The 115,343-nt window shown below is 56.1% G+C and carries 109 protein-coding genes and 7 tRNA genes (2 of these 116 cut by a window edge); 71 read left to right on the top strand and 45 right to left on the bottom strand.

The window, feature by feature from the left end:
- From odhB to sdhC, 6 genes are all read right to left on the bottom strand, one after another.
- On the bottom strand, nt 1-335 hold the start of the coding sequence (gene odhB / locus LRM19_RS02255) for a 2-oxoglutarate dehydrogenase complex dihydrolipoyllysine-residue succinyltransferase (protein WP_008501093.1). The gene continues 886 nt to the left of window position 1, outside the view; 335 of the gene's 1,221 nt are visible here — the first part of the coding sequence; its start codon is at nt 333-335; the stop codon falls past the left edge of the window.
- Between the two features lie 14 nt (nt 336-349).
- Nucleotides 350-3,157, bottom strand: coding sequence for a 2-oxoglutarate dehydrogenase E1 component (gene sucA / locus LRM19_RS02250; RefSeq protein ID WP_133294003.1), 2,808 nt, complete (start codon nt 3,155-3,157; stop codon nt 350-352).
- Between the two features lie 219 nt (nt 3,158-3,376).
- Entirely contained in the window at nt 3,377-4,093 is a 717-nt protein-coding gene (sdhB, locus tag LRM19_RS02245) for a succinate dehydrogenase iron-sulfur subunit SdhB (protein ID WP_008501090.1), read from the bottom strand.
- Nucleotides 4,094-4,108: 15 nt separating this feature from the next.
- Nucleotides 4,109-5,875, bottom strand: a complete 1,767-nt coding sequence (gene sdhA, locus LRM19_RS02240) for a succinate dehydrogenase flavoprotein subunit (RefSeq protein ID WP_024908800.1) — start codon at nt 5,873-5,875, stop codon at nt 4,109-4,111.
- Nucleotides 5,875-6,222 carry a succinate dehydrogenase membrane anchor subunit gene (gene sdhD / locus LRM19_RS02235; protein ID WP_008501088.1) on the bottom strand — a complete coding sequence of 116 codons (348 nt, stop codon included), beginning with the start codon at nt 6,220-6,222 and terminating at the stop codon, nt 5,875-5,877. Before sdhD ends, sdhA begins: the two co-directional genes overlap by 1 nt.
- The gene (gene sdhC / locus LRM19_RS02230) at nt 6,216-6,620 is read right to left on the bottom strand and encodes a succinate dehydrogenase cytochrome b556 subunit (protein ID WP_020684965.1); all 405 of its coding nucleotides are present in this window, start codon (nt 6,618-6,620) and stop codon (nt 6,216-6,218) included. Before sdhC ends, sdhD begins: the two co-directional genes overlap by 7 nt.
- Before the next feature lie 639 nt (nt 6,621-7,259).
- Here sdhC and LRM19_RS02225 point away from each other — a divergent pair.
- Nucleotides 7,260-8,543 (top strand): citrate synthase, encoded by a 1,284-nt coding sequence (locus LRM19_RS02225; RefSeq protein ID WP_045909567.1) that lies wholly within the window; start codon nt 7,260-7,262, stop codon nt 8,541-8,543.
- Between the two features lie 99 nt (nt 8,544-8,642).
- Here LRM19_RS02225 and nei read toward each other — a convergent pair whose 3' ends face one another.
- From nei to LRM19_RS02190, 7 genes are all read right to left on the bottom strand, one after another.
- Nucleotides 8,643-9,434: an endonuclease VIII gene (gene nei / locus LRM19_RS02220; protein ID WP_127730069.1), complete on the bottom strand. Its 792-nt coding sequence runs from the start codon at nt 9,432-9,434 to the stop codon at nt 8,643-8,645.
- A gap of 18 nt (nt 9,435-9,452) precedes the next feature.
- Complete coding sequence (gene pxpA, locus LRM19_RS02215) at nt 9,453-10,193, bottom strand: 5-oxoprolinase subunit PxpA (RefSeq protein ID WP_271367165.1); 741 nt, start codon at nt 10,191-10,193, stop codon at nt 9,453-9,455.
- A complete protein-coding gene (pxpC, locus tag LRM19_RS02210) occupies nt 10,180-11,112 on the bottom strand; it encodes a 5-oxoprolinase subunit PxpC (protein WP_127730065.1) in 933 nt (310 codons plus the stop codon). Before pxpC ends, pxpA begins: the two co-directional genes overlap by 14 nt.
- Nucleotides 11,106-11,762, bottom strand: a complete 657-nt coding sequence (gene pxpB / locus LRM19_RS02205) for a 5-oxoprolinase subunit PxpB (protein WP_271367163.1) — start codon at nt 11,760-11,762, stop codon at nt 11,106-11,108. Before pxpB ends, pxpC begins: the two co-directional genes overlap by 7 nt.
- A gap of 14 nt (nt 11,763-11,776) precedes the next feature.
- Nucleotides 11,777-12,520 (bottom strand): type 2 GTP cyclohydrolase I, encoded by a 744-nt coding sequence (locus LRM19_RS02200; protein ID WP_045909572.1) that lies wholly within the window; start codon nt 12,518-12,520, stop codon nt 11,777-11,779.
- Nucleotides 12,521-12,530: 10 nt separating this feature from the next.
- Nucleotides 12,531-13,943, bottom strand: coding sequence for a deoxyribodipyrimidine photo-lyase (gene phrB / locus LRM19_RS02195; RefSeq protein ID WP_271367161.1), 1,413 nt, complete (start codon nt 13,941-13,943; stop codon nt 12,531-12,533).
- Between the two features lie 596 nt (nt 13,944-14,539).
- Nucleotides 14,540-14,746, bottom strand: coding sequence for a YbfA family protein (locus tag LRM19_RS02190; RefSeq protein ID WP_008501079.1), 207 nt, complete (start codon nt 14,744-14,746; stop codon nt 14,540-14,542).
- Nucleotides 14,747-15,055: 309 nt separating this feature from the next.
- On the opposite strand from LRM19_RS02190, the gene kdpF reads away from it, so the two are divergent.
- The 9 genes from kdpF to potE all read left to right on the top strand — a co-directional run bounded on the left by kdpF (nt 15,056) and on the right by potE (nt 26,988).
- The gene (gene kdpF, locus LRM19_RS02185; protein WP_014069365.1) at nt 15,056-15,145 is read left to right on the top strand and encodes a K(+)-transporting ATPase subunit F; all 90 of its coding nucleotides are present in this window, start codon (nt 15,056-15,058) and stop codon (nt 15,143-15,145) included.
- Nucleotides 15,145-16,824, top strand: a complete 1,680-nt coding sequence (kdpA, locus tag LRM19_RS02180; RefSeq protein WP_271367160.1) for a potassium-transporting ATPase subunit KdpA — start codon at nt 15,145-15,147, stop codon at nt 16,822-16,824. Before kdpF ends, kdpA begins: the two co-directional genes overlap by 1 nt.
- Before the next feature lie 18 nt (nt 16,825-16,842).
- On the top strand, nt 16,843-18,891 hold the full coding sequence (kdpB, locus tag LRM19_RS02175) for a potassium-transporting ATPase subunit KdpB (RefSeq protein WP_136195356.1): 2,049 nt from the start codon (nt 16,843-16,845) through the stop codon (nt 18,889-18,891).
- Between the two features lie 12 nt (nt 18,892-18,903).
- Complete coding sequence (gene kdpC, locus LRM19_RS02170) at nt 18,904-19,479, top strand: potassium-transporting ATPase subunit KdpC (protein ID WP_271367158.1); 576 nt, start codon at nt 18,904-18,906, stop codon at nt 19,477-19,479.
- Nucleotides 19,480-22,167 (top strand): two-component system sensor histidine kinase KdpD, encoded by a 2,688-nt coding sequence (kdpD, locus tag LRM19_RS02165; protein ID WP_136195354.1) that lies wholly within the window; start codon nt 19,480-19,482, stop codon nt 22,165-22,167. It begins immediately after the preceding gene.
- Entirely contained in the window at nt 22,164-22,841 is a 678-nt protein-coding gene (kdpE, locus tag LRM19_RS02160) for a two-component system response regulator KdpE (protein WP_047073924.1), read from the top strand. Before kdpD ends, kdpE begins: the two co-directional genes overlap by 4 nt.
- A 279-nt stretch (nt 22,842-23,120) precedes the next feature.
- Nucleotides 23,121-23,225: a leader peptide SpeFL gene (gene speFL / locus LRM19_RS02155; protein ID WP_003858645.1), complete on the top strand. Its 105-nt coding sequence runs from the start codon at nt 23,121-23,123 to the stop codon at nt 23,223-23,225.
- A 254-nt stretch (nt 23,226-23,479) separates the two neighbouring features.
- Nucleotides 23,480-25,678 (top strand): ornithine decarboxylase SpeF, encoded by a 2,199-nt coding sequence (gene speF, locus LRM19_RS02150; protein WP_271367156.1) that lies wholly within the window; start codon nt 23,480-23,482, stop codon nt 25,676-25,678.
- Nucleotides 25,675-26,988, top strand: a complete 1,314-nt coding sequence (gene potE / locus LRM19_RS02145; RefSeq protein ID WP_271367155.1) for a putrescine-ornithine antiporter — start codon at nt 25,675-25,677, stop codon at nt 26,986-26,988. The genes speF and potE overlap by 4 nt, the downstream gene beginning before the upstream one ends.
- A gap of 103 nt (nt 26,989-27,091) precedes the next feature.
- On the opposite strand, the gene pgm is transcribed toward potE, so the two are convergent.
- Nucleotides 27,092-28,732: a phosphoglucomutase (alpha-D-glucose-1,6-bisphosphate-dependent) gene (gene pgm, locus LRM19_RS02140; RefSeq protein ID WP_115874503.1), complete on the bottom strand. Its 1,641-nt coding sequence runs from the start codon at nt 28,730-28,732 to the stop codon at nt 27,092-27,094.
- 24 nt (nt 28,733-28,756) lie between these two features.
- Entirely contained in the window at nt 28,757-29,305 is a 549-nt protein-coding gene (seqA, locus tag LRM19_RS02135; RefSeq protein WP_008501070.1) for a replication initiation negative regulator SeqA, read from the bottom strand.
- Nucleotides 29,306-29,488: 183 nt separating this feature from the next.
- On the opposite strand from seqA, the gene ybfF reads away from it, so the two are divergent.
- The 4 genes from ybfF to fur all read left to right on the top strand — a co-directional run bounded on the left by ybfF (nt 29,489) and on the right by fur (nt 32,102).
- Complete coding sequence (gene ybfF / locus LRM19_RS02130) at nt 29,489-30,262, top strand: esterase (RefSeq protein WP_271367154.1); 774 nt, start codon at nt 29,489-29,491, stop codon at nt 30,260-30,262.
- Nucleotides 30,263-30,390: 128 nt separating this feature from the next.
- Complete coding sequence (ybfE, locus tag LRM19_RS02125) at nt 30,391-30,678, top strand: LexA regulated protein (protein ID WP_023334913.1); 288 nt, start codon at nt 30,391-30,393, stop codon at nt 30,676-30,678.
- A 155-nt stretch (nt 30,679-30,833) separates the two neighbouring features.
- Nucleotides 30,834-31,364 carry a flavodoxin FldA gene (gene fldA / locus LRM19_RS02120; RefSeq protein WP_008501067.1) on the top strand — a complete coding sequence of 177 codons (531 nt, stop codon included), beginning with the start codon at nt 30,834-30,836 and terminating at the stop codon, nt 31,362-31,364.
- 291 nt (nt 31,365-31,655) lie between these two features.
- Entirely contained in the window at nt 31,656-32,102 is a 447-nt protein-coding gene (fur, locus tag LRM19_RS02115; RefSeq protein ID WP_014169146.1) for a ferric iron uptake transcriptional regulator, read from the top strand.
- Between the two features lie 93 nt (nt 32,103-32,195).
- Here the strand turns inward: fur and chiQ are convergent, their stop codons facing one another.
- The 4 genes from chiQ to nagE all read right to left on the bottom strand — a co-directional run bounded on the left by chiQ (nt 32,196) and on the right by nagE (nt 38,274).
- The gene (gene chiQ / locus LRM19_RS02110; protein ID WP_111964473.1) at nt 32,196-32,522 is read right to left on the bottom strand and encodes a ChiQ/YbfN family lipoprotein; all 327 of its coding nucleotides are present in this window, start codon (nt 32,520-32,522) and stop codon (nt 32,196-32,198) included.
- A gap of 47 nt (nt 32,523-32,569) precedes the next feature.
- Nucleotides 32,570-33,967, bottom strand: a complete 1,398-nt coding sequence (chiP, locus tag LRM19_RS02105) for a chitoporin ChiP (protein WP_032661118.1) — start codon at nt 33,965-33,967, stop codon at nt 32,570-32,572.
- 448 nt (nt 33,968-34,415) lie between these two features.
- On the bottom strand, nt 34,416-36,083 hold the full coding sequence (gene glnS / locus LRM19_RS02100) for a glutamine--tRNA ligase (RefSeq protein ID WP_271367149.1): 1,668 nt from the start codon (nt 36,081-36,083) through the stop codon (nt 34,416-34,418).
- A 169-nt stretch (nt 36,084-36,252) separates the two neighbouring features.
- Nucleotides 36,253-38,274: an N-acetylglucosamine-specific PTS transporter subunit IIBC gene (nagE, locus tag LRM19_RS02095; RefSeq protein WP_115874499.1), complete on the bottom strand. Its 2,022-nt coding sequence runs from the start codon at nt 38,272-38,274 to the stop codon at nt 36,253-36,255.
- Nucleotides 38,275-38,602: 328 nt separating this feature from the next.
- Between nagE and nagB the strand changes: the two genes are divergently transcribed.
- From nagB to LRM19_RS02035, 12 genes are all read left to right on the top strand, one after another.
- Nucleotides 38,603-39,403, top strand: coding sequence for a glucosamine-6-phosphate deaminase (gene nagB, locus LRM19_RS02090; RefSeq protein WP_013097568.1), 801 nt, complete (start codon nt 38,603-38,605; stop codon nt 39,401-39,403).
- A 55-nt stretch (nt 39,404-39,458) separates the two neighbouring features.
- Nucleotides 39,459-40,607 (top strand): N-acetylglucosamine-6-phosphate deacetylase, encoded by a 1,149-nt coding sequence (gene nagA, locus LRM19_RS02085; protein WP_271367146.1) that lies wholly within the window; start codon nt 39,459-39,461, stop codon nt 40,605-40,607.
- An 8-nt stretch (nt 40,608-40,615) separates the two neighbouring features.
- A complete protein-coding gene (nagC, locus tag LRM19_RS02080) occupies nt 40,616-41,836 on the top strand; it encodes a DNA-binding transcriptional regulator NagC (protein ID WP_021242995.1) in 1,221 nt (406 codons plus the stop codon).
- Nucleotides 41,837-41,881: 45 nt separating this feature from the next.
- The gene (gene nagD / locus LRM19_RS02075) at nt 41,882-42,634 is read left to right on the top strand and encodes a ribonucleotide monophosphatase NagD (protein ID WP_023310763.1); all 753 of its coding nucleotides are present in this window, start codon (nt 41,882-41,884) and stop codon (nt 42,632-42,634) included.
- Nucleotides 42,635-42,883: 249 nt separating this feature from the next.
- Nucleotides 42,884-44,548, top strand: a complete 1,665-nt coding sequence (asnB, locus tag LRM19_RS02070; protein ID WP_010428626.1) for an asparagine synthase B — start codon at nt 42,884-42,886, stop codon at nt 44,546-44,548.
- A 226-nt stretch (nt 44,549-44,774) separates the two neighbouring features.
- Nucleotides 44,775-44,851, top strand: a tRNA-Met gene (locus tag LRM19_RS02065).
- A gap of 8 nt (nt 44,852-44,859) precedes the next feature.
- A tRNA-Leu gene (locus LRM19_RS02060) sits at nt 44,860-44,944 on the top strand.
- 23 nt (nt 44,945-44,967) lie between these two features.
- Nucleotides 44,968-45,042: transfer RNA gene (locus tag LRM19_RS02055), tRNA-Gln, on the top strand.
- 32 nt (nt 45,043-45,074) lie between these two features.
- A tRNA-Gln gene (locus tag LRM19_RS02050) sits at nt 45,075-45,149 on the top strand.
- Nucleotides 45,150-45,166: 17 nt separating this feature from the next.
- Nucleotides 45,167-45,243: transfer RNA gene (locus LRM19_RS02045), tRNA-Met, on the top strand.
- A gap of 40 nt (nt 45,244-45,283) precedes the next feature.
- A tRNA-Gln gene (locus LRM19_RS02040) sits at nt 45,284-45,358 on the top strand.
- 36 nt (nt 45,359-45,394) lie between these two features.
- Nucleotides 45,395-45,469 (top strand) — tRNA-Gln (locus LRM19_RS02035).
- A 97-nt stretch (nt 45,470-45,566) separates the two neighbouring features.
- On the opposite strand, the gene ubiF is transcribed toward LRM19_RS02035, so the two are convergent.
- Nucleotides 45,567-46,742: a 3-demethoxyubiquinol 3-hydroxylase gene (ubiF, locus tag LRM19_RS02030; RefSeq protein ID WP_127730045.1), complete on the bottom strand. Its 1,176-nt coding sequence runs from the start codon at nt 46,740-46,742 to the stop codon at nt 45,567-45,569.
- Between the two features lie 135 nt (nt 46,743-46,877).
- Between ubiF and miaB the strand changes: the two genes are divergently transcribed.
- From miaB to rihA, 10 genes are all read left to right on the top strand, one after another.
- The gene (gene miaB, locus LRM19_RS02025; RefSeq protein WP_111964387.1) at nt 46,878-48,302 is read left to right on the top strand and encodes a tRNA (N6-isopentenyl adenosine(37)-C2)-methylthiotransferase MiaB; all 1,425 of its coding nucleotides are present in this window, start codon (nt 46,878-46,880) and stop codon (nt 48,300-48,302) included.
- Nucleotides 48,303-48,465: 163 nt separating this feature from the next.
- Nucleotides 48,466-49,512 (top strand): PhoH family protein, encoded by a 1,047-nt coding sequence (locus tag LRM19_RS02020; protein WP_008501053.1) that lies wholly within the window; start codon nt 48,466-48,468, stop codon nt 49,510-49,512.
- Complete coding sequence (gene ybeY / locus LRM19_RS02015) at nt 49,509-49,976, top strand: rRNA maturation RNase YbeY (protein WP_008501052.1); 468 nt, start codon at nt 49,509-49,511, stop codon at nt 49,974-49,976. Before LRM19_RS02020 ends, ybeY begins: the two co-directional genes overlap by 4 nt.
- Before the next feature lie 89 nt (nt 49,977-50,065).
- Nucleotides 50,066-50,944 (top strand): CNNM family magnesium/cobalt transport protein CorC, encoded by an 879-nt coding sequence (gene corC, locus LRM19_RS02010; protein ID WP_021242574.1) that lies wholly within the window; start codon nt 50,066-50,068, stop codon nt 50,942-50,944.
- A 5-nt stretch (nt 50,945-50,949) separates the two neighbouring features.
- Nucleotides 50,950-52,488 (top strand): apolipoprotein N-acyltransferase, encoded by a 1,539-nt coding sequence (lnt, locus tag LRM19_RS02005; RefSeq protein WP_271367141.1) that lies wholly within the window; start codon nt 50,950-50,952, stop codon nt 52,486-52,488.
- Between the two features lie 354 nt (nt 52,489-52,842).
- Entirely contained in the window at nt 52,843-53,748 is a 906-nt protein-coding gene (locus LRM19_RS02000) for an amino acid ABC transporter substrate-binding protein (protein WP_023334902.1), read from the top strand.
- 155 nt (nt 53,749-53,903) lie between these two features.
- Complete coding sequence (locus LRM19_RS01995) at nt 53,904-54,644, top strand: amino acid ABC transporter permease (protein ID WP_271367140.1); 741 nt, start codon at nt 53,904-53,906, stop codon at nt 54,642-54,644.
- The gene (gene gltK, locus LRM19_RS01990) at nt 54,644-55,318 is read left to right on the top strand and encodes a glutamate/aspartate ABC transporter permease GltK (RefSeq protein ID WP_111964391.1); all 675 of its coding nucleotides are present in this window, start codon (nt 54,644-54,646) and stop codon (nt 55,316-55,318) included. The genes LRM19_RS01995 and gltK overlap by 1 nt, the downstream gene beginning before the upstream one ends.
- Entirely contained in the window at nt 55,318-56,043 is a 726-nt protein-coding gene (locus tag LRM19_RS01985) for an amino acid ABC transporter ATP-binding protein (protein WP_014883001.1), read from the top strand. Before gltK ends, LRM19_RS01985 begins: the two co-directional genes overlap by 1 nt.
- Before the next feature lie 120 nt (nt 56,044-56,163).
- Nucleotides 56,164-57,102, top strand: coding sequence for a pyrimidine-specific ribonucleoside hydrolase RihA (rihA, locus tag LRM19_RS01980; protein WP_127730037.1), 939 nt, complete (start codon nt 56,164-56,166; stop codon nt 57,100-57,102).
- Nucleotides 57,103-57,165: 63 nt separating this feature from the next.
- Here rihA and LRM19_RS01975 read toward each other — a convergent pair whose 3' ends face one another.
- Entirely contained in the window at nt 57,166-57,648 is a 483-nt protein-coding gene (locus LRM19_RS01975) for a zinc ribbon-containing protein (RefSeq protein WP_115876039.1), read from the bottom strand.
- A gap of 214 nt (nt 57,649-57,862) precedes the next feature.
- Between LRM19_RS01975 and leuS the strand changes: the two genes are divergently transcribed.
- The 14 genes from leuS to lipA all read left to right on the top strand — a co-directional run bounded on the left by leuS (nt 57,863) and on the right by lipA (nt 72,824).
- On the top strand, nt 57,863-60,445 hold the full coding sequence (leuS, locus tag LRM19_RS01970; protein WP_146749031.1) for a leucine--tRNA ligase: 2,583 nt from the start codon (nt 57,863-57,865) through the stop codon (nt 60,443-60,445).
- Between the two features lie 14 nt (nt 60,446-60,459).
- A complete protein-coding gene (gene lptE / locus LRM19_RS01965) occupies nt 60,460-61,029 on the top strand; it encodes an LPS assembly lipoprotein LptE (RefSeq protein ID WP_271367136.1) in 570 nt (189 codons plus the stop codon).
- Complete coding sequence (gene holA, locus LRM19_RS01960; RefSeq protein ID WP_271367680.1) at nt 61,029-62,060, top strand: DNA polymerase III subunit delta; 1,032 nt, start codon at nt 61,029-61,031, stop codon at nt 62,058-62,060. Before lptE ends, holA begins: the two co-directional genes overlap by 1 nt.
- A complete protein-coding gene (gene nadD, locus LRM19_RS01955) occupies nt 62,053-62,718 on the top strand; it encodes a nicotinate-nucleotide adenylyltransferase (protein ID WP_271367134.1) in 666 nt (221 codons plus the stop codon). The genes holA and nadD overlap by 8 nt, the downstream gene beginning before the upstream one ends.
- Nucleotides 62,719-62,986: 268 nt before the next feature.
- The gene (rsfS, locus tag LRM19_RS01950) at nt 62,987-63,304 is read left to right on the top strand and encodes a ribosome silencing factor (RefSeq protein WP_115874490.1); all 318 of its coding nucleotides are present in this window, start codon (nt 62,987-62,989) and stop codon (nt 63,302-63,304) included.
- 3 nt (nt 63,305-63,307) lie between these two features.
- The gene (rlmH, locus tag LRM19_RS01945; protein ID WP_023310748.1) at nt 63,308-63,775 is read left to right on the top strand and encodes a 23S rRNA (pseudouridine(1915)-N(3))-methyltransferase RlmH; all 468 of its coding nucleotides are present in this window, start codon (nt 63,308-63,310) and stop codon (nt 63,773-63,775) included.
- Between the two features lie 28 nt (nt 63,776-63,803).
- Entirely contained in the window at nt 63,804-65,705 is a 1,902-nt protein-coding gene (gene mrdA, locus LRM19_RS01940; protein ID WP_008501038.1) for a peptidoglycan DD-transpeptidase MrdA, read from the top strand.
- 2 nt (nt 65,706-65,707) lie between these two features.
- Nucleotides 65,708-66,820, top strand: coding sequence for a peptidoglycan glycosyltransferase MrdB (mrdB, locus tag LRM19_RS01935; RefSeq protein WP_023310746.1), 1,113 nt, complete (start codon nt 65,708-65,710; stop codon nt 66,818-66,820).
- A 16-nt stretch (nt 66,821-66,836) separates the two neighbouring features.
- The gene (gene rlpA / locus LRM19_RS01930; protein WP_127730034.1) at nt 66,837-67,949 is read left to right on the top strand and encodes an endolytic peptidoglycan transglycosylase RlpA; all 1,113 of its coding nucleotides are present in this window, start codon (nt 66,837-66,839) and stop codon (nt 67,947-67,949) included.
- Nucleotides 67,950-68,088: 139 nt separating this feature from the next.
- Nucleotides 68,089-69,300, top strand: a complete 1,212-nt coding sequence (dacA, locus tag LRM19_RS01925) for a D-alanyl-D-alanine carboxypeptidase DacA (protein WP_136195346.1) — start codon at nt 68,089-68,091, stop codon at nt 69,298-69,300.
- Between the two features lie 106 nt (nt 69,301-69,406).
- On the top strand, nt 69,407-69,670 hold the full coding sequence (gene ybeD / locus LRM19_RS01920) for a DUF493 family protein YbeD (protein WP_006177135.1): 264 nt from the start codon (nt 69,407-69,409) through the stop codon (nt 69,668-69,670).
- 94 nt (nt 69,671-69,764) lie between these two features.
- Nucleotides 69,765-70,406, top strand: a complete 642-nt coding sequence (gene lipB / locus LRM19_RS01915) for a lipoyl(octanoyl) transferase LipB (RefSeq protein WP_111964398.1) — start codon at nt 69,765-69,767, stop codon at nt 70,404-70,406.
- Between the two features lie 291 nt (nt 70,407-70,697).
- Nucleotides 70,698-71,651 carry a YbeF family transcriptional regulator gene (locus LRM19_RS01910; RefSeq protein ID WP_115874489.1) on the top strand — a complete coding sequence of 318 codons (954 nt, stop codon included), beginning with the start codon at nt 70,698-70,700 and terminating at the stop codon, nt 71,649-71,651.
- 207 nt (nt 71,652-71,858) lie between these two features.
- Nucleotides 71,859-72,824 carry a lipoyl synthase gene (lipA, locus tag LRM19_RS01905; RefSeq protein WP_028019480.1) on the top strand — a complete coding sequence of 322 codons (966 nt, stop codon included), beginning with the start codon at nt 71,859-71,861 and terminating at the stop codon, nt 72,822-72,824.
- Between the two features lie 81 nt (nt 72,825-72,905).
- Here the strand turns inward: lipA and tatE are convergent, their stop codons facing one another.
- Both tatE and LRM19_RS01895 read right to left on the bottom strand, forming a co-directional pair.
- On the bottom strand, nt 72,906-73,109 hold the full coding sequence (gene tatE, locus LRM19_RS01900; RefSeq protein WP_023310742.1) for a twin-arginine translocase subunit TatE: 204 nt from the start codon (nt 73,107-73,109) through the stop codon (nt 72,906-72,908).
- Between the two features lie 125 nt (nt 73,110-73,234).
- Complete coding sequence (locus LRM19_RS01895) at nt 73,235-74,023, bottom strand: deaminated glutathione amidase (RefSeq protein WP_271367131.1); 789 nt, start codon at nt 74,021-74,023, stop codon at nt 73,235-73,237.
- 67 nt (nt 74,024-74,090) lie between these two features.
- Here LRM19_RS01895 and crcB point away from each other — a divergent pair, with 67 nt between their 5' ends.
- Nucleotides 74,091-74,474: a fluoride efflux transporter CrcB gene (crcB, locus tag LRM19_RS01890; RefSeq protein WP_008501029.1), complete on the top strand. Its 384-nt coding sequence runs from the start codon at nt 74,091-74,093 to the stop codon at nt 74,472-74,474.
- A 219-nt stretch (nt 74,475-74,693) separates the two neighbouring features.
- Here the strand turns inward: crcB and cspE are convergent, their stop codons facing one another.
- Together cspE and pagP are read right to left on the bottom strand one after the other, a co-directional pair.
- Complete coding sequence (gene cspE / locus LRM19_RS01885; RefSeq protein ID WP_002439184.1) at nt 74,694-74,903, bottom strand: transcription antiterminator/RNA stability regulator CspE; 210 nt, start codon at nt 74,901-74,903, stop codon at nt 74,694-74,696.
- A 191-nt stretch (nt 74,904-75,094) separates the two neighbouring features.
- A complete protein-coding gene (gene pagP / locus LRM19_RS01880) occupies nt 75,095-75,712 on the bottom strand; it encodes a lipid IV(A) palmitoyltransferase PagP (protein WP_442876239.1) in 618 nt (205 codons plus the stop codon).
- 392 nt (nt 75,713-76,104) lie between these two features.
- Between pagP and dcuC the strand changes: the two genes are divergently transcribed.
- Nucleotides 76,105-77,472, top strand: a complete 1,368-nt coding sequence (dcuC, locus tag LRM19_RS01875) for an anaerobic C4-dicarboxylate transporter DcuC (protein WP_111964403.1) — start codon at nt 76,105-76,107, stop codon at nt 77,470-77,472.
- 130 nt (nt 77,473-77,602) lie between these two features.
- The gene (gene rna / locus LRM19_RS01870) at nt 77,603-78,376 is read left to right on the top strand and encodes a ribonuclease I (RefSeq protein ID WP_411800868.1); all 774 of its coding nucleotides are present in this window, start codon (nt 77,603-77,605) and stop codon (nt 78,374-78,376) included.
- On the opposite strand, the gene LRM19_RS01865 is transcribed toward rna, so the two are convergent.
- Nucleotides 78,370-78,987, bottom strand: a complete 618-nt coding sequence (locus LRM19_RS01865; protein WP_252092642.1) for a flavin reductase family protein — start codon at nt 78,985-78,987, stop codon at nt 78,370-78,372. The genes rna and LRM19_RS01865 overlap by 7 nt on opposite strands.
- 246 nt (nt 78,988-79,233) lie before the next feature.
- Here LRM19_RS01865 and rnk point away from each other — a divergent pair, with 246 nt between their 5' ends.
- Complete coding sequence (gene rnk, locus LRM19_RS01860; protein ID WP_033144918.1) at nt 79,234-79,644, top strand: nucleoside diphosphate kinase regulator; 411 nt, start codon at nt 79,234-79,236, stop codon at nt 79,642-79,644.
- A 139-nt stretch (nt 79,645-79,783) separates the two neighbouring features.
- Entirely contained in the window at nt 79,784-79,873 is a 90-nt protein-coding gene (yldA, locus tag LRM19_RS01855; protein ID WP_271367125.1) for a small membrane protein YldA, read from the top strand.
- An 8-nt stretch (nt 79,874-79,881) separates the two neighbouring features.
- Here yldA and LRM19_RS01850 read toward each other — a convergent pair whose 3' ends face one another.
- A complete protein-coding gene (locus tag LRM19_RS01850) occupies nt 79,882-81,120 on the bottom strand; it encodes a zinc-dependent alcohol dehydrogenase (RefSeq protein ID WP_115874484.1) in 1,239 nt (412 codons plus the stop codon).
- A gap of 180 nt (nt 81,121-81,300) precedes the next feature.
- On the opposite strand from LRM19_RS01850, the gene uspG reads away from it, so the two are divergent.
- Nucleotides 81,301-81,729, top strand: a complete 429-nt coding sequence (gene uspG, locus LRM19_RS01845) for a universal stress protein UspG (protein ID WP_023310731.1) — start codon at nt 81,301-81,303, stop codon at nt 81,727-81,729.
- A gap of 60 nt (nt 81,730-81,789) precedes the next feature.
- Here uspG and ahpF read toward each other — a convergent pair whose 3' ends face one another.
- Both ahpF and ahpC read right to left on the bottom strand, forming a co-directional pair.
- The gene (ahpF, locus tag LRM19_RS01840) at nt 81,790-83,355 is read right to left on the bottom strand and encodes an alkyl hydroperoxide reductase subunit F (RefSeq protein WP_047648423.1); all 1,566 of its coding nucleotides are present in this window, start codon (nt 83,353-83,355) and stop codon (nt 81,790-81,792) included.
- Nucleotides 83,356-83,481: 126 nt separating this feature from the next.
- Nucleotides 83,482-84,045 (bottom strand): alkyl hydroperoxide reductase subunit C, encoded by a 564-nt coding sequence (gene ahpC / locus LRM19_RS01835; RefSeq protein ID WP_014882974.1) that lies wholly within the window; start codon nt 84,043-84,045, stop codon nt 83,482-83,484.
- A 622-nt stretch (nt 84,046-84,667) separates the two neighbouring features.
- Here ahpC and citR point away from each other — a divergent pair.
- The 3 genes from citR to LRM19_RS01820 all read left to right on the top strand — a co-directional run bounded on the left by citR (nt 84,668) and on the right by LRM19_RS01820 (nt 87,574).
- Nucleotides 84,668-85,567 carry a DNA-binding transcriptional repressor CitR gene (citR, locus tag LRM19_RS01830; RefSeq protein ID WP_271367113.1) on the top strand — a complete coding sequence of 300 codons (900 nt, stop codon included), beginning with the start codon at nt 84,668-84,670 and terminating at the stop codon, nt 85,565-85,567.
- A 172-nt stretch (nt 85,568-85,739) separates the two neighbouring features.
- Nucleotides 85,740-86,963, top strand: a complete 1,224-nt coding sequence (locus LRM19_RS01825) for a phosphoadenosine phosphosulfate reductase (protein ID WP_127730013.1) — start codon at nt 85,740-85,742, stop codon at nt 86,961-86,963.
- The gene (locus LRM19_RS01820; RefSeq protein ID WP_271367111.1) at nt 86,948-87,574 is read left to right on the top strand and encodes an IbrB-like domain-containing protein; all 627 of its coding nucleotides are present in this window, start codon (nt 86,948-86,950) and stop codon (nt 87,572-87,574) included. The genes LRM19_RS01825 and LRM19_RS01820 overlap by 16 nt, the downstream gene beginning before the upstream one ends.
- Here LRM19_RS01820 and LRM19_RS01815 read toward each other — a convergent pair whose 3' ends face one another.
- A complete protein-coding gene (locus LRM19_RS01815; protein ID WP_115874479.1) occupies nt 87,575-88,735 on the bottom strand; it encodes a pyridoxal phosphate-dependent aminotransferase in 1,161 nt (386 codons plus the stop codon).
- A 122-nt stretch (nt 88,736-88,857) separates the two neighbouring features.
- Here LRM19_RS01815 and LRM19_RS01810 point away from each other — a divergent pair, with 122 nt between their 5' ends.
- The 3 genes from LRM19_RS01810 to LRM19_RS01800 are packed head-to-tail and all read left to right on the top strand — an operon-like array spanning nt 88,858 to nt 90,697.
- Nucleotides 88,858-89,472: a methylthioribulose 1-phosphate dehydratase gene (locus LRM19_RS01810; protein WP_271367109.1), complete on the top strand. Its 615-nt coding sequence runs from the start codon at nt 88,858-88,860 to the stop codon at nt 89,470-89,472.
- A complete protein-coding gene (gene mtnC / locus LRM19_RS01805) occupies nt 89,469-90,158 on the top strand; it encodes an acireductone synthase (RefSeq protein ID WP_271367108.1) in 690 nt (229 codons plus the stop codon). The genes LRM19_RS01810 and mtnC overlap by 4 nt, the downstream gene beginning before the upstream one ends.
- Nucleotides 90,155-90,697, top strand: a complete 543-nt coding sequence (locus LRM19_RS01800) for a 1,2-dihydroxy-3-keto-5-methylthiopentene dioxygenase (RefSeq protein ID WP_023293046.1) — start codon at nt 90,155-90,157, stop codon at nt 90,695-90,697. The genes mtnC and LRM19_RS01800 overlap by 4 nt, the downstream gene beginning before the upstream one ends.
- A 53-nt stretch (nt 90,698-90,750) precedes the next feature.
- Here LRM19_RS01800 and LRM19_RS01795 read toward each other — a convergent pair whose 3' ends face one another.
- Nucleotides 90,751-91,221 (bottom strand): SRPBCC family protein, encoded by a 471-nt coding sequence (locus tag LRM19_RS01795; RefSeq protein WP_143344822.1) that lies wholly within the window; start codon nt 91,219-91,221, stop codon nt 90,751-90,753.
- 42 nt (nt 91,222-91,263) lie between these two features.
- Entirely contained in the window at nt 91,264-92,280 is a 1,017-nt protein-coding gene (gene mtnA, locus LRM19_RS01790) for an S-methyl-5-thioribose-1-phosphate isomerase (protein ID WP_271367105.1), read from the bottom strand.
- A gap of 104 nt (nt 92,281-92,384) precedes the next feature.
- Between mtnA and mtnK the strand changes: the two genes are divergently transcribed.
- Nucleotides 92,385-93,584: an S-methyl-5-thioribose kinase gene (gene mtnK, locus LRM19_RS01785; RefSeq protein ID WP_271367104.1), complete on the top strand. Its 1,200-nt coding sequence runs from the start codon at nt 92,385-92,387 to the stop codon at nt 93,582-93,584.
- Nucleotides 93,585-93,636: 52 nt separating this feature from the next.
- Here mtnK and LRM19_RS01780 read toward each other — a convergent pair whose 3' ends face one another.
- The 4 genes from LRM19_RS01780 to LRM19_RS01765 are packed head-to-tail and all read right to left on the bottom strand — an operon-like array spanning nt 93,637 to nt 98,453.
- Complete coding sequence (locus tag LRM19_RS01780; protein ID WP_271367102.1) at nt 93,637-94,878, bottom strand: LVIVD repeat-containing protein; 1,242 nt, start codon at nt 94,876-94,878, stop codon at nt 93,637-93,639.
- Nucleotides 94,875-95,939: a sugar ABC transporter substrate-binding protein gene (locus tag LRM19_RS01775; RefSeq protein WP_048026943.1), complete on the bottom strand. Its 1,065-nt coding sequence runs from the start codon at nt 95,937-95,939 to the stop codon at nt 94,875-94,877. Before LRM19_RS01775 ends, LRM19_RS01780 begins: the two co-directional genes overlap by 4 nt.
- A 19-nt stretch (nt 95,940-95,958) precedes the next feature.
- Nucleotides 95,959-96,954, bottom strand: coding sequence for an ABC transporter permease (locus LRM19_RS01770; protein WP_136195336.1), 996 nt, complete (start codon nt 96,952-96,954; stop codon nt 95,959-95,961).
- Nucleotides 96,951-98,453, bottom strand: coding sequence for a sugar ABC transporter ATP-binding protein (locus LRM19_RS01765; protein WP_271367100.1), 1,503 nt, complete (start codon nt 98,451-98,453; stop codon nt 96,951-96,953). Before LRM19_RS01765 ends, LRM19_RS01770 begins: the two co-directional genes overlap by 4 nt.
- Before the next feature lie 158 nt (nt 98,454-98,611).
- Here LRM19_RS01765 and LRM19_RS01760 point away from each other — a divergent pair, with 158 nt between their 5' ends.
- The 4 genes from LRM19_RS01760 to LRM19_RS01745 all read left to right on the top strand — a co-directional run bounded on the left by LRM19_RS01760 (nt 98,612) and on the right by LRM19_RS01745 (nt 101,366).
- Nucleotides 98,612-99,700, top strand: coding sequence for an oxidoreductase (locus LRM19_RS01760; RefSeq protein ID WP_271367098.1), 1,089 nt, complete (start codon nt 98,612-98,614; stop codon nt 99,698-99,700).
- Between the two features lie 57 nt (nt 99,701-99,757).
- Nucleotides 99,758-100,501, top strand: a complete 744-nt coding sequence (locus LRM19_RS01755; RefSeq protein WP_024906989.1) for an SDR family NAD(P)-dependent oxidoreductase — start codon at nt 99,758-99,760, stop codon at nt 100,499-100,501.
- 183 nt (nt 100,502-100,684) lie between these two features.
- Nucleotides 100,685-100,981 carry a type II toxin-antitoxin system RelE family toxin gene (locus tag LRM19_RS01750; protein ID WP_271367096.1) on the top strand — a complete coding sequence of 99 codons (297 nt, stop codon included), beginning with the start codon at nt 100,685-100,687 and terminating at the stop codon, nt 100,979-100,981.
- Nucleotides 100,962-101,366, top strand: coding sequence for a helix-turn-helix domain-containing protein (locus LRM19_RS01745; protein ID WP_127729982.1), 405 nt, complete (start codon nt 100,962-100,964; stop codon nt 101,364-101,366). Before LRM19_RS01750 ends, LRM19_RS01745 begins: the two co-directional genes overlap by 20 nt.
- On the opposite strand, the gene LRM19_RS01740 is transcribed toward LRM19_RS01745, so the two are convergent.
- The 7 genes from LRM19_RS01740 to entC all read right to left on the bottom strand — a co-directional run bounded on the left by LRM19_RS01740 (nt 101,363) and on the right by entC (nt 108,705).
- Nucleotides 101,363-101,560 carry a YbdD/YjiX family protein gene (locus LRM19_RS01740; protein WP_006809671.1) on the bottom strand — a complete coding sequence of 66 codons (198 nt, stop codon included), beginning with the start codon at nt 101,558-101,560 and terminating at the stop codon, nt 101,363-101,365. The genes LRM19_RS01745 and LRM19_RS01740 overlap by 4 nt on opposite strands.
- A 60-nt stretch (nt 101,561-101,620) precedes the next feature.
- Nucleotides 101,621-103,726 carry a pyruvate/proton symporter CstA gene (gene cstA, locus LRM19_RS01735; RefSeq protein ID WP_271367076.1) on the bottom strand — a complete coding sequence of 702 codons (2,106 nt, stop codon included), beginning with the start codon at nt 103,724-103,726 and terminating at the stop codon, nt 101,621-101,623.
- A gap of 149 nt (nt 103,727-103,875) precedes the next feature.
- A complete protein-coding gene (gene entH / locus LRM19_RS01730; RefSeq protein ID WP_136195332.1) occupies nt 103,876-104,289 on the bottom strand; it encodes a proofreading thioesterase EntH in 414 nt (137 codons plus the stop codon).
- Nucleotides 104,290-105,045: a 2,3-dihydro-2,3-dihydroxybenzoate dehydrogenase EntA gene (gene entA, locus LRM19_RS01725; protein WP_127729975.1), complete on the bottom strand. Its 756-nt coding sequence runs from the start codon at nt 105,043-105,045 to the stop codon at nt 104,290-104,292. It lies immediately after the preceding gene.
- Nucleotides 105,045-105,899, bottom strand: coding sequence for an isochorismatase (locus tag LRM19_RS01720; protein ID WP_271367075.1), 855 nt, complete (start codon nt 105,897-105,899; stop codon nt 105,045-105,047). The genes entA and LRM19_RS01720 overlap by 1 nt, the downstream gene beginning before the upstream one ends.
- A gap of 10 nt (nt 105,900-105,909) precedes the next feature.
- A complete protein-coding gene (gene entE, locus LRM19_RS01715; RefSeq protein ID WP_271367074.1) occupies nt 105,910-107,520 on the bottom strand; it encodes a (2,3-dihydroxybenzoyl)adenylate synthase EntE in 1,611 nt (536 codons plus the stop codon).
- Nucleotides 107,521-107,529: 9 nt separating this feature from the next.
- Complete coding sequence (gene entC / locus LRM19_RS01710) at nt 107,530-108,705, bottom strand: isochorismate synthase EntC (RefSeq protein ID WP_271367073.1); 1,176 nt, start codon at nt 108,703-108,705, stop codon at nt 107,530-107,532.
- A 188-nt stretch (nt 108,706-108,893) separates the two neighbouring features.
- On the opposite strand from entC, the gene fepB reads away from it, so the two are divergent.
- The gene (fepB, locus tag LRM19_RS01705) at nt 108,894-109,853 is read left to right on the top strand and encodes a Fe2+-enterobactin ABC transporter substrate-binding protein (RefSeq protein ID WP_271367072.1); all 960 of its coding nucleotides are present in this window, start codon (nt 108,894-108,896) and stop codon (nt 109,851-109,853) included.
- A gap of 46 nt (nt 109,854-109,899) precedes the next feature.
- Here fepB and entS read toward each other — a convergent pair whose 3' ends face one another.
- Nucleotides 109,900-111,147 carry an enterobactin transporter EntS gene (entS, locus tag LRM19_RS01700; RefSeq protein ID WP_133293969.1) on the bottom strand — a complete coding sequence of 416 codons (1,248 nt, stop codon included), beginning with the start codon at nt 111,145-111,147 and terminating at the stop codon, nt 109,900-109,902.
- 108 nt (nt 111,148-111,255) lie between these two features.
- Between entS and fepD the strand changes: the two genes are divergently transcribed.
- The 3 genes from fepD to fepC are packed head-to-tail and all read left to right on the top strand — an operon-like array spanning nt 111,256 to nt 114,040.
- Entirely contained in the window at nt 111,256-112,260 is a 1,005-nt protein-coding gene (gene fepD, locus LRM19_RS01695) for a Fe(3+)-siderophore ABC transporter permease (protein ID WP_271367070.1), read from the top strand.
- The gene (fepG, locus tag LRM19_RS01690; protein ID WP_271367678.1) at nt 112,260-113,249 is read left to right on the top strand and encodes an iron-enterobactin ABC transporter permease; all 990 of its coding nucleotides are present in this window, start codon (nt 112,260-112,262) and stop codon (nt 113,247-113,249) included. Before fepD ends, fepG begins: the two co-directional genes overlap by 1 nt.
- Complete coding sequence (gene fepC / locus LRM19_RS01685; RefSeq protein ID WP_136195328.1) at nt 113,246-114,040, top strand: iron-enterobactin ABC transporter ATP-binding protein; 795 nt, start codon at nt 113,246-113,248, stop codon at nt 114,038-114,040. The genes fepG and fepC overlap by 4 nt, the downstream gene beginning before the upstream one ends.
- Nucleotides 114,041-114,122: 82 nt before the next feature.
- Here fepC and entF read toward each other — a convergent pair whose 3' ends face one another.
- A protein-coding gene (gene entF, locus LRM19_RS01680) for an enterobactin non-ribosomal peptide synthetase EntF (RefSeq protein WP_271367068.1) crosses the window boundary here: on the bottom strand, nt 114,123-115,343 show its final stretch. The gene runs 2,637 nt beyond the window's last position; 1,221 of the gene's 3,858 nt are visible here — the last part of the coding sequence; the start codon falls outside the window, past its right edge; its stop codon occupies nt 114,123-114,125.

The following is a 115,343-nucleotide window of genomic DNA, read 5'->3' as shown; positions in this document are numbered from 1 at the left end:
TCGTTAGACTGTTCTTCCAGAGACGCCTGCTGGCGCTGAGCCGGCGTAGAGGCTTTCTCTTCAGATTTTGCGCTGGACTCTTTGCCCGCGCTATTGCCTTCACGCAGGCGACCCAGGATCTGACGAGAGGTGACGGTAGTACCTTCATCTTCCAGCACCGCGTCCAGAACGCCATCCGCCGAAGCCGGTACTTCCAGTACCACTTTGTCAGTTTCGATTTCTACCAGCACTTCATCGCGCTTAACGGCATCGCCTGGTTTTTTGTGCCAGGTAGCGACGGTCGCATCTGCTACGGATTCAGGCAGGTCGGGAACAAGAATATCTACGCTACTCATTATGTATCCTTTAATTAATCGACGTTCAGCGCGTCATTGACCAGATCTTGTTGCTGCTTCTGGTGAACGGACATATACCCTACCGCCGGAGAGGCGGAGGCCGGGCGACCTGCATAACGCAGGGCTGACCCAAATGGAATCACTTCACGGAAATGATGCTGGCTGCAGTACCATGCGCCCTGGTTAAGCGGCTCTTCCTGGCACCAGACAAAATCATGAACGTGAGCGTACGGTTTCAGCGCTTCCTGCACCGCCTGGTGCGGGAACGGATAAAGCTGTTCGATACGCACGATGGCGACATCTTTCTGATCGTTCTTACGGCGCTGTTCCAGCAGGTCGTAATAAACCTTACCAGAACACATCACCACACGCTTCACGGCCTGCGGATCCAGCTCGTCAATTTCACCGATGGCCGGCAGGAAGGTGCCATTTGCCAGCTCATCCAGGCTCGACACCGCCAGCGGGTGGCGCAGCAGGGATTTCGGCGACATCACCACCAGCGGACGGCGCATACCGCGCAGCGCCTGACGACGCAGCATGTGGTAGACCTGCGCCGGGGTGGACGGCACGCAGACCTGCATGTTCTGCTCGGCGCAGAGCTGCAGATAACGTTCCAGACGCGCGGAGGAGTGCTCCGGCCCCTGACCTTCATAACCGTGCGGCAGCAGCATTACCAGACCACACATACGGCCCCACTTCTGCTCGCCGGAGGAGATGAACTGGTCGATAACCACCTGCGCACCGTTGGCGAAGTCACCGAACTGCGCTTCCCAGATGGTCAGGGTGCGTGGTTCAGCGGTGGCATAACCGTATTCGAAGGCCAGTACCGCTTCTTCAGACAGCACGGAGTCCCAGACCTTGAACTGGCCTTGACCGTTGTGCACGTGCTGCAGCGGGGTGTAGGTTGAACCGTTGGACTGGTTGTGAACAACCGCGTGACGGTGGAAGAAGGTCCCACGGCCCGCATCTTCGCCGGACAGACGAACAGGAATGCCTTCGTCAACCAGCGTTGCGTAGGCCAGCGTTTCCGCGCCGCCCCAGTCGAAGAGCTTCTCGCCTGCCGCCATGGCCTGACGGTCAGCATAAATTTTCGCCACGCGAGACTGCATCTCGATAGCGTCCGGCACGGTGCTGATGCGTTTAGCCAGCTCCTGCAGGCGCTTCATCTCAACCTTATTCGGGTAGCTCTCATCCCACTCGTGGTTGAGGTACGGCGACCAGGTAAAGGAGTGCATGTTCATCGGACGCAGCTCTTTCACTACGCATTCGCCCGCATCCAGCGCGTCGCGGTAGAGGTTGACCATTTCGGTCGCATCTTCCAGCGTCGCCACTTTGTCGCCTTCCAGCTTGTCAGCATAGATTTTGCGCGGAGTCGGGTGTTTTTTGATTTTCTGATACATCAGCGGCTGGGTTGCACTTGGCTCATCCGCTTCGTTGTGGCCGTGACGGCGGTAGCAGAAGAGGTCAATGAACACATCGCGTTTGAAGGTATTACGGAAGTCCAGCGCCAGACGGGTCACGAAAGCCACGGCTTCCGGGTCATCCGCGTTAACGTGGAAGATCGGCGCCTGCACCATCTTACCGATGTCGGTGCAGTACGGGGTAGAACGCGCATCCAGCGGGTTAGAGGTGGTGAAGCCCACCTGGTTGTTGATCACGATGCGAACGGTACCGCCCACTTCATAACCACGCGCTTTGGACATGTTCAGGGTTTCCTGCACCACGCCTTGCCCTGTTACCGCCGCATCACCGTGGATGGTAATTGGCAGAACTTTATTGCTGCTTGGCTCGTCCAGACGATCCAGACGCGCGCGCACGGAACCGATAACCACCGGGCTGACGATTTCCAGGTGTGACGGGTTAAACGCCAGCGCCAGGTGAACCAGACCGCCTTCGGTTTCGATATCCGACGAGAAGCCCATGTGGTACTTCACGTCGCCGGTGCCGAGGTGTTCTTTATGTTTGCCCGCGAATTCGTCGAACAGGTCCTGCGGTTTTTTACCCAGCACGTTGACCAGCACGTTCAGACGACCACGGTGCGCCATGCCCAGCACCACTTCACGGGTGCCGCTCTTGCCTGCGTGACGAATCAGCTCTTTCAGCATCGGCACCAGGGCGTCACCGCCTTCCAGCGAGAAGCGTTTTGCGCCCGGGAACTTCGCGCCCAGATAGCGCTCAAGGCCTTCCGCTGCGGTCAGTTCGCTGAGGAAGCGTTTTTTCTCGTCAGCCGAGAAGGTCGCGTGGCCCGCTACGGATTCGATGCGCTGCTGGATCCAGCGCTTCTCTTCGGTAGAGGTAATGTGCATGTATTCCGCGCCGATGGAGCCGCAGTAGGTTTGCTTGAGCGCGTCAATCAGATCGCCCAGCTTCATCGTGTCTTTGCCGATGGCAAAGGAACCTACGTTAAAGCTTTCCTGGAAATCGGCCTCGGTCAGATCGTGATATGCCGGATCGAGATCGGCCACACGGTCTTGTTTCCACAGTCCCAGCGGATCGAGATTCGCATGCTGGTGACCACGGAAGCGATAAGCGTTGATAAGCTGCAGGACTTTAACCTGCTTCGCATTGGTGTCAGGGTCGGAAATCGCAGAAGAGTAACGTGAGGCATCCTTCGCCAGACGACGGAAATAATCACGTGTTTTGGAATGGAATTGATCCGGTTTGACCCCTGTACCAGGCAACTGCTGGAACATGGAACGCCAGTTTGCGTCCACTGAGTCAGGATCGGTTAAGAAGTCTTCATAGAGCTGTTCTATCCAGCTCTGGTTGGCACCAGAGAGGTAAGAAGAGTCCAGCCAGGCTTTCATTGCGCCGTTCTGCATCGTGATCCCTTAAGCATTTTTATGCTTACTTTCGCCGTAGAAACTACCACGCACACCACGTGTACGTGCCGGGGTTCACCTGCGAGCTCTTTGTGGCCCGCGAAGGAACCTTTAGAAACTGTCTAGACTTCAGGGCAGTTTTTAAAGGTTTCTGCAATCTATTCCCTCTCCCTGTGGGAGAGGGTTAAGGTGAGGGGAACAGCGCTCCCCTCTCACTACTTACGCACTGCGCTGCAGCAGCATCGACTTAATATGGCCGATGGCGCGCGTCGGGTTCAGCCCCTTCGGACACACACTGACGCAGTTCATGATGCTATGGCAGCGGAATACGCTGAAAGCGTCACTCAGTCCTTCCAGACGGCTGTCGGTTTCGGTGTCGCGGCTGTCGATCAGGAAGCGATAGGCAGCCAGCAGACCGGCCGGACCGATAAACTTGTCCGGGTTCCACCAGAACGACGGGCAGGACGTAGAACAGCATGCGCAGAGAATACACTCGTACAAACCGTCGAGTTTTTCACGCTGCTCAGGAGACTGTAAGTGCTCGCGAGCCGGTGGATTTTGCCCATTATTCAATAAGTAAGGCTTAATCTTCTCATATTGTGCATAGAATTGCCCCATGTCTACCACCAAATCACGCACGACCGGCAGGCCTGGCAGAGGACGGATAACAATTTTCTGACCGGGACGCTGCAACGCTGAAATGGGCGTGATGCAGGCCAGGCCATTTTTGCCGTTCATGTTCACACCGTCAGAGCCACAAACCCCTTCACGGCAGGAGCGGCGGAACGACAGCGTTGGATCTTTTTCTTTCAGCTGGATTAAGGCATCCAGCAGCATCATGTCGCGACCTTCTTCCGCTTCCAGGGTGTAGTCCTGCATGCGCGGAGCGTCATCAACATCCGGGTTATAACGATAAACTGAGAATTCGAGTTTCATTATCCTGTCTCCGCATTAGTAAGTACGAATCTTCGGCGGGAACGCCGGACGCAGTTTCGGTTCCATGTTGACGCTACGACGCGTCATGGTTTCCGACTCTGGCAGATACAGGGAATGACACAGCCAGTTTTCGTCATCACGCTCAGGGAAGTCGAAGCGGCTATGGGCGCCACGGCTTTCGGTACGGAAGTTTGCCGACATCGCGGTCGCGAACGCGGTTTCCATCAGGTTATCCAGCTCCAGGCACTCAACGCGCTGGGTGTTGAACTCGCTGGAGGTGTCGTCCAGACGGGCATTTTTCAGACGCTCGCGGATCGCTTTCAGCTGCTCAAGACCTTTGGCCATCGCGTCGCCTTCACGGAATACCGAGAAGTTGTGCTGCATACATTCCTGCAGCGCTTTACGGATTTCCACCGGATCTTCGCCGTTACGGTTGCCGTTCCAGCGGTTGAGGCGCTCAAGAGAGGCATCAATTTCGTCGTCGGTTGCGTCACGCAGCGCACCCTGCTCGGCAATGGATTCCTGCAGATGCAGACCCACCGCACGACCAAACACCACCAGATCCAGCAGGGAGTTGCCGCCCAGACGGTTAGCGCCGTGTACGGATACGCAGGCAATTTCGCCCACCGCGAACAGGCCAGGAATGACCACGTCTTCGCCCTGCTCGTTCACGGTCAGCGCCTGACCGGTCACTTTGGTCGGAATACCGCCCATCATGTAGTGGCAGGTTGGGATAACCGGAATCGGCTCTTTCACCGGGTCGACGTGTGCGAAGGTGCGGGACAGTTCCAGGATACCCGGCAGACGGGACTCCAGAACTTCTTTACCCAGATGGTCGAGTTTCAGCTTCGCGTGCGGACCCCATGGGCCGTCGCAGCCGCGGCCTTCACGGATTTCGATCATGATGGAACGCGCCACCACGTCACGACCCGCCAGGTCTTTCGCATTCGGGGCATAACGCTCCATGAAGCGTTCGCCGTGTTTGTTCAGCAGGTAGCCACCTTCACCGCGGCAGCCTTCTGTTACCAGAACGCCTGCACCGGCGATACCGGTTGGGTGGAACTGCCACATCTCCATATCCTGCACCGGCACGCCCGCGCGGATAGCCATACCGACACCGTCACCGGTGTTGATGTGGGCGTTGGTGGTGGACTGATAGATACGGCCTGCACCGCCGGTCGCCAGCACGGTAGCGCGCGCTTTGAAGTAAACCACTTCACCGGTTTCGATGCACAGCGCGGTACAGCCAACAATTGCGCCATCGGCGTTTTTCACCAGATCCAGCGCATACCATTCGGAGAAGATGGTGGTGTGGTTTTTCAGGTTCTGCTGATACAGGGTGTGCAGCAGCGCGTGACCGGTACGGTCAGCCGCCGCCGCGGTGCGTGCCGCCTGCTCGCCGCCGAAGTTTTTCGACTGGCCGCCAAACGGACGCTGATAGATAGTGCCATTTTCCAAACGGGAGAACGGCAGACCCATGTGGTCCAGCTCAAGAATCGCTTCCGGGCCGGTTTTACACATATATTCGATGGCATCCTGGTCGCCGATGTAATCGGAACCTTTTACCGTGTCATACATGTGCCATTCCCAGTTATCTTCATGGGAGTTACCCAGCGCAACGGTAATACCACCCTGCGCGGACACAGTATGGGAACGGGTCGGGAAAACTTTAGAGAGCAGCGCACAGGTTTGGCCGCTCTGGGAAATTTGCAGTGCGGCACGCATACCTGCGCCACCGGCACCAATTACAACAGCATCAAATTCTCTGACTGGCAGTTTCATTACACACCCCACACCACAACGAATCCATAAATAACGTAAACCACCAGTGCAACCACAATGGCCAGCTGCAGTGGGAGGCGAATCGCCAGCGGTTTAACGTAATCGGTCAACACCTGCCACATGCCAATCCATGCATGAATAAGGATAGAGAACAGGGCCAGCAGGGTGAACACTTTGGTGAAGGCGGATCCGAAGAACCCACTCCAGATTTCCCACGTCAGCGTGCCGCTGGTCGCGAAGAAACCGATCATATAGATGATGTAAAGAGTGAGAACGATGGCGGTAGCACGGACCAGAATGAAGTCATGTACGCCGTTGCGTCCTAATGCGGAGGCGTTGCTTACCATACGAGAACTCCTGCGAGAAGTGAAAGCACGACAGTAATCACAAATGAAATGTTAGCGGAGCGTTTCCCGGCTTCGAAAGTCTCTTCCAGGTAGCCAAAGTCCATCAGCATATGGCGAACACCCACGACGACGTGGTACGCCAGCGCGGTCAGAATGCCCCACATGATGAATTTCACGAAGAAGCTGTTCATGATGGCAGAGGCCTGGAGGAATCCTTCAGGGGAAGAGAGGCTGGTGCCCAGTAACCACAGCAGAATACCGACCGCCACAAACGTAATCACACCAGAAACACGGTGCAGAATGGACGCTATTGCTGTTACGGGGAACCGGATCGTTTTGAGATCCAGATTGACAGGTCTTTGTTTTTTCACATTTCTTATCATGAATAACGCCCACATGCTGTTCTTATTGTTTCCTTCCTCCGGACTGCGATGCGGGTCAAGCAGCGTTCCTTTTCTATAACTGCGCGTCATGCAAAACACTGCTTCCAGATGCTTAAACGACACGTTACAACGCTGGGTGGCTCGGGATTGCAGGGTGTTCCGGAGACCTGGCGGCAGTATAGGCCGTTCACAAAATCATTACAATTAACCTACATACAGTTTGTCGGGTTTTCTCTGGAACAGTGATCAGGGTCACGATAACAACATCTTTTTAATTTTTAATCATCTGATTTGACAAATGTTAAACAATATTGTTACAAACGTCATCAGAAAAGGCATATAATGCGCAAAAGTTATGAGGTCTCTCTTTCACCTGACAAATAGTTATGTAACAGTGTGATGGTATTGACCGAAGTTATCAGGACAGTTATTAGTGATATACAGGTTTGAATAATTCGGACTGCAAAAACGCTGATTTGCTGTTGTTTCACTGATATTTCATTCGTTTACCTGCAAGGCGCCATAGCTCTGTACCCTGGTTTGTCCTCGTGAGCTGAGCGGTAAGCCAAATAACAATCTGGTAACGGTGATTAACAGCTGAAAGCAAATCCGGTAAAGCGCAGTCTTAAGCATAAGGCGCTAAGGAGACCGTAAATGGCTGATACAAAGGCAACGCTCACCCTAAATGGTGACACTGCTATTGAACTGGATGTGCTAAAAGGCACGCTCGGTCAGGATGTTATTGATATCCGTACGCTGGGTTCCAAAGGGATGTTCACCTTTGACCCTGGATTTACCTCTACCGCATCTTGCGAATCCAAAATCACCTTCATTGACGGTGACGAAGGTATCCTGCTCCATCGCGGCTTCCCTATCGATCAGTTAGCCACCGAATCCAACTACCTGGAAGTGTGCTACATCCTGCTGAACGGCGAAAAACCGACGCAGGCCCAGTTCGATGAATTTAAAACCACCGTGACCCGTCACACCATGATCCATGAGCAGATTACCCGTCTGTTCCATGCGTTCCGTCGTGACTCTCACCCAATGGCGGTGATGTGCGGTATTACCGGTGCGCTTGCAGCGTTCTACCACGACTCCCTTGACGTGAATAACCCGCGTCACCGTGAAATCGCCGCTTACCGTCTGCTGTCCAAAATGCCTACCATGGCGGCGATGTGCTACAAATACTCCATCGGCCAGCCGTTTGTGTATCCGCGCAACGACCTCTCCTACGCGGGTAACTTCCTGCGCATGATGTTCTCCACGCCGTGCGAAGAGTACGAAGTGAACCCGGTTCTGGAACGCGCGATGGACCGTATTCTGATCCTGCACGCTGACCACGAACAGAACGCCTCTACCTCAACCGTCCGTACCGCAGGCTCTTCCGGCGCGAACCCGTTCGCCTGTATCGCTGCGGGCATCGCCTCCCTGTGGGGACCGGCGCACGGCGGCGCGAACGAAGCGGCACTGAAGATGCTGGAAGAGATCAGCACCGTTGAGCACATTCCTGAGTTCGTGCGTCGCGCGAAAGACAAGAATGACTCCTTCCGCCTGATGGGCTTCGGTCACCGTGTTTACAAAAACTACGACCCGCGCGCCACCGTGATGCGTGAGACTTGCCACGAAGTGCTGAAAGAGCTGGGTACCAAAGATGATCTGCTGGAAGTGGCGATGGAGCTGGAACACATCGCGCTGAACGACCCGTACTTCATCGAGAAGAAACTCTACCCGAACGTTGATTTCTACTCTGGCATTATTCTGAAAGCGATGGGCATTCCGTCTTCCATGTTCACCGTGATCTTCGCTATGGCGCGTACCGTAGGCTGGATTGCGCACTGGAACGAAATGCACAGCGAAGGCATGAAGATCGCGCGTCCTCGTCAGCTGTATACCGGCTACGAGCAGCGTGATTTTAAGTCTGATCTGAAGCGCTAAAAGATGTTGGGTGCGGCCTGATGCCCTCACCCCGGACCTCTCCCACAGGGAGAGGGTGAAAACATTAAAAACGGTAACCCAAGGGTTACCGTTTTACTTTTATTTCTGGCAGTGCGGGCACCAGTAGAAGGGTCTTGAAGAGAGCATCATCCTGTCGATAATCCCGCCGCACCGCTCGCACTTTTTCCCCGCCCGATGAAACACCTTAAAGCGGAACAGCGCCCCGTGATGCTTGTTTTCATCCACTACGCCGCGCGTGTTGTACGACAGCCGCGGGATGTCCAGCAGCGCGTGGGACAGCGCCTCCAGCTGTTCATCGCTCAGCTGAGAGGCTTTATGCTGCGGCGCCAGCCCGACTTCCCAGAGGATTTCCACCCGCAGGTAGTTGCCAAGCCCGGCCAGAAAGGCCTGGTCAAGAAACAGGCCGGAAAACTGCCGGTTGCGGAATGCAGGCGATAACAGCCGGGCCTTCACATCGCTCGCCGTCAGGCGCATATCCAGCACGTCCGGCCCAACCCGCTGTAAGAACGGGTGCGTGAGCACCTGCTCAGGCGTTAACATTTCGATATCAGAGGCGCTATAGAGCAGGATCGCCTTATCCGCCGTTTGCAGCCTGACGCGCAGCACGCGTTTCGTTTGCGGCTGTTCACCCGCCTCCACCACGCGCCAGACGCCGTAAAGCTGGTTATGGCTGTATAACGTCAGGTTATGGGAAAAATGCGTGAGCAATGCTTTGCCGCGCGTTTCAATATGCGTTACCGACTGCCCCACCAGCTGTGATTCAAACGGTTTCAGTTGAGGAAAAGCAAACCAGGCCTCCGTCAGCGGTTTGCCCTTTATCGCCGCCTCGAGGCTATCCGCCGCGCGGCGGATCTCCGGGCCTTCTGGCATTTTTCTGTCCTTTCATGATTAATCTGCGCTGACAAGAATGCCCTCTTCAGCGAACGCGGCCCGCAGGCGGCGCGCGAACTGGAGCGCATGCTCGCCATCGCCGTGCAAACATACCGTATCAGCCTGAACGTGCGCCGTTGTGCCATCCACGGCGGTCACTCGCCCGTAGCGCACCATCTCCAGCGTCTGGGCCAGCGCTTTCGCTTCATCGGTAATCAGCGCACCGGCCTGCGTACGCGGTACAAGGCTGCCATCAGGCATGTATCCCCGATCGGCAAACACCTCCTGCCGCGTGGTCAGCCCCAGCCGTTCTCCGGCACGAATAAGCTCGCTGCCCGCCAGGCCAACCAGAATCAGCTGCGGGTTGCAATCGCGTACCGCGCGGGCAATCGCCTCCGCCAGCGCCGGATCTTTCGCCGCCTGGTTATAGAGCATGCCGTGCGGCTTCACGTGGCGCAGCACAACGTTCTCAGCGCGCACCATCGCCTCCAGCGCGCCAATCTGGTAGAGCACCTGAGCGTAAACCGTCTCAGGCGGCAGGTCCATCGCGGTGCGGCCAAAGTTTTCCCGGTCAGGGTAGCTCGGATGTGCGCCTATCGCGACGCCGTTTTTGATGGCGTTACGCACGCTCTCTAGCATGGTTTGCGCATCGCCCGCGTGGAAGCCGCAGGCGATATTGATCGAGGAGACCAGCGTCATCAGCGCCGCATCGGCGCTGCCGCCCTCGCCCAGATCGGCATTCAAATCAATCTTTACCATCGAGCCTCCACGCCAGCTGTTCGAGATAGCGCTGCTGATCCTGCCGCGCCTTTAGCGCCTCCTCCAGCGAACATTGAACGAAGTGAATCGGCTGTCCGAGGGGAATTTGCGCCAGATGGTAGCGATCGGCTTCAATGATGCAGGCAATTCGCGGGTAGCCCCCCGTCGTCTGCGCGTCGTTCATTAAGACGATCGGTTGCCCGTTGCCCGGAACCTGAATAACCCCTGGCAATAAACCGTGGGAGAGCAGTTCTCTGTCGGTCGTCCGGATCAGCGGCTGCCCCTGCAGACGATAACCCATACGGTTACTCTGCGGACTGAGCTTCCACGGCGAGCGCCAGAAGGACTCTTTTGAGGCCTCGTCGAACTCATGATATTCCGGCCCCGGTAAGGCGCGGATCTGGTTTCCCCAGAGGAGTTGTTTTACCCCCTGAGCCGTCGAGAAGTGACGCGAAGAGGGCTTAATCGCCAGGCGATCGCCATCGCGCAACAACCGTCCTTCGTGACCGCCAATCCCGGCTTTCTGATCGGTACTGGATGAGCCCAGCACGTCAGGCACATCAATGCCGCCAGCCACCGCAAGATAGCTACGCACGCCGTGCAGAGGACGCTTTAAGGTCAGACGCTGTCCGGCTTTCGCCCGCAGACGCCAGCCGGTCCACACCGCTTTGCCGTCCAGCATGGCATCACAGCCTGCGCCGGTGAGCGCGAACCAGGTCTCCTGACCAAACTCAATGACACACTGGCCGAGCGTAATTTCGAGCGCCGCCGTGCTGCCGGGGTTGCCCACCAGCACATTAGCGATTTCCAGCGCTGGACGGTCCAGCGCACCACAATAGCTCACGCCGGACTGACGCATGCCAAAGCGCCCGGCATCCTGTACGGAGGTGTAAAGCCCGGCGCGAATAAGCGTTAACATACCCCCTCCTTCTGCGGGATAAAGCGAAGGGTGTCGCCGGGCCGCAGGAGTATCGGCGTCTCCAGCACGGGTTCAAATAACGGGGTGGCGGTATGCCCGATAAGCTGCCATCCACCGGGCGATGTCAGCGGATAAACGCCGGTCTGCTCGCCACCGATAGCCACCGTCCCCGCCGGTACGCTCAGGCGCGGCTCAGCGCGGCGCGGCGTATGCAGCCGGGGAGATAATCCCCCCAGATACGGGAATCCGGGCTGGAATCCCAGGAACCAGACGACGTAGTCAACCGAACTGTGCAACTCAACAACCTGCTTTTCGGTGAGCCCGCAGTGGTCTGCGACCACACCAAGATCCGGTCCCCCCGTACCGCCATAAACGACCGGGATCTCAATGGCACGCGATTCCGGCTCCAGCGCCTCGCTCTCTTCCCACCAGCGCTGTAAACGTTCAATGGCATCCAGCGCCAGCGTATGCGGACTACGCAGCACCACCGTGATGTTATTCATCCCCGGAATGGCTTCAACCACCTCCGGCAGATCGACCAGACGCTGGGTTAGCCGCCAGATACGCTTTTGCGTGGCAAGGGTCACCGGCGGCTCGAGTTCCAGAACCACTGCCGTTTCTCCCAGAAGATAACAACGCGCTCGCTGCACTCAGGCACCTCTCATCAGGCCGGGTTAGGAATATCAATAAAGGTCACATCCAGATCGGTATTTTCCGTCAGCCACTCGCTGAGGGCGCGAATGCCGCCGCGCTCGGTGGCATGATGGCCTGCCGCGTAAAAATGCAGCCCCTGTTCACGCGCCGAATGAATGGTCTGCTCGGAAACCTCGCCGGTGATAAAGGCATCGACACCGAAGCGCGCGGCGCTGTCGATAAAGCCCTGCCCGCCTCCGGTGCACCAGGCAACACGCTTCACCGTATCCGGACCGGTATCGCCGCTCCACAGCGGACGACGCCCCAGGCGCGCTTCAATCCAGGAAGCCAGTTCCAGCCCCGGAACCGGCATCGCCAGCTCGCCCCACGGCACCAGCGGCTCGATTTCGCCCATTACGGTAATCCCCAACAGTCGGGCAAGCTGAACGTTGTTACCAAGCTCCGGATGTGCGTCCAACGGCAGGTGGTAACCGTACAGGTTGATGTCATTTGCCAGCAACGTTTTCAGGCGGTTGCGCTTCATGCCGCGAATAATCGGTGATTCGTTTTTCCAGAAGTAACCGTGATGGACAATCACCGCATCGGCCTCCTGACGGACAGCCTCGTCCAGCAGCGCCTGGCTTGCCGTGACGCCGGTGATAATTTTCTGCACCGTTTCGCGCCCTTCTACCTGCAGGCCATTAGGACCGTAGTCGCTAAAGGAGGCGGTATTGAGTTTTTCGTTAATCAGGCGTTCCAGTTCGCTGTTTTTCATCTTTATGCTCTCAAACTTTTCTGGCGGCTTCGTACGCTGCCAGCGTGGCGACACGCGCCTGTTTATGGTCAACAATCGGGCGGGGATAATCGAGCTTTACGCCCTGTTTATCCGCCCATGCCCACGGGTCGTGGATCGCTTTCGCAGGAACGTTCCTAAGCGCGGGCAACCAGCGGCGGATAAAGTCGCCGTTGGCATCAAATTTTTGTCCCTGAGTGGTCGGATTAAAAATCCTGAAATAGGGAGCCGCATCGGTGCCGGTAGAGGCCGCCCACTGCCAGCCGCCGTTATTCGCAGCGAGATCGCCGTCGATCAGCTGAGAGATAAAATAGCGCTCTCCGATACGCCAGTCGATAAGCAGATCCTTCACCAGAAAGCTGGCGGTAATCATTCGCAGGCGGTTGTGCATCCACCCGGTTTCATTCAGCTGGCGCATGGCAGCATCAACAATCGGATAGCCCGTCTCCCCTTTTTGCCAGGCCTGTAAAAGTGCCTCATCGTGCTGCCATTTTACGTTGTCGGTCCAGGGAATGAACGGACGATGCTTACAGAGAGCGGGATGATACGTCATCAGATGCCGATAAAATTCACGCCAGATGAGTTCGTTCAGCCACACCGAACCCGCCCCACCGTCCATCGCCTGCGGCTGCTCGGCCAGAAGACGGTGTAGACACTGACGAGGAGAGAGCACGCCCAGCGCCAGGCTTGCCGATAAGCGGCTTGTCCCTTCAATCGCCGGGAAATCCCTGCGCGCCTCGTACTCTCCCGCGCCCTGTTTGCAAAACTGGCGCAGCTTCGCAATTGCTGCCTTCTCGTTTGCGGGGAACAGAAGCTCATCGAATGTCTGTTGGGGATAGTTAAACGTTAATTCAGGCAGCGTGGTTATGGCTTCCCCTCTGGCTGCGGGTGCGGGTACGCACTCCGGCAGCGCCTCTTTCAGACGTTTAACAAAAGCATTTTTAAACGGCGTGAACACTTTATACATTTCATGGCCGCCGGTCATGACGCTGCCCGGTGCCAGCATTACGCTGTCATCAAATCCTTCACAAACAACCTCGCCCAGAATGTTCTCCAGTTGGCGATCCCTCAGCCGTTCGTTCAGCTCGTACTGGTAGTTATAAAAAAGATGCGTGACGCCGTTCTGCTGACATACCTCCCGCAACATCTTAAGCTGCGCGGCAAAGTCACTGACCTCTTTGTAGATCAGCGGGATACCTTTTTCAGCAAGTGAGTGTTGCAGATCGTTCAGATGCGATTTGAGGTAAGCCGCCTGCCGCGGGGCCATATCATGCTGCTGCCACTGTTCAGGCGTAGCGATAAACAGCGCCAGCACGCTGGCGTCATCGGAACGGCAGGCTGCCGCGAGTGCGAAGTTGTCATGTACGCGCAGGTCCGCGCGAAACCAAACCAGATGGGTGGGCATAAAACTCCAGGCAAATATCCATTATGTCCGTAAGGGCACGCCACCAAAGGAAAAAGCGGCGCGCTTTTACTGTACTTTGCCATGAAGTGTAGACCGGATGAAATAAAAAAGGCCGCCCGAGGCGGCCTTAACGCTACTTGTCTTGCGCTATCGTGGTAAATGCAACAAACCCGATCGGTTCATCACTTTTGACAACGAGTACGCTTGCGACAATGAACGCGATGCAAAAATAGCGTTTCATTATGCGGTCTCTGCTGCTAACCGCTCCACCGTTCACCACCGGTGATAAGTCGGTGGACACAAGCCCGGGTAGGCGGACTGCTTTACGGCTGTAAAAATACCTTTCCCAGGACCGATGCCCATTTGCGAGATGGCGGAAAGGGACGCCGCATCATAATGAACATCCGTTGCAAAGGTAAGATACTCGAAGAAAATTAGGATTTTATAAAGGCTTCCAGGGATTGCCATCTGCTTACAGGAGGGTATGATAAAAATCCCGGGTAGGGGCTGCAAGACCACCCAACGGACCGCGAATCCGAAGGGACAAAAAAACCGCCACATTGCTGTTGGCGGTTTTTTTATTGCTGTGTGTAGTCTTAGTAAAAGTCGCAGGTCGCTTTCTCGGCCTGATCCATCCACACCGGCTTCTCGCTGGTTTTCGCCCAGACGCGGTGCAGATAGCTATAAAAACGCGCACGATCTTTCCAGAACAGCATCACCGGCAGAGCCAGCACGCCAGCCACTACGGCGAAAGCGCGGCGCATGAACACGATATGAGCCGGAAACTCTTTATAAAGATCCATATTTTTCTCCCCTATAGTTGGCCGGAAACGTCATCCGGAAAATTCAAAATCTGTGACCTGGCTAAAATAATATCGCTTTGTTTGTAATTTTACTACTCATCCGACCACTTATTTTCGTCCGTTTAGCGAAAATTTACATTCACGCCGTAATTAAGTTACAAAAAAGTTAACGATTTACTTATCAATAGTTAAATTGTGGGCTTTGCCATTTTTATACTTTTTTTACACCCGCCCTTCTCATTTTTGCGAAATCTTTGCGCCAGAAATCCTACCGTTAGCACAACAACAAAAGTCACCCGGAGGTGGATTGTGAGTGCAGGTCTTATTGCCGGCATCGTGCTGGTGTTCCTGTTATTGGGTTATCTGGTTTATGCCCTGATTAATGCGGAGGCATTCTGATGGCTGCTCAGGCGTTTTTGCTTATTGCCAGTTTCTTAGTGGTGTTGTTCGTTCTGGCAAGGCCACTGGGCTCGGGGCTGGCACGGCTAATCAATAACGTTCCCCTGCCCGGAACGGGAAGCGTTGAAAAAGGGATCTGGCGCGTACTGGGTATAGACGATCGGGAGATGAACTGGCGTGACTATCTGATCGCCATTCTGCTGCTGAACATCGTCGGGCTCATTGCGCTTTTTGCCATGCTGATGTTGCAGGGTATCCTGCCTTTGAATCCGCAACAGTTACCGGGCCTGTCCTGGCATCTCGCGCTTAACACGGCAGTCAGTTTTGTCACTAACACCAACTGGCAGTCCTATGCTGGTGAAACCACGCTCAGCTACTTCAGCCAGATGGTCGGGCTAACCGTGCAGAACTTCCTCTCTGCCGCCAGCGGTATTGCGGTGATCTTCGCGCTGACGCGTGCGTTTGCGCGTCAGAAAGTGAGTACGCTGGGTAACGCATGGGTAGACCTGACGCGCATTACGCTGTGGATCCTGCTGCCGATTGCGCTGCTGATCGCGCTGTTCTTCATTCAGCAGGGCAGCCTGCAAAACCTGCTGCCTTACGCGCCATATACCTCGCTGGAAGGCGCAAAACAGCTCCTGCCGATGGGGCCAGTGGCGTCGCAGGAAGCCATCAAAATGCTCGGAACGAACGGCGGGGGCTTCTTCAACGCCAACTCCTCGCACCCGTTTGAAAACCCGACCGCCCTGACTAATTTTGTGCAGATGCTGGCGATTTTCCTGATCCCCGCCGCGCTCTGCTTTGCCTTTGGTGACGTAGTTAACGATCGCCGTCAGGGCCGTACCCTGCTCTGGACCATGTCGCTGATCTTTGTGGTCTGTGTTGCGCTGGTGATGTGGGCCGAATGGCAGGGTAACCCGCACTTCCTCTCACTCGGTGCCGATAGCGCGATCAACATGGAAGGTAAAGAGAGCCGCTTTGGCATTCTCGCCAGCAGCCTGTATGCGGTGGTCACCACGGCAGCTTCGTGCGGGGCCGTCAATGCCATGCATGATTCCTTTACGGCGCTGGGTGGCATGATCCCGATGTGGCTGATGCAGATTGGCGAGGTGGTGTTTGGCGGCGTGGGCTCCGGTCTTTACGGCATGCTGCTGTTCGTGCTGCTGGCGGTGTTTATTGCCGGTCTGATGATTGGCCGCACGCCGGAATATCTGGGTAAAAAAATCGACGTTCGCGAGATGAAATTAACCGCGCTGGCGATTCTGGTCACCCCGGCTCTCGTGCTGCTCGGCACCGCGCTGGCGCTGATGACCGAGGCCGGACGCAGCGGCATCTTTAACCCCGGCATTCACGGTTTTAGTGAAGTGCTGTATGCCGTCTCCTCTGCCGCCAACAACAACGGCAGCGCCTTTGCAGGCCTAAGCGCCAACTCTCCGTTCTGGAACTGTCTGCTGGCGTTCTGCATGTTCGTGGGCCGCTTCGGGATCATTGTGCTGGTTATGGCGATAGCCGGATCGTTGGTGAACAAAAAAATCCAACCGACCACTACCGGGACATTACCGACCCACGGCGCGCTGTTTATCGGCCTGCTGACGGGCACCGTGTTGCTGGTCGGCGCCCTGACCTTTATCCCCGCCCTCGCGTTAGGCCCGGTCGCGGAATACCTCTCTTTACGCTGATTTTGCGGAGAAATTGTCATGAGTCGTAAACAACTGGCCCTGTTCGAACCGTCATTAGTTCGCCAGGCGCTCATGGATGCGGTGAAAAAGCTGAGCCCGCGCGTGCAGTGGCACAACCCGGTGATGTTTATCGTCTGGGCGGGAAGCGTCCTGACCACCGCCCTGGCGATTGCCATGGGAACGGGCCATATGCCGGGAAATGCGATGTTTACCGGCGCCATCAGCCTGTGGCTGTGGTTTACCGTGCTGTTCGCCAACTTTGCGGAAGCGCTGGCGGAAGGCCGGAGTAAAGCCCAGGCCAACAGCCTGAAAGGGGTGAAAAAAACCGCCTTCGCGCGCAAGCTACGGGAACCGAAATACGGCGCTCAGATGGACCACGTTCCGGCAGATGAACTGCGTAAAGGCGATGTGGTGCTGGTTGAAGCCGGTGACATCATCCCTTGCGACGGCGAAGTCATTGAAGGGGGCGCATCGGTGGATGAAAGCGCCATCACCGGGGAATCCGCGCCGGTTATCCGTGAATCCGGCGGTGATTTCGCCTCCGTGACGGGCGGGACGCGCATTCTCTCCGACTGGCTGGTGATCCAGTGCAGCGTTAACCCGGGTGAAACCTTCCTCGACAGGATGATCGCCATGGTGGAAGGCGCACAGCGCCGTAAAACGCCAAACGAAATTGCCCTGACCATCCTGCTGGTGGCCTTGACCATTGTCTTCCTGCTGGCAACCGCGACGCTGTGGCCGTTCTCTGCGTATGGCGGTACCGCGGTCACCGTCACGGTGCTGGTGGCGCTGCTGGTTTGTCTGATCCCCACCACCATCGGCGGCCTGCTGTCGGCCATCGGTGTGGCCGGCATGAGCCGCATGCTCGGTGCCAACGTCATCGCCACCAGCGGGCGTGCTGTAGAAGCCGCCGGTGACGTGGATGTGTTGCTGCTGGATAAAACCGGGACCATTACCCTCGGTAACCGTCAGGCGTCAGATTTCCTACCCGCACCGGGCGTGGATGAAAAAACGCTGGCGGATGCCGCGCAGCTCTCCTCGCTTGCTGATGAAACCCCGGAAGGCCGCAGCATTGTGATCCTCGCCAAGCAGCGCTTTAACCTGCGCCAGCGCGACGTTCAGAGCCTGCACGCCACGTTCGTACCCTTCACGGCGCAAACCCGCATGAGCGGCATCAACATCCAGGATCGCATGATCCGTAAAGGCTCGGTTGACGCGATCCGCCGCCACATCGAGGCCAACAACGGTCACTTCCCACCGGAAGTGGACAACCTGGTTGAAAGCGTGGCCCGTCAGGGGGCAACGCCGCTGGTGGTGGCCGAAGGCGCGCGCGTACTCGGGGTGATTGCGCTGAAGGATATCGTCAAAGGCGGCATCAAGGAGCGCTTTGCCCAGCTGCGTAAGATGGGGATCAAAACGGTGATGATCACCGGGGATAACCGTCTTACCGCCGCGGCGATTGCCGCCGAAGCGGGCGTGGATGATTTCCTTTCCGAAGCCACACCGGAAGCCAAGCTGGCACTGATTCGTCAGTATCAGGCGGAAGGCCGTCTGGTGGCGATGACCGGTGACGGGACCAACGATGCTCCAGCCCTCGCGCAGGCCGACGTGGCGGTGGCGATGAACTCCGGTACGCAGGCAGCCAAAGAGGCGGGCAACATGGTCGACCTCGACTCTAACCCGACCAAACTGATTGAAGTGGTACACATCGGCAAGCAGATGCTGATGACGCGCGGCTCGCTGACCACGTTCAGTATCGCTAACGACGTGGCGAAGTATTTCGCCATCATTCCGGCCGCGTTTGCTGCGACCTATCCGCAATTAAACGCCCTGAACGTAATGCACCTGCATTCTCCGGCCTCGGCCATTCTGAGCGCAGTGATCTTTAACGCCCTGATTATTGTCTTCCTGATCCCGCTGGCGCTGAAGGGCGTGAGCTATAAGCCGCTCACGGCGGCGGCCATGCTGCGCCGCAACCTGTGGATTTACGGCCTGGGCGGGCTGGTGGTGCCCTTCGTCGGCATCAAGGTTATCGACCTGCTGTTGACGCTGTTCGGCCTGGTTTAAAAGGTGAATCAAATGACGATGTTACGCCCCGCTATACTTCTGTTTATTCTGCTGTCTCTCATTACCGGCGGGCTGTACCCGCTGGTGACCACCGCGCTGGGCCAGTGGTGGTTTAAGGATCAGGCTAACGGCTCGCTGATTATGCAAAACGGTGAAAACCGCGGGTCTCGCCTGATTGGTCAGAACTTTACGGATGCCCGCTACTTCCAGGGACGCCCTTCCGCCACTGCCGAAAGCCCGTATAATCCGATGGCATCCGGCGGCAGTAACCTGGCGGGCAGCAACCCCGAGCTTGATAAAGCCGTTACTGAGCGCGTGGCTGCCCTGCGTGCCGCGAATCCACAGGCCAGCCGTGACGTTCCCGTGGAGCTGGTGACCGCCTCGGCCAGCGGGCTGGACTACAGCCTGACGCCAGCAGCCGTGGCATGGCAGATCCCGCGCGTCGCCGCCGCCCGTCAGCTGACCGTCGAACAGGTGAGCCAGCTGATTGCCGTGCACACGCAAAAGCCGCTGGTCAGCTTCATCGGCATGCCCGTGGTAAATATTGTTGAGCTGAATCTGGCGCTGGACGCGCTAAGGAAAAACTAAATGACCGACGAGCCCATGCGCCCGGATCCGGACAGGCTGCTTGAACAGACGGCTGAAGCCCATCGCGGCAAACTGAAAATTTTCTTCGGCGCCTGCGCGGGCGTCGGGAAAACCTTCGCTATGCTGACGGAAGCCCAGCGGCTTCGGGCGCAGGGGCTCGATATTCTGATCGGCGTGGTTGAAACCCACGGACGTAAAGAGACGGCATCACTGCTGAAGGGGCTGGCAACCCAGCCGCCCCGCCGCATCAGCCATCGCGGTCGGTTAGTCACTGAATTCGATCTCGATGCCGCCCTCGCCCGCCGCCCCGCGCTTATCCTGATGGACGAGCTGGCGCACAGCAATGCGCCAGGCTCGCGCCACCCCAAACGCTGGCAGGACGTTGAAGAGTTACTTGAAGCCGGTATCGATGTGTTCACGACGGTTAACGTTCAGCATCTCGAAAGCCTGAACGACGTGGTCAGCGGCGTGACCGGCATTCAGGTGCGCGAAACAGTGCCCGATCCCTTCTTCGATTCCGCAGACGAGGTGGTGCTGGTCGACCTGCCGCCCGATGATTTGCGCCAGCGCCTGCACGAAGGCAAAGTCTATATCGCCGGTCAGGCCGAGCGCGCCATCGAACATTTCTTCCGTAAAGGCAACCTGATAGCCCTGCGCGAGCTGGCCCTGCGCCGAACCGCCGACCGGGTGGACGATCAGATGCGCGCCTGGCGCGACCTGCAGGGCCAGGAACGCGTCTGGCACACGCGGGACGCCATCCTGCTGTGCGTGGGCCACGGCAGCGGCAATGAAAAGCTTGTCCGCACCGCCGCGCGCCTGGCTGCCAAATTTGGCAGCGTCTGGCATGCGGTGTATGTCGAAACGCCGCAGCTGCACGCGCTGCCCGAAAACCAGCGTCGCGCGATACTGAGTTCGCTGCGCCTTGCGCAGGAGCTGGGTGCGGAAACCGCCACCCTTTCCGATCCTCAGGAAGATAAAGCCATTCTGCGCTACGCGCGCGAGCATAACCTGGGGAAAATCGTCATTGGTCGTCGTCAGCATCGCCGCTGGTTTAGCCGCGAATCATTTGCCGACAAGCTGGCCCGTCGCGCGCCGGATCTGGATCTGGTGATCGTGGCGCTGGACGACAAACCTACCCCCTTACCCAATCGTGCGCCGGACAGCCGCACCTTCAGCGATAAATGGCGCATTCAGCTTCGCGGCTGTCTTGTCGCCGTCGTGCTCTGCGCCCTGATTACCGTGATTGCCAGCCAGTGGCTGATTGCGTTTGACGCCGCCAACCTGGTGATGATCTACCTTCTCGGCGTGGTGGTGGTGGCGCTCTTTTACGGGCGCTGGCCGTCGGTCCTGGCGACGGTGATTAACGTCATCAGCTTCGATCTGTTCTTTATTGCTCCCCGCGGGACGCTCGCCGTCTCGGACGTGCAGTACATCCTCACCTTTGCCGTGATGCTCACCGTCGGGCTGGTGATCGGCAATCTGACGGCGGGCGTGCGCTATCAGGCGCGTATCGCCCGCTATCGCGAACAGCGCACGCGCCATCTCTATGAGATGTCGAAATCGCTGGCGGTGGGCCGCACGCCGCTGGATATCGTACAGACCAGCGAGCAGTTTATCCGCTCGACGTTTCATGCCAGCAACCTGATTTTACTTCCGGACGAACACGGCAAGCTGCGCCCGCTGACGTCGGCCTCAGGCATGACGCCCTGGGACGAAGCCATCGCGCGCTGGAGCTTTGACAAAGGCTTACCGGCGGGCGCAGGGACCGACACCCTCCCCGGCGTTCCCTATCAAATTCTGCCGCTGCGCAGCGCCGATAAAAATCAGGGGCTGGTCATCGTGGAGCCTTCCAACCTGCGCCAGCTGATGATCCCCGAACAGCAGAGACTGCTGGAGACCTTTACCCTACTGGTGGCCAGCGCGCTGGAGAGGCTGGCCCTCACCGCCAGCGAGGAACAGGCCCGTCTGGCGAGCGAGCGTGAAAGCATTCGTAACTCGCTGCTGGCGGCGCTGTCTCACGATCTGCGTACCCCGCTCACCGTCCTGTTCGGCCAGTCAGAAATTCTGACGCTGGACCTGGCGGCGGAAGGCTCTAAACATGCCCTTCAGGCCAGCGAGATCCGCCAGCATGTGCTGAATACCACGCGCCTGGTGAATAACCTGCTCGACATGGCGCGTATCCAGTCGGGCGGTTTTAACCTCAAAAAAGAGTGGCTCACGCTGGAAGAGGTGGTGGGCAGCGCGCTGAAAATGCTCGAACCCGGTCTGGGCGGGCGACATATCGCGCTGAACATGCCCGAGCCCCTGACGTTAATTCATGTCGATGGTCCGCTGTTTGAACGGGTGCTGATCAACCTGCTGGAAAATGCCGGCAAATATGCGGGCGCCAGTGCTCAAATTGGCGTTGATGCGACAGTGGAAGATGGCGCGCTTCGCCTTAACGTCTGGGATACCGGCCCCGGCATTCCAGCCGGGCAGGAGTTGGCTATTTTCGAGAAATTCGCACGCGGCAATAAGGAGTCGGCCATTCCGGGCGTGGGGCTGGGGCTGGCAATATGCCAGGCGATCATTGACGTCCACGGCGGGTCCATTTCCGCAGTGAATCGTCCCGAAGGCGGCGCGCGGTTTTGTGTTACACTTCCTCTGGAAACCCCGCCAGAACTTAATGAATTACCAGAGGATTTGTGATCAACGTTCTGATTGTTGAAGATGAGATCGCCATTAGCCGTTTTCTGCGCGCTGCGCTGGAAGGAGACGGTCTGCGCGTTCATGATGCGGGTACGCTTCAGCGGGGTTTAATTGAGGCCGCCACCCGCAAGCCGGACCTGGTGATCCTCGATCTTGGACTCCCGGACGGCGACGGCATCGATTTTATTCGTGAAGTCCGCCAGTGGAGCCAGATGCCGATCCTCGTGCTCTCCGCCCGTACTGAAGAGACGGATAAAATCGCCGCGCTGGATGCCGGGGCGGATGACTATCTGATTAAACCGTTTGGTATCGGCGAGCTTCAGGCTCGCCTTCGCGTGGCGCTGCGTCGCCACAGCGCCACCACGCCTGCCGATCCAACCTACGCGTTTGGGGATATCCGGGTTGACCTGGCCGCGCGGCGCATTGTGCGCGGCGAAGAGGAAATTCACCTCACGCCAATCGAGTTTCGCCTGCTCGCCGTGCTGCTCAACAACCACGGCAAGGTTCTCACCCAGCGCCAGCTGTTAAGTCAGGTGTGGGGACCCAACGCCGTGGAGCATAGTCACTATTTACGCATATATATGGGACATCTTCGTCAGAAACTCGAAGTCGACCCCGCTCGCCCTCGCCATCTATTAACTGAAACCGGTATCGGTTATCGGTTTATGCTTTGAATAACTATTCATTTTATTTTTAAATAAAACCGAAATACCTCAGACAATATTTCACAAATAACCCATACGTTATTTTTACGGGCTATTTTTGCTCATTTAAAACATTGATAATACAACCTGTTAACGCAACACCAACAAATCAGAATTTTGATCTGCCATATTCATCCAAAATGAATATTTATTTCTGAATTGATCGGTTAACGGTGATCTCGTTCACAGTTAATCGCTTTTTCCTGGATAAAATGACCATGCTTTCAATTACTGAAAGGAAAATGAAACATGGAAAACAACAATCGCTTAATGCCCCATATAAGGCGGACAACGCATATCATGATGTTTGCCCACCGAAACTGCTTTGACTTTCATCTCTTTAATGCCCGGTAGTCCTTCGACTTCTGGCGCACTCGCTTACAGGTTATCCTGAAACATCTTATTTTACAGGTCTTTGCCTGTGAACTCGTGCGCTCATTCATCTTGATTCAGACTCATCCGCACCGGGCGGACTGAATTTCAATCATCAAAAAAGCAATGTACTGATTTTAATCAGCGGCCACCCTTTGCTTTTTTTCCGGAAAATTATCGATTTCTTTCTTGCAAGAAATCGAGGGACGCTTATTACCTAAAATAAAGAGAGAAAGATGAAAAGTTTAAAAATCGCAGCCAGCCGCGCTTGTCCTGATTGCTTTACCACCCAGCGTGAACTGGTGGATGTCAGAGCCTCTGATTATATCGATGTCGCCGCTATTGTTCTGGCGGTCAGTGATATTACCGGCGGGATACTGGACGAAATAGAAGCCACCGGTTTTGGCATTCCCGTATTTGTCGCGACGCAGAAAGAAGAATTCATTCCGGCAGACTATTTATCGCGCATTCATGGCGTATTTGAGTATTCAGACACCAGCAACGACTTTTATGGACGCCAGCTGGAAGCAGCGGCCCAAAAGTATGAAACCCAGCTGCGCCCGCTGTTTTTCCGCGCCCTGGTCGACTACGTGAAGCAGGGCAACAGCGCGTTTGACTGCCCGGGCCATCAGGGCGGCCAGTTCTTCCGCCGCCATCCTGCCGGCAATCAGTTCGTTGATTTCTTTGGCGAGACGCTTTTCCGCTCCGACCTGTGTAACGCCGACGTGGCGATGGGCGATCTGCTGATTCACGAAGGCGCGCCGTGCATTGCGCAGCAACATGCGGCGAAGGTCTTTAATGCCGATAAGACCTACTTCGTGCTGAACGGCACCTCGTCATCCAACAAAGTGGTACTTAACGCCCTGCTCACGCCGGGCGACCTGGTGCTGTTCGACCGCAACAACCACAAATCCAACCATCACGGTGCCCTCCTCCAGGCAGGTGCAACGCCGGTCTATCTGGAAACCGCGCGCAACCCGTACGGCTTTATCGGCGGCATTGACGCCCACTGTTTTGAAGAACAGTACCTGCGCGAGCTGGTGGCCGAAGTTGCACCGGGCCGTGCGCGCGATGCGCGTCCGTTCCGTCTGGCGGTGATCCAGCTCGGTACTTACGATGGCACCATCTACAACGCCCGTCAGGTGGTGGATAAGATTGGGCACCTGTGTGATTACATCCTGTTTGACTCCGCCTGGGTGGGTTACGAGCAGTTTATCCCGATGATGGCCGACTGCTCTCCGCTGCTGCTGGAGCTGAACGAAAACGACCCGGGGATTTTGGTTACCCAGTCCGTGCATAAACAGCAGGCAGGCTTCTCCCAGACCTCGCAAATCCATAAAAAAGACAGCCACATCAAAGGACAGCAGCGCTATGTCCCGCACAAGCGGCTGAATAATGCCTTTATGATGCACGCCTCCACCAGCCCGTTTTATCCGCTGTTTGCCGCGCTGGACATTAACGCCAAGATGCATGAAGGCCAGAGCGGCCGCAACATGTGGATGGACTGCGTGGTGAACGGTATCGAAGCGCGCAAGCTGATCCTGGAAAACTGCCATTATCTGCGCCCCTTCGTGCCGGAGACGGTGGATGGCCGTCCGTGGGAAAGCTGGGACACGGCGGAAATTGCGACCGATCTGCGCTTCTTCCACTTCGTACCGGGTGAAAACTGGCACGCCTTTGAAGGCTACGCCGAGCATCAGTATTTTATCGACCCGTGCAAGCTCCTGCTAACCACGCCGGGCATTAACGCCCGCACCGGGGAGTATGACGACTTCGGCGTGCCCGCCACTATCCTCGCTAACTTCCTGCGTGAAAACGGCATCGTGCCGGAAAAATGCGATCTCAACTCGATCCTGTTCCTGCTCACGCCTGCGGAAGATATGGGCAAACTGCAGCAGCTGGTGGCGCAGCTGGTGCGCTTCGAAAAACTGCTCGAGAGCGATGTTCCGCTGAAAGACGTCCTGCCTTCTCTCTACAAACAGCATCCGGAACGTTACGCGGATTACACCCTGCGCCAGATCTGCCAGGAGATGCATGACCTGTATGCCCGCCACAACGTGAAGCAGCTGCAGAAAGAGATGTTCCGCAAGTCCCATTTCCCACGCGTGATGATGAGCCCGCAGGACGCCAACTACGCCTATCTGCGCGGTGAAGTTGAACTGGTTTCACTGCGCGACGCGGAAGGCCGCATCGCCGCGGAAGGCGCCCTTCCTTATCCGCCGGGGGTATTGTGCGTGGTCCCTGGGGAGGTCTGGGGCGGCTCCGTGCTGCGCTACTTCGCGGCGCTGGAAGAAGGCATCAACCTGCTGCCGGGCTTCGCGCCGGAGCTGCAGGGTGTGTACGTCGAAGAGTGCGAGGGCCGCAAACAGGTTCGCTGTAACGTCATCAAACAACCCGCCGCTCAGCCCGCGCTGCTGAAAGGAGAGAAATTATGAGTAAGTCCAATAAGATGGGCGTGGTGCAGCTAACTATCCTCACCATGGTGAACATGATGGGCTCCGGGATTATCATGCTGCCAACCAAACTGGCTGAGGTGGGTACCATCTCTATCATCTCCTGGCTGGTGACCGCCGTAGGCTCAATGGCGCTGGCGTGGGCGTTTGCCAAGTGCGGGATGTTCAGCCGCAAGTCAGGCGGCATGGGGGGCTACGCCGAGTATGCCTTTGGTAAGTCTGGCAACTTTATGGCCAACTATACCTACGGGGTGTCACTGCTGATCGCCAACGTGGCGATTGCCATCTCCGCCGTGGGCTACGGTACGGAGCTGTTTGGCGTGACGCTCAGCCCGGTACAGATTGGCCTGGCCACCATCGGCGTGCTGTGGATCTGCACCGTGGCTAACTTTGGCGGCGCACGTATCACCGGACAGCTCTCCAGCATCACCGTCTGGGGCGTGATTATCCCGGTTGTCGGCCTGTGCATCATCGGCTGGTTCTGGTTCAGCCCGACCCTGTACGCCAACTCCTGGAACCCGCACCATGTGCCGTTCTTCAGCGCAGTCGGCTCTTCTATCGCCATGACGCTCTGGGCCTTCCTCGGTCTGGAATCCGCCTGTGCGAACGCAGAAGTGGTTGATAACCCTGAAAAGAACGTGCCGATTGCGGTCCTCGGCGGTACGCTGGGCGCGGCGGTGATCTATATCGTCTCGACTAACGTGATTGCCGGGATTGTGCCAAACATGGAACTTGCTAACTCTACGGCACCGTTCGGACTGGCCTTCGCGCAGATGTTCACGCCGGAAGTCGGGAAAGTGATTATGGGTCTGATGGTCATGTCGTGCTGCGGTTCACTCCTTGGCTGGCAGTTCACCATCGCGCAGGTGTTTAAATCCTCGGCTGATGAAGGTTACTTCCCAAAAATCTTCTCCCGCGTGACCAAAGCCGATGCGCCGGTGCAGGGCATGCTGGCGATTGTCATCTTCCAGAGCGGATTGTCGCTGATGACCATTAGCCCGTCGCTGAACAGCCAGTTCAACGTGCTGGTCAACCTGGCGGTCGTGACGAACATCATTCCGTATATTCTGTCGATGGCGGCGCTGGTGATCATTCAGAAAGTGGCGAAGGTGGATCCGCGCAAAGCGCGCGCGGCCAATATCGTGGCGCTGATTGGCGCGATTTACAGCTTCTATGCGCTCTACTCATCGGGCCAGGAAGCTATGCTCTACGGGGCAATGGTAACCTTTATGGGCTGGACGCTGTACGGTCTGGTGTCACCACGGTTTGAATTGAAGAACAAGCACAGTTAGGTCAAAGCAAAACGGCAACCCAAGGGTTGCCGTTTTATTGTTTTCTCCCTCTCCCTTCGGGAGAGGGTCAGGATGAGGGCATCAGCCCGCACCCAAACCGCACTTACGCGTTTTTCAGCACTTCGCTGACAATCTCTACCGCTTCTTTCTCAATCTGCTGACGATGATCAGCGCCGAGGAAGCTTTCGCAATAGATTTTATACGCATCTTCCGTGCCGGATGGGCGAGCGGCGAACCAGCCGTTTTCAGTCATCACTTTCAGTCCACCAATGGAGGCGCCGTTACCCGGTGCCGCCGTCAGACGTGCGGTGATCGGGTCGCCCGCCAGGGTGCTTGCGCTGACCATCTCCGGTGAGAGTTTGGAGAGGGCCGCTTTCTGGGCTGACGTCGCGCTGGCCTGAATACGGTTATAGCTTGGTGCACCAAAGCGTGCCGCCAGCTCGTTGTAATGTTCCTGCGGGTTCTTACCGGTGACCGCGGTGATTTCCGCCGCCAGCAGGCACATGATGATGCCGTCTTTATCGGTTGACCATGGCGTGCCGTCGAAACGCAGGAAAGATGCGCCCGCACTCTCTTCACCGCCGAAGCCGAAGCTGCCGTCGTGCAGACCGTCAACAAACCATTTGAAGCCCACCGGCACTTCCACCAGCTTGCGGCCCAGCGCCTCAACCACGCGGTCGATCATCGCGGAGGAAACCAGCGTTTTACCGACGGCCACCTCTTTACCCCACTGCGGGCGGTGCTGGAACAGATAGTTAATTGCGACCGCAAGATAGTGGTTCGGGTTCATCAGCCCGGCAGGGGTGACGATACCGTGACGGTCATAATCGGGGTCGTTAGCAAACGCCAGATCGAATTTATCACGCAGCGCCAGCAGGCCCGCCATCGCGCACTCGGAGGAGCAGTCCATACGGATCGCGCCGTCTTTGTCCAGGTGCATAAAGCGGAAGGTCTGATCGACGTGATCGTTGACGATGGTCAGATCCAGCTTGTAGTGCTCGGCGATACGTTTCCAGTATTCGATACCGGAGCCGCCCAGCGGATCCACGCCCAGCTTGAGGCCGGCTTTCTGGATGGCCGCCATATCGACGATATCCGCCAGGCCTTCCACGAACGGCTGAACCAGATCCAGCTCTTTCACGTGACCGGACGCCATGGCCGCATCCAGAGAGATGCGCTTCACGCCTTTCAGGTCATCAGCCAGCAGCGCGTTCGCGCGATCCTCCACCACTTTGGTGACGTTGGTGTCTGCCGGGCCACCGTTAGGCGGGTTATATTTGATACCACCGTCTTCCGGCGGGTTGTGGGATGGCGTGATAACGATACCGTCAGCCAGCGCGCCACCTTTTTTGTTGTGCACCAGGATGGCGTTAGAGACCGCAGGCGTTGGGGTGAAGCCGTTGTTCTCCTGAACAATCACATCAACGCCGTTTGCCGCCAGCACTTCCACCACAGAGATGAACGCCGGTTCAGACAGGGCATGGGTATCTTTCCCCACGTAGCACGGACCGGTAACGCCGTTTTTAGCGCGCTCTTCCGCAATGGCCTGAGCAATGGCCAGAATGTGCGGTTCGTTAAAGCTATGGCGCGCCGCGCTGCCGCGGTGACCAGATGTACCAAACTTCACTGCGTGTTCTGCGTTGCCCACGACCGGCTTCAGCACGTAATACTGCGCGGTCAGCTGAGCGACGTTAATCAAATCGCTTTGTTGTGCAGGTTGGCCTGCACGGCTGTGATTTGCCATTACCGGGTCCTTCTGATGCAAGGGTTAAATTGTACCGCAAACCTTTTCAATCAATTCCGCCGGGAACTGCATGGACTGCATGATGTGTTCAATCATGCTGCACTTGCGGCCCGTATTGGTATTGGTGATCACCCAGTACGGGGTGCCAGGAACATGTTTGGGTTTGGTTTGATTGCCATTTTGCAGCAGCGTCTGCTCGTCGCCCGCGAAATAGACGCGAGTACGACCGTGCAGCGACTCGGTCGCTTCAGCAAACGCTTTGTTATCCAGTGAGTAAAGTGTAGACAGCACCAGCATAAAGCGGTTAACCGCCTTTTTCTGCTCCGCGTATTCATCGGAAAGGAGCAGCTCGCGCATCGCGCGCACTTTATCTTTTGCCGGCGTCACGGCAGGTTTTGCTTGTGCAACAACGCTTGGCTGAGACACGACATCTTTGGTGACTGGGGTAGCAGGCTGTGAAGCGGCGGAAATTTTAAGCATGCGCCGTAAAATGTCGGACGCGCTCTCCCCGATATGCCGCGTCTGGCTGGCAATATACTGATAGAGTTCGTCATCAACTTCGATTGTTTTCATCTTAATCCAGTGCGATATCTTATCTGAATACAAGTCATTGGGATTATAAGGTCAAATCCCAACAGCGGATAGCGTCAAACCAGGTTGGCGGCAAAAGTCAGATTAAACTGGAACCTTGCAGCCGGGCGGCAGAATGGTCAACATGATACCCTAACCTGACATACGTAAAAAAAGAACTTTGCCATGAAATTGAATACCCGAGCGCAAACTGCACAAACGCCGAACAATAATTCTCCCATCGTACTGGTTCACGGGCTTTTTGGCAGCCTGGATAACCTGGGCGTGCTGGCGCGCGATCTGGTTACCGACCACGATGTTTTACAGGTCGATATGCGCAATCACGGTCTTTCCGGCCGTTCCGACGAGATGACCTACGCGGCAATGGCGCAGGATCTGCTGGATACGCTGGATGCCAACGACCTGCAAAAGGTGACCCTCATCGGGCATTCAATGGGTGGCAAAGCGGTGATGGCCCTTACGGCACTGGCCCCGGAGCGTATTAACGGCCTGATTGTAATTGATGTTGCGCCCGTGGATTACGACGTCCGCCGCCACGACGAAATTTTTGCCGCCATCAATGCGGTCACCGAAGCGGGCGTCGCGACTCGCCAACAGGCGGCTGCCGTCATGCGTGAGCATCTTGATGAAGAAGGCGTAGTCCAGTTCCTGCTGAAGTCGTTTGTTGACGGCCAATGGCGTTTTAACGTGCCGGTGCTCTGGAACCAGTACAACAACATCGTGGGCTGGGAAACCGTCCCCGCCTGGCCGCACCCTACCCTCTTTATTCGCGGCGGTAACTCTCCTTACGTTACCGACGCGTACCGCGACACGCTGCTGGCCCAATTCCCGCAGGCTCGCGCCCACGTGATTGCCGGTGCCGGACACTGGGTGCACGCAGAAAAACCCGATGCCGTGCTGCGCGCCATTCGCCGCTATCTCGCTGATACGACAAATTGATTAAAAAGAAAGCGACTGGAAGGCTGCGGGCTTCCAGTCGTTGGCGTGCCGTTTTTGGTGATGTATGATGGCGCGCTTATCGCCCGGGCATTAGCAGGGCGGCGTGTTTCCCCCGAAGTCTCAGAATCATGGCCAAAGAACAAACGGACCGTACGACACTAGATCTGTTCGCGAATGAGCGTCGCCCGGGACGACCGAAGACGAATCCGCTTTCGCGCGATGAACAGCTGCGTATCAATAAACGCAATCAGCTTAAACGCGATAAAAATCGCGGGCTTAAGCGTGTCGAACTGAAGCTTAACGCCGACGCCGTCGATGCGCTGAACGAGCTGGCTGACGCGCGAAATATCAGCCGCAGCGAGCTCATTGAAGAGATGTTAATCGCCCAGCTTGAGACGTTACGCAGCCAGGCATAAGTCTGAAAATCCCCTTTATTACCCTTTTCATGTAGCACAGAGTGCAGTCCTGCGCGATAGCTGTTTCCGCAGGGTTGCCAGTTCTGCTATTATTGCCCTTATCCGTGGCCGAATTGCGCCACCATACTATTAAGTTTCAAGAGGTTATTTTACTCATGGCAATCATCGGCATTTTCTTTGGCAGTGATACCGGCAATACCGAAAATATCGCAAAAAACATTCAAAAACAGCTCGGTAAAGACGTTGCTGATGTGCATGACATTGCCAAGAGCAGCAAAGAAGATCTGGAAGGCTATGATATTCTGCTGCTGGGTATCCCAACCTGGTACTACGGTGAAGCCCAGTGCGACTGGGATGATTTCTTCCCGACGCTGGAAGAAGTGGACTTCAACGGTAAGCTGGTTGCCCTGTTTGGCTGCGGTGACCAGGAAGACTACGCTGAGTATTTCTGTGACGCGCTGGGTACCATCCGCGACATCATTGAGCCGAACGGCGCGGTTATCGTAGGCCACTGGCCGACCGCTGGTTACCACTTCGAAGCGTCTAAAGGCCTGGCCGATGACGATCATTTCGTGGGTCTGGCCATCGACGAAGACCGTCAGCCAGAACTGACCGCCGAGCGCGTTGAGAAATGGGTTAAGCAGATCCGTGAAGAACTGCACCTGGACGATATTCTTAACGCCTGATTTTTCTCGCGGCGCAACGGCGGTTGCGCCCGCGCACCAGGTCAAACCGATTAAATTAATTGCTACAATCTTTTAACTTTTTCGCCCAGACCTGTACAATGTCTCCCTGATAAAATGTGGTTTTCCATTGAGCAAGTTTGTTGGTGATGCCCCATTTTTATAAGCATATTTTGCCTGAGACTTGCAGTTTTCATTTAGCCATGGCAGTTCTATAATGAGACGCATTATCCCAGGTGCATTTTCTGTCACTTCCTACAGAAGTGAATCGTTTAGCAACAGGACAGATTCCGCATGACTGACAACAATACCGCATTAAAGAAGGCTGGCCTGAAAGTTACGCTTCCTCGGTTAAAAATCCTCGAAGTGCTTCAGGGTCCAGACAATCACCATGTCAGTGCGGAAGACCTTTATAAACGTCTTATCGACATGGGTGAAGAGATTGGGCTGGCTACCGTCTATCGCGTGCTGAACCAGTTTGATGACGCGGGCATTGTCACCCGTCATAATTTCGAAGGCGGTAAATCTGTTTTCGAACTGACCCAGCAGCAGCACCACGATCATCTGATCTGCCTCGACTGCGGCAAGGTCATTGAATTCAGCGATGATTCCATCGAAGCGCGCCAGCGTGAAATCGCCGCGCGTCACGGTATCCGCCTGACCAACCACAGCCTGTATCTTTACGGTCACTGCGCTGAAGGCGACTGCCGCGAAGATGACCACGCGCACGACGCAAAATAATCAAGTGTTCATACTCTGAGCCAGCCGAAAGGTTGGCTTTTTTTTTGCCAGAAAAAAGCCCGGTAAGCGCAGCGCCACCGGGCGTAAAGCAACTTATTTATTATTGTTGCGTATCTCGTTCCAGATCTTATCGCAACGTTTGGTCACTTCCTGATCGTTACCGGTTTTACGCGCCTGGATACAGGCCTGGTAATCCATCACCCGGACGTTCTCCCGCGTCGCAAACTGCTCATGCGCTTTCTCTTTCTTCAGCACGTTCAGCACGCTCTGACAGGCTTCAATTTTCTCCGGCGATCCTTCTGCTGTATTAATACAGGCGCTATAGGCCTCCTTCAGCCGGGAATCTTCTTTCGGTGCCTCACTCTGAGCACACGCCACCAGCCCTGATGCCAGCAACGCGACGATTACGATTTTTTTCATCATATGCAGTCTCCGGTCCGGCGGGATCTAACCCGCCGGAAGATTCATCAGAAGATAGTGAACGGTGCGATAACCATGAATTTCACGTCACGTTCATCCTGGAAGATGTTGCCGTAACCGCCCGCGTAGCTCGGGATATCGGAGTGGTTGTCATATTGAGTGAAGTGCAGTTTGAACATTGTGCCTTTCGCGCGGCCATCCTGCAGGGTATAGATAGCATCGAGGCTGTAAGAAGACTCTTTCAGGCGATAGTTGGGATCGTAGTATGCGTCCGGAGTTGCCATATCGGCAGGTTTTGCATCCCAGGCGTAAGCGTAAGAAGCGCCCACCGCCCAGCCAGGCAGGTTCCAGTTTTTCAGGTCGTACATTGCGCCGAAGAAGACCGCTTTCTCGCCGTCGGCGTTGAAGTCTGAGCGGTTATCCCACCAGATATCAAGACGACCGTTGGATGAGGCATAGGTCGGGGTCATACGCTGCAGGAAGTAGCCCTGCTGCCCTTCCGCCTTCACCCATGTTCCTTCCAGACGTAAATCAACCTGACCGACCTTATAGCCGAAGGTTAGCGCCTGCAGCCACGCGGTGCCATCATAAATGTCATTGACGCCACCGTTGCTGACTTTGTCGCGCGTACCGTAGAACTGATAGCTGGTACTCAGCGGGCTACCCGCGACATCAAACTTATAGCTGGCCTTGGCAAAGTACTGATCGATATACCCTTGCGCCTGGCCAAATGCTGCTTCGAGAACCAGATCGTTTTTGAAGTCGTATTTCGCCCCCAGCGAGTGGAGATAATCGACTTTGGTTTTCTTATCGTTCTGGTAGAACTTGTCCATCTCGATGTGCCAGGGTGCTTTGTACTCGTTGGTCCACATATAGGAGAAGCTCAACGCACCCGCATCACCGTAGTCAAAGTTCGCCCCGGCTTCCGCACCCTGATAGGTACCCGGCATAAAACTCCAGTGCGGTGCTAACAGGGTCTGGCCAGTTGGCTGAATATAACCACCGCGCGCCCATACCGGACCGTATTTAAATTTTGCAGCGGCTTTGTAAAGGCTGATGCCGCTCTTATCCCCGGACCAGTCTTCTTTATACGCTTTATTGCTGGAGGAGAAGGCAATTTCGTTCGGGTGGGCGCTGTCGCCGTTTTCCGCCATTTCAATCGCGGTAAACGCAGCAATATCCAGACCGAACATATCCGCGGCATAGCCTGACTGGAAGTCCAGGTTGGCGTTCCAGGTGGAATGAGAAAGGTTGGTTTTGTATTTGTCTTCGGTGACGTCTTTACGGTCACGTTCACGCTGCCAGTAATAGATACCGCCCGTGAGGGTAGAATCGTCGATGAAGCCCGCCGCTTTTGCCTCTGGTGTCACCACCAGGCCCGACATTGCTGTCACACCGGCAATAGCCAGCGCCAGCGCACTACGTTTGCCACTGAACGTACGCATAGATTATTCCTCTTTGACGAATTAAAACGCCTGAAACGGCGTAAATAAAAAAGACCAAATGGTCAGGGGTAGTTTTAAATACCCTCGAATTAACTACCGTCGTTAGGTTATTTTTCGCGACGCGAATTATCAATGCTTTTTAGCGGACAAAAGTCAGGATTATGACGAAGTGCACATAATTAGTAGTGCTTTGTAACATTTGCAGGGAGGCGAGGAATGGCGGGAAATTTTCAAGTATTTCAGTGGCTAGACGAGAAACATCTTCCCTTTCTTATAACCTTTTTGTTTTTCCTAATGACACAAACTTTTTTTTGAAAAATAAGTAGCACCTCATTGACCTGATATTTTTATCACACCTTTTTAGGCCCTGGCTTAATACCCTGATCGTTAAGTAAAAAAAAACGCCGCATAGTGCGGCGTTTGTCTCTCATTGACCAGACCAGCAATATTATTCGCCGATCTTCGTCCAGGTATCACGCAGACCTACGGTACGGTTAAATACCGGTTTTTCTGCCGTGCTGTGTCGGCTGTCCAGGCAGAAGTAACCTTCACGTTCGAACTGGAACGCTTTGCCTGCTTCAGCGTTTTTCAGAGAAGGCTCCGCATAGCCCTGCTTAATCACCAAAGATTCCGGGTTGATGGTCGCCAGGAAGTCTTCCGCAGCACCAGGGTTAGGCACGCTGAACAGACGATCGTACAGACGAATTTCTACCGGCAGCGCGTGGGATGCGCTCACCCAGTGGATAACGCCTTTCACCTTGCGGCCATCCGCAGGATCTTTGCTCAGCGTTTCAGCATCATAAGAACAGAAGATGGTGGTGATATTCCCTTCTGCATCTTTCTCAACGCGCTCGGCTTTGATGACGTAGGCATTACGCAGACGCACTTCTTTACCCAGCACCAGACGCTTGTACTGCTTGTTGGCTTCTTCGCGGAAGTCAGCGCGGTCAATCCAGATCTCGCCGCTGAACGGCACGTCACGGCTTCCCATTTCCGGTTTGTTCGGATGGTTAGGCATGGAGACCAGCTCGCTTTCACCCTGCGGATAGTTTTCGATAACCAGTTTCACCGGCTCGATAACCGCCATCGCGCGCGGAGCGTTTTCGTTGAGATCTTCGCGAATGCATGATTCAAGGGACGCCATCTCGATGGTGTTGTCCTGCTTGGTCACGCCGATACGTTTGCAGAACTCACGAATAGAGGCGGCAGTGTAACCACGACGACGCAGACCAGAAATGGTAGGCATACGTGGGTCATCCCAGCCCTCAACGTGCTTGTCGGTCACCAGCAGGTTCAGCTTACGCTTGGACATCACGGTGTATTCCAGGTTCAGACGAGAGAACTCGTACTGGCGCGGATGCACAGGAATGGTGATGTTATCCAGAACCCAGTCGTACAGACGACGGTTGTCCTGGAACTCCAGCGTACACAGGGAGTGCGTAATGCCTTCCAGCGCATCGCTGATGCAGTGGGTAAAGTCGTACATCGGGTAGATGCACCACTTGTTGCCGGTCTGGTGGTGTTCCGCAAACTTAATGCGGTACAGCACCGGATCGCGCATCACGATGAACGGAGACGCCATGTCGATTTTGGCACGCAGGCACGCTTTGCCTTCTTCGAAGCCACCGGCACGCATTTTTTCAAACAGCGCCAGGTTCTCTTCCACGCTGCGGTCGCGGAACGGGCTGTTTTTGCCTGGTGCGGTCAGCGTACCGCGATACTCACGGATCTCGTCAGCAGACAGCTCGTCGACATACGCCAGACCTTTGTTGATAAGCTCTACCGCATAGGCGTACAGCTGATCAAAATAGTCAGAGGAGTAGCAGATATCGCCAGACCAGTTGAAGCCCAGCCATTGCACGTCGTTCTTAATGGACTCAACGTATTCGATGTCTTCTTTTACTGGGTTGGTGTCATCGAAACGCAGGTTGCACTGTCCCTGGTAGTCTTGCGCAATGCCAAAGTTCAGGCAGATGGACTTCGCATGCCCGATATGCAGGTAGCCGTTCGGCTCCGGCGGAAAGCGGGTATGAATTGTGGTGTGCTTACCACTGGCCAGATCTTCATCGATGATCTGACGAATAAAGTTACTCGGGCGGGCTTCAGCCTCACTCATCGTGGATTCCTCAAAGCGTAAACAACGTATAACGGCATATGATCTTATAAGCCGGACGTAGTGACAACCCTTAAAACGTCTCTGAAGAAAATAATGGGGGCATTTGCTGCAAAAAAAAGCGGCGGAGGATCTCCCCCGCCGCTTAAGGCATGACTCTACTCAGGAGCGATTACTTGCCTTTAATCTCGTACAGCGGTGTTTGACCCGCAACAACCTGACCTTTCGCCTGAATGACCAGGCCGCTGAAGTCGTCGATGTTGCTGCAAACGACCGGACTTATCATGGAGCGCGCGTTGGCGTTCAGGAAGTCCAGATCCATTTCCAGAATCGGCTGCCCTGCCACCACTTCAGCGCCCTCTTCCACCAGACGAGTAAAGCCCTGGCCGTTCAGCGCAACGGTATCGATACCCATATGGACAACGATCTCCGCGCCATTTTCGGTTTCGAGGCAGAACGCATGGTTGGTGTTGAAGATTTTCACGATGGTACCGGCAGCCGGAGACACAACGGTTTTGTCCGTTGGTTTCACCGCCACACCGTCACCGACCGCTTTGCTGGCGAAGGCTTCGTCAGGCACCTGCTCAATCGCAACGACTTCACCGGTTACCGGTGAAACCAGCGCGGCTATCGTTTTGGCGTTGGGTACCGCCTGCGGTTTTGCAGCCGCTGGCGCGGCGGCAGGTGCGGCAGAAGCTTCTGCTGCGGCTACCGGGCCGGTAGTTTTCATGGCATTAGCAATTTTCTCTGCCACAAAGCCAACGATAATCTGCACGCTGGTTTTGTTCAGGCGGATAACACCGGACGCGCCCAGACGTTTGGCCAGCGCTTCGTTCACCAGGGAAGAGTCTTTGACGTTCAGACGCAGACGAGTGATACAGGCATCGATACCGGTCAGGTTGTCAGAACCGCCTACTGCGGCGATGTACTGACGCGCCAGACCTGAAACGTCCTGGTCCTGAGCACCGCTCACGTTCACATCCTGACCATCCGCTTCGCTACCGGCCACGGCCAGTTCACGACCCGGGGTCATGAGGTTAAATTTGGTGATAGTGAAACGGAACACTACGTAGTAGATCGCGAAGAACACCAGACCTTGCGGGATCAGCATCCACCAGTGGGTCGCCAGCGGGTTACGGGACGAAAGCACCATATCCACCAGACCGGCGCTGAAGCCGAAACCGGCAATCCACTGCATGCTGGCAGCGATGAACACGGAGATACCGGTCAGCACGGCGTGGATCACATACAGAACCGGCGCCACGAACATGAAGGAGAACTCCAGCGGCTCGGTGATACCGGTGAAGAAGGCCGCGAACGCGCCCGCCATCATGATACCCAGCACTTTCGCTTTATTCTCTGGACGCGCGCAGTGGTAGATAGCCAGCGCAGCACCCGGCAGACCAAACATCATGATCGGGAAGAAGCCCGCCTGGTAACGACCGGTGATACCGACAACCGCTTTACCTGCTTCGATGGACTGTGCGCCACCCAGGAAGTTAGGGATATCGTTAATACCGGCAACGTCGAACCAGAACACGGAGTTCAGCGCGTGGTGCAGACCAACCGGGATCAGCAGACGGTTGAAGAACGCGTACACGCCCGCACCGACAGAACCCAGTTTCTGGATGTGCTCACCGAAGTTCACCAGACCGTCGAAAATCATCGGCCAGACGTACATCATGATGAACGCGACAACGATCATCACAAACGAGGTCAGGATAGGGACCAGACGGCGGCCGCTAAAGAAGGAGAGCGCTTTTGGCAGCTCTACGCTGCTGAAGCGGTTATACAGTTCGGCAGAGATGATACCCACAAGGATACCGACAAACTGGTTGCTGATCTTACCGAATGCCGCCGGAACCTGGTCCGCCGGAATTTTTTGGATCATGGCCACTGCTGCAGGTGAGCAGAGAGTGGTTAAGACGAGGAAACCGACAAAACCGGTCAGCGCAGCGGCACCGTCTTTGTCTTTGGACATACCGTAAGCCACACCAATCGCGAACAACACGGACATATTGTCGATAATGGCGGAACCTGACTTGATAAAGAACGCCGCCAGCGCGCTGGTATTACCCCAGCCGTTGGGGTCGATCCAGTAGCCGACACCCATCAGGATGGCTGCGGCAGGCAGCGTGGCGACCGGCACCATAAGTGCGCGGCCAACCTTTTGTAAATAACCTAGAATACTCACTTTCTTCCCCCTATGAGACCCCGTTTAAGGCATGTTCTCAGCTCTGTTTTTTATTGTGTCACGAACTATAGATACAGTTGATGCTTCACTGGCATTGTGAGTGTGTGAAAAATTAATTCGTATCGCAAATTAAACGCATACTTTTTGTGATTTTTGTCACCAAATATCGTTATTAACCCTCCCTTACACTGGCTAACAGTGAAAACTTATTTTATCATTCAAAAAATCAAGACGGATTGATCCTGCCTGAAAGTTTCCAGGTTACGCTTAAGTATCAGGTTCCGATAGCTATCCGCCCACTCTTCTACTTTAACTCTTGAGGTGAACAATGAGACTGATTCCCCTGGCAACTGCTGAACAAGTTGGTAAATGGGCCGCTCGCCATATCGTTAACCGTATCAACGCCTTTAAACCAACTGCCGATCGTCCTTTCGTTCTTGGACTTCCGACAGGCGGCACACCGCTGACTGCCTACAAGGCGCTGGTTGAGATGCATAAAGCAGGCCAGGTTAGCTTCAAGCATGTTGTGACATTCAACATGGATGAATACGTTGGCTTACCGAAAGACCACCCGGAAAGCTACCATAGCTTTATGCACCGTAATTTCTTTGATCACGTTGATATTCCAGCTGAAAATATTAACCTGCTGAATGGAAACGCGCCTGATATTGACGCAGAATGCCGTCAGTATGAAGAAAAAATCCGTTCTTACGGTAAGATCCATCTGTTTATGGGTGGTGTAGGTAATGATGGTCACATCGCGTTTAACGAACCGGCGTCATCTCTGGCTTCCCGCACCCGTATTAAAACGCTGACCCATGACACGCGTGTGGCAAACTCCCGCTTCTTTGACGGCGATGTTAACCAGGTTCCAAAATACGCCCTGACCGTAGGCGTAGGCACCCTGCTGGATGCTGAAGAAGTGATGATTCTGGTGCTGGGCAGCGTGAAAGCCCAGGCGCTCCAGGCTGCCGTTGAAGGCAACGTAAACCATATGTGGACCATAAGCTGCCTGCAGCTGCATCCGAAATCAGTCATCGTCTGCGACGAGCCGTCCACGATGGAGCTGAAGGTTAAAACGCTGAAGTACTTCAACGAGTTAGAAGCTGAGAACATCAAAGGTCTGTAATTGAATAACCGCCTCTTCATCAAGAGGCGGCCGCTTTTTTTAACCGGGGGTCGTTATGTACGCTTTAACCCACGGTCGGATTTATACCGGCCATGATATTCTGGATGACCATGCGATTGTTATCGCTGATGGCCTGATTGAACGTGTTTGCCCGCTGGCAGAACTGCCGCCGGAGATTGAACAGCGCTCACTCAATGGAGCAGTAATCTCCCCCGGTTTCATCGACGTGCAGCTCAACGGCTGCGGCGGTGTGCAATTCAATGACACCGCGGATGCGGTGACGGTAGAAACTCTGGAGATCATGCAGAAAGCCAACGAGAAATCGGGCTGCACCAGCTATCTGCCAACGCTCATCACCAGCAGTGATGACCTTATGAAGCAGGGTATCCGCGTGATGCGAGAATACCTAGCCAAACATCCTAACCAGGCGCTGGGTCTGCACCTTGAAGGGCCATGGCTGAATATGGTCAAGAAAGGAACGCATAACCCGGACTACGTGCGTAAACCTGATGCGGAGCTGGTTGACTACATGTGTGCCAACGCCGATGTGATCACCAAAGTGACGCTGGCACCTGAAATGACGGGTACGGATGTCATCAGCAAGCTGGCCGCCGCCGGGATTATCGTTTCAGCAGGCCACTCGAACGCAACGCTGAAAGAAGCGAAAGCCGGTTTCCGCGCCGGAATTACTTTCGCAACTCACCTTTACAACGCCATGCCGTATATCACAGGCCGTGAACCGGGTCTGGTCGGGGCGATTCTGGATGAGCCAGACGTCTACTGCGGCATTATTGCTGACGGCTTACACGTCGATTACACCAACATTCGCAACGCTAAGCGGCTGAAAGGTGACAAGCTTTGTCTGGTGACGGATGCCACCGCACCGGCAGGTGCAAATATTGAGCAGTTCATTTTTGCCGGTAAAACAATATACTACCGCAATGGACTGTGTGTGGATGAAAACGGTACGCTGAGCGGTTCCTCTTTGACCATGATTGAAGGGGTGCGTAACCTGGTAGAACATTGCGGGATTGCGCTTGATGAAGTCCTGCGTATGGCAACCCTGTATCCGGCTCGCGCATTGGGCGTGGATAAACAGCTCGGCGGAATTGCACCAGGTATGGTTGCAAACCTGACGGCATTCACACACGATTATAAAATTATTAAGACCATCGTTAATGGTAACGAGGTCGTCACTGAGTAAGTAAAAGTATGACACCTGGCGGACAAGCTCAAATCGGTAATGTCGATCTCGTTAAACAACTTAACAGTGCGGCGGTATACCGCCTGATTGACCAGCACGGCCCCATCTCGCGGATTCAGATAGCCGAACAAAGCCAGCTTGCTCCCGCCAGCGTGACAAAAATTACCCGCCAGCTCATTGAGCGCGGTCTGATCAAAGAAGTCGATCAGCAGGCCTCCACCGGGGGCCGCCGCGCCATCTCTATTATTACCGAAACCCGCAATTTTCAGGCAATTGGCGTCCGTCTGGGCCGCCATGACACTACCCTCACGCTGTACGATCTGAGCAGTAAAGCCATTGCGGAAGAACACTACCCTCTTCCGGAACGCACCCAGGAGACGCTGGAACATGCGCTGCTCAATACCATCGCGCAGTTTATTGAAAGCTGTCAGCGCAAGATCCGCGAACTCATCGCCATCTCCGTGATCCTGCCCGGCCTGGTCGACCCGGAAAGCGGCGTGATCCGCTATATGCCGCACATTCAGGTTGAAAACTGGGGGCTGGTCGACGCGCTGGAAAAGCGTTTTAAAGTGACCTGCTTTGTGGGTCACGACATCCGCTCTCTGGCGCTGGCAGAGCACTACTTTGGTGCGAGCCAGGACTGTGAAGACTCTATTCTGGTGCGCGTCCACCGCGGTACGGGTGCAGGCATTATCTCTAACGGCCGGATTTTTATTGGGCGCAACGGTAACGTCGGAGAGATCGGCCACATTCAGGTTGAACCCCTCGGGGAGCGCTGCCACTGCGGCAACTTTGGCTGCCTTGAAACGATCGCCGCCAACACGGCCATCGAGCAGCGCGTTCGCCATCTGCTTGAACAGGGTTATCAAAGCCGCGTCACGCTGGACGACTGCAAGATAGGCACCATCTGCAAAGCCGCTAATAAAGGCGACGCGCTGGCCTGCGAAGTGATCGAGCAGGTTGGACGTCATCTGGGGAAAACCATCGCCATCGCCATTAACCTGTTTAACCCACAAAAAGTGGTGATCGCCGGTGAAATTGTGGAAGCGGAAAAGGTTCTGCTCCCTGCGATTGAAGGCTGTATTAACACCCAGGCGCTGAAAGCATTCCGCCAGAATCTTCCGGTGGTTCGTTCAAAGCTTGACCATCGCTCGGCGATTGGCGCGTTCGCGCTGGTCAAACGCGCCATGCTCAACGGAATTCTGCTCCAGCATTTGCTGGAAAGCTGATCGAACCTTATAGTAACGCCTTCTTTTTTTGATGTCGGAATATCCATGACCATTAAGAACGTAATTTGTGATATCGACGGCGTGCTGATGCACGACAACGTTGCCGTGCCGGGTGCTGCGGAGTTTCTTCACCGTATCATCGACAAAGGAATGCCACTGGTTCTGCTCACGAACTACCCTTCTCAAACCGGTCAGGATCTGGCAAACCGCTTTGCCACCGCAGGCGTCGACGTCCCGGACAGCGTGTTTTATACCTCGGCGATGGCCACGGCGGATTTTCTGAAGCGTCAGGAAGGAAAGAAAGCCTACGTGGTAGGTGAAGGTGCGCTGATACACGAGCTCTACAAAGCAGGCTTTACCATCACTGACGTGAACCCGGACTTTGTGATTGTCGGCGAGACGCGTTCCTTTAACTGGGAGATGATGCATAAAGCAGCATACTTTGTCGCCAGCGGTGCGCGCTTTATCGCCACCAACCCGGATACGCATGGCCGTGGTTTTTATCCGGCCTGCGGCGCGCTCTGCGCCGGTATCGAGAAAATCTCAGGGCGTCAGCCGTTCGTGGTCGGTAAACCGAGCCCGTGGATCATTCGTGCCGCGCTCAACAAGATGCAGGCCCACTCTGAAGAAACCGTTATTGTCGGCGACAACCTGCGCACCGATATTCTGGCCGGTTTCCAGGCGGGTCTGGAGACGATTCTGGTCCTGTCCGGCGTCTCTCAACTTGATGACATTGATTCGATGCCGTTCCGGCCGAGCTGGATTTACCCCTCCGTCGATGAAATTGACATCATCTGATACCGAACCACGCCTCAGGGCGTGGTTTTTCATTTATGGCCTACACAAATAAAACTCCATCTAACAAAAAGCACATTTCACTGCATAATCATCAATAAAAGAACTCATGGCGTACTCTTTTTTCACTATTCCGCAATCACTATTGCACTATTTCCGTTTTCACCCGTAAAACGCTTGCGCGCCCTGCCCCTTTGCGGCATTTTCATAAGCAAGCAACATTACAAAGCAACAGGGTTAACGGAGAAGGTTATGTGTTCAATTTTTGGCGTACTGGATATTAAAACTGACGCGGGCGAACTGCGTAAAAAGGCACTCGAACTGTCCCGCCTGATGCGCCATCGCGGCCCGGACTGGTCAGGCGTTTACGCCAGTGACAAAGCAATTCTGGCTCACGAACGTCTGTCTATTGTTGACGTCAACGCCGGTGCACAGCCGCTGTATAACGAGAAAAAAACGCATGCGCTGGCTGTCAACGGTGAGATCTACAACCACCAGGCGCTGCGCGCCGAATACGGCGACCGCTACGCATTCCAGACCGGTTCTGACTGTGAAGTGATCCTGGCGCTGTATCAGGAGAAAGGTCCCGAGTTCCTGGACGACCTGCAGGGTATGTTTGCTTTTGCCCTGTACGACAGCGAAAAAGACGCTTATCTGATTGGCCGTGACCATATCGGTATTATCCCGCTGTACATGGGTCACGATGAGCACGGCAACTTCTACGTGGCCTCTGAGATGAAAGCCCTGGTGCCGGTCTGCCGCACCATTAAAGAGTTCCCGGCAGGCAGCTATCTGTGGAGCAAAGACGGCGAGATCCGTCAGTATTACCAGCGTGACTGGTTCGACTACGACGCGGTAAAAGACAACGTCACGGACAAAGCCGAGCTGCGTCAGGCGCTGGAAGATTCCGTGAAAAGCCACCTGATGTCAGACGTACCTTACGGCGTGCTGCTCTCCGGCGGCCTGGACTCCTCCGTGATCTCGGCCATTACCAAGAAATTTGCGGCTCGTCGCGTGGAGGATCAGGAGCGCTCAGAAGCCTGGTGGCCACAGCTGCACTCTTTTGCCGTGGGTCTGGAAGGGGCACCGGATCTAAAAGCCGCGCAGGAAGTGGCAAACCACCTCGGCACCGTACACCACGAAATTCATTTCACCGTGCAGGAAGGTCTGGATGCGATCCGCGATGTGATCTATCACATTGAAACCTATGACGTGACCACCATCCGCGCCTCAACGCCGATGTACCTGATGTCGCGTAAGATCAAGGCGATGGGCATCAAGATGGTGCTCTCCGGTGAAGGTTCTGACGAAGTGTTTGGCGGCTACCTGTACTTCCACAAAGCGCCAAACGCTAAAGAGCTGCATGAAGAGACCGTGCGTAAGCTGCAGGCGTTGCACATGTTCGACTGTGCGCGTGCCAACAAAGCAATGTCTGCCTGGGGCGTAGAAGCGCGCGTGCCGTTCCTGGATAAGAAATTCCTCGACGTGGCAATGCGCATCAACCCGCAGGACAAGATGTGTGGCAACGGCAAAATGGAAAAACATATCCTGCGTGAATGTTTTGAATCCTACCTGCCGGCGAGCGTGGCATGGCGTCAGAAAGAGCAGTTCTCCGATGGTGTAGGTTATAGCTGGATCGACACCCTGAAAGAGGTCGCTGCGAAACAGGTTTCTGACCAACAGCTGGAAACCGCAAGCTTCCGCTTCCCGTACAACACGCCGGGCTCGAAAGAAGCGTATCTCTACCGTGAAATTTTTGAAGAATTGTTCCCGGTGCCGAGTGCTGCGGAGTGCGTACCGGGTGGCCCTTCCGTCGCCTGCTCTTCTGCCAAAGCGATTGAATGGGATGAATCGTTCAAATCCATGAACGATCCATCAGGACGCGCGGTAGGCGTTCACCAGTCAGCCTACAAGTAATCACCTAGATCGCAATCAGGCCCCTCAGGGGCCTGTTTTTTTTGCCTCACATTTCACCGCCTAAATCTGATTAATAACCAATAATTGCCGAATATTCGGTCACGCTGTTCGCAACCTAACCAAACAGTCACATTCCGGCTATTTTCGTTGAAAAAGGTGTTGACGCTGCAAGGGTCTATACGCATAATGCGCCCCGCAACGCCGATAAGGTAACGCGAAAAAAGATGGCTACGTAGCTCAGTTGGTTAGAGCACATCACTCATAATGATGGGGTCACAGGTTCGAATCCCGTCGTAGCCACCATCTTTTTTGCGGGAGTGGCGAAATTGGTAGACGCACCAGATTTAGGTTCTGGCGCCGCAAGGTGTGCGAGTTCAAGTCTCGCCTCCCGCACCATTCCCGGGTAAGCGTTGCACGGATGGGGTATCGCCAAGCGGTAAGGCACCGGTTTTTGATACCGGCATTCCCTGGTTCGAATCCAGGTACCCCAGCCATATTTCTTCGATTTTGCGGTTCTCCGCGGTATTGGGGTATCGCCAAGCGGTAAGGCACCGGTTTTTGATACCGGCATTCCCTGGTTCGAATCCAGGTACCCCAGCCATCGAAGATTGCAGTACTGGCTACGTAGCTCAGTTGGTTAGAGCACATCACTCATAATGATGGGGTCACAGGTTCGAATCCCGTCGTAGCCACCAAATTAAGATTGTCGATTTTTCGGTAATCAAGACAAATTGTTGGGGTATCGCCAAGCGGTAAGGCACCGGATTCTGATTCCGGCATTCCGAGGTTCGAATCCTCGTACCCCAGCCAATTTAAAAAGTCGTTAAGCAGTTTGTTTAACGCAATTGGGGTGTCGCCAAGCGGTAAGGCTCTGGTTTCTGATACCAGCATTCCGGGGTTCGAATCCCTGCACCCCAGCCACTTAGTAACAAAAAAGCCCGCTCTGCGGGCTTTTTTGTTTTTGTTGTTCAGAATCGAGTAGCCTGATGCCCTCTCCCACGGGGAGAGGGCATCAATATTAAAGTCCCAGGGCGTATTTCAGCGCCTGACGCTTCAGACCACCGGCACGCTCCGCTGCCATCAATCCAATATTACGCAGAATGCGCACCGGGGCTAAATCATTGCTGAACCCGGCATAGAACAGATCCATTCCCGACTGCATGATAAAGTTATCCGCCATGCGTCGCGTCTGATAACGCTTCAGGACCTGATGGCTGGCCCAGTTTTCCGCGTGTTCGCGGGCGCTGCCCAGCACATCCAGTAACGCATCGACGTCACGATACCCCAGGTTGACACCCTGCCCGGCCAGCGGATGAATGGTGTGTGCCGCATCGCCCACCAGCGCCAGCCCTTCACGGGCATACTGCAACGCATGACGACGCGTGAGCGGGAATGCCCCTGCGGCGACCGGCGTGACGTTGCCCAGACGGCTCGGGAAATGCAGCAGAATTTCCCGCTGCAATTGTTCCATTGAAAGCCCCTGCAGCTGGCGAATGCGCGCCGGTTTGTCGTACCACACCAGCGACGCCCAGTTATCGAACAGCGGTAAAAAGGCGTGCGGGCCGTTCGGGGTAAAGTGCTGCCAGGTACTCTCGCCCGGCGCATTCTCGCACTGGACGGTAATCAGCATGCAGGACTGCTCGTACTGCCAGGCATGCACCCCGATACCCGCCATCTGTCTGACCTGCGAGTTGGCGCCGTCCGCCCCGATAACCAGCTTCACGGCCAGCTCATCGCCGCTATCGAACGTCAGTAGATAGCCACTCTCGTGAGGATGCAGCGCCTTAAGCGACGCAGGCACGCGCAGCGTCACCTGCGGATGCGCCTCCAGCGACTGCCAGAGCGCCCGCTGGAGCACGTTGTTTTCCACCATATAGCCCAGGCGCGGCAGCTTCAGCTCAGCGGCATCAAACGCGACGTGGGCATTTTCCCACTCCCAGGTTTCAAGGCGGCTATAGGGGTGCGCGCGCATTTCCAGCACCGCCTCCCAGACGCCCAGCCCGCGTAGCAGATCGACGGACGACGCGCTGATAGCGGAAATGCGCACATCCGGTTTACTGGCGGGATCGTAGGCTGGCGGAGCCGCCTGTTCGATTACCGTTACCTCAAATCCCTGCTGCGCCAGCCCCAGCGCCAGCGCGCCGCCGACCATACCGCCGCCGACAACGGCAACTTCGGTGTGTAGGAGTGTCATGGTCAATTTTCCTTATTGGAGAATCCCTTAAGTTTACCGGATTTTTGCGGTCCTGAGACACACAACCTTCATACTGGTCACAACCCCACCAAAGCATTACAATACGCGGCTTGCAATCCTGAGCTGAGCAAGTCGATGACTAAAAAACTCCATATAAAAACCTGGGGCTGTCAGATGAACGAATACGATTCATCCAAGATGGCCGATCTGCTGGATACCACCCACGGATACCAGCTGACTGAAAATGCGAAAGAAGCGGACGTGCTGCTGCTGAACACCTGTTCGATTCGTGAAAAAGCGCAGGAAAAAGTCTTTCACGTATTAGGACGCTGGAAACTTCTCAAACGAAAAAATCCGGACCTGATCATCGGGGTGGGCGGCTGCGTCGCGTCGCAGGAAGGCAAGCTGATCCGCCAGAGAGCCCCGTATGTGGATATTGTCTTTGGTCCTCAGACCCTCCACCGCCTGCCGGAGATGATCAATCAGGTTCGCGGCAACCGTAGCCCGGTCGTTGACGTCAGCTTCCCGGAAATCGAAAAATTCGACCGCCTGCCTGAGCCGCGAGCCGATGGCCCAACCGCTTTCGTCTCCATCATGGAGGGCTGCAACAAATACTGCACGTACTGCGTGGTGCCGTACACCCGTGGTGAAGAGGTCAGCCGCCCGGCAGATGACATTCTGTTTGAAATCGCACAGCTTGCCGCGCAGGGTGTGCGCGAAGTGAACCTGCTGGGCCAGAACGTTAACGCCTGGCGCGGTGAGAACTACGACGGCACGACCGGCAGCTTTGCCGAGCTGCTGCGCCTGGTGGCCGCGATTGACGGCATCGACCGCATTCGCTTTACCACCAGCCATCCGATGGAGTTTACCGACGACATCATTGACGTCTATCGCGATACGCCAGAACTGGTGAGCTTCCTGCACCTGCCGATTCAGTGCGGCTCTGACCGCGTGCTGAACCTGATGGGCCGCCCGCATACGGTGCTGGAATATAAGTCCACCATCCGCAAGCTGCGTGAAGCGCGTCCGGATATCCAGATTAGCTCTGACTTTATCGTCGGCTTCCCTGGCGAAACCGCTGATGACTTCGAGCGCACCATGAAGCTCATCGGTGAAGTGAATTTTGACGTCAGCTACAGCTTCATCTTCTCTGCGCGTCCAGGGACACCGGCGGCCGATATGGTTGACGATGTGCCGGAAGAAGAGAAAAAGCAGCGTCTGTATATTCTGCAGGAGCGTATTAACCAGCAGGCCAACGCCTGGAGCCGCCGCATGCTCGGCACCGTTCAGCGCATTCTGGTGGAAGGCACCTCCCGCAAGAGCATTATGGAACTCTCTGGTCGTACCGAAAATAATCGCGTGGTGAACTTTGAAGGCACCCCGGATATGATCGGTAAGTTTGTGGACGTCGAGATTATCGAAGTGCTGACCAACTCGCTGCGCGCGAAAGTGGTCCGCACCGAGGACGAAATGGGCCTGCGTATTGCCGAGTCACCGGAATCCGTCATCTCTCGTACTCGCAAAGAAAATGATTCTGGCGTTGGGATTTACCAGCCATAATCCTTCTGGCCTGCCCTTCCGGCAGGCCTTGTATTTCCTCTCATCGTCCCCAATATCTTCCGCAACGCTTGCGCCTTTATTCTGTGGCGTGAATAATTTCGGTAATGACCGTTTTATTGCGCCGTGTGGCAGCGGGTCAGTTAACCAATTAAAGAGGAACAGTTTGAACATAGATACGCGTGAAATTAGCCTTGAGCCAGCAGACAACGCTCGCCTGCTGAGCCTGTGCGGGCCGTTTGATGACAACATCAAACAACTGGAGCGACGTCTCGGTATCGAAATCAATCGTCGCGATAATCATTTCAAACTTACCGGGCGCCCTATCTGCGTCAACGCCGCTGCGGACATTCTGCGTAGCCTGTATGTGGATACATCCCCCATGCGCGGCGAAATTCAGGATATCGAACCGGAACAAATTCACCTCGCCATTAAAGAGGCGCGCGTGCTTGAGCAAAGCGCGGAAAGCGTTCCGGACTACGGTAAGGCAATCAATATCAAGACGAAACGTGGCGTCATTAAGCCGCGTACGCCAAACCAGGCACAGTACATCGCCAATATCCTCGACCACGACATCACCTTCGGGGTGGGGCCGGCGGGCACGGGTAAAACCTATCTGGCCGTTGCCGCGGCGGTCGATGCGCTGGAACGCCAGGAGATCCGTCGAATTCTGCTGACCCGTCCGGCCGTTGAAGCGGGCGAAAAGCTGGGCTTCCTGCCGGGCGATCTGAGCCAGAAGGTCGACCCGTATCTGCGTCCTTTATACGATGCGCTGTTCGAAATGCTGGGCTTTGAGAAGGTCGAGAAGCTCATTGAGCGTAACGTTATCGAAGTTGCCCCGCTCGCCTACATGCGCGGCCGTACGCTGAACGATGCGTTCATCATTCTTGATGAAAGCCAGAACACCACCATCGAACAGATGAAAATGTTCCTGACGCGTATCGGCTTTAACTCGAAAGCGGTCATCACCGGTGACGTCACCCAGATCGACCTGCCGCGCAGCACCAAATCAGGCCTGCGCCACGCCATTGAAGTGCTGGCCGAGGTCGACGAAATCAGCTTTAACTTCTTCCATAGTGAAGACGTGGTACGCCACCCGGTGGTCGCGCGTATCGTTAACGCCTATGAAGCCTGGGAAGAGGCGGATCAGAAGCGTAAGGCCGAACTGGCCGCAGAACGTAAGCGCGAAGCGCAGGAGCAAGAACAGAAATGAGTCAGGTGATCCTCGATTTACAGCTGGCCTGTGAAGACAATTCCGGCATGCCAGATGAGGCACAGTTTCAGAAATGGCTGGATGCCGTTATTCCTCAGTTTCAGGAAGAATCAGAAGTTACGATTCGCCTGGTGGATGAAGCGGAAAGCCATGAGCTTAACCTGACCTATCGCGGGAAAGATAAGCCGACCAACGTGCTCTCTTTCCCGTTCGAAGCGCCGCCGGGTATCGAGATGCCGCTGCTGGGCGATCTGATCATCTGCCGTCAGGTGGTTGAACAGGAAGCGAAAGAGCAGCAAAAGCCGCTTGAGGCCCACTGGGCGCATATGGTGGTACACGGCAGTCTGCATCTGCTCGGCTACGATCACATTGAAGATGACGAAGCGGAAGAGATGGAGTCCCTCGAGACAGAGATAATGCTTGCTCTGGGCTATGAGGATCCGTACATTGCCGAGAAAGAATAGTCCGTCACCTGACTGACTCCCCTGCCGCCACGAAAGGATATCGCGTGGCGGTAAACGTTGAACTAACAAGAGAACCCTTAACAAACGCCATGAGCGACGACAATTCACACAGTAGCGACACGACAACCAGTAAAAAGGGATTTTTCTCCCTCATTCTGAACCAGCTTTTCCACGGCGAACCCAAAAACCGTGATGAACTGCTGGAGCTGATTCGTGATTCCGGGCAGAACGACCTTATCGACGAAGATACGCGCGAAATGCTCGAAGGGGTTATGGACATCGCCGACCAGCGCGTTCGCGATATCATGATCCCCCGCTCGCAGATGATAACCCTGAAACGTAACCAGACCCTGGACGAGTGCCTCGATGTGATCATCGAATCCGCCCACTCGCGTTTCCCGGTCATCAGCGAAGACAAAGATCACATCGAAGGGATTTTGATGGCGAAAGATCTGCTGCCGTTTATGCGCAGCGATGCCGAAGCCTTCAGCATGGAAAAAGTGTTACGCCAGGCCGTGGTTGTGCCGGAAAGTAAACGTGTGGATCGGATGCTGAAAGAGTTTCGCTCTCAGCGTTACCACATGGCGATTGTTATTGATGAATTTGGTGGCGTTTCCGGTCTGGTCACGATCGAGGATATTCTTGAGCTGATCGTGGGCGAAATCGAAGACGAGTACGACGAAGAAGAGGATATCGACTTCCGTCAGCTCAGCCGCCACACCTGGACCGTGCGCGCGCTGGCCTCCATTGAGGACTTCAACGACGCCTTCGGGACCCACTTCAGCGATGAAGAGGTCGATACCATTGGCGGGCTGGTGATGCAGGCCTTTGGTCATCTCCCGGCGCGCGGTGAGACCGTTGACATCGACGGTTACCAGTTCAAAGTGGCAATGGCCGACAGCCGACGTATTATACAGGTTCACGTCAGAACGCCGGACGACTCACCGGTGCCAAAACTGGAAGATTAATGTAAATGGCATTTGCCCCATTGCTTGAACGCCAGCGCGTCCGTTTGCTGCTGGCGCTGTTACTCGGAGCCAGCGGTACGCTGGCTTTTTCTCCTTACGATATCTGGCCCGCGGCCATACTCTCCCTGATGGGGCTTCAGGGTCTGACCCTGAACCGTCGTCCGGTACAGGCTGCCGCTATCGGCTACTTCTGGGGACTGGGGCTGTTTGGCTCAGGTATTAACTGGGTCTACGTCAGCATCGCCCAGTTTGGCGGTATGCCTGGCCCGGTAAACGTCTTCCTGGTGGTACTGCTCGCCGCGTATCTCTCGCTTTATACCGGTCTGTTCGCCGGCATCCTTTCTCGCCTGTGGCCCAAAACCAGCTGGCTACGCGTCGCCATTGCCGCACCGGTGGTCTGGCAAATCACGGAGTTCCTGCGCGGCTGGGTGCTGACCGGCTTCCCGTGGCTGCAGTTCGGCTACAGTCAGATTGACGGCCCGCTTAAAGGCCTGGCGCCGGTAATGGGCGTTGAGGCCATCAACTTCCTGCTGATGGTGGTGAGCGGCCTGCTGGTCCTGGCGCTGGTCACGCGCGGCTGGAAGCCGCTGGTTATGGCGCTGGTGCTGTTCGCCCTTCCCTTCCCGCTGCGCTATATCCAGTGGTTCACGCCTGAGCCCGCGCGCGCCATGCAGGTTTCCATGGTTCAGGGGAACATCCCGCAGTCCATGAAGTGGGACGAGAAAGAGCTGCTGAACACGCTGAAGATCTACGCCAACGCCACCGAAGAGGTGATGGGTAAATCGCAGCTGATTATCTGGCCGGAGTCTGCCATTCCCGATCTGGAAATCAATCAGCAGCCGTTCCTCAACATGATGAACGACCTGCTGCTCTCTCGTGGCAGCACGCTAATCACCGGGATTGTCGATGCGCGTCTGAATCAGCAGAACCGCTACGACACCTACAACACTATCATTACGCTCGGAAAAGACAGCGAATACAGCTACCACTCCACTGACCGATACAACAAGAACCATCTGGTGCCGTTCGGTGAATTTGTCCCGCTGGAGTCGATTCTGCGCCCGCTGGCCCCGTTCTTCGACCTGCCGATGTCCTCCTTCAGCCGCGGACCGTACGTACAGCCTCAGCTGCACGCGCACGGCCTGGCCCTGACGGCGGCTATCTGCTACGAAATCATCCTCGGCGAGCAGGTGCGCGATAACTTCCGCCCGGATACAGACTATCTGCTGACCATCTCCAACGATGCCTGGTTTGGTAAGTCTATCGGCCCGTGGCAGCACTTCCAGATGGCACGTATGCGCTCTCTGGAGCTGGCGCGTCCGCTGCTGCGCAGCACCAACAACGGCATCACCGCTGTGATTGGTCCGCAGGGTGAAATCCAGGCGATGATCCCGCAGTTTACCCGAGAGGTGCTGACCACGAATGTCACGCCAACCACCGGGCTGACGCCATATGCGCGCACCGGCAACTGGCCGCTGTGGATCCTGACCGCGCTATTCGGCTTTGGCGCGGTGCTGATGAGCCTGCGCCAGCGTCGTAAATAACCTTCCCTTCTGTTGCCGGGTAGCGGCTACGCCTTACCCGGCAATCCCTCCCAAATCTTAAAACTGGCACGCCTATTGCTTTGTTTATTCAGGTAAACGCAGTTTGGCTTAACGTGCAACTTTGTCGCACCAGCGTAGATCACCGGTAGCACCGTAACGGTGCAACGGGAGATATTTGCCTCTGAATGGTGCGGCGCGCTTCGCAAAAATAAACAATAACGCAGCAAAATCTTTACATTAAGCCAGACTAAATGTTAACAAGCTTGCATAACACTGCACTCGCATTGCGCGAGATATAACAACATCACAATGGGTATCAATGCGTCGCTGACGCTGATAAAAAAGGAGTTGGGTATGCAATTACGTAAACTGGCCACAGCAATGCTGGTTATGGGAATGTCTGCAGGCGTGGTTCACGCTGAAGATGCGCCTGCAGCAGGCAGTACTCTCGACAAGATTGCCAAAAACGGCGTTATCGTGGTCGGCCACCGTGAATCTTCTGTCCCGTTCTCTTACTACGACAACACGCAAAAAGTCGTGGGCTATTCACAGGATTACTCCAACGCCATCGTTGAAGCCGTGAAGAAAAAGCTGAACAAACCTGACCTGCAGGTGAAGCTGATCCCAATCACTTCACAGAACCGTATTCCACTGCTGCAAAACGGCACCTTTGACTTCGAGTGTGGCTCCACCACTAACAACCTGGAGCGTCAGAAACAGGCTGCTTTCTCTGACACCATCTTTGTCGTGGGTACCCGCCTGCTGACGAAGAAAGGCGGTGAGATCAAAGACTTCGCTGACCTGAAAGGTAAAGCGGTTGTCGTGACCTCCGGTACCACGTCAGAAGTGCTGCTCCACAAGCTGAACGACGAGAAGAAAATGGACATGCGCATCATCAGCGCGAAAGACCATGGCGACTCCTTCCGTACCCTGGAAAGCGGTCGCGCCGTCGCGTTTATGATGGATGACGCCCTGCTGGCGGGCGAGCGTGCGAAAGCGAAAAAACCAGACAACTGGGATATCGTCGGTACCGCGCAGTCGAAAGAAGCCTACGGCTGTATGCTGCGTAAAGACGATCCGCAGTTTAAAAAGCTGATCGATGACACCATCGCTCAGGTGCAGACCTCCGGCGAAGCGGAAAAATGGTTCGACAAATGGTTCAAGAACCCGATTCCACCGAAAAACCTGAACATGAATTTTGAACTGTCTGAGGACATGAAAGCACTGTTCAAATCTCCAAATGACAAGGCTCTTAACTAATTAGAACAACAGGGGCGGGATCTCCTGCCCTCTCGATTGTCGGGAAGCATGGACAGACTATACGTTGAGTGGTCGTTCCCCACTCAGCGCGAAAAATAAGCTTCTCACCAATCTTCGAGGGTAGCGCTGCTACCCTTTTTTTTCTGGAGTTTATTATGTCAATCGACTGGAACTGGGGCATATTCCTGCAACAAGCCCCGTTCGGCAACACCACCTATCTTGGCTGGCTGTGGAGCGGCTTTCAGGTCACCGTGGCATTATCGATAACGGCGTGGATTATCGCGTTTCTTGTCGGTTCTTTGTTCGGTATTCTGCGCACCGTCCCTAACCGCTTTCTTTCAACACTTGGCACCCTGTATGTGGAACTGTTCCGTAACGTTCCGCTGATCGTGCAATTCTTTACCTGGTATCTGGTTATCCCGGAACTGCTGCCGGATAATATTGGGATGTGGTTCAAGTCGGAACTGGATCCGAACGTGCAGTTTTTTGTCTCCTCCATGATGTGTCTGGGGCTGTTTACCGCTGCGCGCGTTTGCGAGCAGGTGCGTGCCGCCATTCAGTCATTGCCGCGCGGACAAAAAAATGCGGGCCTGGCGATGGGCCTAACGCTGCCCCAAACCTACCGCTACGTGCTGCTGCCAAACGCCTACCGCGTTATCGTTCCACCGATGACCTCAGAGATGATGAACCTGGTGAAAAACTCGGCCATCGCCTCGACTATCGGCCTGGTCGATATGGCCGCGCAGGCGGGCAAACTGCTGGATTACTCCGCTCACGCGTGGGAATCCTTCACCGCGATCACGCTCGCGTATGTTCTGATTAACGCTTTCATCATGCTGGTGATGAACCTGGTTGAACGCAAAATTCGCCTGCCGGGCAACATGGGGGGCAAATAATGTACGAATTTGACTGGAGTTCTGTCGTTCCATCCATGCCTTACCTGCTTGATGGACTGATGATTACCTTAAAAATCACCGTCATTGCCATCATCGTCGGTATCGTCTGGGGCACCCTGCTGGCCGTCATGCGCCTGTCGAGCTTTAAGCCGCTCGCATGGTTTGCAACCGCCTACGTTAACGTGTTCCGCTCCATCCCGCTGGTGATGGTGCTGCTGTGGTTTTACCTGATTGTGCCCGGCTTCCTGCAAAACGTGCTGGGGCTGTCGCCGAAAACCGATATCCGTCTGATCTCCGCCATGGTGGCGTTCTCAATGTTTGAGGCCGCTTACTACTCTGAGATTATCCGAGCGGGCATTCAGAGTATCTCCCGTGGGCAATCCAGCGCCGCGCTGGCCCTGGGGATGACGCACTGGCAGTCCATGCAGCTCATTATTCTGCCGCAGGCGTTTCGCGCCATGGTTCCGCTCCTGCTTACCCAGGGTATCGTGTTGTTCCAGGATACCTCGCTGGTCTACGTTCTGAGTCTGGCAGACTTCTTCCGTACCGCGTCAACCATCGGTGAACGTGATGGTACGCAGGTTGAGATGGTGCTCTTTGCGGGTGCGGTCTATTTTGTGATTAGTTTAAGCGCGTCGCTGTTGGTCAGCTGGCTGAAGAAAAGGACGGTATAATGATTTCCCTGAAAAATGTTTCTAAATGGTATGGGCACTTTCAGGTGCTGACCGACTGCTCCACCGAGGTAAAAAAAGGCGACGTGGTAGTGGTGTGCGGACCGTCCGGTTCCGGTAAATCGACGCTGATCAAAACCGTTAACGGACTGGAGCCGGTCCAGCAGGGTGAGATCGTCGTCAACGGCACCAAAGTCAACGACAAGAAAACCAACCTCGCCCAGCTTCGCTCTCACGTTGGCATGGTGTTCCAGCATTTTGAGCTGTTCCCACACCTCTCCATTATTGAGAACCTGACGCTGGCGCAGGTAAAAGTGCTTAAGCGTGATAAAAAAGCGTCGCGCGAGAAAGGTCTGAAGCTCCTGGAACGCGTTGGCCTCTCTGCGCATGCCGATAAGTTCCCGGCGCAGCTCTCCGGCGGCCAACAGCAGCGTGTGGCGATCGCCCGCGCGCTGTGCATGGATCCGGTGGCGATGCTGTTTGATGAGCCAACGTCGGCGCTCGATCCAGAGATGATCAACGAAGTGCTGGACGTGATGGTCGAGCTGGCGCACGAAGGGATGACCATGATGGTTGTGACCCACGAAATGGGCTTCGCCCGTAAGGTGGCCAACCGCGTGATCTTTATGGACGAAGGGAAAATTGTCGAAGATTCTCCGAAAGAGGAGTTCTTCGCCAACCCGAAATCTGAACGTGCAAAAGATTTCCTCGCCAAAATCCTGCATTAATCTTCCCGGTGCGCAATCTGCGGATTGCGCACTGCTTCACGCTTTAACTCTCTTTATCTATTCGGCGTCACATTGCAGCGTTAACCTTGTCACAAAATAACGCTATGAATGGAGAACGCTATGGCACAACCCATCATTTTCGATTGCGATCCGGGTCATGATGACGCGATCGCGCTCGTTCTTGCATTTGCCTCCCCTGAACTCGACGTCAAAGCCGTCACCTCTTCCGCCGGAAACCAGACGCCGGATAAAACCCTGCGTAACGTTTTGCGCATGCTGACGCTGCTTGGGCGCACCGATATTCCCGTCGCCGGTGGCGCCCTCAAGCCCCTGATGCGTGAATTAATTATCGCGGATAACGTGCATGGTGAAAGCGGGCTGGACGGTCCGGCACTGCCGGAGCCGGGCTTTACGCCGCAAAACTGTACCGCCGTGGAGCTGATGGCGAAGGTGCTGCGCGAGAGCGCGGAGCCCGTCACGCTGGTGGCAACGGGACCGCAAACCAACGTCGCGCTGCTGCTGAACTGCCATCCTGAACTGCACGGTAAAATCGCCCGTATCGTCATCATGGGCGGAGCCATGGGGCTGGGAAACTGGACGCCGTCCGCAGAATTCAACATTTTTGTCGACCCGGAAGCGGCGGAGATTGTGTTCCAGTCAGGCTTGCCAGTTGTGATGGCAGGGCTGGACGTGACCCATCGCGCACAGATTATGGCAGACGACATTGAGCGCTTCCGTGCCGTAGGTAATCCGGTCGCGACAACCGTGGCTGAGCTGCTCGACTTCTTTATGGAGTATCACAAAGCCGAGAAGTGGGGCTTCCACGGCGCGCCGCTGCACGATCCGTGCACCATTGCCTGGCTGTTAAAACCGGAGATGTTTACTACTGTTCACAGATGGGTTGGCGTCGAAACGCAGGGGAAATACACCCAGGGCATGACGGTGGTGGACTACTACTCGCTGACGGGAAATAAGCCGAATACTACGGTGATGGTGGATATTGACCGGGAGGCGTTTGTGGATTTGCTGGCGGAGAGGCTGGCTTACTATAGTGCGTAGTGCGGCCTGATGCCCTCACCCCGGCCCTCTCCCACAGGGAGAGGGCGCAAACCTGCGCTTTACTTAGGGCTCAAACGGCCGACGCTGGAACTGATCGTGGCCGCATTTCGGACATAGCGGCAGAACCTCCGGCGTATACACCGCAATATGGTGGTGGCAATTCTCGCACACCAGATTTCCCAGCCCGACCACCTCACCGCTGTGGTACACACCGTGGTGGTTCAAATCCTGAAAGACCTCGCGCCACTCCAGCTGCGTTTTATCCGTGATATCGGCCAGCTCCTGCCACAGGCTCTCTTTGATCACCCGCATGAAAACGCTGTCCGTGACCTCCTCCTGGCTCTCCTGGTAGCTGCGCGCGAACTCCTCCAGATCGCGACGCACGGCACGCGTCACCTCTTCCACTTCGGTTCGCGTTAACTCACCCGTTTGCGACACGCGGGCACGCGCCTGCTCCACCAGCGCATCGATATCGCGCTCGCCGTTACGCAGCCGCTCCGTCAGTGTCGCCACCAGTTCGCGGTAAAATTGAGCAACCTTGTTCATCATTTTGCCTCCCGGGTAAGTAACTATTTCTAATAATAGACCTTATTTCACCGCCGCTTTGTCAGGTGAAGCACAGACCCGGTAAATTCCTGCAAAGCGCATTTGTGCGAAAGGCTGTTTTGACGCGGGCGTTTGGGCTATGCTATGCGGATCTGAATTACCACATCCATTGGCTACATTTGTAGCTGTATTGAAAACAGGACCACTGGCTGCCATGCAAGAGCAATACCGCCCGGAAGAGATAGAATCAAAAGTCCAGCAACACTGGGACGAGAAGCGCACCTTTGAAGTAACCGAAGACGAGAGCAAAGAGAAGTATTACTGCCTGTCGATGCTTCCCTATCCTTCTGGTCGACTACACATGGGCCACGTGCGTAACTACACCATCGGCGATGTGATTGCGCGTTACCAGCGCATGCTCGGCAAAAACGTGCTCCAGCCTATCGGCTGGGATGCGTTCGGTCTTCCTGCGGAAGGCGCAGCGGTCAAAAACAACACCGCACCGGCACCGTGGACGTACGACAACATCGCGTACATGAAAAACCAGCTCAAAATGCTGGGCTTTGGCTATGACTGGAGCCGCGAGCTGGCAACCTGTACCCCAGAATACTATCGCTGGGAGCAGAAGTTCTTCACCGAGCTGTACAAAAAAGGGCTGGTGTATAAGAAGACCTCTGCCGTTAACTGGTGCCCGAACGACCAGACCGTTCTCGCGAACGAACAGGTTATTGATGGCTGCTGCTGGCGCTGTGACACCAAAGTAGAGCGTAAAGAGATCCCGCAGTGGTTTATCAAAATCACCGCTTATGCTGATGAGCTGCTGAACGATCTGGATAACCTGGACCACTGGCCAGATACCGTTAAGACCATGCAGCGCAACTGGATCGGCCGTTCCGAAGGCGTGGAAATCACCTTCAACGTTGAGAACTACGACCAGACCCTGACCGTCTACACCACCCGTCCGGACACCTTCATGGGCGCGACCTACCTGGCCGTGGCCGCAGGTCACCCGCTGGCGCAGAAAGCAGCGGAAAACAATCCGGAACTGGCCACCTTCATCGACGAGTGCCGCAACACCAAAGTGGCCGAAGCCGATATGGCGACGATGGAGAAAAAAGGCGTTGATACCGGCTTTAAAGCCATTCACCCGCTGACTGGCGAAGCGATCCCTGTCTGGGCCGCCAACTTCGTACTGATGGAATACGGCACGGGCGCCGTGATGGCCGTTCCGGGTCACGATCAGCGCGACTACGAATTTGCCACCAAATATGGCCTGACCATCAAGCCTGTTATCCTGGCGGCTGACGGTTCAGAACCAGACCTGTCTGAACAAGCGCTGACCGAAAAAGGGACCTTGTTCAACTCCGGCGAGTTCAGCGGTCTGAGCTTCGAAGAGGGCTTCAACGCCATCGCCGATAAGCTGGCCTCTCTGGGCGTGGGTGAGCGTAAGGTTAACTTCCGTCTGCGCGACTGGGGCGTATCCCGTCAGCGTTACTGGGGTGCACCGATCCCAATGGTGACGCTGGAAGATGGCACCGTGATGCCAACGCCGGAAGATCAGCTCCCGGTTATCCTGCCGGAAGACGTCGTCATGGACGGCATCACCAGCCCGATCAAAGCCGATCCTGAGTGGGCAAAAACCACCGTCAACGGTCAGCCTGCGCTGCGCGAAACCGACACCTTTGACACCTTTATGGAGTCATCCTGGTACTATGCGCGCTACACCTGCCCGCAGTATCAGGAAGGCATGCTGGATTCCAAAGCGGCAAACTACTGGCTGCCGGTAGATATCTACATCGGCGGCATTGAACACGCCATCATGCACCTGCTTTACTTCCGCTTCTTCCACAAGCTGATGCGCGATGCGGGCATGGTGAACTCTGACGAACCGGCCAAACAGCTGCTGTGTCAGGGCATGGTGCTGGCAGATGCATTCTATTACGTCGGCGCCAACGGCGAGCGTAACTGGGTTTCTCCGGTTGATGCCATCGTCGAGCGCGACGAGAAAGGCCGTATCGTGAAGGCGAAAGACGCCGAAGGCCATGAACTGGTTTATACCGGCATGAGCAAGATGTCCAAGTCGAAAAACAACGGTATCGACCCACAGGTGATGGTTGAGCGTTACGGTGCTGACACCGTTCGTCTGTTCATGATGTTTGCCTCTCCGGCTGATATGACTCTGGAGTGGCAGGAATCTGGCGTTGAAGGCGCTAACCGTTTCCTGAAACGCGTCTGGAAACTGGTTTATGAACATACTGCTCTGGGTGATGCCCCGGCGCTGAACGCCGCCGCACTGACTGAAGATCAGCAGGCGCTGCGTCGCGATGTTCATAAAACGATTGCGAAAGTGACCGATGATATTGGTCGTCGTCAGACCTTCAATACCGCAATTGCGGCTATTATGGAACTGATGAACAAGCTGGCGAAGGCCCCGCAGGACGGTGAGCAGGATCGCGCCTTAATGCGTGAAGCACTGCTGGCCGTCGTTCGCATGCTGAACCCGTTCACGCCGCACGTTAGCTTTACCCTGTGGCAGGAGCTGAAAGGCGAAGGCGATATCGACAACGCGCCGTGGCCGCAGGCTGACGAAGCCGCGATGGTGGAAAACACCACGCTGGTAGTGGTTCAGGTGAACGGTAAAGTCCGCGGTAAAATTACCGTGGCGGTCGATGCAACCGAAGAACAGGTTCGCGAGCGCGCGGGTCAGGAACCTCTGGTCGCAAAATATCTTGAGGGCGTTACCGTACGTAAAGTGATCTACGTACCGGGTAAACTGCTCAATCTGGTCGTTGGCTAAGCGCGGGAGGAAACGTGCGACAACTGGCAACAATACTCTTATCACTGGCGGTGCTTGTCACCGCTGGCTGCGGATGGCACCTGCGCAATACCACGGCGGTGCCTGCTGAGATGAAAACGATGATTTTCGACTCATCAGATCCGAATGGCCCACTCAGCCGGGCAATTCGTAATCAGCTACGTCTGAACGGCGTTGAGCTTGTTGAAAAACAAACGCTGCGCCAGGATGTACCGTCCCTACGTCTGCTAGGAGGTGGTCTGGCGCGAGATACAGCCTCTATCTTCCAGGATGGGCGTACCGCAGAGTATCAGATGGTGCTGACGGTCAACGCGGCAGTCCTGATCCCGGGTAAAGACATCTACCCAATCAGCGCTAAAGTGTACCGTTCGTTCTTCGATAACCCGCAGACGGCGCTGGCAAAAGATGCCGAACAGCAGATTATCATCAACGAAATGTACGACAAGGCGGCGGAACAGCTGATCCGTAAACTGCCAAGTATTGCAGCGTCTACCAAACAAGGCTCTGACATTGTTGAAAAACCGGTTGCCGGCACGCTTCCTGCTGCTAACTCTCTGGGTAAATGATGATCAGGCTGTATCCTGAACAACTCCGCGCGCAGCTCAAAGAAGGGCTGCGCGCGGCGTATCTGCTTCTTGGAAACGATCCGTTATTACTTCAGGAAAGCCTTGATGCCGTGCGGCATGAGGCCGCTTCTCAGGGCTTCGATGAACACCACACCGTCCAACTGGATAACAGCACCGACTGGAATGCCCTCTTCTCACTCTGTCAGGCGATGAGCCTTTTTGCGTCGCGCCAGACTATTCAGATCCTGCTGCCGGAGAACGGCCCTAACGCGGCCATCAATGAACAGCTGGCCACGCTGGTCAGCCTGCTTCACAGCGATCTGCTGCTGATTGTGCGCGGTAACAAGCTTACCAAAGCGCAGGAAAACGCGGCGTGGTTCACCCAACTCGCAGCCCACGCGGTGCAGGTCACCTGTCAGACGCCTGAACAGGCGCATCTGCCAAAATGGGTCGCAGCGAGAGCGAAGCAAAACGACCTTCAGCTGGATGATGCGGCGAACCAACTGCTCTGCTACTGCTATGAAGGCAATCTGCTTGCACTGGCACAGGCGCTGGACAGACTCTCCCTGCTCTGGCCGGATGGCAAGCTGACCTTGCCGCGCGTCGAGCAGGCCGTTAACGACGCAGCACACTTCACGCCGTTCCACTGGGTGGACGCGCTGCTGTCGGCGAAAAGCAAACGCGCCCTGCATATTCTGCAACAGCTGCGTCTCGAAGGGAGCGAACCCGTTATTCTGCTGCGTACGCTGCAGCGCGAATTACTGCTGCTGATTACGCTCAAGCGTCAGTCTGCCCATACGCCGCTGCGTTCGCTGTTTGATAAACACCGCGTGTGGCAAAATCGCCGGGCTTTGACCACCGAGGCCGTCAACCGCCTGAGTCATGAACAGCTTCGTCAGGCTGTACAGCTTCTGATGCGCGCAGAGCTCACGTTAAAACAAGATTACGGCCAGTCGGTGTGGGCGGAGCTGGAAAGCCTTTCTCTGCTGCTCTGCCACAAGGCGCTGGCAGACGTTTTTATTGATGGATAGCATGCATTCTTTACAGGCCTTATATGGCGGCACCTTCGACCCGGTACATTACGGGCATCTGAAGCCGGTTGAAATTCTGGCGAATCTGATCGGCCTTCAGCGCGTCACCATTATGCCCAACAATGTCCCGCCCCATCGTCCACAGCCCGAGGCGACCAGCGAGCAGCGAAAAGAGATGCTTGCCCTTGCCATTGCGGATAAACCCCTCTTCCGACTTGACGAGCGTGAGCTGCGTCGCGACACACCCTCCTGGACATCTCAGACGCTTCAGGAGTGGCGCGCCGAACAAGGGCCTGACCAGCCGCTGGCGTTTATCATCGGCCAGGATTCCCTGCTGAATTTCCCCACATGGCATCAGTATGAAACTATTCTGGACAACAGCCACCTGCTGGTCTGCCGCCGTCCGGGCTATCCGCTGACCATGCGCGAAGCGCAGTACCAGCAGTGGCTGGAAGACCATCTCACCGATAATGTTGAAGATCTTCATAATCAGCCTGCCGGGAAGATCTATCTTGCGGAAACGCCGTGGTTCGATATCTCTGCGACCCTCATTCGTGAGCGTTTACAGCAGGGTTTAGCGTGTGACGATCTGCTCCCCGCACCGGTGTTAGCCTATATCCATGTGCACGGTTTGTATCAGAAAAGCGCAGATGAATAGCCGGAGGGCATAAAAAGGGGCTTATTGTTTATCCTGCCTTGACAGGGTAAGCCATACTGTTATTCTCCGCTGCCAGACTTTCCCGCCGATAATTGCTTTACAGAAATTGTTTTACAAAAATGGCGATGCAATCTCAGGCGGAGGGTGGGATGATACCCGCCTTCTGAAGCCCGACCGGAGACATTTGTCCCGACACAGGCGTGAGTTCAGGTATACTGTCTGGCTACGAATTCAAAGTTTTACAATCTCATTCACCCAGGGGGAAAACTTGCAGGGTAAAGCACTCCAGGATTTTGTTATTGACAAAATTGATGACCTGAAAGGTCAGGACATCATCGCTATCGACGTTAAGGGTAAATCCAGTATTACCGACTGCATGATCATCTGCACCGGTACATCGACGCGTCATGTTGTTTCAATTGCCGATCACGTGGTTCAGGAATCGCGTGCAGCAGGGCTGTTGCCGCTGGGCGTTGAAGGTGAAGCGACGGCTGACTGGGTAGTAGTCGACCTCGGCGATGTGATTGTCCACGTCATGCAGGACGAGAGCCGTCGCCTGTATGAGCTGGAAAAACTCTGGAGTTAATGCGTGAAGTTGCAGCTGGTCGCCGTCGGCACCAAAATGCCGGACTGGGTACAAACCGGTTTTACTGAATATCTGCGTCGTTTTCCAAAAGACATGCCGTTCGAGCTGGTGGAAATTCCCGCCGGTAAGCGCGGCAAGAACGCTGATATCAAACGTATTCTCGATAAAGAGGGCGAACTGATGCTGGCTGCCGCAGGCAAGAACCGCATCGTCACCCTCGATATTCCAGGTAAACCCTGGGATACGCCGCAGCTGGCGCAAGAACTGGAGCGCTGGAAGCAGGATGGCCGTGACGTCAGTCTGTTGATTGGCGGGCCAGAAGGGTTATCCCCTGCCTGCAAAGCGGCGGCTGAACAAAGTTGGTCCCTCTCCGCGCTGACGCTTCCCCATCCGCTCGTTCGGGTACTGGTGGCTGAAAGCCTGTATCGCGCGTGGAGCATTACTACCAACCACCCCTATCACCGCGAGTAATGACTGACCAGGGTAGATTAAGCAGCGGATGAAACTACAGAATTCTTTTCGCGACTATACGGCTGAGTCCGCGCTGTTTGTGCGCCGGGCGCTGGTCGCCTTTACCGGGATTTTGCTGCTTACCGGCGTGCTGATCGCCAACCTCTATAATCTGCAAATTGTCCGCTTTACCGACTACCAGACGCGTTCAAACGAAAACCGTATTAAGCTGGTGCCTATAGCACCCAGCCGCGGCATTATTTACGATCGTAACGGCACCCCGCTGGCGTTGAACCGCACCATCTATCAAATCGAGATGATGCCGGAAAAAGTCGATAACGTTCAGGATACGCTGGAAGCGCTAAAGAGCGTTGTCGACCTTAACGATGACGATATCGCCGCCTTCAAAAAAGAGCGCGCCCGCTCTCACCGTTTTACCTCCATTCCGGTTAAAACCAATCTGACGGAAGTCCAGGTGGCCCGCTTTGCGGTGAACCAGTACCGTTTCCCCGGCGTGGAAGTGAAGGGCTATAAGCGTCGCTACTATCCCTACGGCTCCGCGCTGACGCATGTGATTGGCTACGTTTCCAAGATTAACGACAAAGACGTTGACCGTCTTGATAAAGACGGCAAGCTGGCCAACTACGCCGCAACGCACGATATCGGTAAGCTGGGGATCGAACGTTACTACGAAGACGTTCTGCACGGGCAAACCGGCTATGAAGAGGTTGAGGTTAACAACCGTGGCCGCGTGATCCGCCAGCTGAAAGAAGTGCCGCCTCAGGCGGGGCATGACGTCTATCTGACGCTCGACCTCAAGCTTCAGCAGTATATTGAAACCCTGCTGGCGGGCAGTCGTGCAGCCGTTGTGGTCACCGATCCTCGTACCGGCGGCATCCTGGCGATGGTCTCCATGCCTAGCTATGACCCGAACCTCTTCGTTGACGGCATATCCAGTAAAGACTATTCCGGTCTGCTGAACGATCCGAACACGCCGCTGGTGAACCGTGCAACGCAAGGGGTTTACCCGCCGGCATCAACGGTTAAACCGTACGTCGCGGTTTCTGCGCTGAGTGCCGGCGTCATCAACCGTAATACCAGCCTGTTTGACCCAGGCTGGTGGCAGCTACCCGGCTCAGATAAGCGCTATCGTGACTGGAAAAAATGGGGCCACGGTCATCTGAACGTCACCAAATCGCTGGAGGAGTCTGCGGATACCTTCTTCTATCAGGTGGCGTATGACATGGGGATCGACCGCCTGTCAGAATGGATGAGCAAATTCGGCTACGGACACTATACCGGCGTTGACCTTGCAGAAGAACGCTCCGGCAACATGCCGACGCGCGAATGGAAGCTGAAGCGTTTTAAAAAACCGTGGTATCAGGGCGACACCATTCCGGTGGGTATCGGTCAGGGCTACTGGACGGCAACGCCGCTTCAGATGAACAAAGCCATGATGATCCTCATCAATGACGGCGTGGTGAAAGTGCCGCATCTGCTGCAGAGTACGGTTGAAGACGGCAAAAAAGTGCCGTGGAACCAGCCGCATGAAGCCCCGGTGGGTGACATACATTCAGGCTTCTGGGAAATTGCGAAAGACGGTATGTACGGCGTGGCAAACCGCCCGAACGGTACCGCACACAAGTATTTCGCCGGGACGCCGTACAAAGTGGCGGCGAAGTCCGGTACTGCGCAGGTGTTTGGTCTTAAGGCCAATGAAACCTATAACGCGCACCGCATTGCTGAACGTCTGCGTGACCATAAGCTGATGACGGCGTTTGCTCCTTATGACAACCCGCAGGTCGCGGTGGCAATGATTCTCGAGAACGGCGGTGCCGGGCCTGCAGTAGGGACCATCATGCGCCAGATCCTTGACCACATCATGCTGGGTGATAACAACACCGAACTGCCGGCTGAAAACCCGGCCGCCGCTGCGGCGGAGGACCAATAATCATGACGGATAATCCAAATAAAAAATCGCTGTGGGACAAAATCCACATCGACCCAGCCATGCTGCTGATCCTGCTGGCTCTGCTGGTTTACAGCGCGCTGGTTATCTGGAGCGCCAGCGGCCAGGACATCGGGATGATGGAGCGCAAAATCGGCCAGATCGCCATGGGTCTAATTATCATGGTGGTGATGGCGCAGATCCCGCCGCGCGTCTACGAAGGCTGGGCGCCCTATCTCTACATCTTCTGTATTATTCTGCTGGTTGCGGTCGATGCGTTTGGCGCCATTTCAAAAGGGGCGCAGCGCTGGCTGGATCTGGGCGTTGTCCGCTTCCAGCCCTCTGAAATTGCCAAAATCGCCGTTCCACTGATGGTGGCACGCTTTATCAACCGCGACGTCTGTCCGCCGTCTCTGAAGAATACCGCTATCGCGCTGGTGCTGATTTTCCTGCCAACGCTGCTGGTTGCGGCACAGCCTGACCTGGGGACCTCAATCCTTATTGCCCTCTCCGGCCTGTTTGTCCTGTTCCTGTCGGGACTGAGCTGGCGCCTGATTGGTATCGCGGTGGTGCTGATTGCGGCTTTCATTCCTATCCTGTGGTTCTTCCTGATGCATGACTACCAGCGCCAGCGCGTTATGATGCTGCTCGATCCGGAAACCGATCCGCTGGGCGCGGGCTATCATATTATTCAGTCAAAGATTGCGATTGGCTCCGGCGGGCTGCGCGGTAAAGGCTGGCTGCACGGCACGCAGTCTCAGCTGGAATTTTTACCGGAACGCCACACCGACTTTATCTTTGCCGTACTGGCGGAAGAACTGGGACTGGTTGGCATCTTAATATTGCTGGCGCTTTATGTACTGCTGATCATGCGTGGATTGTGGATTGCAGCACGCGCGCAAACCACCTTTGGTCGCGTCATGGCTGGCGGGTTGATGCTGATTTTATTCGTTTATGTCTTCGTAAATATTGGTATGGTGAGTGGTATTCTGCCGGTGGTAGGCGTACCGCTGCCGCTGGTGAGTTACGGAGGCTCGGCACTGATCGTGTTGATGGCCGGGTTTGGTATCGTGATGTCGATCCATACCCACAGAAAAATGTTGTCAAAAAGCGTATAAAAATAAGGGGATCGGAATGCGTAAGCAGTGGCTGGGGATCTGCATTGCGGCAAGTTTACTTGCGGCCTGCACAAGTGATGATGGTCAGCAACAGGCAACCGTCGCGCCGCCGCAGCCTGCGGTGTGTAATGGCCCGATCGTTGAAATCAGCGGTGCCGATCCCGTTTATGAACCGCTGAATGCCAGTGCCAATCAGGATTACGAGCGCGACGGCAAAAGCTATAAAATTGTTCAGGACCCTTCCCGTTTCAGTCAGGCGGGCTTTGCCGCCATTTATGATGCCGAGCCAGGCAGTAACCTGACGGCATCCGGGGAAGCGTTCGACCCAATGCAGCTGACGGCAGCACATCCGACGCTGCCTATCCCGAGCTACGCCCGTATCACCAACCTGGCGAACGGCCGTATGATCGTCGTGCGCATCAACGACCGCGGCCCGTACGGGAATGACCGGGTGATTTCCCTGTCGCGCGCGTCTGCCGATCGCCTGAACACCTCGAACAACACCAAGGTCCGTATTGACCCGATTATCGTCGCGCAGGATGGTTCGCTCTCCGGGCCGGGAACTGCGTGTACGACGGTCGCAAAACAGACCTATGCCCTTCCTGACCGCCCAAATCTTGACGGCGGAATGGGAAGCGTCTCGTCTCCGGCAGAGCCTGCTCAGCCGGGGGGAGAAATCCGCCCGATCAGTAATGATACGCTGCAAAGCGAAGATTCTACCGGCGCGCCGGTAAAGAGTAGCGGTTTTCTTGGCGCCCCAACGACCTTAGCCTCGGGCGTGCTGGAAGGCAGTGAGCCTACTCCAGCCCCTGCTCCCGTTGCCGCGCCAGCAACCCAGCCGGCTCCCGTAACGGCGCCCGCGGCCACGCAAAGTGCGGCGGTGGCGGCTCCAACAGCAGCCAGCGGCAGCTATGTGGTTCAGGTCGGTGCAGTGAGCGATCAGGCCCGGGCCAAACAGTATCAGCAGCGTCTGAGCCAGCAATTTAGCGTACCAGGACGCGTTGAGCAGAACGGTGCGGTCTGGCGCATTCAGATGGGGCCGTTTGCCAGCAAATCGCAGGCCGCCTCCCTGCAGCAGCGTTTGCAGAATGAAGCTCAGCTTCAGTCATTTATCGCTGTTGCAAAATAATTAACCGGCGGTATCCGAATTGTCAGTTTGTGTAAAACGCATTCACAAACTCATGCTTAAAGTCGGATGCCTGCCTGAATAGCATTTGCTATAGTAAGGCACTTTTTTTAATTCCATCACGGATGTCGTAGTTCTGACCATGAAGACCACTTTTTCTGCTCGTTTTGTGCAGCGCATGGCGCTGACCACGGCCCTTTGCGCGGCTGCGCTCTCTGCAGCTCACGCCGATGACCTGAATATCAAGACCATGATCCCTGGCGTTCCGCAAATCGACGCGGAATCCTACATCCTGATCGATTACAACTCTGGCAAAGTGCTGGCAGAACAGAATGCCGATGCCCGCCGTGACCCGGCCAGCCTGACCAAAATGATGACCAGCTACGTTATCGGCCAGGCGATGAAGGCAGGTAAATTCAAAGAATCGGATCTGGTCACCATCGGTAACGATGCGTGGGCAACCGGGAACCCTGTTTTCAAAGGTTCCTCTCTGATGTTCCTGAAGCCGGGTATGCAGGTTCCTGTTTCCCAGCTGATTCGCGGTATCAACCTGCAGTCGGGTAACGACGCCTGTGTGGCAATGGCCGATTTCGCCGCCGGTAGCCAGGACGCCTTCGTGGGCCTGATGAACAGCTACGTGAACGCGCTGGGTCTGAAAAATAGCCATTTCCAGACCGTACACGGCCTGGATGCAGAAGGCCAGTACAGCTCCGCACGTGACATGGCGCTGATTGGTCAGGCGCTGATCCGCGATGTCCCCAATGAATACTCTATCTATAAAGAGAAAGAGTTCACTTTCAACGGTATTCGTCAGACCAACCGTAACGGTCTGCTGTGGGATAACAGCCTGAACGTTGACGGCATCAAAACTGGCCACACCGACAAAGCGGGCTACAACCTGGTGGCCTCTGCCACTGAAGGTCAGATGCGTCTGATCTCTGCCGTGATGGGCGGCCGCACCTTCAAAGGTCGTGAAACAGAAAGCAAGAAACTGCTGACCTGGGGCTTCCGTTTCTTCGAAACCGTGAATCCACTGAAAGCAGGCAAAGAGTTTGCGTCTGAACCCGTCTGGTTCGGCGACAACGACCGTGCTTCTCTCGGCGTTGATAAAGACCTGTACCTGACCATTCCGCGTGGTCGTATGAAGGATCTGAAAGCCAGCTACGTACTGAACAGCACCGAGTTGCACGCCCCGCTGCAGAAGAACCAGGTTGTGGGCACCATCAACTTCCAGCTGGATGGCAAAACGATCGATCAGCGTCCGCTGGTGGTCCTGCAAGAAATTCCTGAAGGCAATTTCTTCGGCAAAATCATTGATTACATTAAATTGATGTTCCACCACTGGTTTGGTTAAAAATTGAACACTTGAAAGTGTGATTTTGATCCCCATATACTAAGTATCCTGATAACTCCCACCTGACGTGGGAGTTATTATTTTTTGACGTTACGCCGGAGCTGACATGAAAACCAAACTTAACGAACTGCTTGAATTCCCTACCTCATTTACCTACAAAGTAATGGGTCTGGCGAAACCTGAGCTGGTTGATCAGGTGGTTGAAGTGGTACAGCGCCATGCGCCCGGTGACTACTCTCCGTCAGTAAAACCAAGCAGCAAGGGCAACTACCACTCGGTTTCTATTACCATCACTGCGACACATATTGAGCAGGTTGAAACGCTTTACGAAGAACTCGGCAATATCGAAATTGTTCGTATGGTGCTGTAGCCCCTTCGCGGTTACCCGGTTTGCCGGGTAACCCCTCTCCCCGCTGTGATATAATCCCGCACACCTTTTGTCCCTCGTCTTCGGAGACGCAGTTTTGTATCAGGATAAAATTCTGGTCCGTCACCTCGGGCTGCAACCTTATGAGCCTGTCTCCCAGGCTATGCATGACTTCACCGATTCACGCGATGACAGCACCCCGGATGAGATCTGGCTTGTCGAACACCTGCCGGTATTTACTCAGGGTCAGGCGGGTAAAGCAGAACATTTGTTAATGACGGGAGATATCCCGGTTATTCAGAGCGATCGCGGCGGTCAGGTCACTTACCATGGACCCGGGCAGCAGGTGATGTACGTCCTGCTCAACCTGAAGCGCAGAAAGCTGGGCGTCCGCGAACTGGTTACCTTACTGGAACAAACTGTCGTCAACACGCTGGCGGAATATGGTATTGATGCGCATCCGCGAGCCGATGCGCCTGGGGTGTACGTTGGGGAAATGAAGATCTGCTCTCTGGGGCTGCGTATTCGTAAAGGCTGTTCGTTCCACGGCCTGGCATTGAACATTAATATGGATCTCGCCCCTTTCCAGCGCATAAACCCCTGCGGCTACGCCGGCATGGAAATGACGCAAGTGCGTCAGTGGGTTGAAACCGCTACGCCAGACAGTATTCGTCCCGTGCTTTTGAAGAATGTTTTAGCACTACTTAACAATCCCCCACACGAATATATCGCTGCTTAATATATCATACAACATGGCTCGCTAATTTGGCGGGCCACCGTTTATTTACCGTTTTTGCGCTTTACAATAATCCACAGATTCTATATTTTCGAAGCGCCCGAATATTACCGCTACATATTATTTAGCCTCCAGCAAGTACGGCAAACACGGCATAAGTAACGTGAGCAATTATCACACAAGTGTTTGCTTTTGATAAACAAGTGAAACAAAACCAACACTTTACGAATCTCTACAAGCATAATAAATAAATTCAACTATCATTCATATTGTGAATGTATACGGAGTGAAAGCGTGGAGTATAATAATTTACCAGCCAAACGACTGAATGAACCTGGTGGCGAAGACAAGCCGCAAATTTTTCGGACTTTACGTAATATTGATCTCAATTTATTGACTATTTTTGAGGCAGTATATGTCCATAAGGGTATCGTTAACGCTGCGAAAATTCTTAATCTCACGCCTTCAGCAATAAGCCAGTCAATCCAAAAGCTGCGCGCTATATTTCCTGACCCGTTATTTATCCGTAAGGGCCAGGGGGTAACGCCGACGGCTTACGCCACGCATCTGCATGAGTACATCAGCCAGGGTCTGGAGTCGATTCTGGGCGCACTGGATTTAACCGGGAGCTATGATAAGCAAAGAACCATCACCATCGGCTGTTCCCCTTCTGTGGGTGTACTGGTCATGCCTGCGATCTTTCAGGCCGTGAAAGAGCATGCTCCGCAGCTCCTGCTTCGCAATGTGCCTCTCAATGAACCTGACATTCAACTTGCCCAGTTCCAGACGGACCTGATTATAGAAAGCGGCAGCTTCAGTGCCAGAGCGCTGGGTCAAAATGTGCTCTATGCAGATAATCTGGTGCTGGTTTGCCGCCAGCAGCATCCTGCTCTTAGCGAGCCGTTGACCATCGAAAACCTTCGCAACTACGACCATTCGTCTTTCATGACCGAAGGGCAGTCTAACCATGCACTTCGTCAGCGCATTGATGAAATTTTCCCTGAACGACAGATCAGCTTCAGCAGCTACAATATGTTTACCACCGCATCCCTGATCGGTAGCAGCGACATGCTGTGCGTTATGCCATCACGCCTGTACAGTCTGCTACGAAAATGCTGGCCGCTGGAAAGCATTCCGCTCAGCCAGCTTAATGCGGAATCTATCGAGATTTCACTGCATTATAACAAGCTGAGTTTGCGCGATCCGGTCCTGGAAAACGTTATCCGCATTATCCGTCAGGCCTTCTGACAGGTTTACCCAGCACAAGTCCCTGCAACGGGCAGGGCAAAAGGCACAAAACAACAACTATTTTACAAATTGGCGATCTGGCAGGCTGCTTTAACGACCGTTTCAATGATATACTGCCTGTCGTTCGTTCAAAAATAGTTGATAAATACAACATTCCCTTGAATTGAAACGCTTTCCTTCGATATTCGCAACTGGAACACGCACGCTATGAGTAAACCCATTGTGATGGAACGCGGTGTTAAATACCGCGATGCCGATAAAATGGCCCTTATCCCGGTTAAAAACGTGGCTACAGAGCGCGAGGCGCTGTTAAGAAAACCGGAATGGATGAAAATCAAACTTCCGGCCGACTCTTCGCGTATCCAGGGGATCAAAGCGGCGATGCGCAAGAATGGCCTTCACTCCGTTTGTGAAGAAGCCTCTTGTCCTAACCTTGCTGAATGTTTCAATCACGGTACCGCGACGTTTATGATTCTGGGTGCTATCTGTACCCGTCGCTGCCCGTTCTGCGATGTTGCTCATGGCCGTCCAGTCGCACCTGATGCTAACGAACCCCAGAAGCTGGCGCAGACTATCGCCGACATGGCGCTGCGTTACGTAGTTATCACCTCCGTTGACCGTGACGATCTGCGTGACGGCGGAGCGCAGCACTTCGCCGACTGTATTACGGCCATTCGCGAGAAAAGTCCAAACATCAAAATCGAGACGCTGGTGCCTGACTTCCGTGGCCGTATGGACCGCGCGCTGGATATCCTCACCGCTACGCCGCCAGATGTGTTTAACCACAATCTGGAGAACGTGCCGCGTATCTACCGTCAGGTACGCCCGGGTGCTGACTATAACTGGTCTCTGAAACTGCTGGAGCGTTTCAAAGAAGCGCATCCACATATTCCGACTAAGTCTGGTCTGATGGTGGGTCTGGGTGAAACTAACGACGAAATCATCGAGGTGATGCGCGATCTTCGCCGCCACGGTGTGACCATGTTGACCCTGGGACAGTATCTCCAGCCAAGCCGTCACCACCTGCCGGTACAGCGCTACGTGAGCCCGGACGAGTTCGATGAAATGAAAGCCGAAGCGATGGCGATGGGCTTCACCCACGCAGCATGCGGCCCATTTGTTCGCTCTTCATACCATGCCGATATGCAGGCTAAAGGCGAAGAAGTGAAATAATGCTGTAATATTCATTTACAGTAATACGAAAAAACCGGCCACATGAGCCGGTTTTTTTTCGCAAGCCCTTGGGCGATGCTGTCACTCTTTGTGAGAAAGCTTATCTGCCGGGACGTCATCCTCGGCGCTTTTCTTCGCCGCTGCATCATCATCGTTCATCGCTTTCTTAAAGCCTTTGATGGCAGCCCCCAGGTCACCACCCAGCGTGCGTAACTTCTTGGTACCAAACAGCAGGACGACCAGTGCGGCAACCACCAGCAGTTTGGTAATACTAATCTCACCCATAGATACCTTCTTTACTTATAACAGGCTGCATTCAGCGCCAAAACCTGATTGTATTAACGGTCATTTAGCGCGTGCACACAATAGCAATCTGTAACAAGGTGAATCAAGCATTGTTGAAAAAAACATCACAATAATTGCGGTGGCGCAAACCGACGATTAAGAAGAACGGGTAATTGCTGACGCGCAAGCGCAATTCTCTCTGGTTTTATCTCCGCAACCAGCAAGTCCGGGGCTTCAGCGGCGGCGGCTATCGTCACCCCCAGCGGATCAACCACCCTGCTTTGCCCGATGTTTTTCGTGCCACATTCTCCTGCGGCAACGACATAGCAGGTGGTATCCAGCGCGCGTGCCGCAAGCAGCGTTGCCCAGTGGTGCTCTTTTAACGGCCCTTTGACCCACGCGGCAGGCAGCACCAGCACGTCCGCACCCTGCAGCGCCAGATGCAGCGCCAGCTCGGGAAAACGCAGGTCATAGCAGGTCATCAGCCCGATCCTGAATCCGTCAATCTCCAGCAGCGGTGGGATATTGTCTCCGGGGTCAACGAGCCTCGACTCCTGGATGCTGAACGCGTCATAGAGATGAAGCTTGGCGTAATGTGCGACTATGGCCCCGTCACGAATCGCCACCAGCGTATTCACTGCGCGACCCGGCGTGGAGGGGACATGGATCGTTAAGATTGTTGTCATCGTATTGCCCGCGCTCTGGGCGAGCAAATGTTGTAAAAATTCGCCGTCCAGCGGCTGCGCGGACTTCACGGATAAATCCGGGTCATTATCATCCCTGGCCAGCAGCGCCTCGGGGAGAACCAGCAGCGACGCCCCTTTCTGCCCGGCCTGCTTCATCAGGTTGACGCACGTGAGCGCATTTTTATGCCACTCAGGCGTGACCACAAACTGCCCTACCGCAACATACATATTTGTCCCCTTATCATAAACGGCGTTAAACTCGCTTCTCTTACACATCAAATAGCAGGTATTTAGCGTGTTACAACTACTTTTAGCCGTTTTTATTGGTGGGGGAACGGGTAGCGTTGCGCGGTGGTTTCTGAGTATGCGGTTTAATCCCCTGCATCAGGCGATTCCCATGGGGACGCTTGCCGCTAACCTGATTGGTGCTTTTATCATTGGCATGGGGCTGGCCTGGTTTAACCGAATGACGCATATCGACCCAATGTGGAAGGTATTGATTACCACCGGATTTTGCGGCGGTTTGACCACCTTCTCAACCTTTTCTGCGGAGACAGTTTTTCTCTTTCAGGAAGGCCGTATCGGCTGGGCGCTGATGAATATGGCGATCAATATGCTCGGCTCTTTTGCGATGACGGGGATCGCATTTTGGCTATTTTCTTCCGCAAGCGCGCATTAACAGCCGAACCGTTAATGTTGGCTTAATTTTTCTCTGTCACTCTGAATGCAGTACTGAACGAGGGTGACAGAATGAAACAGAGTCTGATGAGCGCAGGAATGGTGTTATTGAGCGTGCTGATCGTTGCCAGCTTCCTGAAAATGTATCTGCTTGGCTGATTCAACACGAAAAAAACCCGCTCGTTGAGCGGGTTTTGAAATTCTTGCTGACGCGTCTGAATTACAGAGCGATTACGTTAGCAGCAGAAGGGCCTTTGGCACCGTTAGTGATTTCGAACTCTACACGCTGACCTTCAGCCAGAGTTTTGAAACCATTAGACTGGATTGCAGAGAAGTGTACGAACACGTCTTTGCTGCCATCTTCAGGAGTAATGAAACCGAATCCTTTGGACTCATTAAACCACTTAACGTTACCTTTAATCTTAGACATCAAAATTACCTTTACATTAAAAAACGACACAAATGCTGTGTCGGTTATCAGTACATCAATTGTGGGACCTTTTGTCCAGCGGATCTTTGATAAAAAGTGACTAAAGTCGCGTTAATTTTCACTGACAGATTTTTATCGCTTATGAATCAACGTCTGCGCGTTTTTTTCACCAGCATGTAACGTTTTATCAGTTAAAACTGAAAACGCATCCAGGCGAAGTAAACGTTACCGTTGTTGTACGTACCCGGAATGTAGGTCATCTGGAACGTTGCGGGGCCATAGCCAATAGAGGCCAAAGGCAGCAGCACTGGGATCGGGATGTAGTTCCAGTTGTCACGTGCAGTGACCCCGGCGGTATAGCCCAAACCGACGTGGAAGTTTTCGTCCGCTAGCGGGCGCCAGGTTTTCTCCCAACCATAACCCCCAATAGGCTCCCATTTATTAAACGAGTCTTTGAAGGCCATCAGATAGATGCCATGCCAGTTTCCCTTTTCATCCCAGCGCGACTGACCAAAACCCGCCCCCCATGGACGCTCGTTGTATTTATCGGTTTTCTCTTTGTCATAAGCAAACCGCGCATGCCACGTTATTGCCGGAACATAGAGATCATAATGTTCAGGTGCAGTCCATGTCTGGGAAACATTATCCGTAAAGGTTGAGAACCAGCCTTTATCCGCCTCTTTGCCTTCTGCCTGTGCAACAGTAGAAAACGTTAACTGCCCAAAAATAAACAACAAAATAGAGAAAAATGTATTACGTACGATCACAATGCAATTACCATTCTTAGTATTCGAGGCAAAGTTTACCATAAAGTAGTTGAATCAAGTCTTAACGACATCGGCGTTATTCCTAATTATTCGGCCTCTTTCCGGGAATATTCTTAAAGAAAGCATGCAGCACGCTCAAATAAACCCATTCGGAGTGTGGGTTTATGCTTTAACCTTCTTAATCAGTGACATGCAAAACCACACAAAGCATTAACAATTTGTTATCATTATTGGGACATGTTGCGCTATTTCTGACGGTCAAGGGCCTCATGACATAAATGTATGAACCATGGCAAAAACACGGTTGTTCTGTTCTCTAGTCGTCTGTTTATTGATTTTAATCAGCAAGAACAGGCCAATTATTCGGCACATTTTCATCCTTCTTTTTTTATTGATTTTTTGTGCTCCATTGCAGCAGAGATACAGGGGAAATCATGCTTACGCTATTCGAACTCCTTATTGGAGTCGTCGTCATTGTCGGCGTCGCACGCTACATCATTAAAGGCTACTCGGCCACGGGCGTATTATTTGTTGGCGGTTTAACACTGCTGATTATCAGCGCAATAATGGGGCATCAGGTGTTACCTGCCAGCGCGACCAGCACCGGTTACAGCGCTACAGATATTGTTGAATACATTAAAATATTGCTCATGAGCCGCGGCGGCGATCTGGGCATGATGATCATGATGCTGTGTGGTTTTGCGGCCTATATGACCCACATCGGCGCTAACGATATGGTCGTTAAGCTAGCCTCCAAACCCCTGCAATACATCAATTCGCCATATCTGCTGATGGTCGCGGCCTATTTCCTCGCCTGCCTGATGTCGCTGGCCGTTTCGTCGGCTACCGGACTTGGCGTACTGCTGATGGCCACGCTGTTCCCGGTTATGGTGAACGTGGGCATCAGCCGTGGTGCGGCAGCGGCAATTTGTGCGTCTCCTGCGGCCATTATTCTTTCCCCAACATCCGGCGACGTTGTGCTGGCGGCAAAGGCGGCGGAGATGTCACTCATCGACTTCGCCTTTAAAACCACGTTACCGATCTCAATCGTTGCCATAGTGGGCATGGGGATCGCGCATTTCTTCTGGCAACGCTATCTCGACAAGAAAGAAAACATCAGCCATGAAATGATGGATGTGAGTGAAATCACCACCACCGCTCCCGCGCTCTATGCCATTCTGCCGTTCACTCCGATCGTCGGAGTGCTGATTTTTGACGGCAAATGGGGTCCACAGCTGCACATCATCACCATTCTGGTTATCTGTATGCTGCTTGCCGCCGCGCTGGAGTTTGTGCGCGGTTTTAACACGCAAAAGGTCTTCTCGGGTCTGGAAGTAGCGTATCGCGGTATGGCGGATGCCTTCGCTGGCGTGGTGATGCTGCTGGTTGCAGCGGGCGTTTTTGCCCAGGGTCTGAGCACGATCGGCTTTATCCAGAGCCTGATCTCTATCGCCACCTCGTTCGGCTCGGCCAGTATTATCCTGATGCTGGTTCTGGTGGTGCTGACCATGCTGGCGGCGATGACCACCGGTTCCGGCAATGCCCCTTTCTACGCTTTCGTTGAGATGATCCCGAAGCTGGCTCACTCTTCCGGTATTAACCCGGCCTATCTCTCCATTCCTATGCTGCAGGCGTCAAACCTGGGCCGTACCATTTCACCGGTGTCGGGCGTGGTCGTTGCCGTTGCCGGAATGGCGAAAATCTCGCCATTCGAAGTCGTCAAGCGCACCTCAGTACCCGTTCTGGTTGGTCTGATTATCGTGATTATCGCCACGGAAGTGCTGGTTCCCGGCGCGGCCTAAGCTAAATTACTGATATCCAAAAAGCGCCTGCGGGCGCTTTTTGTGCTTTAATAACTTCCAGAAATTAATCGTGCTCATTCGATCAGGAAATCATATGTTCAGGAAGGATATCGTCGTCCCGTCTGGCGCAATGGCGCTTGCTCTCTGTATCTTCTCCGCACAGGCGGAACCGCTGAAGGCAACACAGTACGGCGATTTCGATCGCTATGTGTTGGCTCTGTCCTGGCAAACCGGGTTTTGCCAGAGCATGGTCGAACGCAACCGCAATGAACCTGACGAATGTCGCCTGCAAAAAGAGCGTGATAATAAAGCCGATTTTCTGACCGTTCACGGACTATGGCCCGGCCTGCCAAAATCCATCGCCGCACGCGGGGTGGATGAGCGTCGATGGATGCGTTTTGGCTGCGCCACGCGCCCCATTCCAAACATGCCGGAAGTGAAGGCCAGCCGCAAATGCGATGCCGCCGAAACCGGGCTGTCGCTTTCCGCTGCCGCAAAGCTCAACGACGTGATGCCGGGTGCAGGCGGTAATTCCTGCCTGGAACGCTACGAATACGCCAAACATGGCGTCTGCTTTGGTTTCGATCCGGATGCCTATTTCGGCACGATGGTGCGAATGAACCAGGAAGTTAAAAACAGTGCGGTCGGTAAATTCCTTGCCGATAACTACGGAAAACCCGTCAATCGCAGCGACTTTGACAGTGCCGTTGCCAAAAGCTGGGGCAGGGAGAACATCAAAGCGATCAAGCTGACATGCAACGGCAACCCGGCGTATCTGACCGAGATGCAGATTTCGCTGAAGGCTGACACTATCAACAACCCGCTTTCTGCAGCGTCATTTGCGCCGCAGCCACATCCAGGTAACTGCGGAAATCAATTCGTGATTGATAAAGCAGGTTACTGACCCACAGTCGGGCGCACCATATCAAACCGGTTTTCGTCACTGATGCCATAATACGCCGTCGGCCCACCTGCACGCAGGATGGGCTGCGCTTTCGCCGTCTGGTATATCCCCTCTTCCAGCAGCGTTTCGGCAATATGGATACCGACCACCTCCCCCAACACCAGCCAGGTATCGACCGGTGTGCCGTCGGCACCGGTAAGCTGAATGCACTGCGACAGGCGGCACTCAAAGTTCACCGGGCTTTCTGCGACGCGGGGCGCGTTAACCAGTTGACTTGCCGCTGGCGTGAGCCCGGCAAAGCTAAATTCATCCCGATCGTGCGGAAGCACTGCAGAGGTTTGATTCATCGCGTGCGCGAGATCGCGCGTTGCCAGGTTCCAGACAAATTCCTTTGTTTCGGTAATATTACGCACGCTGTCCTTCCAGCCGTTGCTGGAAAAGCCGATGATCGGCGGGCGATAGTTAAAGCAGTTAAAGAAGCTATACGGCGCGAGATTGAGCTGACCGGCCTTATCGCAGGAGGAGATCCAGCCAATCGGACGTGGACCAATAATGGCGTTTAGCGGGTCATGCGGCAGGCCGTGCCCCTGGGACGGTTGATAGAAGTACATAGCGCTCTCTCGTTGGCGGGCAACGCCCGGATTCAGGACACTCAGCGTAACGTATTCCGCCGGGAATGAAGACTGAATAAATTTCAGCGAAAATTCATATGGGCCATGAATGTGACCTTCATCACTTCAAACTTGCGCGCTCAGCCAGTATCATCGGGAGAGTTAAACCCTCGCTGCCAGACGGCGAGGGTTTTCTTTTGGATCAGTTTCTGCGTTAGACGCAGCATTAACGACATGGAGTAAAAAATGTCCAGACCTACCATTATCATCAATGAGCTCGACGCAGAACGTATCGACAGACTGCTGGAAAAAGCGGAGTTCGCCTCGCTCCCCGTGGCCGACGCCCTTAATGAGGAGCTCGACCGGGCACAGATGTGCACGCCTGAGACGATGCCGCATGACGTGGTCACTATGAACAGCCAGGTGAAATTCCGCAACCTGACCACCGGTGAAGAGTTGACCCGCACGCTGGTTTATCCGGCTCAGATGACCGACAGCAGCACACAGCTTTCTGTTCTGGCCCCTGTGGGTGCCGCACTGCTGGGGCTGCGTACGGGAGATACGATCCACTGGGAATTGCCGGGCGGCGCCTCTGCCCATCTGGAAGTACTGGCGTTGCTCTACCAGCCAGAAGCTGCGGGCGATTACCTGCGTTAAACACTTCTGAACAAGCGCCCACCCGCTTTGCACAGAGGATGCAGCCGCATCCTCTTTCCGTAAATTCACCCCATTTTCTTATATCGCGCAAAAGACCCTTAACCCACGCTTAATCTGTTTTGGTGCCGCGGGGACGGTCATGAGTGAGATACTGGCTATCACACTTATTTTTCTCATTATTGTGGCGATTATCGTCGCGGCCGTGCTTTATCTTGAACGCCACAGTTAAGCGAGAACTCATGCAACCCCACCCGGGAAAGCATTTACCAGGCCCTTAACTTTCTGCTCTGCGGCCTCGGGCGTTTCTGCACCAGGGACCAGAATCACCTTCCGGCACTCTTCCTCCCGTTTTTCGAATACCTTATAGGCGCGTTCCGCATCCGCAAGGGGAAGATAATGGGTCACGATCTCTTCCGGGGTAAGCAGCCCTTTTTCGATCAGCGGTAACAGTTCACCCAGCCATGCATGGACGTGCGTCTGGCCCATCTTAAACGTCAGCCCCTTATCGAAGGCATCGCCAAACAGGAAGCCATGAATAAACCCAGCGTACACGCCGGGTACGCTGACCACCCCACCGCGCCGTACGGCAGCAATGCACTGACGCAACGCTTTGCCGCTACTACCTTCAATTTTAAGATTGCTGAGGATCGTTTCAGTGGTGCTACCTTTCGCTTCAAACCCGACTGCATCAATCACGGCGTCAACGCCGCGATGGCCCGCGGTCTGTTCGATGATTTTTTCCGCCGCGTCGTTATCATCATCAAAGTTGATAGGGATTGCGCCGTAACGCGCCTCTGCAAATCGCAACCGGTACGGATGATGATCGATAACAAAGATCTGCTCAGCCCCCAGCAGTCGCGCGCAGGCAATGGTCAGTAGCCCCACCGGCCCGGCACCGAAAACCGCTACGCTTGAGCCTTTTTCAATCTGCGCATTTTTTGCCGCCTGCCAGGCCGTGGGCAAAATATCGGAAAGGAATAACGCTTTATCATCGGAAAGAAGCTGCGGGACTTTAAACGGCCCGACGTTGCCTTTTGGCACGCGGACATATTCCGCCTGCCCCCCCGGCACGCCGCCGTAGAGATGGCTATAGCCAAACAGCGCGGCCGGTGCGGGTATTTGCTTTTTGTTCAGCGCGGCACCCTGCCCGGCATTGGTATTCTCACAGGCCGCGTATTGCTGCAGACGACAGAAGAAACAGTCTCCGCAGGCGATGACAAAGGGGATCACCACGCGATCGCCTTTTTGCAAATTCTTCACCTCTGCGCCGCACTCGACGATTTCCCCCATAAACTCATGGCCAAAAATGTCGCCGTGCTGCACCTTCGGGATCTTTCCGCGATAAAGATGCAAATCGGAGCCGCATATAGCCGTGGCCGTAACGCGCAGAATGATATCGTCAGGCTGTTCGATGATGGGATCGGGGACATTCTCGACGCGAACATGGTGCGGACCGTGATACGTAAGTGCTTTCATGCGACCTCCGAAAGGCTTCAGGTAAGTGTATAAGGGTAGCTACACCTGAAGATCTGCCCGTGAATACGGGGCTTTTGAGATTTATCCTGGTGAGATAAGAAAACTGACGGGGCGCTTACAAAAACCATTCCTATTTTATGGTTGAATGAGTACAGCATTTATAAACAAGGAGAAACGGGTATGTATCAGAGAATTATTATGCCGGTTGATGTTTTTGAGATGGAGCTGAGCGACAAGGCCGTTCGCCATGCGGAGTTCCTGGCGCAGCAGGACGGTGTTATCCATCTTTTACACGTACTGCCAGGCTCCGCCAGCCTGAGCCTGCACCGCTTTGCCGCCGACGTGCGTCGCTTCGAAGAGCATCTGCAGCACGAGGCGGAAACGCGCCTGCAAACCATGGTCAGCCACTTCAGCATCGACCCTTCACGAATCAAAACGCACGTCAGATTCGGCAGCGTTCGCGATGCGGTAAACGAACTGGCGAACGAACTGAAGGCAGACGTGGTGGTCATCGGTTCGCGCAACCCTTCCATTACCACGCATCTGCTGGGCTCTAACGCCTCCAGCGTCATCCGCCACACCCATATACCGGTGATGGTCGTCAGATAAAAAAAGAGGCCACCTTTCGGTGGCCTCTCGCTATTGCAGGTGTAGCCTTACTTTCTTTTCTTATGCGGTTTTGGTGCGAATAAGATAGTCAAATGAACTCAGAGACGCCTTCGCCCCTTCGCCCGTGGCGATAATGATCTGTTTGTACGGCACGGTGGTGCAGTCGCCCGCCGCAAACACGCCTTTCACGCTGGTTTCACACTTCGCATCAATGATGATTTCACCCATGCGGTTGCGCTCAATCGCGCCTTCCAGCCAGGTGGTGTTTGGCAGCAGACCAATCTGCACAAAGATCCCTGACAGCTGAACGCTATGCACGTCGCCGCTCACGCGGTCGCGATATTCCAGACCGGTCACTTTGCTGCCGTCGCCCTTCACTTCCGTCGTCTGCGCGTTCAGTACGATGTCGACGTTTTTCAGGCTGCGAACTTTATCCTGAAGAACCTGGTCGGCTTTCATCTCCGGAGCGAACTCCAGAAGGGTTACGTGTTCAACAATCCCCGCCAGGTCAATGGCCGCTTCCACGCCGGAGTTACCGCCGCCGATCACCGCCACGCGTTTACCTTTGAAGAGTGGACCGTCGCAGTGCGGACAGTAGGTCACGCCTTTGGTGCGATACTGATCTTCACCCGGGACGTTCATGTTGCGCCATTTCGCACCGGTGGCAATGATAATGCTGCGGGCTTTCAGTACCGCGCCGGAGGCGGTTTCAATCTGGTGTAAACCACCCTCGACCGCTGCCGGAACCAGCTTGCTGGCGCTCTGGCTGTCGATCACGTCCACGTCATAGTCGCTGACGTGCGCCTTCAGCGCCCCCGCCAGCTTCTGGCCTTCGGTCTTCGGCACGGAGATGTAGTTTTCGATGTCCACGGTATCGAGCACCTGGCCGCCAAAGCGTTCGCCCATCAGGCCGGTACGAATACCTTTACGCGCGGAATACACCGCTGCTGCCGCGCCGGCAGGGCCGGAACCGACGATCAGCACGTCGTAGGCATCGCGTTTGTTCAGCTCTTCCGCCGCACGTTTTTCAGCACCGGTATCCACTTTGGCAACGATTTCAGTCAGCGTCATGCGGCCCTGGCCGAACTCTTTGCCGTTCATGTAGACCGCCGGAACGCCCATCACGTTGCGATCGGTGATTTCATTCTGGAAGGTACCGCCATCAATCGCCGTGTGCTTGATGCGCGGGTTCAGGACCGACATCAGGTTCAGCGCCTGCACCACGTCCGGGCAGTTGTGGCAGGAGAGTGAGTAATAGGTTTCAAACTCGAAATCGCCGTCGATATCGCGGATTTGCTCCAGAAGCGCCTGCGCTTCTTTTGACGGATGACCACCGGTCCACAACAGCGCCAGCACCAGTGAGGTAAACTCGTGACCCAGCGGAGAACCGGCAAAGCGTGGTCCCCGATCGGACCCTGGGTTGGTAATCAGGAAAGAGGGCTTACGGACCGGCAGCGCGTTGTCTTCTTTGAAGGTCACTTTCGGCGACAGCTCGGCGATCTCCGCCAGCAGTTCCTTGATCTCTGCCGATTTGGCGCTGTCGTCAAGCGTAGCAATCAGCTCAACGGGTTTGGTCAGTTTCTCAAGGTAGGCCTTGAGCTGGGTTTTCATGTTTGTGTCGAGCATTGTTCTTCCCTCTCTTAAGACGTCATCATGCAAGCTGCCTTATACGGGCGGCCTGAATGCAACTTGCATCATGGTGCTGGAATGAAATGGGCGCGGTGCGCCCATTGATTACTGAATGGGCAAAACTTAGATTTTACCAACCAGATCTAAGGATGGAGCCAGCGTTGCTTCGCCTTCTTTCCATTTTGCCGGGCACACTTCGCCTGGGTGAGAAGCCACGTACTGAGCGGCTTTCACTTTACGCAGCAGGTCAGAAGCATCACGGCCGATACCTTCAGCGGTAACTTCGATAGCCTGGATAATGCCCTGCGGATCAACAACGAAGGTGGCGCGGTCAGCCAGGCCTTCATCTTCACGCATGTTGTCGAAGTTACGGGTCAGGGCGCCAGTCGGGTCGCCGATCATCGCGTATTTGATTTTGGCGATGGTTTCAGAGCTGCTGTGCCATGCTTTGTGGGTGAAGTGGGTATCGGTAGAGACAGAGTAAACGTCTACGCCCAGCTTCTGCAGTTCTTCGTAATGGTCTGCCACGTCGCCCAGTTCAGTCGGGCAAACGAAGGTAAAGTCAGCCGGATAGAAGAAGAAGACGCTCCAGCGGCCTTCGGTATCTTTCTCGGTAACTTCGATGAACTCACCGTTTTTGAACGCCTGGTTTTTGAAAGGTTTAATTTTGGTATTAATCAAAGACATCTGTACTTCCTCCGTGTTTTCGTTGAGATGTAAGGTAACCAACTTTATTCATCGGGGCTAATGCGTATGCTTTATCAAATCAATCAGCCAAACCTTACAACGTCGACAAGACAACAAGGTGAACCTTTTACAGGAAAGCCTGAAAGTAAAAAGGCCGCCTCAACGGGCGGCCCTGATACCTGAATTCCCCGCAGGTACATTCAGTGCCAGCCGAAACTGGCGTTGCGTTGCGCTCTACAACCCTTTATATCAAGGCGGTAACAGCCGTTTGATTACACCACCCGCGCTGGGATTGAGCAATCCATAAGAGAGGCATTCCTGCCTATGGCTGTGATAGGCTATGTCGAACATCATTCCGGAGCGTTATAAATTTATTTTTATTATAAAACAATCACAATATATAAGTGACAATTGTCATTTAATACGCTCACTCCCTCCTCGAGGATAAAATTATCCTAATCGTCTTCGAAGCGCTATTTCAATAATCTGGCACCGTGATATATTAAGATGATTTTAATTTAAAACTAAGAAAGTTAACCGAACGGATTGTTAATGGTTAGCTTCAAACTATTGTTATCAGTTATATGATAACCACAGCAAACGCAGCATCTCAGGACGAAACATGGCAAACCTCTATGACCTTAAAAAATTCGATCTTAATCTGTTAGTCATTTTCGAGTGTATTTACCAACACCTTAGTATCAGTAAAGCCGCCGAGACGCTGTATATCACGCCCTCTGCCGTGAGCCAGTCACTGCAACGCCTGAGAGGACAACTTAACGATCCTCTGTTTATCCGTTCCGGAAAAGGGATCACGCCCACGACCGTCGGCGTCAATTTGCATCATCATCTGGAACAGAACCTGAACCAGCTAGAGCAGACTATCAATATCATGCACAGCAGCGGGTTGAAGAAGAATTTTGTCATTTATTGCCCACATTTTATGAGTACGAAAGCAACCCTTGCCCCTATAAAACTGCTCATGAACAACCATAACTATTCAATTGAATTACATGATATTTTTCTTTCTCCTGATTCAGCGGAAGATCTCCTGGCCTACAGAAGAGCGGACTTGATATTCTCGTATTCCTCTTCTAACAGTCATTCTGTCGCCTGTAGCCTCTACCATAAACTTCCTTTCGTTCTCGTTTGTCGGGAGGGTCATCCCCGTCTCGGTGAAAATCCTACGCGTGAAGAAATTCTGAATGAAAACTTCACCGCCTGCCTGAACGGTGAGAACAGCTTCAAAGGCTATCAGGACAAGGCCGATAACCTGTTATTCGAAAGAAATATCGTCTATCGTAGCGACTCTTTTATATCCCTTCTGTCGATGATCGGTTCATCCGATCTCATAGGTTTAGTACCCGCGCCGGCCTTCGAACAATATGGGCCCGCCCTCAACCTGCGCAAAGTGGAAACAGACATTCATTTCCCCAGCATTGATATTTACATGATGTATAATCGTTCTGCGCTCAATAGCTCGGCATTCGCCAGTTTTATTGAAGAAATATCATTACCGTGAGATATTGATGGGGCTTTCGCACCAAATGGGAAACATACTGTTAAAACATACACCACCGTTATAGAACTACGCAACATAACCGTCATATATTCAATTAATTATTGATTAATATAACCCTCTCTTTAGTATTGAAGCTACAGTCTGGTATTTATTCCTCAGGATGAGAATAAGCATGTCAATTTATAAATACCCTTTAAACCAGGATGTTCTTACTGCTGCTCGGGAGCGAATAAAATGGACTCTCGAAAATTTTCCCAGAACCTGTGTTTCTTTTTCAGGTGGAAAAGACTCCACCGTCATGCTGCATCTGGTTGCCCAACAGGCGCGACAGATGAAAGTCAAAATAGATGTGCTCTTTATTGACTGGGAGGCGCAGTTTTCCCATACCATTAACCATGTGCAACATATGCGTGAATTGTACAGCGATGTCATCGATCATTTCTGGTGGGTCGCGCTTCCCCTGACAACGCAAAATTCACTTTCGCAATTCCAGCCGGAATGGCAATGCTGGGAACCCGGTACCCAATGGGTCCGCCAGCCTCCTGACGATGCGATAACCGATCCCGCTTATTTTCCTTTCTACCAGCCTGGCATGACGTTTGAAACCTTTGTCCGCAGTTTCTGCGACTGGTTCTCTCTCAATCGCCCGGCGGCGGTACTGATTGGCATCCGCGCCGATGAGTCTTACAACCGTTTCCTGGCTATTGCATCGGCGCGTAAGCAGCGGTTTGCCGACGATAAACCCTGGACTACCGTCGCACCGGGAGGACATGCCTGGTATATCTATCCCCTCTACGACTGGAAAACCGCCGATATATGGACCTGGTTCGCCAAATCAGGTTGTTGCTATAACCCACTTTATGACCTGATGTTTCAGGCTGGCGTGCCGCTACGCTACATGCGTATTTGTGAACCCTTTGGCCCAGAACAGCGCCAGGGACTATGGCTCTACCACGTTGTTGAGCCCGATCGCTGGGCGGCCATGTGCGAGCGCGTGAGCGGTGCACGCAGCGGAGGAATGTACGCCGGACACGATAATCATTTTTATGGTCACCGAAAAATTTTGAAACCCGAACACCTCTGCTGGCGCGAATATGCCATGTTGCTCCTCGAAAGCATGCCGCAAAATACGGCTGAGCATTACCGCAATAAAATCGCCATTTATCTGCACTGGTATCAGAAGAGAGGCATGGAGGATATTCCCGATACTCAGGACGGTGATATCGGAGCCAAAGACATTCCCTCATGGCGCCGTATTTGCAAAGTTCTCCTGAATAACGACTACTGGTGCAGGGCGCTATCGTTCAGCCCGAACAAACCCAAACATTATCAGCGCTACAGCGACAGAGTGAAGGCTAAACGCAAGGAGTGGGGCATATTATGCGACAAAGACTAATCACCGAGATGGAAACGTACCTTCAGTCACTTTCAGAAGAGGACCGCATTAACGCCATAAATGCTTTTCGTGAGGCAATCCATAAACACAGTCCGTTTCGCGAGCAACCGATAGACTGCGTCCTCTGGATAAGACAGGACGCTATTACCGCTAACGATTACAATCCCAATAACGTTGCCCCCCCAGAAAAACGGCTGCTCAGTAAGTCGCTGGAACTCGATGGATTCACCCAACCTATCGTTGTGACAGAAAGTGAACCGCAACACTACGAAATCGTGGATGGTTTTCATCGCCATGAAATCGGTAAAAATCGGGCGGCGTTGAAGCGTCAGCTTAAGGGATATCTCCCCGTCACCTGCCTGCGTCGGGATCGGCAGGATAAACATAACCGTATGGCCGCCACGATTCGCCACAATCGGGCGCGGGGTCGGCATCAAATCAACGCCATGTCAGATATCGTGCGCGAACTGGCGCAGCTCGGCTGGAATGATGAGCGAATAGGCAAAGAGCTGGGCATGGACAGCGATGAGGTGCTGCGCCTCAAGCAAATCAACGGTCTGCTGGAGCTGTTTGCAGACCGCCGTTACTCAGAAGCCTGGACGGTGAAATAATCAGAGCGTGTTCAGGCGCTCTGCCGCCGCCAGCAGCGTCGATTCCTGCTTCGCAAAGCAAAGACGGATCAGCTTATGCGGGAAGGGATCGGCGCAGAACACCGACAGCGGAATGGCGGCCACGCCGACCTCTTTCGTCAGCCACTGGCAGAAACTCACGTCGTCCAGCTCCGATATCGCGCTGTAGTCGGCGAGCAGGAAATAGGTGCCTTCTGAGGGCAAAATTTCCAGACGGCTTTTGCTTAATGCCGTCACAAACAGATCCCGACGTTCACGATAGAAGTGCGGCAGCTCGCGGTAATGCGCGGGCTCAGCGAGCAGCATATCCGCCAGCGCCAGCTGGGCCGGCGTGTTCACGGCAAAGGTCAGGTACTGGTGCACCTTGCGCAGCTCAGCGCTGATAGCCGCCGGTGCGACGCAGTAGCCCACTTTCCAGCCGGTCATATGGTAAGTCTTACCGAATGACGAGACGGCGATAGCACGCTCGCGAAGCTGCGGATGGGCCAGCACGCTGGCATGCCCTTCCTCAGCAAAGCAGATGTGCTCGTAGACTTCATCGCTCAGGACGTAAATTTCCCGTTCGGCGATAGCCTGCCACAGCGCGGCAAAATCGGCTTTTTGCCACACCGTCGCCGACGGATTGTGCGGGGTATTCAGGATCACCAGGCGGGTTTTGTCGCTCAGCAGCGCAGCAAACGCCTGCCAGTCAGGGCGAAAATGCGGCGGCTGGAGCGCCACGCGTTTCACCACGCCGCCGGAGAGTTCAACCGCAGGCGCATAGCTGTCGTAGCTCGGATCAAAACAGATGACTTCATCCCCCGCGCGCACAAGTGCGGTGATGGCCGCATACAGTGCTTCGGTTGCCCCTGCCGTCACCGTGATGTCGGTGTTCGCATCGGGCTTATGGCCATACAGTTCCGCCGTTTTATCCGCAATGGCTTCCCGCAGCGCCTGCACGCCCGTCATCGGTGCATACTGATTTGCCCCCTGCGCCACGTGGTACGCGAGACGCTCCTGCAGATACGTCGGGCCATCGAAATCCGGGAACCCCTGAGAAAGGTTAATGGCGTTGTGCTTTTGCGCCAGAGCGCTCATCTGCGTAAAGATGGTGGTACCGAGATTGGGAAGTTTACTCTGCGGAATCAATGCGTTATTGCTCATTGTGTCGTGCCTGCCTGTAATACTTATGTTGCTGCCACTATAACACGATGTTAGTCTTTGGCAATCAAGACGCTTAGACGTCTAAACCATATGAATATTCCTGGCCGAGAGGGTAAAAGGAAATGAGAGATAACCTGCAACTCACGCATCTGGTCGACGCCTGCCGCTGGATTGGTGCCAAAGGCTGGGCCCCCGCCACAGGCGGCAATATGTCGGTGCGTCAGGACGAACATCTGTGCTGGCTCAGCGAATCCGGAAAGGACAAAGGCAGCCTCACCACCGATGACTTCCTGCAGGTCGAGATTGCCACCAATCGCGCCCCGTCCGGTCGTAAACCGTCGGCGGAGACCGGGCTGCACACCCTTATCTATCGTCTGTTTCCTGAAGCCAACGCCGTCCTTCACGTTCACACGGTTAACGCCACGGTGCTGTCCCGTCTGGTCAAAGAAGCCGAGCTCAACATCAGCGGCTTTGAGATGCAAAAATCCCTCACCGGGCAGACCACGCATATGGACACGGTGGCTATCCCGATCTTTGATAACGACCAGGATATGGACGCCCTCGCCTCCCGAATCGCCCATTACGCAGAGGAACGCCCGCTTAATTATGGTTTTCTTCTGCGCGGTCATGGCTTAACCTGCTGGGGCCGCGATGTGGCCGAGGCCCGCCGTCATCTGGAAGGGCTAGAATTCTTATTTGAATGCGAAATGCGTTTACGACAACTGGAGAGAATATGATTCGCGCGATTGTGACGGATATTGAAGGGACCACCAGCGATATTCGTTTTGTCCATAACGTTTTGTTCCCCTACGCGCGTGAGCGGCTGGCGGCCTTCGTGACCGCGCAGCAGTACGCCGAGCCGGTCAAATCCATTCTGGACAACCTGCGTGATGAAATCGATAACCCGCACGCCAGCGTCGGCGAACTTGTCGACGCTCTGTTTGCCTTTATGGACGAAGACCGCAAATCGACCGCGCTCAAAGCCCTGCAGGGGATCATCTGGCACGACGGCTACGTTAACGGCGATTTTACCGGACACCTCTACCCCGACGTGCTGCCTGCGCTGGAAAAGTGGAAAGCGCAAGGGATTGATCTCTATGTTTATTCCTCTGGCTCCGTCGCCGCGCAGAAACTGTTATTTGGCTACAGCGACGAAGGTGATATTACTCATCTGTTCAGCGGCTATTTTGATACCCACATCGGCGCCAAGCGCGAGGTGCAGTCTTATCAGAACATCGCGGCGCAAACGGGCATTGCCCCGTCGCAGATCCTGTTCCTGTCCGATATTCATCAGGAGCTGGATGCGGCTGAACAGGCAGGTTTTCGTACCCTGCAGCTGATTCGCGGTGATGATGACGGCGCAAGCCACCACCATCAGGTCCACCAGTTTGACGAGATTAACCCGGAGCAGATCCCTTCATGAGCGCATTGACCATTTATTCCGACAAAGACGCCAGTCAACACCAGTGGCACAGCACCGACGCCGCCGAGATTGCCCAACAGCTCAACGCGAAAGGCGTTCGGTTTGAACGCTGGGCTGCGGATCGCGATTTAGGACACGATCCCGCCCCTGAAGCCGTGATCGAGGCATATCAACATGCGATCGACAAACTGGTGGCGGAAAAAGGCTACCAGAGCTGGGACGTGATCAGCCTGCGCGCCGACAATCCGCAGAAAGATGCGCTGCGCGCGAAGTTCCTGAACGAACACACCCACGGCGAAGACGAGGTACGCTTTTTCGTGGAAGGCGCGGGGCTGTTCTGCCTGCACATTGGCGATGAGGTGTATCAGGTGCTGTGCGAGAAAAACGACCTGATCTCCGTCCCCGCGGGCACGCCGCACTGGTTTGATATGGGCTCAGAGCCGAACTTTACCGCCATTCGTATTTTCGATAACCCGGAAGGCTGGGTGGCCCAGTTTACCGGTGATGCGATTGCGGATGCGTATCCACGGTTGGCATGATCTTTTCTCCCTCTCCCTGTGGGAGAGGGTAAGGGTGAGGGCATCCGAGCGCGTTACACCTTCAATCCCTTCACATATCCCACCAGCTGATCCAGCACAATCCCCCATCCTTCGTGGAAGCCCATCTGATCATGCTGCTCGCGGATCTCCTTCGTCGGATGACGCGCAATCGCCGTATAGCGGGTTTTCCCCTCCCCGACATCTTCCAGCAATAAAATCGCCGTCATAAACGGCTTCTCGGCCGGTTTCCAGCCTTCGGTATAGCCGTCGGTAAAGACCAGCTTTTTACCGGGATCGATTTCCAGGAAGACGCCCCGGTTATCCATCCGCTGACCGTCCACCTCAAACACGGTGTTGAACCGCCCGCCCACGCGCAGGTCGAGATCGCATTCGGTCACCTTATGGGGAGCAGGAATGAAGAAGTTTTTGATGTGTTCCGGCGTAGTCCAGCAGAGCCAAAGCAGGTCGCGCGGTGCATCCACCACGCGCTCCAGTTTTAAGTCAGTTTCAGGATCGAGCGTCACGATGTTGTCCTCTTAAGGGAGCCCCTTAAAGGATAGCCGGACTCAGGCAAATTTCCCTTCCGCAACCTCTTCCGGCGTGACCACGCCCGTATCCAGCACCCAGCCGCTAATCAGCGAGGCTGGCGTAACGTCAAACGCCGGGTTGTAGACCTGCGCGTTTTCCGGCGCCCACTGAACCGCGCCAAAGCTTCCGGCGACGCCCGTCACCTCGCTGGCGGCACGCTGCTCAATCGGGATCGCGTCGCCGTTCGGGCATTCCGGGTCGAGGGTCGTTTGCGGCGCGGCCACATAGAACGGAATGCCGTGGAATTTTGCCAGCACCGCCAGGGAGTAGGTGCCGATTTTGTTCGCCACGTCGCCGTTAGCCGCAATGCGGTCTGCGCCCACCCACACGGCGTCTACCTGCCCTTTCGCCATCAGGCTGGCGGCCATGGAGTCGGTAATCAGCTGATACGGCACACCCAGCTCGCCAAGCTCCCACGCGGTCAATCTACCGCCCTGCAGCAGCGGGCGGGTTTCATCGACCCAGACGTTGCTGACGTTGCCTTCATGGTGCGCGCGAGCAATGACCCCAAGCGCCGTACCGACCCCCGCCGTTGCCAGTCCGCCGGTGTTGCAGTGGGTCAGCAGGCGGCTGCCGGGCTTCACCAGCGCGCTGCCCGCTTTCGCAATGGCATCACAGAGTCGTTTATCTTCATCAATCAGGCGCAGCGCCTCCGACACCAGCGCCGGAACATACTCTTCCTGCCACAGCGCAATCTTCATGCGGTCGAGATTGTTCATCAGGTTCACCGCCGTCGGGCGGGACGCGCGCAGGGTTTCCAGCGCAATCGCCAGCTCGTCACGGTTTTTGCCGTTTTCCGCCAGCAGCGCCAGCAGCAGGCTTGCAGAGAGACCAATCAGCGGCGCGCCGCGCACGCGCAGGGCGTGGATATGCCCAACCAGCGCCTCTACGGTCGAGGCATCCAGCCAGCGTTTCTCCTGCGGGAGGGCCTGCTGGTCGAGAATAAAGAGCTGATTATTCGCCACCCGCAGGCTGGTCGTCTGTAATGTCTGCATGTCGTTAATTCCCTGTTGCGTTGTTGTAGCACATTGTGTCAGGATGAAATCCAGATGTATAGACGTCTACATGTCTTAATTTAAAAACTCGTGAGGAGCAGGCCATGTCGCAATACCGTACCTTTACCGCTCAGGATGCCGTGGAGTATGCCAGGCAGTTTGGCGGACTTGACGATCCTTCATCGCTGGTAGAGGCGCAGGAGATTGGCGACGGCAACCTCAATCTGGTCTTTAAAATTTTCGACAGCGCGGGCGTGAGCCGCATCGTCGTTAAGCAGGCGCTACCCTACGTGCGCTGCGTCGGCGAGTCCTGGCCGCTGACGCTGGACCGCGCCCGTCTGGAGGCGCAAACCCTGGTCGAGCACTACCGGCACAGCCCGCAGCACACCGTGAAAATCCACCACTTCGATCCGGAGCTGGCGGTGATGGTGATGGAAGATCTCTCCAGCCATCGCATCTGGCGCGGCGAGCTGATCAAAAATAATTATTACCCGCTGGCGGCGCGTCAGCTGGGTGAATACCTCGCGCACGCGCTGTTCTACACCAGCGATTTCTACCTGCACCCGCACGAGAAGAAAGCGCAGGTGGCGAAATTCATCAACCCGGAGATGTGCGAGATCACCGAAGATCTGTTCTTCAACGATCCGTACCAGATCCACGAGCGCAACAGCTACCCGGCCGAGCTGGAAAATGACGTCGCGGCGCTGCGCGACGACGCCCAACTTAAAATTGCCGTGGCCTCCCTGAAGCACCGCTTCTTCTCGCACGCCGAAGCGCTCCTGCACGGCGATATTCACAGCGGGTCGATTTTTGTGGCGCACGGCAGCCTGAAGGCCATCGACGCCGAGTTTGGCTACTTTGGCCCGATTGGCTTTGACGTCGGTACCGCCATCGGCAACCTGCTGCTGAACTTCTGCGGCCTGCCGGGGCACCTGGGCATTCGCGATGCCGCCGCCGCGCGCGAGCAGCGCCTGACCGATATTCAGGAGCTGTGGAACACCTTCGCGGAACGCTTCCAGGCGCTGGCACACCAGAAAACGCGCGACGCCGCGCTCGGCGCGCCGGGTTACGCCTCTGCGTTTCTGAAAAAGGTCTGGCATGACGCCATCGGCTTCTGCGGCACCGAACTCGTTCGCCGCAGCGTCGGGCTTTCCCACGTCGCGGATATCGACACCATTCAGGACGAGGCGATGCGCCACGAATGCCTGCGCCACGCGATAACGCTCGGTAAAGCGCTGATTGCGATTGCCGACCGCATCGACAGTGCGGAAGATCTGGTGGCGCGGGTGCGGCAGTACAGTTGATTTTCTCCCTCTCCCTGCGGGAGAGGGCCGGGGTGAGGGCATCAAACTGCGCTTACCCCAAATACTCAATCACCGACAGCCCGCCGTTATAATCCGTGCTGTAGATAATTGCCTGCGCATCCACAAACACGTCACACGACTGGATCACCTGCGGGCGATTCGGGCGGGTATCCATCATTTTCTCCGGTGCCGCAGGCACCAGCGCGCCGGTTTCCACCGGACGATACGGATTGGAAATGTCATAAGCGCGCACGCCCGCGTTCTGATACGTCGCAAAAATCAGCGTCGAGCTGACGAAGCTCCCCAGCCGGTTCTCGTGCAGGTTATGCGGCCCGAAATGCGCCCCTTTCGCCACGTAGTCGGTTTCATCCGGCTGCGGGAAGGTAGAAATACTGACCGGATTCGACGGCTCGCGAATATCAAACAGCCAGATCAGCTTCTCGCCGTCTTCCTGGTTATCGAGCACCGCTTCGTCCAGCACCACCAGCAGATCGCGGTCGGACAGCGGCAGCGCGGTGTGCGTGCCGCCGCCAAACGGCGGGCTCCAGTTACGGTGGCTAATGAGCTTAGGCTGAGTGCGATCCTTCACGTCCAGCAGCGTCAGGCCGCCGTCGCGCCAGCTGCCGTACGCGGTATCGCCTGCAATAATCGCATGGTGCAGCGCGTAGCGTTTCCCTTCCGGCCAGTTAGGCTTCTCCCCTTCTGCCTGATTCATCCCCGGCAGCCACCAGCGCCCTGCCACCTCAGGCTTACGCGGGTCGGCCAGGTCGATCGTCAAAAAGATGTAGTCGGTAAAGCCGTCGATCAGCGCCGACACGTACGCCCAGCGTCCGCCGACGTACCAGATGCGGTGGATGCCGATACCGCTCAGCGACAGAAAACCGATTTCGCGCGGCTTGTCCGGCGTGGATATATCAAAAACGCGAAGCCCCGCGCTCCAGCCTTTGTCCTGCACGTCGCTGACGGTCTCGCCCACCTGCCGGGTGTAGTAGACCTTCTCGTCGGCAAAACGCGCATCGGCAAAAAGATCCCGCGCGTTAATGACCAGCAGGAGATCGTCATGCGCCTGGAGGTGCACGTTCCAGGTGCCCGGCGGTGCGGGCACGTAGCCTGCCGCTTTCGGGTTTTTCGGGTCGCGCACGTCGACAATCGAAAAGCCCTGCGACACCATATGGCCTATATAGGCGAAACCGCGATGCACCATCAGCTGCACGCCGTCCGGGCGACCACCCTGATCGCTATGGCCAATCAGCCGCATATTGCGGCTGTATTCGGGCGTAGGGAGCTCGCTCATTTATTTTTCGCTTCCAGCGTCGCAAACCACGGCGCGATAAAATCTTCCGTCTGGCCCCAGCCCGGAATGATTTTGCCCAGCGACGCCACGTTCACCGCGCCCGGCTGGGCGGTCAGCAGCGCCTGAGGAATGGCGGCTGCCTTAAAATCGTAGGTCGCTGGCGTCGCTTCCCCGGCAATCTTGTTCGCCACCAGACGCACGTTGGTCGCGCCAATCAGCTTCGGATCCACCGCCACGCTCACCTTCCACGGGCTGCCCGGCTCGCGCATCAGCTGCAGATCCTGGTTAGAGATGTCGATGCTGTAGAGCTTAATCTCGGTGCGGCCGTTCTCTTTCAGCGCCTTATACGCGCCCTGGCTGAAGGCGTCCCAGGTTCCCCAGATGGCATCGATTTTGCCTTTCGGGTATTTCGCGAGGATTGCACCCACCTTGTTGGCGGTGTCGCCCTGCACGTCGGAAGAGACCGCACCGATAGACTCCAGCTCTTTAATGTCCGGATACTGTTTTTGCAGCTCTTTATAGGCCGCCTGGCGACGCTCCATCGGCGGGAAGCCCGCCACCCACAGCTTGACGATATTGGCCTTGCCGTTGAAATCTTTCGCCAGCTGGCCGAAGGAGAGGTTCGTCAGGGAGGCATCGTCCTGCTGGGTAACGGTCACGCCCGGGATCTCGCCGTTGACGGCGGTATCAAATACCGCGACCTTAATCCCGGCGTCCACCGCCTTCTTCACCAGCGCGGTGGAGTACGGATCGCGGCCCTGAGACAGGATAATCCCGTCGTACTTCTGGCTGATGGCCTGGTTCACGAAGTCCTGGAATTTGGCGTCGTCCCCGTTGCTTAAAAAGGTGCTGACCTTAAAGCCGAGCTTCTTCCCTTCCTGAATGGCCCCGGCAATAAACTGTGTGGTGTTGTCGTCTGAGCCGAGGTTACGGATCACCGCGATGCGGATCGGGCCGTCATGGTTGGCAATGGCCGCCGGAAGCGGTGCAGGCGTGGCCGCAAAGCCAGGCAGAGCGGTGAATAACCCTAATGCCACCAAAGAGAGTGCAATCTTTTTCATTTTTTATCCCGTTGTGTTGTCAGCGTTTTTGTATGTAGGTAATCGCCAGCGCTACCGCGAGCACCAGCCCTTTTATAATGTCCATGGCGTAATACGGCACGGAGAGCATCACCAGCCCGTTCGACAGCACGCCGAGAATAACCGCCCCGACCAGGGTCCCCAGCGCGTTCGGCTTGCCGGACCCGGCCAGCGAGAAGCCAATCCACGCCGCCGCTACCGCATCCATCAGATATCCGCCGCCCGCGTTCACTTGCGACGAGCCAATGCGCGAGGCCAGCAAAATCCCGCCCAGGCCCGCCAGCAGCGAGGCAATCACGTAGGCAGCCACCTTGTAGCGGGTGGTGCGAATGCCGGAGAGACGCGCCGCTTCCGGGTTACCGCCAATGGCGTACATCCGGCGTCCATGAGTGGTGAGCGACAGCCCCAGCTGTGCCAGCACGGTCACCACCAGCATGACGATCACGATGGTCGGCACCTGTCCCAGCAGGCTGAACGCCGCCGGAATAGTCCCTTCGGCCATATCGCCGCTCGGCAGCACCATGTTTTCGGTAATCGACCCGCCGTAGCTGTAGGTCATCGCCACGCCCTGGATCACAAACAGGCTGGCCAGCGTCGCGAGCATGTCCGGAATGCGCAGGATAACGATCAGAAAGGCGTTAAACAGTCCCACCAGCGTGCAGAGCGCGAGGGTAATCAGAATCGACTCGGTGGTGCCAAAGCCGTGCCAGACGAAAAGGGAAATCACCAGCGCGTTCGCCAGCGACGCGGTAGACCCCACGGAGAGATCGAATCCGCCGATGGTCAGCGAGATCGACACGCCAATGGCAATCACCGTCACGATGGCAATCGAGCGCAGAATGTTGATGATGTTGTTCGGATCGAGGAAGCTGTCCGACGCCAGGCCAAAGACGGCCACCAGCGCGACGACGGTCAGCAACATGCCCCACCTGTAGAGAAAATCGAAAATCTGCTGACGGCCAGACGCCGTCGCGTTTACTGAAAGGACCTTGCTCACGACGCCGTTCCTCCGGTTGAATAATAAAGTAATGTCTCTTCACGGGCCTCGGTCCCGGCGATTTCCGCCACGATGCGCCCGTCCCACAGCACGCAGATGCGGTCGCACAGCCCGACCAGCTCGGCAAATTCGCCGGAGGCGTAAATTACCCCTTTGCCCTCGCGCGCCAGGCCGTCAATCAGCTGGAAAAGATCGGTTTTGGCCTTCACGTCCACGCCTTTGGTCGGCTCGTCGAAGATCAGCACGCTCGCGTCATTGCGCAGCCACTTGCCGATAGCCACCTTCTGCTGGTTACCGCCGGAGAGACGTCGCAAAACCTGCCCGGGACCGCGGGCGCGAACGCCGACGCGGGCGATCACCTCCTCCGCCCAGCGCCACGCCTGACGATGGCCGAACAGGCTCCAGCGCGAGAAGCTGTTATCGGCGCACACGGCAAGGTTCATGCTTACCGGCTCGTCGATAAAAATACCCTCTTTGCGCCGCTCTTCCGGCACCAGCGCCAGCCCGCGCAGCACCGAGTCCGCCGGGTCGCGCGGCTGCCAGGGCTGTTGATTCAGCTCACCGCGCGCCACGCGGCTTTTGCTGGCGCCAAACAGCGCCTTACAGAGTTCGGTTTTTCCCGCCCCCGCCAGCCCGGCAATACCAAGAATTTCGCCCTTGCGCAGGTGCAGGGAGATATCTTTCAGCAGCGCGTCGTCGTGCAGACCTTCTACCCGCAGGAGCGTCTCTTCGCCGTGCGGCGGCCGCGCGGGCGGATAGATATCGCTCAGCACGTGGCCGAGCATCTTCTCAACGATCGCTTCACCGCTGAGATCGGCCATCGGTCCGGACTCAATCAGCTTGCCGTCGCGCAGCACCGTCAGGGTGTCGCAGATGGCCTTCAGCTCGTGAATGCGGTGGGAGATAAACACCACGCCGATGCCCTGCTGCTTTAAGCGTCTCACTACCGCAAACAGGCGCTCGCTCTCGTGCGCGTCCAGCGGCGCGGTGGGCTCATCAAGAATCAAAAAACGGCAGTGGTGGGATAGCGCCCGCGCCAGCAAAATCTGCTGCTTTTCGGCAAGCGTGCAGCTGTCGATGGAACGGCGTACGTCCAGAGAAACATCCAGCTGCGCCAGCGCGTGTCTCGCCTGCTGACGGATCGCGCGCCAGCTGAAGCGATGCCCCGGCTGCGCCAGCTGGTCGAGCATGATGTTCTCGGCGATGCTTAACCCCGGGATCAGCGCCACGTCCACCTCCTGCTGCACAAGGTGGATCCCCAGCCGTTTGGCATCGAGCGGTTCGCGGATGTTTACCGGCTGGTTGTTAATGCTGATCTCGCCCTCATAGTGGTCGTGCGTCCCGCACAGCACCGCCATCAGCGTCGATTTTCCCGCGCCGTTGGCGCCGGTCAGCGCGTGTACGGAGCCGCCGGATAAGGTGAAATTCACGCGCGACAGCGCCTGAAAGCCGGAAAAGGCCAGGCTGATACCGCGCATTTCAAGGCGACTGGAAACCATCCGCGTAAATCCTTCATTACTCTTCTGATTTATCGAATTTTTCACAGCTCCGGTTGACTGACAACGACGGAAAAGGCATAAGTTAAAGCGAAATATTATTAGCCATCCGGATGTCCAGACATAACATCGGGTTAGCGCTTCCCAAAAAGGACACCATCATGAGCAACACCGATATCCGCGTCGTGCCTGGCCCGGCGAACTACTTCTCTCATTCCGGAAGCCTTGCGCATCTGAATGACTTCTTTACCCCTGAACAGCTTTCCCGCGCGGTGTGGATCTACGGCGAGCGCGCGATCGAAGGCGCGCGCCCTTTCCTGCCAGAGAGCTTTAATGCGCCGGGGGCGAAACACCTGCTGTTTAAAGGCCACTGCAGCGAGCGCGACGTCACCCATCTGGTGAATGAATCCGGCAGCGACGCCAGCGTGGTGATTGGCGTTGGCGGCGGCGCGGTGCTCGATGCCGTCAAGGCCGTGGCGCGCCGCTTAGGAGTGCCGTTCGTGGGCATCCCCACTATTGCCGCCACCTGCGCGGCGTGGACCCCGCTCTCCGTCTGGTACAACGATGCCGGTCAGGCGCTGCATTTTGAGATCTTCGACGACGCCAACTTCCTGGTGCTGGTGGAGCCGCAGATCGTCCTTAACGCACCCGCGGAATACCTGCTGGCGGGCATCGGCGATACGCTGGCGAAGTGGTACGAAGCGGTAGTGCTCGCCCCGCAGCCTGAAAAGCTGCCGCTGACCGTGCGGCTGGGCATCAACGGCGCGCTGGCTATCCGCGACGTGCTGCTGGAGCACAGTGAGGAAGCCCTGGCTGACCAGCAGCGCGGTGAACAGACGCAGGCGTTCCGGGACGTGGTGGATGCGATTATCGCAGGCGGCGGGATGGTCGGCGGTCTGGGCGAACGTTATACCCGCGTGGCGGCGGCACATGCGGTGCACAACGGTTTGACCGTGCTGCCGCAGACTGAGAAATACCTGCACGGCACCAAGGTGGCCTACGGCATTCTGGTGCAGAGCGCCCTGCTCGGCCAGGACGACGTGCTGGCACAGCTGCTCTCGGCGTATCGGCGTTTTAACCTGCCGACCACGCTTCGCGCGCTGGAGGTCGATATTAACAGCCGAGAGGAGCTGGATAAGGTGATTGCCCACACCCTGCGTCCGGTGGAGTCAATTCATTATCTGCCGGTGACGTTAACGCCCGACGTTCTGCGCGCGGCGTTTGAGAAGGTGGAATACTTCAGCCGTTAATCTCCCTGACCGTCTATACCTAATGATGATTCTTACCACTCTCGTAACGAGGTCATCATGCAGATCGATTTAACAGGTAAAAAGGCGCTGGTTACCGGTGCCAGCCGCGGGTTGGGTCGGGCTATTGCACTGTCGCTGGCGCGCGCCGGTGCGGATGTGATTATTACGTATGAAAAATCTGCCGATAAAGCCCAGGCGGTCGCCGATGAGATTAAGGCGCTGGGAAGACACAGCGAAGCCGTGCAGGCCGACAGCGCCAGCGCACAGGCGATTCAGGATGCCGTCACCCATGCGGCGCGTTCTCTTGGCGGGCTGGACATCCTGGTCAACAACGCCGGGATCGCCCGCGGCGGCCCGCTGGAATCCATGACCCTGGCGGACATCGACGCGCTCATCAACGTCAACATTCGCGGCGTGGTGATCGCCATTCAGGAAGCGCTGGTGCACATGTCTGACGGCGGGCGCATTATCAACATCGGCAGCTGTCTGGCCAACCGCGTGGCGATGCCGGGTATTGCCGTTTACTCGATGACCAAGTCTGCCCTCAACTCCCTCACCCGCGGCCTGGCGCGCGATCTGGGGCCGCGCGGTATTACCGTTAACCTTGTCCACCCCGGCCCCACCAACAGCGATATGAACCCGGAAGACGGCGAACAGGCGGAAGCCCAGCGCCAGATGATCGCCGTCGGCCACTACGGCCAGCCGGAAGACATCGCGGCGGCGGTCACCTTCCTTGCCAGCCCGGCCGCCGGACAGATCTCCGGTACCGGCCTGGATGTGGACGGCGGGTTGAACGCCTGATCGCACCTTTTCTGCAAGCCTCTGTCGCCAGGCAGAGGCCTTCTCGAGCCGCCTCGACGGTTTGCGTTTTGCCTCTTACCTGTATTTTTTCTCCGCTCTACAGTACCCCATAAGAAATTCGGAATTTATCTAATAGCCTTATTATTTCCTTATATTTTGTGTGGGCGCACAGTGGAGGTACGGATGAAGATTGTCTGGTCAAAGAATGCAAAGAAAGAGTTTTCCAAAATCGATGGCCGATATCAGCGAAGAATCAAAGCAAAACTTGCTGAGCTGGGCGATCGCTCAGCTCCCCGGCCCGATATCAAAAAAAAATCGGCAACAGAAAATCATTTTCGGCTACGCGTTGGCGATTACCGCATTCTGATTACACTTCGGGACGATCCCGATAACCATTGTTATGTTTTGGCCGTCAAGAGCAGAACATCAACGACCTACCTTCACGAGGAGAAAGCCCCCTATGGCTGTTCAGCTAATTAAGGACGATGACGGAAAAGCGCAGTACGTCGTTATTCCCTATGATGAATACTTTCGTATGTGCTTACAGATGGCAGAAATTGACGACGAAACCGACGATGATCTAGAGGATATTGAAGTCGAACACGATTGTTATGATGACGTAGGATTACCTGGTGAAGTATGCGACGTCATGCATAACGAGAACGTCAGCCTGCAGGCCGCGTGGCGTATCCTGCGCGGGCTATCCCAGCAGGAGGTGGCGGAGAAACTCGGCATCAGCCAGTCCGCCGTGTCACAGCTGGAAGCGCTGGACTCCCGTCCGCAAAAGCGCACCCGCGAAAAGCTGGCGGCGATCTACGGCTGTAAGCAGGAGCAGATCAGCCTCTATTTACCGAAAGAGGGTTAACAGCACTTCGCTCCGCCCTTGCCGCCGTAGCGGGCATCCTGGCGGTCACGGAAAAATTCTTCGTAGGTCATGGGCGTCTGGTCCGGATGGTTGACGCGCATATGCTCGACGTAATTGTCGTAGTCCGGCACGCCAATCATCATTTTGGCGGCCTGGCCCAGGTACTTACCGGCTTTGGAAAGGGTGTCGAACATAGTTCTGATCTCACAGGGAATGTAGGCCGGGTAAGGCGAAGCCGCCACCCGGCACACGGGTTAATGCGCCCCTTTGGCCTGGGTCACAATCTCTTCCAGGTTTTCAGGCATTGGCTCGTACGGCGTCTCTTTCGCCGTTGGCTTATCATTTTTCAACGCCGCCAGCGCGGTCCTGAGAGAATACAATGCCAGCACCACGACCACCACCATAAAGAAGATGGTCAGCCCGGCGTCCAGACGGTTGTTAAACACCAGCTGCGACAGCTGCGATTCGGTGTACTGCGCCGGGATCTTGCCGCTGTCGATCATCGCCTGGAACTTGTTGGCAATCGCCAGGAAGCCCACCTTGTTATCCGGGCTGAAGGCCTTCTGCCAGCCCGCCGTCAGGGTACAGATCAGCAGCCACGCGGTCGGCACCAGCGCCACCCACGCGTAACGCTGGCGCTTCATCTTGAACAGCACCACCGCGCAGAGCATCAGCGCCATGCCCGCCAGCATCTGGTTGGCGATACCGAACAGCGGCCACAGGGTGTTAATCCCGCCCAGCGGATCGACCACGCCCTGATGCAGGAAGTACCCCCACGCCAGCACGCACAGCGCTGTCGCCAGCAGGTTAGCCGGGAGCGAATCGGTCCGCTTCAGGTTCGGGGAGATGACGCCCAGCAGATCCTGCAGCATAAAGCGCGCCGCACGGGTTCCCGCATCCACCGCCGTCAGGATAAACAGCGCTTCAAACAGGATGGCGAAGTGATACCAGAACGACACGTCCATCAGCCCGCCCAGCGCACCGTGGAGAATATACGCCATGCCGACCGCCAGCGTCGGCGCCCCGCCCGCGCGGGAGATAATCGACTGCTCGCCCACTTCGCTGGCGATGCTCGTCAACGTTTCAGGCGTAATCGCAAAGCCCCAGCCGCTCACCACCTGCGCGGCAGACGCTACCACGTCAACGGTGCCGGCCGGAGCCAAGACCGCCATTGGGCTGTTCATCGCGAAATACACGCCCGGGTCGATAATGCAGGCGGAGACCAGCGCCATAATGGCCACGAAGGACTCCATCAGCATACCGCCGTAGCCGATCAGGCAGGCCTGATTTTCATTCGCCAGCATCTTCGGCGTGGTACCGGAGGCAATCAGAGCGTGGAAGCCCGACACCGCACCACAGGCGATGGTGATAAACAGGAACGGGAAGAGATTGCCGGTCCAGACAGGGCCGGTACCGTCGATGAATTTGGTTAATGCAGGCATGGTCAAGGTCGGGCGCATAATCAGAATGCCGATCGCCAGCCCGACGATAGTGCCGATTTTCAGGAAGGTGGAGAGGTAATCACGCGGCGCCAGCAGCAGCCATACCGGCAGCACCGCCGCCACAAAGCCATAGCCCACCAGCATCCAGGTCAGCTGTACGCCGGTAAAGTCGAAGAACGGCGCCCAGGTCGGGCTTTCCGCCACCCAGCCGCCGGAGATAATGGCGAACACCAGGAATACCAGGCCAATCACCGACACTTCACCAATCCGGCCCGGACGCAGGTAGCGGATGTAGATCCCCATGAACAGCGCCAGCGGAATGGTAAAGGCAACGGTATACGTTCCCCACGGGCTGTGGGTCAGCGCTTTCACCACGATCATCGCCAGCACCGCGAGGATGATCACCATGATCATAAAGGTCGCCACCAGCGCAATCACCCCGGCAGTGGCCCCCATCTCCTCTTTCACCAGCTCACCCAGCGAACGTCCGTCGCGGCGGGTAGAGACGAACAGCACCATAAAGTCCTGCACCGCGCCTGCCAGCACCACGCCCGCCAGGATCCAGATCATCCCCGGCAGGTAGCCCATCTGCGCCGCCAGCACCGGCCCCACCAGCGGGCCTGCCCCGGCAATCGCCGCAAAATGGTGACCGAACAGCACTTTCTTATCGGTCGGCACGTAGTCCAGACCGTCGTTATGGCGAACGGCAGGCGTCATGCGCGTTGCGTCAACGCCCAGGACGTTCTTCGCGATATAGCGGCCATAAAAACGATAGGCGATCAGGTAAACGCAGACCGAGGCGACGACGATCCAGAGCGCGTTGATCTGCTCCCCTCGGTTGAGGGCGATGTAGCCCAGGGCAAAGGCTCCCACAACGGAGAGCCCTGCCCATGTAAGGTATTTCCCTGAGTTGTTCATAGTTGTTGTCCGTTGTTGTGAAACAGTGAGATGTTACATTTTGTTTCTAGAACAACCGGAAAAATTTAACAACTTTGAAACGCAATAATGCGTGGTCAAACCAGAGATTTACACCACAGTGTTAAGCCGATCACTTTGATCTGCCTGGGTTAGCCCAACACCATCGTACTCAACCGGCAGGTGCAGCACCGCCGCCCCTGCTCGTCGAAGACCACAATCTCCCAGCTCTGGCTCGAACGCCCAAGATGCAGCGGCTGACACACGCCGCGAACCTTGCCGTGGGAAACTGCCCGATGATGCGTGGCGTTCAGCTCCGTTCCCACCACGCTCTGCCCGTCGCGGGTCATCAGAAATCCGGCCATTGAGCCGAGCGTTTCCGCCAGCGCCGCCGAGGCACCGCCGTGAAGCAGGCCAAACGGCTGATGGGTTCGTGCATCCACCGGCATCTCCGCTTCCAGCGTGTCATCCCCGAGGCGGGTATAGACGATGCCCAGGTTCGCCACCAGGGTATTCACGCTGGTGGCGTTCAGTTCTTCAAGCGATAAATGACGTTTCCAGATCATTTATGCCCCCAGCGTGGAGCCGCCGTCCACCACGATATCCTGCAGGGTGATGTGGCTGGCGGCATCGGAGGCAAGGAACAGCACGGTCGCAGCTATCTCCTGCGGGCGGGCAATTTTGCCCAGCGGAATGCCGAGCTTAAACTGCTCGCCGAAGCCGCGAATGCGCTGCTGCTCCGCATCGTCGCTTTTCCACAGGGTTCGCTGCATATCGGTGTCCGTTGAGCCCGGCGACACCAGATTACAGCGCACGCCGCTGCCTGCCAGCTCCAGCCCGACGGTCAGAGCCAGGCTTTTCAGCGCCGCTTTCGATGCGCCATAGGCGCTCATGCCGATGCGCGGCGCGTGCGCCGCGTCGGACGCCACGGTGACCATCGCCCCGCCCTGCTGGCGGCGAAACTGGCCCATCGTCTGCTGGAAAAGGTTGAACGCGCCGCCGACGTTGACCGCGAAGGTATGCTGCCAGTCCTCCTGCGAGAGCTGGTCCGTCGCCCCCATGCGCAGAATGCCCGCGGCGTTGACCAGCACGTCCAGCCGTTCGAGCGAAGCCAGCGCGCGCCCGCAAACCTCATGTACCTGTGCGGCATCCGCCACGTCCAGCGTTTCGGTGGCAAACGGATAGTCATCCTGCGGGAAGGCCAGATCGAACCCGGTCACCTGTGCGCCTGCTTCGGCAAACGCCAGTGCGGTCGCGTAGCCAATCCCCTTCCCCGCGCCCGTCACCCAGACGGTTTTGCCGGTAAAATCGAATCCCGCCATTACTTCACCTCGCGGGAAAGCAGCGCCCACCAGGCGTCGAGAGTGGGATTTTTTGCCAGCATCACGAAGTCGATATCGCCGCGCACTTTGCGCCAGCGGGCGGCCAGCGCCATCATGCGCACTGAATCCAGGCCGTAGTCGATCAGGTTTTCGTCATCCATCGGCTCGTCGGACTCGTCCAGCAGCGGAAGGATCAGCTCGCGCAGCGCGGCTTTCGAGGCCGGAACGGACGGCAGCAGCTCGTCGGTCATCACCACGCGGCCCGAGCGTCCGGCCACGTAGTTCAGGGACATCAGGTGCTCGTCACGGGTGAAATCTGCCAGCGCGTCGGCAATAAAGAACGGCTTAATGTCGCGCATAAAGGCGTCGGTGGCGGTGGTCATGCAGCCGATGTGAGCGTACACGCCGGTAATCAGCAGCTGGTTGCGGCCCGTCTCTTTCAGCATCTGCTCCAGCGGCGAGCGGTGAAATGCGCTGTAGCGCCACTTCACCAGCACCGTGTCCGCTTCGTCCGGGGTCAGCTCAGCGACGATGCGCTGCTGCTCCGGCGAGCGGGTCAGGCCCGGCCCCCACATGTCGTTCAGCAGGGCGCGGTCTTCATCGCTCTGCTCTTTTGGCTGCGCGGTGTAGTAAACCGGGATATTGTGTTCTTTGCAGTACGTGCGCAGTTTAGCGATGTTCGCTACTACCTGCTGCATCATCGCGCTATTTTCGCCCCAGAAGTTCAGGAAATACTCCTGCATATCGTGGATCAGCAGCGCCGCGCGCTCGGGCTCAAACGCCCAGTTCACCTTGTTGGTCGGCAACTCTGCGGCGGTTGGCAGCGCGTAAGCGGTTAATTTTGGGATGGCCATACTCTGTTCCTCAGCCCCGGGCGCGTTCAGCAAGCCACAGGCGCAACTGTTTCTTATCGACTTTGCCGACCGGCGTCAGCGGGAGCGCATCCACGCTCTCCACGCGGTCCGGCAGCTTGAATTCGGCAACGCCCTGCTCGCGCAGGAAGCGACGCACCTCGACCGCGCGCAGGGGCTGTTTCACCACCAGATACGCGCAGCTCTTCTCGCCCAGCAGGCTGTCCTCCATGCTCACCAGCGCGGCGTGGATCACCGACTCATGGCGCAGCAGCAGGTTCTCGATCTCTTCGGCGGCGATCTTCTCCCCGCCGCGGTTGATCTGATCTTTCTCACGACCCTGCACGGTGATGTAACCCTGCTCGTCGATGGCGATCAGATCCCCGGAGCAGTAAAACCCGTCGGCGTCAAAGGCGCTGGCATTGTGTTCCGGGCTGTTGAAATAACCGCGGAAGGTATACGGCCCCCGCGTCATCAGGCGTCCGACTTCCCCGCGCGGCAGCGGGTTGCCATGCTCGTCGGCCACCCACACTTCGTCGTCCGGGCACATCGGGCGGCCCTGGGTGTTGATGATGCGCTCCGGCGCGTCGTCGAGCGCGGTGTAGTTCACCAGCCCTTCCGCCATGCCGAACACCTGCTGAAGCTGGCAGCCGATTTCCGCCGGAATGCGCGCCGCGAGCGTGGCGGAGAGGCGCGCGCCGCCCACCTGCAGCAGCTTCAGTGATTTAAGCTGCGCGCTGCCCGCGCCGTCGGCAATCGCCTGCAGCCAGAGGCTCACCGCCGGCGGGACCAGCGAGGTGACGTTAATCTGATGTCGTTCAATCAGCGGGAAGCAGAGCGTGGCGCTCGGATCGTTCGCCAGCACCACGCAGCCGCCCGCGGTGAAGACGCCCAGCGATCCCGGCGAACTCATGGCGTAGTTGTGCGCCGCGGGCAGCGCGTTCAGGTAACGGGTTTCGGCGGTAATGCCGCAGATCTCGTTGCTGCGGCGGATGCTGTAGTCGTAGTCGTTATGCGTGCGCGGGATCAGCTTCGGCGTGCCGGTACTGCCGCCGGAGAGCTGGAAGAAGGCCACTTCGTCGGCGGGCGTCGGGTTCGGGATAAAGTTGTCCGCGGGACGGGCCATCGCCGCTTCCAGGGCATGTTCACCCTTATCGCCGCGCAGGAGCACGACGCGTACCGAACGGTGTTCATCCACGAAAGCGTTGAGGAAGTCATCGCCCGCAAACAGCGCATGGTCGCGATCGGCGATCAGCACGGCGGGTTTGATCTGCGCCGCGTAGGCGTTCAGCTCGCTGCGCTGGTGGCTAAAGAGCGCGTTGACCGGCGCGACGCCGATTTGCAGCAGCGCGAAGAAGGTGATGTAGAACTCGGCCACGTTGCCAAGCTGCACCAGCGCGGTCTCGCCGCGATGCAGCCCACGCCCCTGAAGGGCTGAGGCCAGGTTGTTCACCGCCTGATTAAACGCACGGTAGGTGATGTGCCGCTCGCCGTCAATTATCGCCACGGCATCGCTGTCCGCGCGATCCGTCAGGATGTGGGTCAACGGCAGATCCTGCCAGTAGCCTTTTTCACGGTAGCGGCGGGCAAATGCCTCAGGCCAGCGGGTAAAGGGAATGGTCATGAGTCTTCCTTAGTGCAAACCAAATACGTTGAGCATGGTGGAGAGCTTCACGCCCGTCTCGCGCCACTCGCCCACCGGCGAGGAGGCAGGCACAATGCCCGCGCCGGCAAACAGGCGAACGGTATTTTTATGCAGACGCGCGCAGCGGATGGTCACCACCCACTCGCCGTTGCCTTCGCTGTCGCACCAGCCGACGATGCCGCCGAACAGCTCGCGGTCGAACGGCTCTAGCTCGGCAATCAGCTCTTTTGCCGCCTGATGCGGGAAGCCGCTCAGCGCCGGGGTCGGGTGCAGCAGGCAGGCTAGGGTTAGGGCGTTTTCGTTTTCACGCGCCTCGCCTTCTACCGGCGTCGCCAGATGCCACAGCGTGGGCGTGGTAATCAGCTGAGGAGAATCAGGCATGGTGAGATGATGGCTGCGCGGTGCCAGAATGGCCTTCATCGCCTGGGTCACCAGGTCGTGCTCGTGGCGATCCTTTTCAGAGGCCAGCAGCTTATTGCCCGCTTCGCGATCTAATACATCATCGGGCTGACGGCGCGCCGAGCCTGCCAGCGGCAGCGAACTAAAGTGCGCGCCCTCTTTGCGCAGCAGCAGTTCAGGGCTGGCGCCGAGCAGCACGCCGCCGTCTTCCAGCGGCACGTGAAAGTTGAAGCTCGCCGGGTTCTGGGCGATTAGGCGCTCCATCAGCGCACCGCTGTCCATGTTTTTGTCGGTCGCGATATCAATCAGGCGCGACAGCACCACCTTGTTCACCTGCGGCGTGGCGGTGAGCGACGCGGCGCGAGCGACCATCTCTTCGAAAACGGGCTGCGGCGGGATCTCGGTGCGTTGTTCCACCTTCAGTGCCTGCGAGCCGGAAAAATAACGTGCAGACTGCTGACGTGCCGGACGGGAAAAGGTCTGCCAGCGTTGGGGAATAAACAGAGAGGACGGCTTGCGGGTATCGAACGGGATAGCCCCTACCATCACCGGATGAGCGATACCGCTGGCTTTCGCATTCAGGAAGGCCTGGGCTAATTTTTGCTGGAAGCGACCCGCCGGATCGTCACCGCCAACTGCGGGTTCACTGAAGCGGGCAAAGCAGCCGGACGTAGTAAAGCTGCGGTAAGGCGACATAAAGAAAAAACGGTCTGATTCCAGCGTGGTTGCGGCGTGCTGAACTTCCTCAGCCAGGGACGTATCCATATCATCCTCCTTAAAATGATAAAAGAAGCAATAATGATTATCATTTATATTTTCGTCGGCTAACCTAATCCCACATCGCTCCGCTGTCAACCGTCGGGCAAATAACTTGTGCGACAAAAGCTTGCATCCAGATGCTGCAGCCATGAAAATGAGAAGCATTATCCTCAACAAAAACAGGATCCCGCGTTGTGAAATTCCCTGCCATTTTCCGTAATCCCCTGCTTTTATTGGCACTTTTTGTTTTAGGACTTACCTCAGCCGCTGCCGCCGACTGGCCGCGTCAGGTGACTGACAGCCGCGGCGTTCACACGCTAGAGAGCAAACCGACGCGCATTGTCTCTACCAGCGTGACCTTAACCGGCTCCCTGCTGGCGATTGACGCCCCGGTCGTCGCCAGCGGCGCGACCACGCCGAACAACCGCGTGGCCGATGCGCAGGGCTTTTTGCGCCAGTGGGGCGATATTGCGAAACAGCGTCAGGTTGCGCGGATGTATATTGGCGAACCGAGCGCCGAAGCGGTCGCCGCACAAATGCCGGATCTGATTTTGATCAGCGCCACCGGCGGTGATTCCGCGCTGGCGCTGTACGATCAGCTCTCCGCCATTGCGCCGACGCTTATCATCAACTACGACGACAAGAGCTGGCAGGCACTGCTGACGCAACTGGGCACCATCACCGGTCAGGAAAAACAGGCCGAAGAGCGCATTGCCGCGTTTGATAAACAGCTCGCGCAGGTGAAACAGCAGATGAAGCTGCCGCCGGAGCCGGTGAACGCCATCGTCTACACCGCCGCCGCGCACAGCGCCAACCTGTGGACCGCAGAATCGGCGCAGGGCAAGCTGCTGCACCAGCTGGGCTTTACGCTGGCGGACCTGCCCGCCGGTTTGCAGACCTCAACAAGCCAGGGCAAGCGGCACGATATTATCCAGCTGGGCGGTGAAAACCTGGCAACGGGACTGAACGGCGAAGGGCTGTTCGTGTTTGCCGGCGACCAGAAAGATGTGGATGCGATTTACGCCAACCCGCTGCTGGCGCATCTGCCGTCGGTGAAAAACAAACGGGTTTGGGCATTGGGAACCGAGACGTTCCGCCTGGATTATTACAGCGCGATGCTGGTGTTAGACAGATTGAATACGTTGTTTAAGTAGGCATTTTCCCACCCTCTCCCTGTGGGAGAGGACCGGGGTGAGGGCATCAGGCCACACCGTCGTTCAACACAACCTCCTGCCTGAACCGCCGCAATTTCACCAACGCCACTAACAAAATCACGCCAACCATCGCTAACGCAAACCCGCTGCTGCTCGCCGACGCCGCCGGGGTCATTATCGCCCCCAGCCCGCCGAGGATCGCCGCGCCAATCGCATCGCCCGTGACGTTCTGCGCCGTCCACAGGCCGTTGATGCGCCCGAGCATCCCTTCCGGCGTCTGGGTCTGGATCAGGGTGTACTGCAGCAGCGAACTGATGGCGCTCAGCCAGCCGAAAATCACCAGGCACAACACCCCGAGCGCCCACGCCGGCATCAGGCTAAAGAAGCCGATGGCGATAAACGACGCCAGAGTGGCAAGCAGCATAATCAGCCCCGGACGCGCGCTCTGCGCCAGGTTGCCGCTGGTCAGCGCCCCGCACGCCGCGCCGAGCGGAATGGCCGCGTAGAGAATGCCAATCTCCGAGGCGCTCATCTGCCACTCTCCCGCTAATGCCGGATACAGCACGCGCACGGCGCTCGCCATGGTCAGCAGGCCGCCGAGCAGCGCAATGCCGCCAATCAGCGGGTTGCTGAACAGGAAACGAATCGCGGCCATCAGCGATTTCAGGGGATGCTCGCGCGGCTGCGGCGGAGGCGGCAGCAGCGGCAGGCGCAGCAGCGTCAGCGTGGTGATAAAGGTCCCTGCCGCCGCCAGCCCGTAGTTCCACGCCACGTTGCCGGTCGCCAGCAGCAGGCCGCCCACCATCGGTGAAATCACCGAGCCGAGGCGCACGGTGAGCATGGTGATCGCCCCCGCCTGCATCAGATTTTCTCGCCCGACCAGCGCGGGCGTGGCCGCCAGCAGCGCCGTCACGCCCAGCGAGGCGAAAAAGCCGTCCCACAGCCCCAGGGCATAAATGGCGATCAGCGACGGCTCAGGCAGCATGGCGTTCAGACACAGCCCGATAAAGCCCACGCCGCAGGTGCCGCGCGCCAGCAGGATCAGCTTCTTGCGCTCGTAGCGGTCCGCCAGCACGCCGCCAACCATCAGGCCGATAAACATCGCCCCGCCGGTTAAGGTAACCGATAACCCCACCAGCCAGCTGGAGTGCGTCATGGTCTGGATCTGGACCGGCACGGCCACGCCGAGCAGGCCGAGGGATAAAATGGAGATAAAGCGAGCGATAAACACGGCGCGATAGGCCGGGTGCGTTTTGAGCAGGCTGAGGTTAAGCAGCCAGGATTTTTGATTCATGACAAAGCCTTGAGTGTAATTCTACCCATTCCATGGGCGCACATGCTAACATAGCCAAATAAGATAGATAACGATAATCACTATCATTATCAAATCATGGATGTTGCTATGTCGTTTTCCTCTTCTTCGGTGCGCGCGATTGCCGTGCCCGTTTTATTGCTGCTGTTGATCCTTGCGACTGCACTCAGCCTGCTGGTCGGCGCGAAGCCGCTTCCCGCGTCCGTCATCGTTGATGCGCTCACTGGCACCTGCCAAAGCGCTGACTGCACTATCGTGCTCGACGCTCGCCTGCCCCGCACCCTTGCCGGGCTGCTGGCCGGTGGCGCACTCGGCCTTGCCGGTGCCCTGATGCAAACCCTCACCCGCAATCCGCTGGCGGACCCCGGCATTCTCGGCGTTAACTCTGGCGCCAGCTTTGCCATCGTGCTCGGAGCGGCGCTGTTTGGGTTTACTTCTCCCTCTGAACAGCTGGCGATGGCTTTCTGCGGCGCGCTGGCCGCCTCGCTGCTAGTGGCGTTTACCGGCAGCCAGGGCGGCGGCCAGCTGAGTCCGGTACGCCTGACGCTGGCGGGCGTGGCGCTCGCGGCGGTGCTGGAAGGCTTATCTAACGGCATCGCCCTGCTCAACCCGGACGTCTACGACCAGCTGCGCTTCTGGCAGGCCGGCTCGCTGGATATCCGCACCCTTGAAACCCTGAAAGTGGTGGCGTTCCCGGTCATTATTGCTGCCGCCGTGGCGCTGTTTTTAAGCCGGGCGCTGAACAGCCTGAGCCTCGGCAGCGACACCGCTACCGCTCTAGGCAACCGCGTCGCGCGCACGCAGCTGATTGGCCTGCTGGCCATCACCGTCCTGTGCGGCAGCGCGACCGCCGTGGTCGGCCCGATTGCCTTTATCGGCCTGATGATGCCGCACATGTCGCGCTGGCTGGTGGGGACGGATCACCGCTGGTCGCTGCCGGTCACGCTGCTGGCGACGCCTGCGCTGCTGCTGTTTGCCGACGTGCTGGGTCGCCTGCTGGTGCCGGGCGAACTGCGCGTCTCGGTGGTCAGCGCCTTTATCGGCGCGCCGGTGCTGATCTTCCTGGTACGACGTAGACGCGGAGGTGGCGCATGATGGCCCCGTCCCGTCGTTTACTCACCAGCGTCTCGCTGCTAAGTATCCTCATTCTGCTGCTGGCGGTCTGGAGCCTGCGCAGCGGCGCGGTGACGCTCGATTTTTCTCAGGTGCTTAACGCCCTGCTCGGCAGCGCGCCGCGCAATATCACCTTGGTTGTCACCGAATGGCGCCTGCCGCGCGTGGCGATGGCAATTCTCGTAGGTGCGGCGCTCGGCGTCAGCGGTGCGATATTCCAGTCGCTGATGCGCAACCCGCTCGGTAGCCCGGACGTGATGGGACTCAATACCGGGGCCTGGAGCGGCGTGCTGGTAGCGATGGTGCTGCTCGGTCAGCACCTGACGGCCATTACCTTTACGGCAATGGCGGGCGGCATTCTGACGTCGCTGGTTATCTGGCTATTGGCCTGGCGCAACGGCATCGACACCTTCCGGCTGATCATTATCGGTATCGGCGTACGTGCGATGCTGATGGCCTTTAACACCTGGCTGCTGCTGCAGGCCTCGCTGGAAACGGCGCTTTCCGCCGGGCTGTGGTACGCAGGTTCCCTTAACGGCCTGACGTGGGGCAAAACCTGGCCCGCCGCGCCGCTGATTGTGCTGATGTTTATCGGCGCGCTGCTGCTGGTTCGCCGCATGCGGCTGCTGGAGATGGGCGACGACAGCGCCTGCGCGCTGGGCGTGAGCGTCGAGCGCTCGCGCCTGATGCTGATGCTGGTCGCCGTACTGCTGACCGCAGCCTCTACGGCGATCGCCGGGCCAATCTCGTTTATAGCCCTCGTGGCACCGCATATCGCGCGACGTCTTAGCGGGACGGCGCGCTGGGGATTAACCCAGGCGGCGCTGTGCGGCGCGCTGCAGCTGCTGGCCGCCGATCTCTGCGCCCAGCAGCTGTTTATGCCTTATCAGCTGCCGGTGGGCGTAGTGACCGTCAGCCTCGGCGGGATTTACCTCATCGTCTTGCTCGTTCAGGAGTCACGCAAGAAATGACAGATACAACCACTCGCTTGCGCGGCGAAAACCTCACCCTCGGCTACGGCAAAAAAATCATTGCCCGAGACTTAACCGTTGCCATTCCGGACGGCCACTTCACGGCAATTATCGGCCCGAACGGCTGCGGCAAATCTACCCTGCTGCGCACGCTGAGCCGCCTGATGACGCCGGTGGAAGGTAGCGTCTTCCTCGACGGGGAGCAGATCCAGCGCTTCGCCAGCAAAGAGGTGGCACGCCGCATCGGGCTGCTGGCCCAAAACGCCACCACGCCGGGGGACATCACGGTGCAGGAGCTGGTCTCGCGCGGGCGCTACCCGCACCAGCCGCTGTTTACCCGCTGGCGTAAAGAGGACGACGAGGCGGTGAACCGCGCGATGCAGGCGACGGGGATCGCCGATCTCGCCCGGCAGAGCGTGGACACCCTCTCCGGCGGCCAGCGTCAGCGAGCGTGGATTGCGATGGTGCTGGCGCAGGAGACGTCGATCATGCTGCTGGACGAGCCGACAACGTGGCTGGACATCAGCCATCAGATTGACCTGCTGGAGCTGCTGAGCGAGCTGAACCGCACGCAGGGGTACACCCTGGCGGCGGTACTGCACGATTTAAACCAGGCATGCCGCTACGCCACGCACCTGATTGCCTTGCGGGACGGTGAGATTGTGGCCCAGGGTGCGCCGAAAGAGATTGTCACGCCGGAGCTTATAGAGCGGATCTACGGCATGCGCTGCATGATAATCGACGATCCGGTGGCGGGTACGCCGCTGGTGGTGCCGTTAGGTCGGCGGTAATTGCCGAGTGGCGGCTACGCCTTACCCGGCCTACATTTAGCTCCCGTAGGCCCGGTAAGCGCAGCGCCACCGGGCATTTGCACTATCCTAAAATTTCCTTCAGTACCGGCCCAATCTTTTCAAACGCCTGCGGTGAAATGATATCCACGTGGGCGCAGTCCTGGCTGTTCACCTCAAGTTCCGCCACCCACGGCGCCCATGCGGCCTGCGGATCCATCGTGCGCGTGCGCTCGGCGACAAACAGCGTCGCTTTGCCGTTAAAGCGCGCGCTGTGCGCCGTGGTGAGCAGCCGCACCGCATCGGCGTAGTTGCCCTCAATGGCGTTAAACAGCTCGCTGGAGCCCTGCCCCTGCTGGGCGGCGATAAACGCATGACGCTCGCGCTCGATCTCCGCCAGCACCGCTGGGTCGAGACCGTTAGCCTCTTTTTCCGCCCAGTTCTGGGTTTCCGGCGGCCAGGTATCCAGCAGGCCGAGGAACGACACCTCTTCACCCTGCTCGCGCAGGCGGGCCGCAATACCCTGCGCCAGCGTGCCGCCGAGGGAATAACCGAACAGATAATACGGCCCCTGCGGCTGCTGCTTACGCAACGTGTTCAGATGATGGTCGATCACCCCATCAAGATCCGCGCACTGCTGCATCGGGCCGTCCGGGCGCGGCGACTGAATGCCGACGATTGACCAGCGCGGGCTGAGATAGCGCGCCAGGACGCTAAACTGCCAGGCGAAGCCGGACGCCGGATGGAAGCAGAACAGCGTCGGGCCGTCGCTCTCACGCAGCGGCAGAAGCGTTTCAAACCCCAGACGCTGCGCCTGCTCGTCGCTCATCGCAGAATCCAACAGCGCGCTAAGCTTGCTCACCGTGGAGGCAACCATAATTTGCCCCGGCGTCACCTTGCGGTTGAACGTGCGGCTAAGCTTCGCCGCCAGACGCATGGCCAGCAGCGAGTGGCCGCCGAGGGCAAAGAAATCCGCCTCGATGTCATTGATCTCGCAGCCCAGCAGCGCGGTAAAAGCCCGCGCGACGGCGATTTCGGTTTCGCTTTCCGGCGCCCGCCCGGAGGTATTGCGGGTCAGTTCCGGCAGCGGCAGCGCCTTGCGGTCAAGCTTGCCGTTGGCGCTCAGCGGCAGCGCGCTGATTTGCAGCAGCACAACCGGCACCATATGCGGCGGCAACTGGGCTTTGAGTGATTCCAGCAGCGCATCACGATCCAGCGGTAAACCGGATCCAGAAACCACGTACCCCACCAGCTGACGGGCATCGCCACCCGTTGCAGCCGCCTGGTTGAAGACGCAGGCGTGCGC

The organism is Enterobacter sp. PI-10 (genome assembly GCF_027947695.1).
Lineage (GTDB): Bacteria > Pseudomonadota > Gammaproteobacteria > Enterobacterales > Enterobacteriaceae > Enterobacter > Enterobacter vonholyi.
This window is presented reverse-complemented; position numbering and strand designations above follow the sequence as displayed.

Coding starts and splice junctions, on each gene's coding strand:
- sucA (WP_133294003.1), bottom strand. CDS start 3,157: ATGCAGAACGGCGCAATGAAAGCCTGGCTGGACTCTTCTTACCTCTCT.
- sdhB (WP_008501090.1), bottom strand. CDS start 4,093: ATGAAACTCGAATTCTCAGTTTATCGTTATAACCCGGATGTTGATGAC.
- sdhA (WP_024908800.1), bottom strand. CDS start 5,875: ATGAAACTGCCAGTCAGAGAATTTGATGCTGTTGTAATTGGTGCCGGT.
- sdhD (WP_008501088.1), bottom strand. CDS start 6,222: ATGGTAAGCAACGCCTCCGCATTAGGACGCAACGGCGTACATGACTTC.
- sdhC (WP_020684965.1), bottom strand. CDS start 6,620: ATGTGGGCGTTATTCATGATAAGAAATGTGAAAAAACAAAGACCTGTC.
- LRM19_RS02225 (WP_045909567.1), top strand. CDS start 7,260: ATGGCTGATACAAAGGCAACGCTCACCCTAAATGGTGACACTGCTATT.
- nei (WP_127730069.1), bottom strand. CDS start 9,434: ATGCCAGAAGGCCCGGAGATCCGCCGCGCGGCGGATAGCCTCGAGGCG.
- pxpA (WP_271367165.1), bottom strand. CDS start 10,193: ATGGTAAAGATTGATTTGAATGCCGATCTGGGCGAGGGCGGCAGCGCC.
- pxpC (WP_127730065.1), bottom strand. CDS start 11,112: ATGTTAACGCTTATTCGCGCCGGGCTTTACACCTCCGTACAGGATGCC.
- LRM19_RS02200 (WP_045909572.1), bottom strand. CDS start 12,520: ATGAAAAACAGCGAACTGGAACGCCTGATTAACGAAAAACTCAATACC.
- phrB (WP_271367161.1), bottom strand. CDS start 13,943: ATGCCCACCCATCTGGTTTGGTTTCGCGCGGACCTGCGCGTACATGAC.
- LRM19_RS02190 (WP_008501079.1), bottom strand. CDS start 14,746: ATGGATCTTTATAAAGAGTTTCCGGCTCATATCGTGTTCATGCGCCGC.
- kdpA (WP_271367160.1), top strand. CDS start 15,145: ATGGCTGCTCAGGCGTTTTTGCTTATTGCCAGTTTCTTAGTGGTGTTG.
- kdpB (WP_136195356.1), top strand. CDS start 16,843: ATGAGTCGTAAACAACTGGCCCTGTTCGAACCGTCATTAGTTCGCCAG.
- kdpC (WP_271367158.1), top strand. CDS start 18,904: ATGACGATGTTACGCCCCGCTATACTTCTGTTTATTCTGCTGTCTCTC.
- kdpD (WP_136195354.1), top strand. CDS start 19,480: ATGACCGACGAGCCCATGCGCCCGGATCCGGACAGGCTGCTTGAACAG.
- speFL (WP_003858645.1), top strand. CDS start 23,121: ATGGAAAACAACAATCGCTTAATGCCCCATATAAGGCGGACAACGCAT.
- speF (WP_271367156.1), top strand. CDS start 23,480: ATGAAAAGTTTAAAAATCGCAGCCAGCCGCGCTTGTCCTGATTGCTTT.
- potE (WP_271367155.1), top strand. CDS start 25,675: ATGAGTAAGTCCAATAAGATGGGCGTGGTGCAGCTAACTATCCTCACC.
- pgm (WP_115874503.1), bottom strand. CDS start 28,732: ATGGCAAATCACAGCCGTGCAGGCCAACCTGCACAACAAAGCGATTTG.
- seqA (WP_008501070.1), bottom strand. CDS start 29,305: ATGAAAACAATCGAAGTTGATGACGAACTCTATCAGTATATTGCCAGC.
- ybfF (WP_271367154.1), top strand. CDS start 29,489: ATGAAATTGAATACCCGAGCGCAAACTGCACAAACGCCGAACAATAAT.
- ybfE (WP_023334913.1), top strand. CDS start 30,391: ATGGCCAAAGAACAAACGGACCGTACGACACTAGATCTGTTCGCGAAT.
- fldA (WP_008501067.1), top strand. CDS start 30,834: ATGGCAATCATCGGCATTTTCTTTGGCAGTGATACCGGCAATACCGAA.
- fur (WP_014169146.1), top strand. CDS start 31,656: ATGACTGACAACAATACCGCATTAAAGAAGGCTGGCCTGAAAGTTACG.
- chiQ (WP_111964473.1), bottom strand. CDS start 32,522: ATGAAAAAAATCGTAATCGTCGCGTTGCTGGCATCAGGGCTGGTGGCG.
- chiP (WP_032661118.1), bottom strand. CDS start 33,967: ATGCGTACGTTCAGTGGCAAACGTAGTGCGCTGGCGCTGGCTATTGCC.
- glnS (WP_271367149.1), bottom strand. CDS start 36,083: ATGAGTGAGGCTGAAGCCCGCCCGAGTAACTTTATTCGTCAGATCATC.
- nagB (WP_013097568.1), top strand. CDS start 38,603: ATGAGACTGATTCCCCTGGCAACTGCTGAACAAGTTGGTAAATGGGCC.
- nagA (WP_271367146.1), top strand. CDS start 39,459: ATGTACGCTTTAACCCACGGTCGGATTTATACCGGCCATGATATTCTG.
- nagC (WP_021242995.1), top strand. CDS start 40,616: ATGACACCTGGCGGACAAGCTCAAATCGGTAATGTCGATCTCGTTAAA.
- nagD (WP_023310763.1), top strand. CDS start 41,882: ATGACCATTAAGAACGTAATTTGTGATATCGACGGCGTGCTGATGCAC.
- asnB (WP_010428626.1), top strand. CDS start 42,884: ATGTGTTCAATTTTTGGCGTACTGGATATTAAAACTGACGCGGGCGAA.
- ubiF (WP_127730045.1), bottom strand. CDS start 46,742: ATGACACTCCTACACACCGAAGTTGCCGTTGTCGGCGGCGGTATGGTC.
- miaB (WP_111964387.1), top strand. CDS start 46,878: ATGACTAAAAAACTCCATATAAAAACCTGGGGCTGTCAGATGAACGAA.
- ybeY (WP_008501052.1), top strand. CDS start 49,509: ATGAGTCAGGTGATCCTCGATTTACAGCTGGCCTGTGAAGACAATTCC.
- corC (WP_021242574.1), top strand. CDS start 50,066: ATGAGCGACGACAATTCACACAGTAGCGACACGACAACCAGTAAAAAG.
- lnt (WP_271367141.1), top strand. CDS start 50,950: ATGGCATTTGCCCCATTGCTTGAACGCCAGCGCGTCCGTTTGCTGCTG.
- LRM19_RS02000 (WP_023334902.1), top strand. CDS start 52,843: ATGCAATTACGTAAACTGGCCACAGCAATGCTGGTTATGGGAATGTCT.
- LRM19_RS01995 (WP_271367140.1), top strand. CDS start 53,904: ATGTCAATCGACTGGAACTGGGGCATATTCCTGCAACAAGCCCCGTTC.
- gltK (WP_111964391.1), top strand. CDS start 54,644: ATGTACGAATTTGACTGGAGTTCTGTCGTTCCATCCATGCCTTACCTG.
- LRM19_RS01985 (WP_014883001.1), top strand. CDS start 55,318: ATGATTTCCCTGAAAAATGTTTCTAAATGGTATGGGCACTTTCAGGTG.
- rihA (WP_127730037.1), top strand. CDS start 56,164: ATGGCACAACCCATCATTTTCGATTGCGATCCGGGTCATGATGACGCG.
- LRM19_RS01975 (WP_115876039.1), bottom strand. CDS start 57,648: ATGAACAAGGTTGCTCAATTTTACCGCGAACTGGTGGCGACACTGACG.
- leuS (WP_146749031.1), top strand. CDS start 57,863: ATGCAAGAGCAATACCGCCCGGAAGAGATAGAATCAAAAGTCCAGCAA.
- holA (WP_271367680.1), top strand. CDS start 61,029: ATGATCAGGCTGTATCCTGAACAACTCCGCGCGCAGCTCAAAGAAGGG.
- nadD (WP_271367134.1), top strand. CDS start 62,053: ATGGATAGCATGCATTCTTTACAGGCCTTATATGGCGGCACCTTCGAC.
- mrdA (WP_008501038.1), top strand. CDS start 63,804: ATGAAACTACAGAATTCTTTTCGCGACTATACGGCTGAGTCCGCGCTG.
- mrdB (WP_023310746.1), top strand. CDS start 65,708: ATGACGGATAATCCAAATAAAAAATCGCTGTGGGACAAAATCCACATC.
- rlpA (WP_127730034.1), top strand. CDS start 66,837: ATGCGTAAGCAGTGGCTGGGGATCTGCATTGCGGCAAGTTTACTTGCG.
- dacA (WP_136195346.1), top strand. CDS start 68,089: ATGAAGACCACTTTTTCTGCTCGTTTTGTGCAGCGCATGGCGCTGACC.
- ybeD (WP_006177135.1), top strand. CDS start 69,407: ATGAAAACCAAACTTAACGAACTGCTTGAATTCCCTACCTCATTTACC.
- lipA (WP_028019480.1), top strand. CDS start 71,859: ATGAGTAAACCCATTGTGATGGAACGCGGTGTTAAATACCGCGATGCC.
- tatE (WP_023310742.1), bottom strand. CDS start 73,109: ATGGGTGAGATTAGTATTACCAAACTGCTGGTGGTTGCCGCACTGGTC.
- LRM19_RS01895 (WP_271367131.1), bottom strand. CDS start 74,023: ATGTATGTTGCGGTAGGGCAGTTTGTGGTCACGCCTGAGTGGCATAAA.
- cspE (WP_002439184.1), bottom strand. CDS start 74,903: ATGTCTAAGATTAAAGGTAACGTTAAGTGGTTTAATGAGTCCAAAGGA.
- pagP (WP_442876239.1), bottom strand. CDS start 75,712: ATGGTAAACTTTGCCTCGAATACTAAGAATGGTAATTGCATTGTGATC.
- dcuC (WP_111964403.1), top strand. CDS start 76,105: ATGCTTACGCTATTCGAACTCCTTATTGGAGTCGTCGTCATTGTCGGC.
- rna (WP_411800868.1), top strand. CDS start 77,603: ATGGCGCTTGCTCTCTGTATCTTCTCCGCACAGGCGGAACCGCTGAAG.
- LRM19_RS01865 (WP_252092642.1), bottom strand. CDS start 78,987: ATGTACTTCTATCAACCGTCCCAGGGGCACGGCCTGCCGCATGACCCG.
- rnk (WP_033144918.1), top strand. CDS start 79,234: ATGTCCAGACCTACCATTATCATCAATGAGCTCGACGCAGAACGTATC.
- yldA (WP_271367125.1), top strand. CDS start 79,784: ATGAGTGAGATACTGGCTATCACACTTATTTTTCTCATTATTGTGGCG.
- LRM19_RS01850 (WP_115874484.1), bottom strand. CDS start 81,120: ATGAAAGCACTTACGTATCACGGTCCGCACCATGTTCGCGTCGAGAAT.
- uspG (WP_023310731.1), top strand. CDS start 81,301: ATGTATCAGAGAATTATTATGCCGGTTGATGTTTTTGAGATGGAGCTG.
- ahpF (WP_047648423.1), bottom strand. CDS start 83,355: ATGCTCGACACAAACATGAAAACCCAGCTCAAGGCCTACCTTGAGAAA.
- ahpC (WP_014882974.1), bottom strand. CDS start 84,045: ATGTCTTTGATTAATACCAAAATTAAACCTTTCAAAAACCAGGCGTTC.
- citR (WP_271367113.1), top strand. CDS start 84,668: ATGGCAAACCTCTATGACCTTAAAAAATTCGATCTTAATCTGTTAGTC.
- LRM19_RS01825 (WP_127730013.1), top strand. CDS start 85,740: ATGTCAATTTATAAATACCCTTTAAACCAGGATGTTCTTACTGCTGCT.
- LRM19_RS01820 (WP_271367111.1), top strand. CDS start 86,948: ATGCGACAAAGACTAATCACCGAGATGGAAACGTACCTTCAGTCACTT.
- LRM19_RS01815 (WP_115874479.1), bottom strand. CDS start 88,735: ATGAGCAATAACGCATTGATTCCGCAGAGTAAACTTCCCAATCTCGGT.
- LRM19_RS01810 (WP_271367109.1), top strand. CDS start 88,858: ATGAGAGATAACCTGCAACTCACGCATCTGGTCGACGCCTGCCGCTGG.
- mtnC (WP_271367108.1), top strand. CDS start 89,469: ATGATTCGCGCGATTGTGACGGATATTGAAGGGACCACCAGCGATATT.
- LRM19_RS01800 (WP_023293046.1), top strand. CDS start 90,155: ATGAGCGCATTGACCATTTATTCCGACAAAGACGCCAGTCAACACCAG.
- mtnA (WP_271367105.1), bottom strand. CDS start 92,280: ATGCAGACATTACAGACGACCAGCCTGCGGGTGGCGAATAATCAGCTC.
- mtnK (WP_271367104.1), top strand. CDS start 92,385: ATGTCGCAATACCGTACCTTTACCGCTCAGGATGCCGTGGAGTATGCC.
- LRM19_RS01780 (WP_271367102.1), bottom strand. CDS start 94,878: ATGAGCGAGCTCCCTACGCCCGAATACAGCCGCAATATGCGGCTGATT.
- LRM19_RS01775 (WP_048026943.1), bottom strand. CDS start 95,939: ATGAAAAAGATTGCACTCTCTTTGGTGGCATTAGGGTTATTCACCGCT.
- LRM19_RS01765 (WP_271367100.1), bottom strand. CDS start 98,453: ATGGTTTCCAGTCGCCTTGAAATGCGCGGTATCAGCCTGGCCTTTTCC.
- LRM19_RS01760 (WP_271367098.1), top strand. CDS start 98,612: ATGAGCAACACCGATATCCGCGTCGTGCCTGGCCCGGCGAACTACTTC.
- LRM19_RS01755 (WP_024906989.1), top strand. CDS start 99,758: ATGCAGATCGATTTAACAGGTAAAAAGGCGCTGGTTACCGGTGCCAGC.
- LRM19_RS01750 (WP_271367096.1), top strand. CDS start 100,685: ATGAAGATTGTCTGGTCAAAGAATGCAAAGAAAGAGTTTTCCAAAATC.
- LRM19_RS01745 (WP_127729982.1), top strand. CDS start 100,962: ATGGCTGTTCAGCTAATTAAGGACGATGACGGAAAAGCGCAGTACGTC.
- LRM19_RS01740 (WP_006809671.1), bottom strand. CDS start 101,560: ATGTTCGACACCCTTTCCAAAGCCGGTAAGTACCTGGGCCAGGCCGCC.
- cstA (WP_271367076.1), bottom strand. CDS start 103,726: ATGAACAACTCAGGGAAATACCTTACATGGGCAGGGCTCTCCGTTGTG.
- entH (WP_136195332.1), bottom strand. CDS start 104,289: ATGATCTGGAAACGTCATTTATCGCTTGAAGAACTGAACGCCACCAGC.
- entA (WP_127729975.1), bottom strand. CDS start 105,045: ATGGCGGGATTCGATTTTACCGGCAAAACCGTCTGGGTGACGGGCGCG.
- LRM19_RS01720 (WP_271367075.1), bottom strand. CDS start 105,899: ATGGCCATCCCAAAATTAACCGCTTACGCGCTGCCAACCGCCGCAGAG.
- entE (WP_271367074.1), bottom strand. CDS start 107,520: ATGACCATTCCCTTTACCCGCTGGCCTGAGGCATTTGCCCGCCGCTAC.
- entC (WP_271367073.1), bottom strand. CDS start 108,705: ATGGATACGTCCCTGGCTGAGGAAGTTCAGCACGCCGCAACCACGCTG.
- entS (WP_133293969.1), bottom strand. CDS start 111,147: ATGAATCAAAAATCCTGGCTGCTTAACCTCAGCCTGCTCAAAACGCAC.
- fepD (WP_271367070.1), top strand. CDS start 111,256: ATGTCGTTTTCCTCTTCTTCGGTGCGCGCGATTGCCGTGCCCGTTTTA.
- fepG (WP_271367678.1), top strand. CDS start 112,260: ATGGCCCCGTCCCGTCGTTTACTCACCAGCGTCTCGCTGCTAAGTATC.
- fepC (WP_136195328.1), top strand. CDS start 113,246: ATGACAGATACAACCACTCGCTTGCGCGGCGAAAACCTCACCCTCGGC.